Source organism: Micromonospora sp. CCTCC AA 2012012, from assembly GCF_040499845.1.
Taxonomy (GTDB): Bacteria; Actinomycetota; Actinomycetes; order Mycobacteriales; family Micromonosporaceae; genus Micromonospora; species Micromonospora mangrovi.
Window position 1 is genome coordinate 392,770 of sequence record NZ_CP159342.1, and the last position, 114,190, is coordinate 506,959.

A 114,190-nucleotide genomic window follows, 5' to 3' on the forward strand; every position below is an offset into this window, starting at 1 on the left:
CGAGGCGGAGCTGCGCCGGGCCCGGGCCCGGCTGGCCGAGGCGGAGGCCGCGGCCGGCGTCGCCCGGGCCAGCGCCAAGGAGGCCCGCTCGGTCGACGACGCCCGGCTCTGGCTGCTGCTGGAGACCATCGGGCAGGCCGCCGTGGGATTGCGCCGGGAACTGGCCCTCGACCCGGTGGAGAAGCTCCCCGCCGACTTCGTCGCCGACGCGTTCGCCGACCAGTCGGCCGCCACCCCGGCCGGTGCCGCCGCCCGCGCCCGGGACACCGACGACCCGGCCCGGCTGGACCAGCTGCTCGCGCTGCCCCGGGCCCACCTCGTCGTCGACGGCTACAACGTGACCAAGCGTGGCTTCGGCGAGATGTCACTGGAGCAGCAGCGCAAGCGCCTGATCACCGGGCTGGGCGGCATCGCCGCGCAGACCGGCGACGAGGTCACCGTGGTCTTCGACGGGGCCGAGCGGATGCACGGGCTGCCGCCCGCGCCGCGCGGCGTGCGGGTGCTCTTCTCCCGCAAGGGGGAGACCGCCGACGAGCTGATCCGCCGGCTGGTCCGGGCCGAGCCCTCCGGTCGCCCGGTGGTGGTGGTCTCGTCCGACCGCGAGGTCGCCGACGGGGTACGCCGGCACGGCGCGTACCCGCTCGGCGCGGACTCGCTGCTGCGCCGACTGGCCCGCTCCTGAGGGGCTTGTGATCGTTTTCGGGGTGACCGATGCCTCGTTGTCCGGTTCTGTCACACCCCTGGCATAGCGTCCGTGGTGACCGACGGTGGCCGGGCGACGACGGACGTCCGCCCGCCTCCGCCGAGACGTGTCAGGAGGCGTTGATGCTCATCGACTGCGACAGGTGCGGGATCCGCGGCGACGGCTGCTCCGGCTGCCTGGTGACCGCGCTGCTCGACACCGGCTCCCCGGCGGCTGACCTGGGCGCCGCCGAGACGTACGCGATCGAGGTGTTCGCCCGGGCCGGCTTCGACGTGGAGGTGCTGCCCCCCGAGCCGGCCGTCCGGCCCCGGTCCCGCCGCGGTCGCGCGGCCTGACCGGCCGGGCACCCCGGCCGCCGCGCCCCCGCCGGGCCATAGGATGAGCGCTCACGGCGGGAGGAGCGGCATGACGAGGGTACGGCGCGGCGACGGGACGGGACGGTGAGCCCGCGCGGCTGGGCGGTGCTGACCCTGGCCGGGCTGGCCGTCGCGCTGCTGGTGGCCGGGGCGCTGCTGATCCCGTGGAGCCGTCCGCCGGCCCCGCGCGCCGACCAGCTCGCCGCGCTGCGGGACCTCCCCGTCGACCAGGTCTCCCGGGGGCGCGCGTTCCACGCCGCGCTGCGCCCCGGCGGCTACGGCGCGCTCGCCGTCAGCCTGGCGGTCGCCCTCGTCCTCGGCCTCACCCCGCTCGGCGCCCGCCTGGTCGAGCTGGCCGGCCGCCCGTTCGGCGGTCACTGGGCGGCCCGGGCGGTGCTCGGTGGGCTGGCCGTGCTGCTCCTGGCCGACCTGCTCACCCTGCCCTTCGCCGCCTGGCGGCAGACCGTGCTCACCCGGTACGGGCTGAGCACCCAGGGCTGGGGCGGCTGGACCGTCGACCTGCTCAAGTCGTACGCGCTCAGCGCCGTGCTCGGCGCCCTCGTCCTGCTCGGCTTCTACGCCGTCGTCCGGGTCGCCCCGCGCTGGTGGTGGGCGTTCGGCGCGGCCGGGGCCGCCGGGCTGGTGGTGCTGCTGTCGTTCGTGCTGCCGGTGCTGGTCGAGCCGGTGTTCAACCGGTTCACCCCGATGGAGCCCGGCCCGCTGCGCACCGAACTGGTCAGCATGGCCGCCCGGGACGGGGTGCCCGTGCGGGACGTGCTGGTCGCCGACGCGTCCCGGCGCACCCGGGCCGTCAACGCGTACGTCTCCGGGCTGGGGCCCACCCGGCGGGTGGTGGTCTACGACACCCTGCTGCGCGAGGCCACCGGAGCGGAGGTGACCAGCGTCGTCGCGCACGAGCTGGGGCACGCCAAGGACCGGGACGTGTGGGTCGGCACGCTCACCGGGGCGCTCGGCGCGGCGCTGGCCGTGGTGGCGCTCTATCTGGTCGGCTCGTGGGCGCCGCTGCTGCGCCTGGCCGGGGTCGACACGGTCGCCGAGCCGCGCGCCTTTCCGCTGCTCATCGCCCTGATCACCGGGGTCGGGCTGCTCGCCACCCCGGTCCAGGCGCTGGTCTCCCGACGGGTCGAGGCGCGGGCCGACGCGCACGCCCTCGCCCTCACCGGCGACCCGGCCACCTTCGAGGCCATGCAGCGCCGGCTGGCCGGGGTGAACCTCGCCGACCCCGACCCGCCCCGCTGGGAACAGCTCTGGTCCGCGTCCCACCCGTCCACCGTGGAGCGGATGGCCGCCGCCCGCGCGTACGCCAGGGAGGCCGGCCGATGAGCCGTACGCTGCTGGTCACCAACGACTTCCCGCCCCGCCCGGGCGGCATCCAGTCCTTCGTGCACAACCTCGCCGTACGCCAGCCGCCCGGCTCGGTCGTGGTCTATGCGTCGAGCTGGCGGGACGCCGCCAAGTTCGACGCCGACCAGCCCTTCGAGGTGGTCCGGGAGCGCACCCGGGTGCTGCTGCCCACCGCGCTGGTCGCCCGGCGGGCGGCGAAGCTCGCCCGGGCGTACGACTGCGACACCGTGTGGTTCGGCGCGGCGGCCCCGCTGGGGCTGCTCGCGCCCGGGCTGCGCCGCCGGTCCGGGATCCGTCGGGCCGTGGCGCTGACCCACGGGCACGAGGTCGGCTGGGCCGCCCTGCCCGGTGCCCGGTCGGCCCTGCGCCGGATCGGTCGGGGCGTCGACGTGACCACCTACCTCGGGGAGTACACCCGGGTCCGGCTGGCCCGCGTGCTGCAGGGGGTGACCGAGCTGCACCGGCTCGCGCCCGGCGTGGACGTGGACACCTACCACCCGTCGGTGGATGGTGAACGGGTCCGCCTCCGGCTCGGCCTGCCCGACCGCCCGGTGGTGGTCTGCGTGTCCCGCCTGGTGCCCCGCAAGGGCCAGGACATGCTGATCCGGGCGATGCCGGAGATCCGCCGGCGGGTGCCGGACGCCGCGCTGCTGATCGTCGGCGGCGGGCCGTACCGGGCGACGCTGGAGAAGCTGGCCCGGCAGACCGGCGTCGAACGGGAGGTGGTCTTCACCGGCTCGGTGCCGTCAGCGGAGCTGCCCGCCCACTACGCGGCCGGCGACGTCTACGCGATGCCCTGCCGCACCCGCAACCGTGGCCTGGACGTCGAGGGGCTGGGCATCGTCTACCTGGAGGCCAGTGCGACCGGCCTGCCCGTGGTGGCCGGCGACTCCGGCGGGGCGCCGGACGCGGTCCGCGAGGGGGAGACCGGCTACGTCGTACGCGGCCGCGACGTCGCGCAGCTCGCCGACCGGGTGGCCACCCTCCTCGCCGACCGGGACCTGGCCCGGCAGCTCGGCGCCGCCGGCCGCGCCTGGGTGGAGCGGGAGTGGCGCTGGGAGACCCAGGCCGAGCGGATGGCCGCCCTCCTCGCCGGCTGACCCATCCCGTCCGTCCGCCCGTCCGCCCGTCCGGCCGGCTCGGCTCCAAGATCGCGCTCGATCCAGGATGGAGTGGCCTCCGGGCGCCGACGAGGCCACCACATCCACGATCGAGTGTGATCAAGGCCGCGCACGGCAGGCAGTCCGCGCCGGCGCAGGCAGGGTGCGCCAGGACAGGCAGTCCGCGCCGGGACAGGCAGGGTGCGCCGGGGGAGGCAGGCCGCGCCGGGACAGGCGGGCAGGGGAGCCGGGGTCAGGGCCGGGGGGCGAAGAGCCGGTCGGCGGGGGCGGGCCGGCCGAAGTGCCAGCCCTGCGCGGCGTCGCAGCCGATCGCCCGGAGCCGGTCGGCCTGCTCGGCGGTCTCCACGCCCTCGACGGTGACCGTCAGCTCCAGCGCGTGCGCGAGGGAGACCAGGGACGCGAGGATCCGCTCGTCGGTACGGCTGGCCGGGTCGTCGGCCGGGGCCCGCAGCCCCGCCACGAACTCGCCGGCCACCTTCAGCTCGGTGACCGGCAGTTCCCGCAGGTACGCCAGGTTGCAGTAACCGGTGCCGAAGTCGTCGATGGCGATGCGGACCCCGAGGTCCTTGAGCACCCGCAGGGCGCGGACCGGCTCCTCCAGGGTGCTCATCATGGTGCTCTCGGTGACTTCGAGCTGGAGCCGTTCCGGCGGCAGGCCGGTACGGGCCAGCACACCGCGTACCTCCCGCACCAGGTCGGGTCGGTGCAGCTGCCGGACGGCCAGGTTGACGCTCACGAAGGGGGCGTCCTCCCGCCCCGCCGACCAGGTGCGGGCCTCCCGGCAGGCCTCGGCGAGGACCCAGCCGCCGAGCCGGACGATCAGCCCGGTCTCCTCGGCCAGCCCGATGAAGCTGTCCGGCCGGAGCAGGCCCAGCTCCGGATGGTGCCAGCGGACCAGTGCCTCCACGCCGAGCACTCTGCCGTCCCGCAGCGACGTCAGCGGCTGGTAGTCGAGGAAGAACTCGCCCCGGTCGAGGGCGCCCGGGATCGCCGCGGCGAGGGCGTACCGGGCCAGCTCGCGGCGGTTGCGGTCGGCGTCGAAGAGGGACCAGCGTGCCCCGCCGGCCGCCTTGGCCCAGTGCAGGGTGCTGTCGGCGGCCCGCATCAGCTCGCCGGGGGAGGTGCCGGCCACCTGCCGCTCGACGATGCCGATGCTGGCCGAGACGGTCAGCTCGTGCCCGTCGACCAGGGCCGGCTCGCTCACCGCCGCCAGGGCCGCCTCGGCCACCTTCACCGCGTCGTCGGTGCAGGCGGTCCGCTCGACCAGGATGACGAACTCGTCCCCGCCGAGGCGGGCCACCAGGTGCTCGCCGAGCGCCCGTTGCAGCCGCTGCGCCACCGACACCAGCAGCGAGTCGCCGACCTGGTGGCCGAGGGAGTCGTTGACCACCTTGAACCGGTCCAGGTCGAGGAAGCAGACGCCCACCCGGTCGGCGCCCCGGCCCGGTTCGTCGATGGCCGCGGAGAGTCGCTCGGTGAAGAGCGTGCGGTTCGGCAGGTCGGTCAGCGGGTCGTGGGTGGCCTGGTGACGGAACCGGGCCTCGCTGTCCCGCAGCGCCCGCTCGGCGTGCGCCCGGGCCATCATCGCGGCCCGCCGGATCGACTCCTGCTCGTCCAGCGTCCGGTCCCGCAGGGCGCGGGCGTACCCGGTGGCCACGGTGGCCAGCAGCCGGGCCATCCGGTCCTCGACGTCGTCGGCGACCAGCCCGAGGTCGCGGACGAGGCGGAGCTGGATGACCTCGATGGTCCGGCCGAGCCCTTCGGCGGAGGCGATGTGCGCGGCGACCAGCTCCGCGCCGACCTGCTGGCCGGTCCGCAGGTCGAACGGCTCCGCCTGGAGCGCCCCGGCCAGTCGCTCGGTGAGCCGTTGGAGCAGGGCCTCGAGCTGGGCCTGGGTCATCGGCAGGTAGCTGGTGCCGGAGACCGCCTTCGCCCAGGCCCGGGCGAAGGTGCCGGGGCAGGTGCGGGGCAGGGCGACCGCCGGCTCACCCATCGAGCCGCCCGACCCCGCCCATGAAGACCGCCTTCTCGGCGTTCTCGGCCTGCTCCGGGGTGTCCGGCCGCCACTGCGGCACCCACACCACACCCGGGTCGACCAGCTCGAAGCCCTCGAAGAGGGCGGTCAGCTCGGACCGGCTGCGGATCCAGAGCTGGTTGTCGGTGCGGCGGTAGACCCGCTCGGCCTCCGCCCGCTCACCGGTCTCGTCGCGACCTTCGTCGCAGGCCTGCGACATCACGAGGTGGCTGCCGGGCACGAGGGACCTGCGCAGGGTCCGCAGGATCTCCGCCGGCTGGTCGGCGTACGGGATGAAGTGCAGCACCGCCACGATCATCACGGCGATCGGCTGGGAGAAGTCGAGCAGCCCGGTCACCTCGGGGTGCCGCAGGATCGCCTCGGGCCGGCGCAGGTCCTCCTGGAGCACGGTGGCCCGGTCGTTGCCGCTGAGGATCTCCCGGCTGTGCGCCACCGCGACCGGGTCGACGTCGACGTAGACCACCCGGGACTCCGGGTCGATCCGCTGGGCGATCTCGTGCACGTTGCCGACGGTGGGGATGCCGGAGCCGATGTCGAGGAACTGGCGTACCCCGGCGTCGGCGAGGAACTGGACGGCGCGGCGGAGGAAGGCCCGGTTGGCCTGGGCCATCAGCGGCGCGTCGGGCACGGCGTCCACCATGGCCCGGGCCGCCGCCCGGTCGGCGGCGAAGTTGTGCGAGCCGCCGAGGTAGTAGTCGTACATGCGGGCCACGCTGGGACGCTCGATGTCGATCGTGTCGGGTGCCCAGTCCGGCCGCTGCATGCCCTTGCCCCTCTTTGTCAACAGCGCGTGAGGTCCGCGGCCCCGTGGGCCACCCGGGTATTCTGCCCGCCCGTTGTCGCGGTGCAAAGACCGCCGTCGCTACGCACCCGGTCCCTCACCGTACGCAGCGGAAACCCCCCGCAACGCCGGAGCGGCCCGGTCCGTGGTCGGGACGCGGGCCGCTCCGGCGTGAGCCGGTGGAGGTCAGAACTTCGGGGCGTCCGGAGCCTCCAGCAGACCGAGCCGCAGCGCGGTCATCAGCGCCTGGGCCCGGTTGGCGGCGCCCAGCTTCTCGTAGAGCTTGGAGATGTGGGTCTTGGCGGTCGACTCACTGACGAAGAGCTGCTTGGCGATGCCGGCCACGCTCATGCCGTCGGCCAGCAGCCGCAGCACCTGACCCTCCCGGGGGGAGAGCTGCGGGCCGGACGGGGCCAGCCGTCGCTTCATCGCCTCGGCCAGGTCGGCCGCGGTGAAGGCGCTCGGGGAGGAGGCGGCGTGCCGGGCGGCGGCCACCACCTCGTCGGCCGGTGCGGTCTTCGGCACGAACGCGCTCGCCCCGGCCTCCAGCGCGCCGAAGAGCTGGTCGTCGCCTGCGTACATGGTGAGCACGACGATCCCCATCGAGGCGCTGGACTTGCGCAGCGCGCGGGTGGCCTCCAGGCCGCTGCCGTCGGGCAGCCGCAGATCCATGATCACCACGTCCGGCTGAAGCGCACCGGCCTGGCGTACGCCCTCCGCCGCCGTGGCGGCCTCGCCCACGACCTCGAACTGACGGTCCCGCTCGAAGGCGTGCCGCAGACCCTTCCGGATCAGGTCGTGATCGTCGACAAGGAGAACCTTGGTACGGGTGGCCGGTGTCGGACTTGTGGTCATCCTCGGGTTACTCCCCTTCTGCTGCTGCGCTGCCGCGCACCTTATCGCGCCGGGGCGAGGAACCAAGTACCACCGCCACGGTCGTGCCGCTGGGCTGCCGCGGCCTGATCTCCAACCGGCCCCGGATACGTTCCGCCCTCTCGGCCATGATCGCAAGACCGTAGTGCCCCTCGGGGCGCTGGTCACCGATGCCGTGACCGTCATCCGACACTTCGATCTGCGCGTACGGGGGGTCCACCTCGCAGGTGACCCAGAGATTCGACGCCCCGGCGTGCTTGCGCGCGTTGGTGACCGCCTCCTGCGCGATGCGCAGCAGTTCGGCCTCGGTGGCGGCGGGCAGCCGGGCGGTGGACTCGTCCAGCGACAGGTGCACCCGCAGGCCCCCGGAGGCGCCGACGGTGCGGGCGTACTCGGCGATCGCGGCGGCCAGGCCGCCGTGCCGGTCCACCTCGCTGCGCAGCTCGAACAGGCTCAGCCGCAGCTCGGTGATCACCCGGGTCACCTCCTGGCGCAGCGTGCGCAGCGCCTCGGCGGTCTCCTTCGGGTCCTCGTCGACGTACGCCAGCGCGTTGTCGATGCCGTAGCCGACCATGACCAGCTCCTGGGCGACCCCGTCGTGGATCTCCCGGGCCAGCCGCTGCCGTTCCTCGTTGGTGGCCAGCGAGCGCACCTCGTCGAAGAGCAGCGCCGCCTCCAGCCGCAGCGCGGCCGGGCCGGTCAGCGCGGTCACCCGGGACACCACCGGTGGCGGGTACGCCTGCCCCGCGTCCGCCTCCAGCACCACCAGGCCGACCGTGCGGACCCCGGCGACCAGCGGCACGATCAGCGCGGAGACCTCCCCGGACTGCCGGGAGCGGGCCTGCGAGCGGCTGGAGGTCTGCGCCTGCTGGCTGGCCCAGGCGTCGGCGATCGCCGAGTCGGCGTCGAGCGTGGTCTCCCAGTCGACCCGGTCCACGCCGATCTGGGCGAGCACCACCAGCCGCCCGCCTCCGCTGGCGGAGAGCACCGCGCCGCGGTCGGTCTTCGCGACCATCCGCAGCTCCTCCAGCAGGTGCTCGGAGATGCCACCCGGGTCGAGGGTGGCCCCGGGCAGCTGCCGGGCGACGGTGCGCAGCTGGGTCAGCAGCCGGGTGGCTTCCGCGTACGGCTGGGGTTTGCTCTCGCCGCGGACCCGCATCACCCGTTGCAGGGTGACGGCGGTGTAGAGGCCGAGGCCGGCCAGGATCAGCCACTGGGCGCAGACCGCGAGGTAGCCGAGCTGGCCGAGCTGCCGTCCGCCGTCGACGTCGGTCAGCGCGGCGCTGATCAGCAGGGTGGCCGCGGCGACCGCGAGCAGCGCGGCGCCCTCGGAGAACCGGCGGCGCAGCGCCGTCACGGTCACCGGGACGGCCAGGTACGGCAGCACGGCCGAGGCGCCCAGCCCGCCGGTGACGCCGGTGAGGTGGGTGTCCGCGGCGATCTGGCTGGCGGCCAGCCCGAGCACCACCACCTCGGCGAAGCGGCTGAGCGGACCGAGCAGCCGGTGCTGCGGCGCGAGGACGGCGGGCAGCGCGGCGACGGCGAGCAGGGCGATCCACCAGAGCTGGGCGACGTCGCGGGTGGCGAAGAGGGTCAGGGCGGCGACCAGCACGAGCAGGACCAGCCGCGCGGCGGCGGCGAGGGGTTGCGTCGGTGGCTGGGTGGGTGTCGACGGGGGCACGTGACGGATCGTAGTCAGCGGGAGTAGATCTCGGCGATCTCCGCCGCGTACGTCTTGTGCACGACCTGTCGCTTGACCTTGAGCGACGGGGTCAGCTCCCCGGTCGCCTCGGTGAAGTCCTGCGGCAGGATCCGGAAGACCTTGATCGCCTCGGCCTTGGAGACCGACTGGTTGGCCTGGTCGATCGCGCCCTGGATCTCCGCGCGCAGCGTCTCGTCGTCGCGCAGCTCGGCGACGCTGGTGGTCTCCGGTCGCCCGTGCGCGGCCAGCCACTTCGGCAGCGCCTCCTCGTCGACCGTGACCAGCGCCGCGATGAACGGCTGCCGGTCGCCGACCACCAGGCACTGGCTGATCAGCGGGTGCGCCCGGACCTGGTCCTCCAGCACGGCCGGGGCGACGTTCTTGCCGCCGGCGGTGACGATGATTTCCTTCTTCCGGCCGGTGATGGTGAGGTAGCCGTCGTTGTCGAGCTGGCCCAGGTCACCGGTGCGGAACCAGCCTTCCGAGGTCAGCGCCTCGGCGCTGGCCGGGTCGTTGTGCCAGTAGCCGCGGAAGACGATGTCGCCGGAGATCAGCACCTCGCCGTCGTCCTCGATCCGGATGGTCACGCCGGGCAGCGGCCGGCCGACGGTGCCGATCCGGGTGCCGGTGGGCAGGTTCGCGGCGGCGGCGGGGGAGGTCTCGGTGAGGCCGTAGCCCTCGCAGATGGTCACCCCGATGCCCCGGAAGAAGTGCCCGAGCCGGGCGCCGAGCGGGGCGCCGCCGGAGATGGCGTCGCGGCAGCGACCGCCGAGCGCCGCGCGCAGCTTGCGGTAGACCAGCCGGTCGAAGAGCGCGTGCTGGGTGCGCAGGGCCAGGCCCGGCCCCTCGGCGGTCTCCAGCGCCTCGCTGTACGCGATGGCGACCTTCTCGGCCCGGTCGAAGATCTTGCCCTTGCCGTCGGCCTCGGCCTTCTGCCGGGCGCCGTTGTAGACCTTCTCGAAGACCCGGGGTACGGAGAGCACGAAGGTCGGCTTGAAGTCCTGGAGTTCGCCGACCAGGTTCTTGGTGTCGGCGCAGTGCGCCATGGTGGCTCGGGCCTGCACCACGCCGATCTGGATGAGCCGGGCGAAGGCGTGCGCGAGCGGCAGGAAGAGCAGGGTCGAGGCGCCCTCGCGGAACAGGTTCGGCAGCACCGGCACGGCGTTGGCGATGTCGGCGTACATGTTGCGGTGGGTGAGCACGCAACCCTTGGGGCGGCCGGTGGTGCCGCTGGTGTAGATGATGGTGGCGACGTCGTCGGCCCGTACCGTCTTGCGACGGACCTCGATGTCGGCCGCGTCGACCGCCTCGCCGGCGGCGATCAGCTCGTCGACCCCGCCCAGCTCGATCTGCCAGACCTGGCGCAGCTCGGGCAGCCGGTCCCGGATGCCGGCCACCAGGGTGGCGTGCCCGGTGCTCTCCACGACCACCGCGACGGCGCCGGAGTCGGCCAGGATCCAGGCCGCCTGCTCGGCGCTGGAGGTCTCGTAGATCGGCACGGTGACCGCGCCGGCCGCCCAGATGGCGTAGTCCAGCAGGGTCCACTCGTAGCGGGTGCGGCTCATCAGGGCGACCCGGTCGCCGGGGTTGATGCCGGCCGCGACCAGCCCCCGGGCCACCGCGACGACCTCGTCCCGGAACTGGCGGCAGGTCACCTCGGCCCAGATGGTGCCCGTCGGACCCCGCCCGTCGGCCCGGGCGAACTGCACCGCGTCCGGGGCGGCCTCGGCGTTGTCCCAGACCGGGTCGGTCAGGTTTGCCGCGTCGCCGACGGTGACGATCGACGGAACGGAGAACTCGCGCACCTGCACTCCCTCGTGCTCGCACTGGCCGGGCCGTCCCTGGGGGTCGGCTCTGTCGAAACCTACCCGCAGGCCCCGGGGGGTGGCGGAGGGAGGTTGCCCGCCCGAGGGGTGGGACACCCGGCCGGTCGGCGGGTGGGGACGGGGTGGCGGTGCGGCGCGGGGGTGGAGCGGCGCGCCCGGGGCCGCCGCCGGGTAGCCTCCCCCCATGGCGGACACCTCCACCCAGTCGATCGTCGTCGGCGCGCCACCGGACCGGGTGGCGGCGGTCATCTGCGACTTCCCGAGCTACCCCGAGTGGACCGAGGCGGTGCGTCGGGCGGAGGTGATCGAGGAGTACGAGGACGGCTACGCCAGCCAGGTCCGGTTCACCATCGACGCCGGCGTGATGGCCGACGAGTACGTGCTCGCCTACGAGTACGCCGAGGACCTGTCCCGGATCGAGTGGCACCTGGTCGAGCCCTCGAAGATGCAGCGGTCCCAGCGCGGGTCGTACGACCTGGTGGGCAATCCGGACGACACGACCACGGTGACGTACACCCTGGAGGTGGAGCTCTCCGTGGGGATGCTCGGCATGTTTCGCCGCAAGGCCGAAAAGATGATCATGGACACTGCGTTGAAGCAGCTCAAGCGCCGGGTAGAAGCACCCGGTGCGGCCCACTGACCCGGCCGGACGGCGGGTCGACACGGTGAAGGAGCCGAACCATGGGCACGACTGATCCGGGTTCGGCCCGGGAGGAGGCGGAACGCCTCGTCGCCATGCTGCTGGCCACCGCCCGGCTGACCGCCGCGACGCCCGGTGCCGGTCCGTGGGGTCCGCTCGGTGGGATCCTCTCGGGTGTCCTCGGTCACAGTGCCGCCGCCGGCCGACCCGCCGGCGCCGAGCAGGGCGCCGCCGGGGGGGCCGGGGTCGGTGCCGGTTTCGCCACCGGCTCACCGGAATGCTGCGTCTGTCCGGTCTGTCGGGGTATCGCGGCATTGCGCGACCCCAGTCCCGAATTCGCGGAGCGCCTCGCCACCGGCGCGGGGGATCTCGCAGCCGGGGTGGCCAGTCTGCTGCGGGCGTTCGCCCCCACCGAGCCGGCCCCGTCGAGCGCTCCGCCCGGCCCGGCCGGGACCGCCGCCGGGACCGCCGGGGGAGATCACGTGTGGCGCGAGGCCACCCGTACCGGGCATGATTCTCAGCCGGCACCCGAGCAGGACGTGTGGTCCGCCGCCACCCGGGGGGAGGGCGCGGCCGATCCGGGTGCCGTCGTACCGCCCGATGGTGCCGGGCCGGGCGCGCCGGTGACGATCCGGCCGCCGGCCGGCCGTCCCGTGGTGCCCGCGTCGCGGGCGTCCGGCGAGGTGGGCGAGGACGCGGACGCACCAGGCGACGGGGCCTGACCACCGGACATCCCGGCAGCGCACGGCCGGTTCGGCCGATGCCGGGCAGCACAGCAGAGGGGAGTGGCAGCGGTGACGCTGACCATCGGAGTCGACGTCGGGGGCACGAAGGTGGCCGGCGGTGTCGTGGACGACACCGGCAAGGTTCTCGTGCAGACGCGACGGGACACCCCCGCCGACGACGTGGCCAAGACCCGCGACGTCATCATCGAGGTGGTCACCGAGCTGGCCGTGGGTCGTACCGTCGAGGCGGTGGGCATCGGCGCGGCCGGCTGGATCGACGCCAGCCGCTCCACGGTGCTCTTCGCCCCCAACCTGGCCTGGCGGGACGAGCCGCTGCGGGACTACGTCAGCACCGCGACCGGGCTGCCGGTGATCGTGGAGAACGACGGGAACGTGGCCGCCTGGGCCGAGTTCCGCTACGGCGCGGCCCGGGACGCCGACGACTCGATGGTCATGTTCACCATCGGGACCGGCGTCGGCGGCGGCATCGTGCTCGGCGGGGAACTGGTCCGGGGCGCGAACGGCATCGCCGCCGAGCTGGGACACATGCTCACCGTGCCCGACGGCCACCAGTGCGGCTGCGGCCGGCTCGGCTGCATCGAGCAGTACGCCAGCGGCAGCGCCCTGGTCCGCTTCGCCCGGGCCGCCGCCCGGCAGGAGCCGCACCGGGCGACCGCCCTGCTGGAGCTGGCCGGCGGCGAGGCCGAGGCGATCACCGGCCCGATGGTGACCGCCGCCGCCCAGGGTGGTGACCCGGTCTCCGCCGAGTCGTTCGCGCAGGTGGGCCGGTGGCTCGGCACCAGCCTCGCGGACATGGCGCAGATCCTCGACCCGCAGGTGCTGGTAGTCGGCGGTGGCGTGGTCGAGGCAGGCGACCTGCTGCTCGGCCCGACCCGCCGGTCCTTCAACGACGCGCTGGCGCAGCGCAGCCGGCTCCCGGTGGCCCAGGTCCGCCCGGCCGAGCTGGGCAACACCGCCGGCGTCATCGGCGCCGCCGACCTGGCCCGTCGGCTCTGACGATGGGTGCCCCCGGATCCGGCGGCGTGCCGCTGCGCGTGCTGTCGTACAACATCCACAGCCAGCGCGACGACACGGCCGCGCTGGCCGAGGTGGTCCGCACGGTCACCCCGGACGTGGTGATCGTCCAGGAGGGGCCACGCCGGTTCCGGTGGCGGCAGAAGAGCGCCACGCTGGCCGAGTCGTTCGGCCTGGTGGTGGGGGCCGGTGGCCTGCCCGCGCTGGGCAACCTGCTGCTGACCAGCCTCCGGGTGCGGGTGCTGGAGACCCGCTGCGAGCGCTATCCGCTCACCCCCGGCCGGCACCTGCGTGGCGCCGCGTACGCCGAGTGCCTGGTGGGTGGGAGCCGGTTCCTGCTGGCCGGCTCGCACCTCTCCACCGACCCGGCCGAGCGGCCGGCGCAGGCGGCGGCGTTCAAGCGGACGCTGGCGGCGGCGACGCTGCCGGTGATCGCCGGCGCCGATCTCAACGAGGGGCCGGACGGGCCGGCGTGGCGGACCGTCGCCGAGGGGCTGACCGACGCGGCGGAGGCGATGGACCGGGCCGACCGGCACACCTATTCGTGCGCGAATCCCCGGCGGCGGATCGACGGGCTCTTCGTCGACCCGCGGGTCACGGTCGTCGACTACGACGTGGTGGACACGCCGCGCACCCGGCAGGCCAGCGACCACTTCCCGATCCTGGTCGACCTGCTGCTGCCCGCCGCCGACTGACCGTTCCGCCGCTCGCTCCGGCACGGCGGCGGCCGACCACGGTCGGCGGCGCTCCGGTCGGTGGTGCCTGCGGCGCTCCGGTCGGTGGTGCCGGCGGCGCTCGGCCGGTGGCGCCGGCGCTCGGCGTCACGTCGGTCCGGGCTTCCTCGCCCGACGCCGAGTGACGGACGGTCACATTCTCCGCGGCCGGCAGCGCACCCCCGGCCGCCTTTGCTCTGCAGCCATATCCGCAGCAGTCGCGGAGCGTCACCACGGTCGCCCGGTCCGATCCGGTGGGCGTGCCACGGAGGCCAGCTCAGTGGGGTGCTGCGTGGATGGCTGCAGAGCAAAGGTCGGCGCGGCAGCGGACCGCCGGCGAACGGAGGCGCACGCTGCGTGACAGACCGGCCCGTCACCCAGCGCCACGGCGGCCGGCTGCGGCCCCTCCGATCCGCCGAGGACGGCTGGACAACGGCGGGCATTGTCGGCAGGATTTCGCAGCGACCCGGCACGCGTGCCGCACAAAGGAGATTCCCGGTGTCCTCCTCCACCGACCTCGGCCGCCCCGATCCGGAGACGAGCACGCTCGCCCTGACCCGCGACGGCCGCCCGGTCTCCGACCGGGGCGACACCGTCTGCGTCATCGGCGCCGGGGCCAGCGGCCTCACCGCCGTCAAGAACCTCGTCGAGTACGGCTTCGGCGTCGACTGCTACGAGCGGGAGACCGGCGTCGGTGGGGCGTGGAACTGGCGACACGACCGCAGCCCGGTGTACGCCAGCACCCACCTCATCTCGTCCCGGCCGTTCACCCAGTTCCCCGACTTCCCGATGCCGGACGACTGGCCCGACTACCCGCACCACAGCCAGCTGCTCTCCTACTTCGAGCGGTACGCCGACCACTTCGACCTGCGCCGGCACATCTGGTTCGGCACCGAGGTGGTCCGGGTGGAGCCGGTCGAGGGGGACCGCTGGGACGTCACCACCCGCAGCACCGGCGGCTACGGCCCCGAGCGCACCTCCCGGTACGCCGCCGTGGTGATCGCCAACGGGCACAACTGGTCACCGAAGCTGCCCCGCTACGAGGGGCTCGCCGAGTTCCGGGGCGAGGTGATGCACGCCACCTCGTACAAGGATCCGGCGCAGCTGCGCGGCAAGCGGGTGCTGGTGGTGGGTGCCGGCAACACCGGCTGCGACATCGCCGTCGAGGCGGCCCAGCAGGCGTCCCGCTGCTGGCACTCCACCCGCCGCGGCTACTGGTACGCCCCGAAGTACGTCCTCGGCCGCCCCGCCGACCAGGTCAACGACACGCTGCTGGCGCTGCGGGTGCCGCTGCGGGTACGACAGTGGCTCTATCACTGGACGCTGCGGCTGACCGTCGGCGACCTGACCCGGTTCGGCCTGCCGAAGCCGGACCACCGGGTCTACGAGACCCACCCGATCGCCAACAGCCAGCTCGTCTACTACGTCGGCCACGGCGAGATCACCCCGGTCGGTGACGTGGCCCGGTTCCACGCCAAGGCGGTGGAGCTGACCGACGGTCGGGAGATCGACCCGGAGCTGGTCGTCTTCGCCACCGGCTACCTGCCGCGCTTCGAGTTCCTCGAGGCGAAGGTGCTCGCCGACGACGAGGGCGTGGGGCGGCCCCGGCTCTGGCTGAACGCGTTCGCCGCCGGTCACCCGACCCTCGCGGTGGTCGGCCTGGTGCAGCCCGACTCCGGCATCTTCACCATCTCGCACTGGCAGAGCGTGCTCTTCGCCCGACTGCTGCGCCTGCGGGCCACCCGGCCGGACCGGGCCGCCGCGTTCGACCGGCAGGTCGCCGCCGGCCTCGGCGAGCGCTACTCCGGCGCGGTCAAGGACTCGAGCCGGCACTGGTTCGAGGTCGGCCACGCCGACTACCTGCGCGCCCTCGAACGCGCCCTGCACGAGCTGGGGGATAAATGACCACGGAGCGGATGCGGGTGGTTCGGGCGTGGGAGTGGGCCCGGCCGGAGCGGCCGGCCCGCCGGGAGGTGCTCGACGCGGTCCCGGCGCTGGAGGAGGGGCGACCGCCGCTGCTGTTCGTACCCGGGTTCGGGCACGGGGCGTGGGCGTTCGCCGAGCACTGGCTGGAGCACGCCGCGTCGCGCGGCTTCCCGGCGTACGCGCTGAGCCTGCGCGGGCACGGTGCCAGCGAGCCGGCGCCGGATGCGACGCTGCGGGCGTACACCCATGATGTGGTCCAGGTGGCGGCGAGCCTGCCGCGGCGGGCGGTGCTGGTGGGGCACGGCGCCGGCGCGCTGGTGGTCTCGCACGCCCTGTCCCGCTATCCGGCCCGGGCGGCGGTGCTGGTGGCGCCGGTGCTCGGCGGTTGGGGCACGTTCGGCGCGGCGCTGCGGCGCAACCCGGGCGGGACCCTGCCGGCCGTCTTCGGCGGTCCGTTGCGGTTGAACCGCCGGCAGTTGTTCAGCCCGGAGCTGCCCGACGGCGAGGCCCGCCGGTACGTCTCCCGGCTGGGCCGGGCCGGGCGGCGGGCCCAGTGGCAGCTGCTGACCGGCGGGGAGCCGGAGCCGGCGGTGGGCCGGCCGCCGGTGCTGGTGCTGGGCAGTCCGGACGACCGGGTGGTGCCGGCGACGGCGCTGACCCGGGCCGCCGCCCGGTACGGCTCGGCCCCGCTGCTCTTTCCCGGGATGGGGCACGACCTGATGCTGGACGCCCGCTGGCGGGAGCCGATCGACGCCATCCTGGACTGGCTGGCGAAGGACCCGTCGCCGGCCGGCTGACCGGCGGGCGGGTCACTCCGAGCCGGCGACGCGGGTGAGCAGCGAGCCGCTCTCGTCGAGCGCGCTGAGATAGGAGCGGGCCCAGGCGTGGATGTCGTTGCGGTGCAGGTGTTCCCGCATCGCCCGCATCCGGGCCCGGACGTCGGCCGGTTCGGCCCGCAGCGCCGCGAGCAGCTCCTGCTTGAGTCCCTCCAGGTCGTGCGGGTTGACCAGGTACGCCTGGGACAGCTCGGCGGCGGCCCCGGCGAACTCGCTGAGCAGCAGCGCCCCGCTGTCGTCCACCCGGGCGGCGACGTACTCCTTGGCGACCAGGTTCATCCCGTCCCGCAGCGGGGTCACCGCCATCACGTCGGCGACCCGGTAGAGGGCGGCCAGCTCGGCCCGGTCGAAGGTCTGGGTGAGGTAGTGGATCGCCGGCTCGCCGACCCGGCCGAACTCGCCGTTGATCCGGCCGACCTCGCGTTCCACCCGGTCCCGGAGGATCTGGTACTGGCCGACCCGTTCCCGGCTGGGCACCGCCATCTGCACCAGGACCGTGTCGCGGACCTTGACGTCGCCGCTGGCGAGCAGCTCGCTGTAGGCCTTGAGCCGCTGCTCGATGCCCTTGGTGTAGTCCATCCGGTCGACGCTGAGGATCACGTGTTCGGGGTCGCCGAGGTCCTGCCGCAGCCGGCGGGCCCGCTCGGCGACGTCGGGACGGGCGGCGAGCGCCGCCATCTCGGCGGTGTCGATGGAGACCGGGAAGGCGCCGACCCGGACCACCCGGTCGTCCACGGTGATCCGCCGGTCGGTGGCGGGCAGGCCCAGCACCTTGGTCACCAGTTGGGCGAAGTTGTGCGCGGCCTGGGCCCGCTGGAACCCGATCAGGTCGGCGCCGAGCATCCCGCGCAGCAGCTCCGCCCGGCGGGGGAGCTGCATGAACAGCTCGGGCGGCGGGAAGGGCACGTGCAGGAAGAAGCCGATCCGCAGGTCGGGGCGGAGCGCCCGGAGCAGGCCGGGGACGAGCTGGAGGTGGTAGTCCTGCACCCAGACCAGGGCGCCGGGCTCGGCGACCTCGGCGGCGGCCTCGGCGAACCGCTGGTTGACCCGCTGGTACGCCTCCCACCAGCGGCGGTGGTATTCGGGCTGTTCGACGGCGTCGTGGTAGAGCGGCCAGAGGGTCGCGTTGGCGAACCCTTCGTAGTGGTCGCGCAGGTCCTCGGCGGTCAGCGGCACGCTGTGCATCCGGACGCCGTCGAGGTCTCCTAAGGTGGGGGCGGCCCCGGTGCCGCCGGCCCAGCCGACCCAGGTGGCGGTGGTGTGCCGTAGCAGGGGATGCAGTGCGCTGACCAGCCCGCCCGGGCTGCGTCGCCACTCGCAGGCGCCGTCGGGCGCCACACTGTCGTCGATGGGGAGGCGGTTGGCCACCACCACGAGGGAACTCTGTCGCATCTCGGGCATTCCGATCAGCAGAGACCGACCGCCGCGAGGAGGGAACAACCGGGCAGTCAGTGGGGGAAGTGACGTACAGCGGTATTCCTACTGACAGTAAGTTACACCACTGTTACACGGTCGGTCCGGGCCGGCCGGCGTCCCGACATGCGGGCGGGACGGGGTGTGCGGGCTCAGACGACCGCGCCGTCGTCGGGGTCGTGGTCCTCGGTGTCGCCGGGGCGCAGCCGCCAGACGAGCATCACGAAGCCGGCCAGGATGCCGGTGAAACCGAGCAGCGTCACCACCGGCGGGTCGACCGGCAGCAGCGTCGGATAGAGGAAGAGCACGAAGCCGGCCAGGATGGAGAGCACCCCGACCGCCGCGTACTTCGAGACGCGGGGCAGCGGGGGCGGCGGGGGCGGGGTGTAGTGCTCCTCCTCGGCGTCACCGGGCAGCCCGGCGCCGAAGGTGTCCAGACCGTCCAACAGTGACGGCTCGTCGTGGCGACCCCGGCTGACCGAGATCCCGGAGACGTCCGCCGCGTACGGCAGGCGGCGCACGTCGGTGGCCGTCGGGCCCGGGGTCTCGTCGGCTCCACCGCGGGTCAGCGTGCCGCCGGCCGGCTCGGTCGGGTCGGGCTCGTCGAGGTCCTCGGCGGCGGGCCAGGGGTGGCTGCCGGCGGCCGGGGCGGTGTGGAAGCCGGCGACGATCCGGGCCCACTCGGCTTCGATGTCCGGCTCGTCGTCGCGCGCCGGCTCGGCGTCGCCCTCGTCGGCGAGCTGGGTGAGGTAGTCCCGGGCGGTGGTCAGGTGTGAGCGGTCGACGTAGAGCCGGTCGACCGGGCGGGCCGGCACGGTGGTGGTGCGGGTCACCGGGTTGAGGTCAGCCGAGGGCTGCAGGTACGCCGCGATGCCACCGGCGGCGAGCACGTCGAGCAGGTGCTCGCCGACGCGCGGGTCGACATCGCCCGCGACGGCGTACTCGCTCGCGTCGAGCCCGTTGTCCCGCCGTCCCCGGCGAGGCCCACCCGCTGACACCGGACACCCTCCTCGTCGCACCTGCCGGTGCGGTCGTTCGGCGCCCCGTACGCCGTGCCCTGAATCGTGACACGTCGGAGGCCGGTTCCGGGAGTGCGTTGTGGCGTGCCGCTCCCGCTTCGTAGGCTCATGCCCGACAGTCCCGCCCGCCGACGGTGCCCCGGGGCCCGTCCCGGGCGGGTCCGGTGACCCGGCCGAGGGCCGGTGGAGGTGCTGTCGCCGCCCCTGCCTGGAAGGACACCGGTGCTGTACTGGCTGATGAAGTACATCATCCTCGGCCCGCTGCTGAGGCTGATCTTCCGCCCGCAGGTCGAGGGCCTGGAGAACGTGCCGGACACGGGTCCGGTGATCCTGGCGAGCAATCACCTCTCCTTCTCCGATTCGATCTTCGTCCCGCTGATCGTCAAGCGAAAAGTCACATTCATCGCCAAAGCGGAATACTTCACCGGTAAGGGCATCAAGGGCTGGCTGACCAAGGCGTTCTTCGTCGGCTCCGGCACCATCCCGGTCGACCGGACCGGCGGCCGGGCCGCCCGCGCCGCGCTCGACACCCAGCTGCGGGTGCTGCGGGCCGGTGGCATCGCCGGGATCTATCCGGAGGGCACCCGGTCGCCCGACGGGCGGCTCTATCGCGGCAAGACCGGCGTGGCCCGGCTCGCCCTGGAGAGCGGCGCCCTGGTGGTCCCCACCGCGATGCTCAACTCCGACGAGATCCAGCCGACCGGCCAGATCATCCCCAACCTCGGCCGGGTGCGGATCCGGTTCGGCGCCCCGCTGGACTTCTCCCGCTACGCCGGCCTGGCCGGCGACCGGTTCGTCGAACGCGCCGTCACCGACGAGATCATGTACGAGCTGATGGAACTCTCCGGCCGCGAGTACGTCGACATGTACGCGCAGAAGATCAAGAACCAGCCGGCCGCCGTACCGGCCGAACCGGTGCCCGTCTGAGCCCGGCTCAGCAGGCCACCGCGGGGCCGGTGTCGGCCACCGGGCGGCCGGCGAGCGCGAGCAGCCCGGGTGCCTCGTTCCGCTCGGCGAAGGCCCGCACCTCGGCCAGCGGAGGGTCCGCCGCCCCGGGCTCGCCGGCCCGGGTCAGCTCCGCCGCCGCCAGGGCCAGCGCCAGCATCCGGTCCGTCACGTCGGGGATCCGGGCGTAGATCTCCGCGCCCGCCAGGTGCAGCTCGCCGGCCCGGCGGTGGTCGCCGTCCGCGGCGGCCACCGCGCCGGTCACCGTCCGCAGCGCCGCCTCCGACCAGGGCGTCCGGTGCCCCACCCGGTCCAGCATCGCGCGCACCCGCACCGCCGCGTCCCGGCCGGCCAGGCTGGCCGCGTACGCCGCCGCGGCGATCCACTCGCCGCTGGCCAGGGCGGGAACCGTCGACCAGGAGCCGGCCAGCTCCTCGATCAGCGTCGCCGCCTCGGCGGAGCGACCCTGCAACGCCCGGCACAGCGCCGCGATCCCGAGCATCGTCCAGCACGGCCGGTGGAAGCCGCTGCGGCGGGCGGTGTCCAGCGCCGCCGCCACGTCGTCGAGGTGCCGGGGCGGCTCGTCCCACCCGGCGTCGCCGTCGCGGGGTCCGGGCAGCGTACGGGGCGCCGGGGGCGCCGGCTGCCCGCGCAGCACCAGCAGGCAGGAGCGCAGCCCCCGCACCTGCATGTCCCACCCGCCGGTGGGCGTGTCGACGAAGGCGTCGGCGGCGGCGATCAGTCGGCCGAAGTCCCCGTCGAAGTAGGCCCGCATCGCCTCGGCGGAGTAGCTGGTGGTCAACGTCTGCCCGCTCGCCGTACGGGCCGGCGCCGCCGACAGCAGCGCGTCCGAGCGCAGCCAGTCACCCTCCTCGCGCACCGCGTACGCCAGGTTCTGCACCGCCCGGGGCAGGGCGAGCAGCTGCTGCGACCGGCTGTACTCCACCAGCGCGTGCAGCTCGTCCAGGCCGACCCGGTCGCCCGCCTGGTAGCGGGCGGTGGCCGCGGTGATCCGGGCGTTGGTGCGGGTCTCCGACAGGCCCAGCCGCTCACCGATCTCGGCGGCCGTCTCGGCCGCGGCGACCGCCGCGTCCCGCTCGTAGTTGAGCATGTGCAGCCGACCCAGCTCGGCGTGCGCGTCCGCCTTCTGGGCGCTGTCCGGCAGCGGCTCGAACAGCGCCACCGCCCGGTCCAGGCAGGCCACCGCCGTGCCCCGGTCGGCGCGCAGCCAGGCGGCCTGGCCGAGCAGCGTCCAGGCCCGCGCGGCGCAGGCGTCGTCGCCGTGCGCCAGCAGCCGGTCGGCCAGGGCGTGCAGCTGCTCCGGGCCGCCGCCGGAGAGGAAGGCGTTGCCGTCCCGGTAGAACGAGATCTCCGTGCTCAGCAGCTCCAGCTGGAGCCGGCTCACCGGGTCGCTCTCGTCGGCCAGGCCGAGCGCGCGGCCCGCGTGCGCCGCCGCCGCGTCCAGCCCGTGCAGGGCGTACGCCCGGCGGGCGGCCCGGTGCAGCGCGGCCCGCGCCGGGCCCGCGTAGCGCTGGGTGTCCATGCCGAGGGTGCGGGCGATCTCGTGCGCCGCCCACCGGTGGTGCGCGAGCACCTCGGCCAGGTCGGTGTCCCGGCTCGCCGACAGCGCGTCCAGCCAGTCCGCCGTCCGCTCGTGCCGGGCCACCCGCTCGGTACGCGGCAGCCGCTGGTAGCAGACGTCGCGGACCAGCACGTGCCGGAACCGGAACTCCGGCTGCCCGGCCATCGTGGAGGCGGCCTGCTCGTGCACGAAGTCCCGCTGCTCCAGCCGGCGCAGCGCCCGCTCCACCGACTCCACCGGCTGTCCCAGCGCGGCGCCCACCGCGCCCGGCCAGAACTGCACCCCCACTGCCGAGGCGGCCAGCAGCACCGCCCGGTCCTTCGCGTCGAGCAGGTCGACCCGGTTGGCGATGACGGCGTGCACGCTCTCCGGCATCGGCAGGTCGAGGTGCTTCTCCAGCGACCAGCCGCGCCCCGACTGGCGCAGCGCGCCCTGCTCGATCAGCATCCGCACGTACTCGTGGGCGTAGAGCGGGTTGCCGCCGGCCACCTCGACCAGCGGGGTGAGCATGTCGGCGGAGAACGCCGCCTGGCCGAACATGTGCGCGTACAGCGAGGCGATGCCGGTGTCCCGCAGCGGCGGCAGGGTGATGGTGACCGACCCGGTGATCGTGCCGGCCCAGCTCGGGTCCCGGTCCACCAGTTCCGGGCGGGCGGTGCAGAGCAGCAGCAGCGGCACGTCCCGGGCGGCGGCGCCGAGCAGTTCGACGAAGCGCAGCATCGCGTCGTCGGCCCAGTGCAGGTCCTCGAAGACCAGCACGGTCGGGCGGCGCGCGGCCAGCGCCAGCAGGAACCGCCGCCACGCCGACTCGGCCTCCTCGGCCGGCAGGGAGGTGCCGGTCAGCCCGACCAGCGGGCGCAGCGCGTCGACGATCCGTTGCCGCTCGCCCGGGCCGACCAGCTCGGCGACCGCCGAGGAGAGCCGCTCGGCGGCGGTGGCCGCGGGGTCGGTGTCCAGGATGCCGGCCTCGGTCTTCACCACGTCGGCCAGCGCGGCGAAGGTGACGTTCTCCCCGAACGGCGGGCACCGCCCGGTACGCCAGCTCAGCGGCTCGTCCACCAGCCGTCCGGCGTGCCGGTACAGCTCGCGGACCAGCCGGCTCTTGCCGATGCCGGCCCGCCCGAAGACCGTCACCACCTGCGGGAGGCGGTCCCGCAGGGACCGGTGCAGGGCGTTGACCAGCAGCCCCAGCTCGTGTTCCCGGTCGATCAGCGGGGTGGTGTCCGGCTCCCGGTCGGTCGGCTGCCGGCGCACCGGGGAGAGGGCGAGCCACACCTCGGTCGGCGAGGACCGCCCGCGCAGGGTGACCGGCGGCTGCTCCGAGTAGCGGATGGCGTCCTTGGTCAGCGCGTGCGTGGTGCCGCAGACCAGCACCCCGCCGGGCGGGGCCACGGACTGCATCCGGGAGGCGGTGTTCACCACGTCGCCGGCCACGATGGCCTGCCCGCCGTCCCGGGCGGCGGCCACGTCGACCAGCGCCTCGCCGGTCGCCACGCCGACCCGGAAGCGCAGCTCGTCGGTGCCGCGCGGCGCGAACCGGGTGAGCACCCGCTGGAGCTCCAACCCGGCCCGGACGCAGCGCAGCGCGTCGGTCTCGGTGGCGATCGGGGCGCCGAAGAGCGCCATCACCGCGTCGCCGATGTACTTCTCGACCACCCCGCCGTACTGCCCGACGACCCGTCGGGCGGCGGAGAAGAAGCCGGTCTGCATGCCCCGGACCTGCTCGGGGTCGGCCCGCTCCACGTACGGCGTGAAGTCGATCAGGTCGACGAAGAGGACGCTGACCCGCCGGCGGTCCTCCTGCGGGACCGCGACGGGCTGCTTGCCGCCGGCCCGGGGCGTCCCGCACGAGGTGCAGAACGCCACGTCGGCGGCGATCGGTCGCAGGCAGTGCGGGCAGACGGCACCCAGCTCCGCCCCGCAGCCCCCGCAGAAGCGGTCCCCGTCGGCGGCGGTACGTCCACACCGGTCACACTGCGCGGAGATGACACCCTCCACTGGTGGTTGTGCCGGCCGGTCCACCGGCCGCGCGTCGCGCCCCCCGCGACGTCCACCGCGAGTATCGCCTCCGGTGCCGCTGTCGGGTACCGGGCTGTTGGCTTGTGGACAGTCATCCGGCTGGTCAGGAGCGCTAGATTCAGGGCGCCGAGAGCGACAGCGATCAAGGGGGACACGTCATGGTGTACGTCAAGCTGGAGAGCGCCTGGACCGACGCGGACGGCGTCGACCACGCCGCGGGGGAGTCGGTGGACGTGGACGCGGCCACCCTGGCCGCCCTCCAGGCCGACGGGATCGTCAGCGAGGGGTCCGGCGGCGGCAAGGACACCACGGAGTGGGCCGGCCCCGGCAGCACCACCTCCTGGGCGGGCCCGGGCAGCTCGACCGTCTGAGCCGGGAAACGCGGAAAGGGGCCGGGCGCGCGCTGCGCCCGGCCCCTTTCGCGTACGTCTCAGCGGTCGTTCATGCCGGCGCGGCGGCGCAGCGCGGCCACGTCGGTGACCACGATCCGGCGCCCCTCGGTACGCAGCCAGCCGCGGCTGGCGAAGGAACCGATCGCCTGGTTGACGCTCTGCCGGGAGCCGCCGGCCATCTCGGCCAGCTGGCTCTGGTTGAGCTCGATCGTGATCATCGGGGCCTGGCTCTCGCCGGCGAGCCGGACCAGCGTCTTGGCCACCCGACCCGGCAGGTCGAGGAAGACGTGGTCGGCGTTCTGCTCGGTGAGCCGGCGGATCAGGCCGCCCAGCGAGCGCATCACCGCGTCGAGGATGCGCGGGTTGGAGTGCACCAGCTCCATGAACGCCGGGCGGGACAGCGCGAGCGCCGCGCAGTCCTCGATCGCCTCGGCGGAGGCGGACCGGGTGGAGGCGTCCAGCAGGGAGACCTCGCCCAGCACGTCCGGCGGACGGATCACCGACAGCACCGCCCGCTCGCCCGTCGGCGCGGTGCGGAAGACGGCCACCGCCCCCCGGCGCAGCACGATCAGCGACTCGCCGGGATCGTTCTCGACGAAGAGCAGCTGACCCTTGCGGTAGGTGCGCGGCACCGCCGCGGCGATGACCCGTTGCCGCACCTCCGGCTCGAGCCCGGCGAACATCTCCACGCCCGTGAGCGCGTCACCCGGCTCCGGCAGGCGAACCTCCACGGCCCAACCCCTCCCCGGTAAAGGACCACAAACTCGCAGCCGGGTGAACCTGACAGCCCCCGGTACGAGGTTCTGAACCGGTTCGGCGTCCGGTAGCGGTACACATCAGATCATGACGGCCCGGTTGCGTGCTGTACACCCCTGGAGACACTTCCGTGACCCTGCCGAGCTGCGGCGCAGCGGTGCGGTCGGCCTCGACCGATGCCCCCGCCGACCGGCCCGGCTCGGCGGTGGGCGAGGATGACCGGGATGGTCTACCGCTATTTCTACGACTGCGAGTTCATCGAGGACGGCCGGATCGTCGACCTCGTCTCGATCGGTGTCGTCGACGAGTACGGCCGCGAGTTCTACGCGGTCTCCACCGAGTTCGACGACTCCCGAGCCGTGCCCTGGGTGCGCCGCAACGTCCTCGACAAGCTGCCCTCCCCGGCCGACCGGGCCTGGCGTTCCCGGGAGCGGATCCGGGACGAGCTGCACGAGTTCCTCCTGGCCCCGGTCCGGGACCGCCCGGGCGAGCAGATCGAACTCTGGGCCTGGTACGCCGCGTACGACCACGTGGTGCTCGCCCAGCTCTGGGGGCCGATGACGGCGCTGCCCCGGGAGATCCCCCGGTTCACCAAGGAGCTGCGGCAGCTCTGGGACGACCGGGGGCGGCCGAAGCTGCCGGACGCCGAGGCCGAGCGGCACGACGCCCTGGTCGACGCCCGGCACAACCTGGCCCGGTGGCGGACGATGACCGCCCGGTGACCTGGCCGGAAAGCGACCTCGTTCAGGTTTGACCGGTTCTGCCCGGGGCACGGTTCGCGTCGAGCCGATGCGAGGGAGTGCCGTCATGAGCAACGAGCCGAGCAGTGCCGGGGAGGCCCGGGCCCGGGTGACGGAGCTGATCCGGGACGCCCGGATCTGCCTGTTGACCACGACCGGGGTGGATGGCCGGCTGGTCAGTCGACCGATGGGGCTACAGGCCGCCGAGTTCGACGGCGACCTGTGGTTCTTCGCCTACTCCGACTCCGCGAAGGTCCGGCAGATCCGGGTAAATCCGCAGGTCAACGTCGGTTTCTCCGATCAGCGGCACCACGCCTGGGTGTCGGTGGCCGGGACCGCGCAGGAGGGCTGGGACCGCGACCGGGCCGAGCAGCTGTGGAACCCGCTGCTCAAGGCCTGGTTCCCGGACGGGCTGGAGACCCCCGGCATCACGCTGATCAAGGTGCACGCCAGCTCCGCCGAGTACTGGGACTCGCCGAACAGCACGGTGGTCAACCTGCTCGGCTTCGCCAAGGCGGCGGCGACCGGTAAGCCGCCGAAGGCCGGCGAGAACCACGAGGTCAGCTACTGACGGGTAGCCACGTCCGGCGGTCGGGACGGGCCGGGGCGCGGTGTCGGCGGACACCCGCGCCGACTACAGTTCGCACTGACGGCCCGCCCCGGGCCGGCAACGGCGCCGATGGTCTGAGCTGACACATATCCTGGGGCTTATCCGGGCTTCACCTGATGCTCCAGGAGGATGAGCAGATCATGCGTATCGGCGTGCTCACCGGCGGCGGCGACTGCCCAGGTCTCAACGCGGTCATTCGGGCGGTGGTCCGCAAGGGCGTCGCCACCTACGGTCACGAGTTCGTGGGCTTCCAGGACGGTTGGAAGGGCCCGCTGGAGGGCCTGTCCAAGCCCCTGGGCATCGCGGAGGTCCGCGGCATCCTGCCGCGCGGCGGCACCATCCTCGGCTCGTCCCGCACCAACCCGTTCAAGATCGAGAACGGGGTCGAGCGGATCAAGGACAACCTCGCCGCACAGGGCGTGGACGCCCTGATCGCGATCGGCGGCGAGGACACCCTCGGCGTGGCCACCAAGCTCTACGAGCTGGGCGTGCACGTCATCGGCGTGCCGAAGACCATCGACAACGACCTCGGCGCGACCGACTACACGTTCGGCTTCGACACCGCGGTCAACATCGCGATGGAGGCGATCGACCGCCTGCACACCACCGCGGAGAGCCACCACCGCACCCTCGTCGTCGAGGTGATGGGTCGGCACGCCGGCTGGATCGCCCTGCACGCCGGCCTGGCCGGTGGCGCCAACGTGATCCTGCTCCCCGAGCGGCAGTTCGACGTCGACCAGGTCGCCGGTTACGTCGAGAAGCGTTTCCAGCACCAGTACGCCCCGATCGTGGTGGTCGCCGAGGGCGCCCAGCCGCTCGACGGCCAGATGGTCCTGCACAACCAGGAGCTCGACTCGTTCGGCCACGTCCGCCTCGGCGGCATCGGCCAGTGGCTCGCCGAGCAGCTGGAGGCGAAGACCGGCAAGGAGGCGCGGACCGTCGTGCTGGGTCACATCCAGCGCGGTGGCACCCCGACCGCCTTCGACCGGGTGCTCGCCACCCGGCTCGGCCTCCAGGCGATCGACGCGGCGCACGAGGGCGACTGGGGCAAGATGGTCGCGATGCAGAGCACGGACATCGTCCGGGTCCCGCTCGCCGACGCCACCGCCGAGCTGAAGACCGTCCCGCTGGAGCGGTACGAAGAGGCCGAGGTCTTCTTCGGCAGCTGATCGACGGCCGACGGCGCGGCGGTCCCGCAGGGTCCGCCGCGCCCCGGCTCCCGGCGAGAGGGGTACGGCGTCATGGCGCCCGGGGTGCACACGGTAGCGGTGATCGGCGCGGGCAAGATCGGCGAGTTGATGCTCTCCGGGCTGCTCCGCTCGGGCTGGCCGGTGGAGCGACTGCTCGCCACGGCCCGCCGGCCGAGCCGCGCGGAGGAGCTGACCGCCCGGTACGGCGTCCGGGTGGTGGACAACCTCACCGCCGTGGACGAGGCGGCGGTGCTCGCCATCTCGGTCAAGCCGCAGGACGCGGCCACGCTGCTCGACGAGATCGGCCCGAAGGTGCCGCCGGACAAGCTGGTCATCTCGCTCTGCGCCGGCCTGCCCACCAGCTTCTTCAACCGGCGGCTGCCCGAGGGCACCCCGGTGGTCCGGGTGATGACCAACACCCCGGCGCTGGTCGACGAGGCGATGAGCGCCATCTCGGCCGGCGCGTACGCCACCGGTGAGCACCTGGCGCTCGCCGAGGAGATGTTCACGCCGCTGGGTTCCACCGTCCGGGTGCCCGAGTCCCAGCAGGACGCGGTCACCGCGCTCTCCGGCTCCGGTCCGGCGTACTTCTATCTGCTGGTCGAGGCGATGATCGACGCGGGCATCCTGCTCGGCCTGCCCCGCCAGGTGGCGCACGAGCTGATCGTGCAGACCGCCATCGGTTCGGCGGTGATGCTGCGCGACTCCGGCGAGCACCCGGTGAAGCTGCGCGAGGCGGTCACCTCGCCGGCCGGCACCACCATCTCCGCCATCCGCGAGCTGGAGAACCACGGCGTCCGCGCGGCGATGCTGGCGGCGCTGGAGGCCGCCCGGGACCGCGCCCGCGAACTCGCCGCCCAGGCCGACTGACCGGCGCCCCACCCTCACCGCAGGATCGTGCTCGATCCAGGATGTGGTGGCCTGCGCCGCCGTCCGATGCCACCCGACCCGGGATCGAGCGCGATCTTGCTGCGGGGGTGCGGGGGTGCGGGCGCGGCCGGAGATCGGGACGTGGCGCATACTGGCCGCGTGTTCACTCTCGCCCAGGCGCGCCATCTGGTGGCGACCCTGCGCCCAAGGGTCGACGAGCTGATCCTGCTGCGGGCCGATCTGGCCGAGCTGCGGGTCGACCTGGCCGACCACGGGGTCAGCGTGCTCGGCGGGCTGGCCGAGGTCAAGGCCCGCGAGGCGCGGCTGCACGCCATCGTGGACGAGCTGCACGGCCACGGGATCCAGGTCAAGGGGATCGCTCCGGTGCTGCTGGACTTCCCGGGGGAGCGCGACGGTCGCCCGGTGCTCTGGTGCTGGCTGGAGGGCGACTCCGACGTGCGGTGGTACCACCGGCTGGAGTGCGGCTTCGCGGGACGTCGCCCGCTCTGACCACGCCTGCGCCCGCTCGGCGGGTGATTCATTGATGCCATCAGGTTCGTAGCGTCCCGGGGACCCGGTCGGGGCGGGCCGGCCGCGTGACACCGGTGAGTGACACCGCCCGAGTGGGCGCGGGCCGGCGGCTGGTCAGCGGAGGGTGGCGAGCCGGGACGGGTCGACGTTGCCGCCGCTGAGGACCAGGACGGCCCGGCCGCCGGATGGCAGCTCGACCAGGCCCGCGCGCAGTGCCGCCAGGCTCACCGCCGCGGCCGGCTCGACCAGCAGCTTCGTCGCGTGGATCAGGTCCGACCAGGCGGGCAGGATGGCCGCCTCGGGCACCTCCACCACCTCGTCGACCAGCGCCCGGACGTGGGCCAGGGTGTGCCGCCCGGCGAACGGGGCGGCCAGGCCGTCGGCGACCGAGACCGGGCGGACCGGTGGGGTGGGCGTGCCGGTGCGCAGCGCGTGGGACATCGCGTTCGCGCCGTCCGGCTCGACGCCGACGACCCGGGTGGCGGGGGACGCCTCCTTCACGGCCGCCGCGATGCCGCTGATCAGGCCGCCGCCGCCCACCGGCACCAGCACCACCGCCGGGACGGGCCCGTCGGCGAGGAGTTCGCGGCCGACGGTGGCCTGCCCGGCGATCACGTCCGGGTCGTCGAAGGGCGGCAGCAGGTGCCAGCCGCGCTCGGCCGCGAGGCTCCGCGCGGTGGCCAGCAGGTCGTCGGTGAACACCGGCTCCGCGCCGAGGCGGCGGACCTCCGCCACCTTGGCGGGTACGGCACCGGGCGGCATGCAGACCACGGTGGGCAGCCCGAAGGTCCGGCCGACGAAGGCGACCGCGATCGCGTGGTTGCCCGCGGAGAACGCCACCAGCCCGGCCGGCATGCCCTCGCGCTCGGCGCGGGCGAGCAGGGCGTTCGTCGCCCCCCGGGCCTTGAAGCTGCCGGTGTGCTGCAGGTTCTCCGCCTTGACCGCGACCCGCAGGCCCAGTGCCTCGCCGAGCACCGGCGCGTCCAGCAGCGGGGTGCGGACCACCCGCCCGTCGAGGCGCTTCTCGGCCGCCGTGATGTCGTCGCCCGTCACCAGCCGCATCCGAGTGAGCCTAGCCGGGATCGCCGGTCGGCGGAAACCTTCAGACGGTAGCGCTGGTTCGGCAAGGATTTGTATCCATAAGAGTCTATCGGCGTCCGCTGCGAATCAATGATCTTCCGCGTCCTGGTGATCTATTGATATCAATCTCTCACCACCACCTCCTCCCACCCCCAGGAGTGCGACGTGCGGAGATCCCGTCTTACGACCCTCGCCCTGAGTGTCGCCACATCCCTCGGCGCCATGCTGGCGTTCGCCGTCCCCGCCCAGGCCGCGGCCACCGACCGGTACGTCGCCCTCGGCGACTCGTACGCCTCCGGTGTCGGTGCGGACAGCTACACCGCCGAGAGCGGTTCCTGCCAGCGCAGCACGAACGCCTACCCGGCGCTCTACAACGCCAACATCCACCCCGCCTCGTACCGCTCGGTGGCGTGCTCCGGGGCGACCACCACCGACGTCGTCAACAACCAGCTCTCCGCGCTCTCCTCCACCACCACGCTGGTCAGCGTCACCATCGGCGGCAACGACGTCGGCTTCTCCAGCATCATGACCACCTGCGTGCTCCAGGGGGAGACCCAGTGCGTGGCGGCCGTGCAGGCGGCCGAGGACAAGGCCCGCGCCCAGCTGTCCGGCCTGCTGGCCAACGTCTACAACGGAATCCGGACGCGCGCCCCGTCGGCCCGCGTGGTGGTCGTCGGCTACCCGGTCTTCTACCAGCTCGGCACGCTCTGCGCCGGGCTCAGCGCCACCTCCCGGGCGAAGATCAACGAGGGCATCAACCTGGTGGACGACATCACCCGCTCGGCCGCCGGCTCGGCCGGCTTCACCTTCGCCGACGTCCGGTCGATCTTCGTCGGCCACCAGCTGTGCAGCTACGGGACGAAGTGGCTGCACGCGCTGAACTACCTGAACATCGGCATCTCGTACCACCCGACGGCCGCCGGGCAGTCCGGTGGCTACTACCCGGTCTTCCGTAACGCGGCCGGCTGACCGGGGCGGGTCCGGGGCGGGTCCGTCCTCCCGCCCCGGACCCGCACCGCGCACCCCGGCCCGGCGGCCGGGGTTGACGCGTGAGAGGCGGAGGGTGATCCTATGGAAGCGCTCCCAACGGCGAGCTTCGATTCCTTCTCGAAAGGGAAAGCTCGTGCGTCCCACCACAGCACTGCTTCCGGTCACCCTCGTCGTCGCCCTCGGCGGCCTGGCTCTGCCCTCGCCCGCCCTGGCCGCCGACCCCGGCCCGGCCCTGACCGTCGACGCCACCACGGGTCGCCACCCGATCAGCCCGTACGTCTACGGCATGAACTTCGCCGACGAGGCCCTGGCGCGGGACCTCCGGCTGCCGGTGGACCGCTACGGCGGCAACGCCACCACCCGCTACAACTTCCGCGCCGACACCAGCAACCGGGCCGGCGACTGGTACTTCGAGAACATCCCCAACGACAATCCGGACCCGGCGAGCCTGCCCGACGGCTCGGAGACCGACCGGTTCGTGGCCGAGAACAAGCGCACCGGCACCGCGACGATCATGACCGTTCCGATGATCGGCTGGGTGGCCAAGGACCGGGCGAGGTCCTGTGCCTACAGCGTGGCGAAGTACGGCGCCCAGCAGTCCACCGACCCGTGGGCCCCGGACTGTGGCAACGGGAAGAAGCCGGACGGCACGCTGATCACCGGCAACGACCCGAAGGACACCAGTGTCGCGGTCGGCCCGGAGTACGTCACCGACTGGCTGACCCACCTCAAGGGACGGTTCGGCTCGGCGGCGAACGGGGGTGTCCAGTTCTACAACCTGGACAACGAGCCGGACCTCTGGCACTCCACCCACCGGGACGTCCGCCCGACCGGCCTCGGCTACGACGAGCTGCGCGACCGCACCTACCAGTACGCCGCCGCGATCAAGGCGGCCGACCCGGGGGCGAAGACCCTCGGCCCGGTCGGCTGGGGGCTGAACTCGATCTTTTATTCCGGCCTGGACCAGGACACCTGCTCGCGTACCGGGTGCTGGTCCAACCCGCCGGACCGGGCCGCGCACGCCGGGCAGGACCTCGGTCCCTGGTACCTGGACCAGATGCGCGCGTACGAGCAGCAGCACGCCACCCGGATCCTGGACTACTTCGACGTCCACCTCTATCCGCAGCAGTCCGGCGTCTTCAGCGACGCGGCGGGCGACGCGGCCACCCAGGCGCTCCGGCTGCGCTCCACCCGGCAGCTCTGGGACCCGACCTACGTGGACGAGAGCTGGATCAACAAGCCGGTCCGGTTCATCCCGCGGATGCGTGAGCTGGTCGACCAGCACTACCGGGGCACGAAGATCGCGATGACCGAGTACAACTGGGGCGGAACCGGGTCGATGAACGGGGCGCTGGCCGAGGCGGACGTGCTCGGCATCTTCGGCCGGGAGGGGCTCGACCTGGCCAACCTTTGGACCGCGCCGAAGTCCGACCAGCCGGTCGCGAACGCCTTCCGGATCTACCGCAACTACGACGGCGCCGGCGGCGCGTTCGGCGAGACCTCCGTCCGCGCCACCAGCGCCGACCAGGAGAAGCTCGCGGTGTACGCGGCCGAGCGCGGCAGCGACAAGGCGCTCACCCTGGTCGTGGTGAACAAGTCCGGCGCCGACCTGACCAGCCCCGTCGCGCTCACCGGCGCCTCGGCCGGCACGGCGTAGGTCTACCGCTACAGCGCGGCGAACCTCGCCGGGGTGGTGCGGGAGGCCGACCAGGCGGTCGACGCGACCGGGTTCACGGCCACCTTCCCGGCCAACTCGATCACCCACCTGGTGCTGCCGCGCGGCACCGGCGGCGGTGACACGCAGGCGCCGAACGCGCCGGGCAAGCCGACCGCCGGCACGGTCACCAGCGACAGCGTCGCGCTGAGCTGGGCGCCGGCCACCGACAACGTCGGCGTCACCGGCTATGACGTCCAGCGGGTGGACCCCTCCGGCGCGGTCCGGGTGGGCAGTGCCACCGGCACCGCGTACACCGTCACCGGGCTCGCGGCGGACACGTCGTACACCTTCGTGGTGACCGCCCGGGACGCGGCGGGCAACGTCTCGGCGGCCTCGCCCGGGCTGGTGGTGCGGACCGCGCCGGCGACCACCCCGACGGGCGGCTGCGCGGTGACCTGGTCGGCGAACAGCTGGCCGGGCGGCTTCACCGCCACCGTCACGATCAGGAACACCGGCAGCACCGCGATCGACGGCTGGAAGCTCGGCTTCGACTTCCCGACCACCGGGCAGAAGGTCGGGCAGGGCTGGTCGGCGACCTGGAAGCAGAGCGGGGTGAGCGTGACCGCCGAGAACCTGAGCTACAACGGCCGGTTGGCACCGGGTGCCTCCACCAGCATCGGCTTCAACGGCTCCTGGACCGGCACGAATCCGGCGCCGGCCGCGTTCACCCTGAACGGCCAGCGCTGCGGCTGAGCCGAGCGGGGTCAGGCCGACGGGCCCGGGGCGCGGCGACGCCCCGGGCCCGTCGCGGTGCCGAGCCGGTCAGGCCGGCAGGATCTTCTCGACCGCCGCGCGCAGCTGCGGGTCGTCGGGGGTGACCGTCGGGGCGAACCGGGCCGCCACCGTGCCGTCGGGCGTGACCAGGAACTTCTCGAAGTTCCACCGGACGTCGCCGGTGTGCCCCTCGGCGTCCGGGGTGGACACCAGCGCCGCATAGAGCGGGTGCCGGTCGGGGCCGTTGACGTCGACCTTCTCCGTCAGCGGGAAGGTGACGCCGTAGTTCACCTGGCAGAAGTCGCTGATCTCCGCGGCCGAACCGGGCTCCTGGCCGGCGAACTGGTTGCACGGCACGCCGAGCACGGTCAGGCCGCGGTCGGCGTACTCCTCGGCCAGGGCCTGGAGCAGGGCGTACTGCGGGGTGAGGCCGCAGCGGGAGGCGACGTTGACCACCAGCAGCGCCCGGCCGCGGTAACGGGACAGGTCCGCGGGGCCGCCCGAGAGGGCGTCGATCTCGATGTCGAAAACGCTCATGGGGCGAGGCTACGCGTCGGACGCGGCCCTCCGGCGACGGCCGGAGAAATCGATGAATGCACATCTTGACTAAGTGATGACGGCGTGAGTAGCGTCTCAGCATCCAATCTGGAAAGTTTCCTAACTGTTTGGGGAGACGCCACATGAAGAGATCGCTCCGCCGGGCCCTCTGGGCCGGTGCCGTGGTCGCGCTGACGGTCGCGGCGGTGCCGATGGCCACCGCGTCCGCCGCCGGCAGCGTGACCGCCACGTTCGCCAAGGTGCAGGACTGGGGGACCGGTCACGAGGCGAAGGTGACCGTCACCAACGGCACCAGCGCCAGCGTCGACACCTGGCGCATCGAGTTCGATCTGCCCTCCGGCACCACCATCAGCAGCTTCTGGGACGCCGACGTCACCAGCAGCGGCAACCACTACGTCGCGGTCAAGAAGAGCTGGGCCGGGCCGCTCGCCCCGGGCGCCAGCTTCAGCTGGGGCTACAACGGCACCGGCCCGTACGCCGCGCCGCTGAACTGCACCGTCAACGGCGGGTCCTGCGCCGGCGGCGGCACCCCGCCGACCACCACCCCGCCGACCACGACCCCACCCACCACCACGCCGCCGACCACCACGCCACCCACCACCACGCCACCGACCACCACCCCGCCGACCACCACGCCGCCGACCACCACCCCGCCGCCGTCGGGCGGGAAGAAGGTCGTCGGCTACTTCACCGAGTGGGGCGTCTACGGCCGCAACTATCACGTGAAGAACGTGCACACCAGCGGGTCGGCCGCCAAGATGACCCACCTGCTGTACGCCTTCGGCAACACCACCGGCGGCAAGTGCAGCATCGGCGACAGCTACGCCGACTACGACAAGGCGTACACCGCGGCGGACAGCGTCGACGGGGTGGCCGACACCTGGGACCAGCCGCTGCGCGGCAACTTCAACCAGCTCCGCAAGCTCAAGAAGATGTACCCCAACCTCAAGGTGATCTGGTCGTTTGGTGGCTGGACCTGGTCGGCCGGCTTCACCCAGGCCGCGCAGAACCCCGCCGCGTTCGCCGACTCCTGCTACGCGCTGATCAAGGACCCGCGCTGGGCGGACGTCTTCGACGGTATCGACATCGACTGGGAGTACCCGAACGCCTGCGGCCTCCAGTGCGACACCAGCGGCCCGAACGCCTTCAAGAACGTGATCGGCGCGCTGCGTGCCAAGTTCGGCGCCAGCTTCCTGATCACCTCGGCGATCACCGCCGACGGCAGCAACGGCGGCAAGATCGACGCCACCGACTACGCCGGCGCCGCACCGAACCTCAACTGGCTGATGCCCATGACGTACGACTACTTCGGCGCCTGGGCGGCGCAGGGCCCGACCGCGCCGCACTCGCCGCTGTACTCGTACAGCGGCATCCCGCAGCAGGGTTTCTGGTCCGACGCGGCGATCCAGAAGTTGAAGGCCAAGGGCGTCCCCGCCGACAAGCTGCTGCTCGGCATCGGCTTCTACGGTCGGGGCTGGACCGGGGTGACGCAGGACGCCCCGGGTGGCACCGCGACCGGTCCCGCCCCCGGCACGTACGAGCAGGGCATCGAGGACTACAAGGTGCTCAAGAACAGCTGCCCGGCCACCGGCACCGTCGCCGGCACGGCGTACGCGAAGTGCGGCAGCAACTGGTGGAGCTACGACACCCCGGCCACCATCGGCGGCAAGATGACGTACGCGAAGAACCAGGGCCTCGGTGGCGCCTTCTTCTGGGAGCTCTCCGGTGACACCAGCAACGGTGAGCTGATCGGTGCCATCAAGGGCGGACTCGGCTGAGCCGAGCGCCGACGCACCACCCACACGGCGGGGAGGGACCACGCACCGGTCCCTCCCCGCCCGGCTGCGCGTCGGACCCGAGGGGGAGCTGGTGGGTGGGGGTGGGGGATGTGCGAGACTCGCCGCTCAACCGTCTCGATGTCCGCGCTGATGGGAGGGCCGATGAGCCACACCACGCCGAGGGCGGCCGCCGCTGTCGCCGCGCTGGCGCTCCTGCCGTTCGCCCTGGCCGGCTGCGGGGACGACGACGAGAAGAGCGGCACCCCGTCCACCGGGGCGGCCCGGGCCCCCGCCGAGGAGGCCGCCGCGAAGTCCCGGGAACGGGTGCAGGCGTACCTCGACGCGATGACGGCCAAGGACGTGGCCGCCGGCCGCAGCCAGCTCTGCGCCCCCATGCAGGCCGCCTACGACGCCAACGCCACCGGCCCGAACGGCGACTTCGCCGACCACTTCACGGTGCCCCAGGCCACCATCACCGACGTCCGCTCCGGCGCGCACGGCGAGGAGGTCAGCACCTCCGTCACGGTCGCCGTCGGTGCCCGCAAGGCCACCCGTGCCCTGCTGTTCACGGTCACCCGCAGCGGGGCCGACTGGTGCATCGCCGGCGAGACGCCGGGCGGCAACACCCCGGAGCCGACGACCACCCCCTGAGCACGGCCGGGGTGTGTCGGTGGTCTCCCAACCACCGGAACCATCCCCCTCGGCGGTCGGACGGTCCGACCGTCGCCGTACGCTTTCTGTCATGCGCCAAGAGTGGCACCAGTTGAGTCACCCCGCCGTGGGTAGCCCGGGGCTGCAGACCAGCCGACCGACCGTCGACTCCGCCGAGGACGCCGCCCTCGGCCTGGACCGTTGGCGGGAGCTTCCGCGCGCGCAGACCCCACCCTGGCCGGACCCGGCCGCCGTCGCCGAGGTCTGCAAGGTGCTCGACACCGCGCCGTCGGTGGTCGCCCCCTACGAGGTCGACCAGCTCCGCCAGCGGCTCGCGCTGGTCTGCGAGGGCAAGGCGTTCCTGCTCCAGGGCGGTGACTGCGCGGAGACCTTCGCCGACAACACCGAGAGCCACCTGCTGGCCAACGCCCGCACCCTGCTCCAGATGGCGATCGTGCTGACGTACGGCGCGTCGCTGCCGGTGGTCAAGGTGGCCCGGGTCGCCGGGCAGTACACCAAGCCCCGGTCGCTGCCGACCGACGCGCGCGGCCTGCCGGCGTACCGCGGCGACCTGATCAACGGGCTGGAGGCCACGCCGGAGGCGCGGGTCGCCGACCCGCAGCGCATGATCCGGGCGTACGCCAACTCGGCCGCCGCGATGAACATGCTCCGCGCCTACCTCGGCGGTGGCCTGGCCGACCTGCACGCCGTGCACGACTGGAACAAGGGCTTCGTCAAGAACTCCCCGGCCGGCGAGCGCTACGAGGCGATCGCCCGGGAGATCGACCGGGCGCTGGCGTTCATCCGGGCCTGCGGGATGACCGAGGAGGAGGCGCTGCGCACCGTCACCCTCTACTGCTCGCACGAGGCCCTCGCCCTGGAGTACGACCGGGCGCTGACCCGGGTCTCCGGCGAGCGGGCGTACGGCCTCTCCGGCCACTTCCTCTGGATCGGCGAGCGGACCCGGCAGATCGACGGGGCGCACATCGACTTCATCTCCCGGATCGCCAACCCGATCGGGGTGAAGCTCGGCCCGACCACCACCCCGGACGAGGCGATCGAGCTCTGCGAGAAGCTCAACCCGGACAACATCCCCGGCCGGCTCACCCTGATCAGCCGGATGGGCAACCACAAGGTCCGGGACGCCCTGCCGCCGATCGTCGCCAAGGTCACCGCGGCGGGCGCCAAGGTGGTCTGGCAGTGCGACCCGATGCACGGCAACACCCACGAGTCCTCCAACGGCTACAAGACCCGGCACTTCGACCGGATCGTCGACGAGGTGCTCGGCTACTTCGAGGTGCACCGCGGCCTGGAGACCCACCCCGGCGGCCTGCACGTCGAGCTGACCGGCGAGGACGTCACCGAGTGCCTCGGCGGCGCCCAGGGCATCGAGGACCTCGACCTGCCCGACCGGTACGAGACCGCCTGCGACCCGCGACTGAACACCCAGCAGTCGCTGGAGCTGGCCTTCCTCGTGGCGGAGATGCTCCGTGGCTGACGCGAGGAGTGAGCCGGTCCTGCGAGCCCCGCAGTCGGCAGCCGAAAGGAGCGCCGTGGCTGACGCGAGGAGTGAGCCGGTCCTGCGAGCCCCGCAGTCGGCAGCCGAAAGGAACGCCGTGGCTGACGCGAGGAGTGCCGACCTGATCGACCTGCGGTCGGACACGGTGACCCGGCCGACGGCCGGGATGCGGGAGGCGATGGCCACCGCCGAGGTCGGCGACGACGTCTACGGCGAGGACCCGACCGTCGCCGCGCTGGAGGCCGAGGTCGCCGCGCTCTTCGGGCACGAGGCGGCGCTGTTCGCCCCGACCGGCTCGATGGCCAACCAGATCGCCCTCCAGCTCGTCGTCCCGCCGGGGGACGAGCTGCTCTGCGACGCCGACGCGCACGTCGTCACGTACGAGATCGGCGCGGCGGCCGCGTACGGCGGCATCTCGTCGCGGACGTGGCCGGCGGTCGGCGCGCAGCTCGACCCCGACGTGGTCGCCGGCATGGTGCGGCCCGACGGCTACTTCGCGGTCCCGACCCGGGCCATCGCCGTGGAGCAGACGCACAACCGGGGCGGTGGCGGGGTGATCCCGTTGGCGACCCTGCGCGACCTGCGCCGCGTCGCCGACGACAACGGCCTGGCCCTGCACTGCGACGGCGCGCGGATCTGGCACGCCCACGTCGCGGACGGGGTGCCCCTGGCCGATTACGGCGCGCTCTTCGACACGCTGTCGGTCTGCCTCTCCAAGGGGCTCGGCGCGCCCGTCGGCTCGCTCGTCGTGGGTAGCGCCGAGAAGATCGCCCGGGCCCGGTTCGTCCGCAAGCGGATGGGCGGCGGCATGCGGCAGGTCGGCGTTCTCGCCGCCGCCGGCCGGTACGCCCTGGCCCACCACGTCGAGCGGCTCGCCGAGGACCACGCGAAGGCGGCCCGGCTGGCCGAGGCGGTGGCCCCGTTCGGGGTGCTCGCCACGGCGGTCCGCACGAACATCGTGCCGCTGGACCTCACCAAGCATCCGCTGGACGCGAAGGCCCTCGCGGCCGCCGCCCGTGCCGAGGGGGTGCTGCTCTCGGTGCTCGGCCCGCGTACCGCCCGACTGGTCACCCACCTGGACGTCGACGACGCCGCGATCGACCGCGCCGCCGACACCCTCACCCGCCTCCTCCGCGCCTGACCCCCTTCCGGGCTTGTTGATCAAGAGGTTTGCGTCAGGCGGCGCGGCCTGGGTGACGCAAACCTCTTGATCAACCTCGCGGGGCGGGGCGGTCAGGGGTGGAGGCGTTTGAGGGTGGCTATGTCGGCGGCGTGGCCGACGTGCTTCTCGGTGGGGGTCTCCACCACGATGGGGATGCCCGCGGTGGCGGGGTGGCGCATCAGTTCGGCGAAGGCCGGCTCACCGATGGTGCCCTTGCCGATGTTCTCGTGCCGGTCCCGGGTGGAGCCGCACAGGTCCTTCGAGTCGTTGGCGTGCACCAGCCGCAGCCGCCCCGGCCCGATGGTCTCCACCAGGGTGTCCAGCGTCGCGGTCATGCCACCCTCGGCGGCCAGGTCGTGCCCGGCGGCCCAGGCGTGGCAGGTGTCGAAGCAGACCCCGAGCGCCGGGTGCCGGTCCACCGCGTCCAGGTAGGGGCCGAGCTGCTCCACCCGGGAGGCCAGCGACCGGCCCCCGCCGGCGCTCGGCTCGACCAGCAGCATCGGGCCGCCGGTCGCCGCCGTGCTGTCCAGCAGCGGCAGCAGCACCTCGCGGAGCTGCCGCATCGCCGTCTCGGCGTGGCCGGCGTCGACGGCGCTGCCGGCGTGGAACACCACGCCCCGGGCGCCGATGGCCGCGCCCCGGCGCAGCGCGTGCGCGAGGGTCTCCGCCGACCGCTCGACCGTGTTCGCGGTGGGGGAGCCGAGGTTCACCAGCAGGGACGCGTGGATGTAGACCGGCACGTCCCGTTCGCCGCACCCGTCGCGGAACAGCGTGTCCTGCGCCGGGTCGCCCGGGGGCAGCGCCCAGCCGCGCGAGTTGGAGACGTAGACCTGCACCACCTCGGAGCCGGCCGCCTCGACGTACGGCAGGACCGACCGGGCCAGGCCGCCGGCGGTGGGGGTGTGCGAGCCGACCCGCCGCTGCTGCCCGGTCACAGGCAGGTCAGGGTGACCGGGGTGCCCGGGGGCACCGGCGTGTTCTCGCCCGGGTTCTGGAAGCGGGCCACCCCGTTGGGGTTGAGCTGGATGGTCACCGGGAAGCCCTGGCTCTCCAGCACCTGCTTGGCCTGCTGGCAGGGCAGGTCGACGACCCGGGGGACGACCACCTGCGCCGGCCCCTTGCTGAGCTCCAGCTTGACCTGGGTGCCCTTCTCGACACCGGTGCCGTCGGCCGGGCTCTGACCGAGGACCTCGTCCTTCGGCTTGTCCGAGTCCTTGTACGTCTCGACGGGGGTCAGGCCGAGCTGCGCCAGCGCGGCCCGCGCCTCGGCGACGTTCTTGCCGACCAGGTTCGGCACGCTGATCGGCGCCCGGCCCTTGCTGAGCACCACGGTGACCTTCGTGCCCGGTTTGACCGTGGTGCCCACCTTCGGGTCGGTGCCCAGCACCACGCCCGCCGGGAGGTTGTCGTCATAGCGGGACGGGCCCTTCGCCACCACCAGCTTGGCGTCGGTCAGCTCGGCCTGCGCCAGCTCGAAGTCCTTGCCCACCACGTCGGGGACGGGCAGCCGCTCCGGGCCGAGGGAGAGGGTCAGGGTGATCGTGCCGCCCTTGACGATCCGGGCCGCCGACCCGGGCTGCTGGCCCAGCACGGTGTCCCGGGGGGTCTTCTCGTCGTACCGGGGGTCGGCGTACTTCAGCGTGAAACCGGCCCGGGCCGCCCGCGCCTCGGCGTCGGCCTTCGTCAGGCTCACCAGCTGGGGGGCGACCGTGTAGCGGCCCACCCCGAACCACCAGCCGCCGAGCGCGGCCACCAGGCCGAGCACCATGGCCGCCGCGGCGACCGCCAGCCGACCGCGGGGCGAACCCATCACCCGGGTACGCAGACCGGCCAGCCGGGTGCCGAGGCCGGCGTCCTCCGTGGCGGCCCGACGTCGGTGCGGACGCTGCCCGTCGCCCTCGGGGAGCCGGGCCCAGGCGGGTCGCTCGACGGGGCGCACCGCCGACACCACCATGGTCGGCTCGGCCACCGGGTGATCGTCGCCGACCCGGCGCAGCACGGCGGTGTGCGAGTTGGTGTGGCCCAGCTCGTCGCGGGCCACCTGCACCTCGGCCAGCAGCGCGCCCGCGTCGGTGGGCCGGGCGCCCGGGTCCCGCCGGGTGGCCCGGCCGACCAGGTCGTCCAGCGACCTCGGCAGCGCGGGCACCAGCGTCGAGGGGGCCGGTACGTCCCGGTCGACGTGCTGCCAGGCGACGTCCACCGGCCGGTCCCCGTCGAAGGGCACCCGGCCGGTGAGCATCTCGAACAGGACGATGCCGGCCGAGTAGACGTCGGTGCGGGCGTCGGCCCGCCCCTCGGTGACCAGCTCCGGGGCGACGTACGCCACGGTGGCCATCAGCTGGTTGCCGTTCTCCTCCTCGGAACTCGCCTCGACGGCCCGGGCCAGCCCGAAGTCGGCCACCTTGACCACGCTGTCGACCAGGTTCGCCACGCCGCCGGTTGGCGCCTCGGCGACCAGCACGTTCTCCGGCTTGACGTCCCGGTGGACCAGGCCGGCCCGGTGCGCGGCGGCGATCGCGGCGAGCATCTGCTCGGCGATCGCGAGGGCCTCGTCCGGGGCGAGCCGGCGCCGCTCGGTGAGCACGTCGCGCAGGGTGCGACCGCGGACGTACTCCATGACCAGGTAGGGCAGGCCGTCGTGGGTGCCCTGGTCGTAGACCGCGACCACGTTGGGGTGGGTCAACCGGGCGATGGTCTTCGCCTCGTCGGTGAACCGTTCCACGAAGCCGGCCATCCGGGCGCGCGCCTCGGGAGCCTGGGTCGGGTGGATGATCTTGACCGCCACGGTGCGCTCGAGGCGCTCGTCGGTGGCGGTGTACACGGTCGCCATGCCGCCACGGGCCACGCGACCGCGAATGCGGTAGCGCCCGTCGATCAGCGAGCCCAGCAACGTGTCGGCGACCTGTGTGTCCATCGGCAGGCAGTCTATGTGTCCAGAGGGTGAAGGTTGAACAGGATGCTACAGCCGGGGTACGACCTGCCCGGTCCCGCCGCGCTCGCCCCGACCGGCACGGGCCGACCCCGGCCGGTGGGGGTGCCGTTGCCGGGCCGGGGGAGCGGACGTGGCAGGGTGGTTGGGTGACCGATTCCGTACCCGCCGACCCGGCCGCCACCGGCGCGGACCTGCCCGGACCCGCCGACCCGGCCGCCTGGCTGACCCTGCCGGACGTCGCCGAGCGGCTCGACCTGCCGATCAGCAAGGTCCACCAGCTGATCCGGGACCGCCAGCTGATCGCGGTACGCCGCGACGGCGTCCGCCGCATCCCCGCCGACCTGGTGGCCAACCAGATCGTGCTCAAGCACCTGCCCGGCGTGCTCAACCTGCTCGCCGACGCCGGCTACGACGACGAGGCTGCGCTGCGCTGGCTCTACGAGGAGGACCCGAGCCTCCCCGGCACCCCGGCCGTCGCCCTCGGTGGCGACCTCGCCCGCGAGGTCAAGCGCCGCGCCCAGGCCCTCGGCTTCTGACCCGTCCCGGGGTCGGCGGTACGTCGCCGACCCCGCACGGGATCAGTCGGTGCGGCGGGTGGCGGCGATCGCCAGGTCCACCAGGGCCTGCCGGGCCTCGGTGTCCAGGTCGACCGTGGTGAGGGCGGCCAGCGCGCCCTCGGTGAGCGTGCCGATCCGCTGCTCCGTACGGGCCAACGCCCCACTGCCGCTGATCAGCTCCCGCAGCCGTTCCACCCCGGCCGCGTCCAGCCCCGGATCGCCGAGCCCGCCCAGCAGCAGCTCCCGGCCCGCCCCGTCGACCACCTCCAGCGTCGCCGCGACCAGGTACGTCCGCTTGCCCTCGCGCAGGTCGTCGCCGGCCGGCTTGCCGGTCTGCGCGGGGTCGCCGAAGACGCCCAGCACGTCGTCGCGGAGCTGGAACGCCTCGCCCAGCGGCAGCCCGTACGCCGAGTAGGCCGCCCGGACCTCGGCCGGCGCGTCGGCCAGCGCGGCACCGAGCAGCAGCGGCCGCTCGACCGTGTACTTCGCCGACTTGTAGCGGGCGACCTTGCCGGCCCGCTCCAGCGAGGTGTCGCCGGTGGCCTGGGTCAGCACGTCCAGGTACTGCCCGACGGTCACCTCGGTCCGCATCTCGTCGAAGACCGGGCGGGCCCGGGCCACCGTCCGTGGGTCGAGGCCGGCGGAGTGCAGCAGCTCGTCCGACCAGACCAGGCAGAGGTCGCCGAGGAGGATCGCCGCGGCGTCGCCGAAGCCGTCCGGGTCGCCGCCCCAGCCGGCCGCGCGGTGCCGGGTGGCGAACCGCCGGTGCACCGCCGGCTCGCCGCGCCGGGTGTCCGAGCGGTCCATCAGGTCGTCGTGGATCAGGGCGCTCGCCTGGACGAACTCCAGTGCGGCGAGGGTCGTCACCACCTGGTCGCTGTCGACCCCGCCGGCACCCCGGTAACCCCAGTACGCGAAGGCGGGGCGGAGCCGCTTCCCCCCGCCGAGCACGAACGCCTCGATCGCCTCGGCGACCGGCGCGAGCGCGTCGTCGACGTCGGCCATCCAGCTGCGCTGGCCGGCGAGGAACTCGGTGAGGGCCTTGTCGATCCGCTGGCGCAGGCCGGCGCGGTCGACGGGGGAGACGGGAGCAGCGTGGGTCACGCCACGACGCTAGCCGGTCCCCGGTGGTCGCGTCGTGTCGCCGGGTCGGCGTGCCGCGCGTGGCGTCCGTCCGGGACCCCGTCGACGGGTCGGCCGGCCGGCCCCGACCGGGAGCCACGGGCCGGCGGCCGTGAGCTGTGCGGCGTACCGGCGTACCGCCGGCTCGTCGTGGTGCGCGGCCAGCCGGCGGCGGACGTCGGTGAGCTGACCGGCCGCCCGGGGCGAACCGGACCGGACCGCGTCGAGCAGCGCCTCGCCGGCCACCGCGCAGGCCTGCTCCACCTCGCCGAGCTGGAGCAGGCCGCGGGCCAGCCAGCCGCCGTAGACGGCCGCGCGGCGCGGGCGGCCCCGCCCCCGGGCGACCGGGTCCAGCAGCGGCACGGCGGGTCCCGGTCGGTCGAGGGCGACCAGCGTCCGACCGGTCATCGCGGCCAGCTCCGCGTCGTCGAGCCAGTAGAGCCAGGCCGGTTCCCGCCCCGGGTCCGGCCCGGTGAGCCGGCCGGCCGCGGTCAGCGCCTGCCGGGCGGCGCGCCGTCGCCCGCCCAGCGCGGCGGCCAGCGCCACCCGGTGCAGCAGCAGCGCCCGCAGCCCCGGTGAGGCGGCGCCGCGCGAGCCGGCGTATCCGGTTCGGGCGAGCGTCAGCGCCCCGTCGACGTCGCCGAGGCCGGCGAGCAGGTGGCTGGCCGAGCCGAGCACGTGTCCGCCCAGCGCCCGGTCACCGGCGGCGCCGGCCGCCCGCAGCGCCAGCCGGTAGGCGTCCAGCCCGCCGGCCGGGTCGCCGGCGTCGGCGCTCAGCCAGCCGCTGAGCTGGGCCGCCTCGGCGAGGACGGGGAGCAGCCGGCGGCGCTCGTCCGGCCCGGCGTCGGTGAACGCCCGGGCGGTGCGGCGCAGCCGGCGGCGCCCGTGACCGGCCAGGTCCGCCCCGCCCGACAGGTCGTCCCAGCGACGCAGCTCGGCCAGCTCCTCGGCCACCGGGCGGACGGGACCGGACCGGAGACCGGTGCCACCCGGGTCCGGGTCCGCCGAAACCGGCAGCGGGCGCCACGGCGGGCCACCGAGCAGGTCGCCGGTCGGATCGGCCAGCCAGCGGTGCGCGAGGGTGAGCAGGGCCGCCCGGGAGCGGGACCGCGGGCCGCCCACCGCCCCCGCCGGGGCGCCCCACCGGCGGCTGCGGGCCGCCGCGTCGGCGAGCAGCCCGCCGGGCACGTCGAGCACGACGGTGAGCCAGCCCAGCCAGAAGTCGCCGGGCAGCCGGAGCTGCCGTTCCCACCGGGAGACCTCGTGCCGGGTCAGGGTGGGCACCCCGGAGGCGGCGCAGAGCTCGGCGGCGATCCGCTGCTGGCTCCAGCCGCGGGCCAGCCGCAGCTGCGCCAGGAGCGGCCCGAGCAGGCGCGGACCGGGTGGCGGGAACGGGGTCATCGGTCCTCCGAGGGCGTCGGCGCGGGTGACGACACGGCCGTCCGGCTGGACCGACCGGCGCGTCGCCGGAACGTGCTGACCCCCGCACGGGCCCCCGGACCGGCCCTTCGGCCGGCCCACCGCGCTGTTCCCCGTTCTACCCCCGGGGTACGACGCTCCGCGGTGCCCGACGGCTGGGAAGCTCGTGGGGACCGCGGCCGATGCCCGCTAGAGTCGGTGCGTGGCGCTCGGTCTCCCCTCGGTCCTCCCCAATCCCCAACCGGCGATCGGGGAGCTGATCCGCGACCGTCAGCCGACCTTCTCGTTCGAGTTCTTCCCGCCCAAGACGGCGCAGGGCGAGCGGCTGCTCTGGCAGGCGATCCGCGAGCTGGAGTCGCTGCGCCCCTCGTTCGTCTCGATCACCTACGGCGCCGGCGGCTCGACCCGGGACACCACGGTCGCGGTCACCGAGCGGATCGCCACCGAGACGACCCTGCTCCCGATGGCGCACCTGACCGCCGTCAACCACTCCGTCGCCGAGCTGCGGCACGTCATCGGCCGGCTGGCCGGCGTCGGGGTGCGCAACGTGCTCGCCGTGCGGGGCGACCCGCCGGGCAACCCGGGCGGCGAGTGGGTGCCCCACCCCGAGGGCGTGCACTACGCCGAGGACCTGGTCCGGCTGGTCCGGGACGCCGGTGACTTCAGCGTCGGGGTGGCCGCCTTCCCGTACAAGCACCCGCGCTCGGCGGACGTGGCCACCGACACCGCGCACTTCGTCCGCAAGTGTCGGGCCGGGGCCGAGTTCGCGATCACCCAGATGTTCTTCGACGCCGACGACTACCTGCGGCTGCGGGACCGGGTCGCGGCGGCCGGCTGCGACACGCCGATCCTGGCCGGGGTGATGCCGGTGACCCAGATCGGCACCATCGAGCGCTCCGTGCAGCTCTCCGGGGCGCCGTTCCCGCCCGCCCTGGCCGCGCGGTTCGAGCGGGTGGCCGACGACCCGGAGGCGGTCCGCCGGCTCGGCATCGAGCAGGCCGGCGAGATGTGCGCGAAGTTGCTGGCCGAGGGCGTGCCGGGGATCCACTTCATCACCCTCAACCGCTCCACCGCGACCCGCGAGGTCTGGCAGCAGCTTCAGGCCGGCGCGCGGGTGTGACCACCCGTCCCGCCGACACCAGCAGCGCCCTTCTACGGTTGTTCCCGTGGTGGGCACACAGCTGAACTGGGACCAGTACGCGACGGCGTGGGCGCGGCTGCACGGCGGGTTCGACCCGCGGGCGGCCGCGCCGGTGGTGCGCGCCTGGCTGCGCTTCGCGTACCACGTCGGGTTCGTGCTGGGCCGGCTCCGGGTCGGGCCGACCGCCGTCACCGTGGTCGGGGTGCTGCTCTGCTTCTGCGTGCCGCTGCTGGTCGGCCGGACCGGCGACGGGCCGATCCTCGGGGCGCTGTTCGTGCTGCTCGCCGCGGTCGCGGACAGCGTCGACGGCGCGGTGGCGGTGGCCACCAATCGGACCACCCGCCTCGGCTACGTCTACGACTCGGTCGCCGACCGGCTCGGCGAGGCCGCCTGGCTGACCGCGTTCTGGCTGCTCGGCGCGCCGGGCGCGCTGGTCGCCGCCGCCGGCGGCCTCTCCTGGCTGCACGAGTACGTGCGCGCCCGCGCGGTCGCCGCGGGGATGCGCGAGATCGGCACGGTGACCGTCGGGGAGCGCCCCACCCGGGTCAGCGTGGCCCTGGTCGGGCTGCTGGTCGCCGGGCTCGCCGGGCTGATCGACGTCGACCTGACCGCCGGGACCATCACCATGGCCACCACGGTCTGGGTGCTGCTGGCCGGCTTCGGCCTGGGCCAGCTCCTCTCCGCCGTCCGCCGGGCCCTGATCGACGCCGGCTGACCGGTCAACCGGCGGCCACTCTTTCCCGGAAAGAGTGGCCTTCCGCGTCCCGGAGGCCACTCTTTCCGGGAAAGAGGCCCCTCCTGTGCGGCAGGAGAGGGCTCTTCGGGAGAAGAGCCCCTTTTCGGGGCGGGGGGCGTGGGGGTCAGGTCACCAGGCGGGGCCGATGTCCTGGGCGACGATCTCGGCGGAGAGGGTGACCATGGGCAGTCCGCCGCCGGGGTGGCTGGAGCCGCCGACCAGCCAGAGCCCGGCCGCCGGGCCCCGGTTGGCCGGGCGGAGCAGCCCGCCCGCGGTGCCGTAGATCGCCCCGCCCGGCGCGCCGGTCGCCGTGTCCAGGTCCGCCGGGGTGCGGATCTCCCGGAACACCAGCCGGTCCCGGACGTCCATTCCGCGCTCCGCGAGCACGTCGAGGATCCGGTCGGCGTACGCCTCGGCCAGCCCCGGCCGGCGCCAGTCCACCGCCCCGGCGGCGGTGCCGTGGCGGGCGGCGTTCACCAGCACGAACCACGCCTCGTGCCCGTCCGGGCGGACCGTCGGGTCGTCGGCGACGGTGACGAAGACGGTCGGGTCGAGCGCCGGTCGGGCCCGGATTCCCCGCCCCGGGTCGCCGAAGACGGCGTCGAACTCGGCGTCGTAGTCGCGGGGGAAGAAGACGTTGTGGTGGGCCAGCCCCGAGTCGCCGCGGACGCCGAGCAGCAGCACGAAGCCGGCCAGGCTGCGGTCGGTGAGCCCGGCCAGCCGGCGCGGGCTGGGCAGCAGGTCACGATAGAGGGTGAGCGCGTCGACGTTGGCCACCACCGCGTCGGCGGGGACGGGCGCGGCGACGCCGGCGAGGCGTACCCCGTGGACCCGGCCGCCCACGGCGTCGATCCGGGTGACCCGGGTGCCGGTCTGCACGACCACGCCCAGGTCCAGGCAGCGCGACAGCAGCGCGTCGGCGAGGGTGCCCAGCCCGCCGCGCAGGTACCAGCCGCCGTACGCCAGCTCGGCGTAGGGGACGGCGACCAGCGCGGCCGGGGCGCGGCGCGGGTCGGCGCCGGTGTACGTGGCGTACCGGTCGAGCAGCATCCGCAGCCGTGGGTCGGACAGGTGCCGGCGGCCCAGTCCGCGCAGGGTGCGGCCGGGGCCGATGGCGGCGAGGTCGCCGAGCCGCCAGGCCAGGCCGGCCAGGTCGCGGGGGGAGTCGATGGGGCGGCGCAGGATGTCCCGGTGCGAGGCCGCCCAGACCCGGGCGGCGCGCTGCCAGAGCCGCTGCCAGTCGGCCGCGGAGCGGTCGCCGAGGGCGGCGCCGATCCGGGCGGCGAACTCGGCCGGGTCGGCGCAGGAGTCGAGGGCGGGCCCGCCGCCGGGGAAGACGTGCCGCACGATCGGGTCGAGCGGGGTGAGGTCGAGGTACTCGTCGAGCTTCGCGCCGGTCGCCTCGAACAGGTCGTGGAAGACCTGGGGCAGGGTGAGCAGGCTCGGCCCGGTGTCGAAGTGGTACGTCCCCTCCGGCGTGTCGTGGACGTACCGGCCGAGCTTGCCGCCGACGGTGTCGGCGCTCTCGAAGACGGTGACCTCGTGCCCGGTGACGGCCAGCCGGGCGGCGGTGGCCAACCCACCCACGCCGGCGCCGATGACCACGATCCGCGCCATGCCACGTCCTCCTAGCTGACCGGGCGGCCTCGCCAGGACAGGCGCCGCCGCTTCCGCAGATGGTACGACCGCAGGGTCAGCCAACCGAGGACCACGACCGACACGGGGTGTGCCAGCGCGTCGGGCCAGGCCCGCCCGCCGGTGGCCCGGGCGCTGACCACCCGCCCGGCGACGCCCAGCGCGTACGCCGCCAGCGTGGCGCCGGCCACCGCCGGCGCGCCCGCCGCCAGCGCCCCGACCGCCACCAGCGGGGGAGCGGTCCAGAGCAGGAGCAGCAGGGTCACCACGACGGCGGCGGCGAGCGGGTGCCCGAAGGAGGCCCAGAGCGACTTGGTGTAGCCGTCGCGCAGCTGCGGCCAGGTCTCGTACATCCGGCAGGAGGCCAGCGCCGACCCGTCGGCCAGGGCGATCCGGCCGCCTGCGCGCTTGACCGCGCGGGCCAGCTCGATGTCCTCCAGCACCTTGTCGGCGACCGACGCGTGCCCACCGGCCCGCAGGTAGCCGGCCTGGTCGACGAGGAGGAACTGCCCACCGGCCGCCGCGAGGGAGGGCCGCGGTGAGCGTTCCATCGCGCGCAGCGGCAGGAAGGTCAGCCACAACCACTGCAGCAGCGGCTGCACCAGCCGGTCGGCCGCCGTCCGCACCAGGATCCTCGGGTACGGCGACAGCAGCGTCGCCCGCGCCGCGCGCAGCTCGGTCACCGCCGCCGCGACGGCGTACGGGGTGAGCACCACGTCGGCGTCGACGAAGGCGAGCACGGTGACGGCCGGGTCGGTCCGGGTGGCGAGCTGCCAGCAGGCGTGCGGCTTGCCCAGCCAGCCGGGCGGCGGGGCGACCCCGGTGAGCAGGGTGAGTCGCGGGTCGTCGCCGGCCACCGCGCGCACCACGTCGGCCGTCCCGTCGCCGGAACCGTCGTCGAGCACCACGATCCGCAGGTTGCGAACCCCCTGCTGGGCCAGCAGCGACCGCAGGCACGGGGTGACCCGGTCGGCCTCGTCGCGCAGCGGCAGCAGCACCGCCACCGGCTCGGTCACCTCCACCGGGCCGGCGCCGGGGCGGCGCAGCCAGCGGGTGGCGTTCACCCAGGTGTGGCCGGTGAGCGCGGCGAGCACGACCAGCAGGGCGAGGACGGCGGTCATGCCGGCGCGTCGGCGCCGGCGCGGGCCGGGCGGTGCGGCGCGGGCCGTCCGGCGTCGTCGCGGCGGGCCCGCAGCAGGGTGACCGCCAGCGGTACGGCGGTGACCGCCATGCCGACCGCGCCCCAGACCGCCGAGGCGGGCAGCCGCAGGAAGACCGCGTGCGCCAGCACGCTGGAGAAGTACGTCCACAGGTAGAGCGCGAACATCGGCGCGTCCCGCCCGTCGACGGCGTCCACGGCCGGGCCGGCGAGGGGACGCAGCGCGCTCATCAGCAGCACCGCGAAGAGCAGCCAGCCGAGGTAGTTGCTGACCGGGATGCCGGGCAGGCCGGGCAGCGCCGGGACGGCGTCCCGCCACCGCCAGTACCCCTCGGCCACCATCTGCGGGTCGAGGAAGAGGTCCCAGGCGGCCAGCCCGACCGCGCCCAGCGCGACCCGACCGAGCCGGTCCCCCCACCCGGGTCCCCGCCGGTCCCCGGCCGACCCGGGGGCGGGGCGGGTGAGCCGGACCGCGGCCAGCCAGGCCGGCCAGGCCATCCAGGTCCAGGCCAGCGGGATGATCAACGGCACCCCGGCCAGTTTCGGCCCCAGCTCGCCGGAGTAGTCGTAGCTGCCGAACGGGAAGCCGGTGGCCACCCCGAGCGCCTCGATCGCGAAGCCACCCCCGGTGGCCACCGCGACCAGCGCCCCCGCCGTCCGCGCGCCCCGGCTGAGCAGCGCGTGCCCGACCGAGAGCAGCCAGCCGAGGACGACGGTGGCCACGGTCAGCCCGGCCCGGGTGGCGCCGGTGGTGAGCGGATAGCAGATCTGGGCGAGGATCAGGACGGCCAGCAGCGCCCAGGGCAGTAGCCGTCGGCTCACGGCGCGGCCGGTTCCGGGGCGGGTGGGGGCAGCGGCAGGTCCCGGCCGAGCACGCCGAACGGGCGCTCGTCACCGGGGAAGTGGAAGTGCCGCAGCACGTCGACGAAGCCGAACCGGCGGTAGAGCCGCCACGCCCGGGACTGCTGCTCGTCGGCCTCGGGCGTGGAGAGCAGGGTGGTCGTCCCCTCCGCCAGGCCGAGCAGGGCGCGCAACTGGCCGGCCCCGAGGCCGTGCCCCTGCGCGGGCGGGCGGACGTGCAGCTCCACCACCTCGAAGCAGTCGGTCAGCCAGCGCCGCCGGGCGGTGCCGTCGAGCGCCCGGTGCACCTGGTCGTGCCACCACTGCCCGGGGGCGCCGAGATAGCCGTACCCGAAGCCGGCCAGCTGGCCGGAGGAGGTGAGGCTGGCGACGGCCCGGAAGCCGGGGCGGCGGACGTGGGTGGCGATGTAGCCGCGCCGGGCCTCCAGCAGGTCGGCGCGGTAGCCCATCGCCTCGCCGTAGACGGCCACCACGTCGTCCAGTCGCCGGACCAGATCGTCCGGCGTCCACCGCACCAACCTCATGCGTGTCCTCTCGCCTCTTCCGCGTCGCCGTCGGCGACCCAACCCAGCACCGTCCGGTCGCCGACCACGTCGCGCACCTCGAACCGCGCGAAGAGTTCCTCCGCGTACCACCCCTCGGTGGGGGTGCGGGCGATGGCGGCGCGGTGCTCCGGGTGACGGTACGCGAACGCGACGAGGTCCGCCGGATCCCGCCACACGCTCACCGTGCCCTGCCAACCCAGCGGCGCCTCGCCGACACCGAACCGGGCGAGCAGGCCGGGGGCGGCGTGCAGGGCGGCGGCGACCGGCGGGATCGCCCGCCAGAAGGTGACCGCCCGGCGGGGCCGCAGCCGGGCCCGGGTCAGCGCGAGCACCGGCCCGTCGACCCGGCCGCCGGGCGGGTCGCCGAAGGGTCGCCGGCCGGACCACTCGCCCCGGCTGGTCAGCGGGCGCAGCTCGACCCGGGCGGACGCGTGGGCGATCCGGGCCCAGGAGCGGCCCACCGGGGAGGCGTCGAAGCCGGCCGCGGCGGCTGGGGAGTCCCAGGCCACCAGGGCGGCCCAGCGGGTCAGGTCGGCGTCGCCGGGGCCGAAGCCGGTGCCGGTCCCGGTGCCGAGCAACTTGCCGAACCGTACGCCGGGGGTGTGCCGCAGCCGGCGCGGGTGCCGCGCCATCCGGGCCAGCGCCCCGGGCACGGCGGTAAGGGGAATCCGCCACACGTGCAGCGTGACCAGCTCGGGGACGTCGCTCACGCCACGTCGGCCGGGGTTCCGGCGGTGATCCGCAGCAGCTCCGCGTACGTGGTCGGGAAGACCGCCTGCGGCACCCCGCCGGCCGCCCACACCTCGTCGTACGCCGCGAGGGCGGTGTCGACCAGGGTGCGCAGCGGCCGGGGGTGGCCGAGCGGGGCGACCCCGCCGATCACCTGGCCGGTGTGCTCCCGGACGAACTCGGGGGTGGCCCGGCGCAGCCGGGTGACCCCGAGGGTCGCGGCGAGGCCGGCGGTGTCCACCCGGTGCGCGCCGGAGGTGAGCACCAGCAGCGGCGCGTCGTCCGCGTCGAAGATCAGCGAGTTGGCGATGGCGCCCACGTCGACGCCGAGCGCCTCGGCCGCCGCCGCGGCGGTGTGGACCGCGTCGGGCAGCAGGCGGACCTGGCTGGCGCCGGCCGAGCCGTCCCGGGCGCCCGCGTCGTCGAGCGCCCGCTGCACCGCCTGCACGTTCGGGTGTGGCTGCATGCCCCCATTCTCCCCGCCGGGCCCGGCCGGCCCGCACCCACCCACGCCGTGTCCCGCCCGGTCAGCCGAACCGGTCGGCGAGCGCGGTCAGCTTCGCCACGTACGCCGGCCAGTCGTGGCCGTCGGGGAGGCTGCTGGTCTCCCGCTGCCAGCCGACCGCCCCGTCGTGCTGCTCGCGCAGGATGTCGGCGTGCCCCGCGTGCCGGGCCAGGTCGACCAGGACGTGGGCGATGATCCGGTGCAGGGTGACGTCCTGCGCGCCCGGCCGCCACCACGGCACCCGCCCCGGGGCGTCGAGGGGCAGCAGCTCGATCGTCTCGTCGGCGAAGGTCCCGACGCGACGGTAGAGGTCGATCAGGCCGTCCTTGGTCTCGTCCTCCCGCGCGTACCAGTCCGCCTGCGGGTCCTCGTCGTACGCCGACAGGGGGAGCAGTTCGTCGGGCGTCGGGAACTCGCGCCCGAAGGTGGGCCCGAAGTAGCCGGCCTCGACGTTGAGGCAGTGCTTGACGATGCCCAGCAGGTTGGTGCCGGTCGGGGTGCGGGGCAGCCGCGCCTCGCGTTCGCTCAGCCCGTCGAGCTTCCAGATCAGGTCGTCGCGGGACGCCTGGAGGTAGTGGCGCAGCACCGTCTTCGGATCGTCCATGTCAGCCATGCCGGTCAGTCTGCGTGCTGCGGGGCGGTCGGTGGGGGCCGGGAGACCTCATCGGGCGATACCGGGCCAGTTCGGGGTGGCCCGGACCCGACCGGCGGCGTCCACCAGCAGGGCGGCGTACCCGTCCAGGGTGGTCAGCCAGTCGAGCGCGTCCGGGCCCCGGGCGACGGCCGCGGTCGCGTACACGTCGGCCCAGAGCAGCTCGGGGCCGACCACGGTGACCGACCGGACGGCCCGGGCGGGGCGGCCGGCGCACGGGTCCAGGATGTGCGTGCCGCGCCGCGCGGTGCCCGACGTGGCGACCGCGCCGCCGGTCAGCTCCAGCACGTCGAGCAGCTGCTCGGGCCGCCCGGGGTCCTCGACGCCGACCCGCCAGCCCGGCCGACCCGACCCGGTACGCAGCAGCACGTCCCCGCCGGCGTTGAGGCAGAGGTCGTGCCCGGGCAGGTCGCCCAGGTGCCGCGCGGCCCGCTCCACCGCCCACCCCTTGACCAGGCCCGACGGGTCGAAGCCGGTGCCGCCCAGCGGCAGTGGCAGGTGGCGCGCGTCGAACCAGCCGGCGGTCCGCGCGCGGGCCGTCCCGCAGAGCGTCACCACCTGGCGCACCAGCGGGTCGGCGGTGGTGGCCGGGTCGGGCACCGCCCCGCCGAGCCGGCCGAGCACGCTCTCCGGCCGGTACGTGCTGAACACCGCGTCGACCTGCCGCAGCTCGGCGAAGACCCGCTCCACCCGCTGCGCCACCGCGTCGGTACGCACCTCGGGGCCGCGCAGGTGCACGCTGACCGGCAGCCCCATCACCTGCACCACCCAGGCGCGCCGGTCGAGTTCCACGGTCCTCACTTCAGGTGCGCCGCGTCGATCGCGGCCTGGAGGGACTCCTGGTAGCCGTCGCTGGTGACGGTGGCGCCGGAGACGGTGTCGATCCGGGCGCTCTGCGCGGCCAGGGCCTCCTGCCGCAGGATCGGCACCGCGTAGTCGTTGATCTCCTGGTCCCGGTGGTTGCCGTCGGGCACCTGCACGGCGACCACGTCGGTGATCTTCCCGCCGGAGACGGTGATCCGCACCTGCACCGGACCCCACCGGGTCTGCGCCACCGACCCGGTGGCGGTGCCGCTGCCGGTGGAGCCGGAGCCGGTCCCGGTGCCGGCGCTGGTGCCGGAGCCGGTGTCGGTGGAGCCCGGGTCGGTGCCGGGGTAGGTCCCGCTCCACGAGCCGGTGCCCGTGCCGCCGGAGGCGATGGCGCTGCTCTCCCCGCCGGGGCCCATCGTGCTGGTCTTGTAGCTGAACAGCAGGACCAGGGCGGCCACGGTGGAGAGCAGCCAGATGGTGATCCGTCGCACGGATCCTCCTTTCGCGCCTGTCACCAGGCGAAACGTTCGTGATGGAGGTGCGCGTCCGGCACCCCGGCCGCGCGGGTCGCGGCGCGGGCCGCGTCCACCCAGCCGTCCGGACCGCAGAGGAAGACGTCGTGACCGGCGATGCCGGGGGAGAGCCGACGCAGGGCGTCGGCGTCGGACAGCCCTTCGGCGTACGTCGGCAGCCAGGCGGGCCGCCGGGCCCGGGGGCCGACCAGCAGGTGCACCACCACGCCGCGTTCCGCGGCGAGCCGGTCCAGCTCCGCCCGGAAGGCTAGCTCCTGTTCGGTACGCGCGCGGTAGAGCAGCACCGCCTCGCCCGGGGCGTACGGCAGCTCCCAGAGCAGCGCCAGCAGCGGGGTGATCCCGACGCCGCAGGCGAGCATGGTGAGCCCGCCGCCGCGCCAGTGCTCCCCGGTCAGCCGCCCGTACGGCCCCTCGATCAGCACCTTCGTGCCGGGGCGCAGGGTGGTCACCCGGGAGCTGTCGTCCCCGAGGTCCTTGACGGTGATCCGCATCAGGTCCCCGGTGGGCGGCGCCGACAGCGAGTAGGGGTGCGCCCGGGACCAGCCGGGGCCGTCCAGGAACCGCCAGAGGAGGAACTGCCCGGCCCGGGCGGGCAGCCGGTGCAGGTGGCGTCCGCGCAGCCAGACCGAGGTGATGCCGGGGGCCTCCGGGACCACCGCGGCCACCTCGACCCGGTGCCGCAGCGAGCGCCAGGCCGGCAGGCCCAGCCGCCAGACCAGCACGCTGGCCAGCGCCAGCAGGTAGACGGTCCACCAGTAGGCGCGGGCGGCGGCGGAGGCGAGGAAGTCCGCCCCGGTCCAGAGCTGGTGCGGCAGCGCCAGGGCGATGCCGAGGTACGCGTACAGGTGCAGCAGGTGCCAGGACTCGTAGCGCAGCCGGCGCCGGGCCGCCCGGACCGAGGTCACCACGACCAGCACCAGCAGCGCCAGCGCCGCGGTGGCCAGCAGCATCCCGGGGTACGACACGACCAGGTCCCAGGTCTCGGCGAGCACGCCCTGCCGGGCGGTGCCGGCGTAGCCGAGGACGGTCAGCGCCACGTGGGCGAGGAGGAGGTGGAAGGAGGTGAAGCCGGCGAGCCGGTGCCAGCGGGCGATCCGGTCCTGGCCGAAGCGCCGCTCGATCAGCGGCACCCGGGCCATCAGCACCACCTGGATGAGCATCAGGTCGGCGCTGAGCAGGCCGGCGAGCCGGCCGGCCGAGGTGAGCCCGGTGGCGAGGCCGCCGACCAGCTCCTGCACCCCCCGGTCGGCGGTCCAGAGCGCGGTGACGACCAGCAGGCTGAGCACGGCTGCGCTGCCCGCGACGTCGGCCCACCAGCCGGGTGTCACCGGACGGGTACGACGGGTGCTGCGCCGGTCGGCGACGGCGGCGGTCACCGGGCGGTCGTTTCGGTACGGCTGACGTTCATGGGTCAACCCTGGGGTGACCACCTCGGGGACGCCTTTGCCGCTGCTGTGCGCCGGCTGGGAATCCGGTTCGCCTCCGGCGTGTCCCGGCGCGTCACACGTTGCATTTTCGTCGGAGGGGAGGTGTACTGTCGGGGTAGTTAGAACGAGTGTTCGATTGAGTCGTACGCTCGTTCCAACCGCCGGGTGCGGGTGTTTCGCGGCACCGGTCCCGGCAGGTGCGGTTCCGCGGACCGCACCGGGCGCCGGACAGTCGCGAGTCCGGCCCCGTCAGGCAGGATCGTCGTCCGCCGCCCACGACCCCCGGGCGGCGGGCGACGGACCCGCCGGTACGCCGGCCGGGTGTGGTGTGGGGAAGCTCCACACCCGGCCGGCCCCACACGGTGCGCCTTCCTCCGCACCACCCGCCCCGGGCGCCTCGCACCGGCGGATCCGATCCGCCGGGCGGCGCGCCCGCCTCGGTCACGTGGAGGAGACAGTCCCATGCCGACCAGTCCGGCTCAGGCACCGACGGTGCCGGCGCACGTGCTGCCGCACCGCACCCCCGCCCAGCTGCTCGCCGTGGCCCGGCACGGGCTGACCGAGGCCGCCCAGACCCGCCCCGACGGCCTCCGCTACGCCGCCGCCCACCTCGCCGCGCTGCGCGCCGCCGCCGCCCTGCTCGCCGCCCGTGCCCGACCGGCCCCCGGCCGGCGCAACCGGGTCACCAGCGTCTGGGTCCTGCTCTCCACCGTCGCCCCCGAGCTCGACGAGTGGGCGCGCTACTTCGCCGCCGGCGCCGGCAAGCGGGCCGCCGCCGAGGCCGGCATCCCCCGGGTGGTCACCGCCCGGGAGGCCGACGACCTGCTCCGCTCCGCCGAGCAGTTCGTGACGGTGGTGGAGGCCTCGCTCGGCCTGGCCCACCAGCCGGCCCTGGACGGGCTGGCCGCCTGACCCGACGCGTCCGGTCCGGCGGTGGGAAGCCCGCCGGGCCGGACGCGTCGCCTCCGGTCCGGCAGACCTGACCCGGACCCGGCACCACCTGCAGCACAGCGACACGGCACAGCACGGGGATCCGTTCCCGTGGCGACACACGACGGGGGGTAGGTCCGATGGCGGGCCGCATGGTGGTCGGTTCCGCCGCACTGGCCGGGCTGGTACGTCCGGCGAGCGCACCCGATCCGGCGGGCGGTCACCGGGTGCTGCCGGTCCTGCCGGAGCTGACCGGCCTGCTGCCCAACCGTGGCCTGCGGCGCGGCAGCACCATCGCGGTCGGCGTCGGACAGCCCCGCCGTAGCGGAGGCACCTCCCTGCTCCTCGCGCTGCTCGCCGAGGCGTCCCGGGCCGGCTCGTGGTGCGCCGTGGTCGGCGTCCCCACCTTCGGCGCCGGGGCGGCGGCCGAGGCCGGCATCGCCCTGGACCGGCTCGCCCTGGTGCCGCACCCCGGGCCCGAGTGGCCCACCGTCGTCGCCGCCCTCATCGACGGGGTGGACGTGGTGGTCACCGCCGTCCCGGCCACGGTCTCCGCCTCGGTCGCCGACCGGCTGGCCGCCCGGGCCCGGCAGCGCGGCAGCGTGCTCGTCCCGTACGGCCGCTGGGACGGCGCCGACGTCACGCTGCAGGTGGTCCGGGGCGTCTGGGAGGGGCTGGGAGCCGGCCGGGGACGGCTGCGCCGCCGGGAGGTCACCGTCTCGGCGCGGGGCCGTGGGGCGGCCGCCCGGCCGAAGGAGATCAAGGTCTGGCTGCCCGGCGACGGGCTCACCCGCGTCATCCCCCGGGCGACCGGTGTCGGCGCCGCCGCCCGGGCCGCCCTCGCCGCCCCGTCCCGCCGCGGCGCGCTCACCCTGGTCGGCCCGACATGACCACCACCCCGGTACGGACGCTGCTGCTCTGGTGCCCTGACTGGCCGGTGCTCGCCGCCGAGATCGTCGACGGGGTGCCCGCCACCGACCCGGTCGTGGTGCTGCACGCCAACCGGGTGATCGCCTGTTCGGAGCGGGCCCGCGCCGAGGGGGTGCGCCGAGGGCTGCGCAAGCGGGAGGCGCAGGGGCGCTGCCCGCAGCTCACCGTCGTCGAGCACGATCCCGGCCGGGACGCCCGGGCGTTCGAGCCGGTGGTCGCCGCCGTGGAGGAGGTGGCCGCCGGGGTCGAGGTGGTCCGTCCGGGGGCCTGTGCGCTGGCCGCCCGTGGTCCGAGCCGCTATCTCGGGGGCGAGGAGGCGGCGGCCGAACGGATCATCGAACACGTCGCCCAGAGCTGCGCGGTGGAGAGTCAGGTCGGCATCGCCGACGGGGTCTTCGCCGCCGGGCTGGCCGCCCGGGACGGCCGGGTGGTGCCGCCCGGCGGGACACCCGGATTCCTGGCCGGGCTGCCGGTCGAGGCGCTCGGCCGGCCGGCCCTGGCCGATCTGCTGCGCCGGCTGGGGATCCGCACCCTCGGGGACTTCGCCGCGCTGCCGGCCGGTGACGTGCTGGCCCGGTTCGGCTTCGACGGGGCCCTCGCGTACCGGCTCGCGGCCGGTCGGGACCACCGGCCGCTCGCCGTCCGGCACCCCCCGGCCGACCTGGCCGTCACGGCCGACCACGACGAGCCGATCGAGCGGGTCGACGCCGCGGCCTTCGCCGCCCGGGCCCTGGCCGAGCAGTTGCACGAGCGGCTCGCCGCGCACGGGCTGGCCTGCACCCGGCTCGGCATCGAGGCGGTCACCGCGCACGGCCAGGAGCTGCACCGGGTCTGGCGGCACGACGGGCTGCTCACCGCCGCCGCCATCGCCGACCGGGTGCGTTGGCAACTGGACGGTTGGCTCTCCGGCGGCAACCGTCGCGCCGGCGCCCGCCCGGCCCGGCCGACCGCCGGGATCATCCGGCTGCGACTGGTCCCCGACGGAGTGCTCGCCCAGGCCGGCCTGCAACCGGGACTGTGGGGGGAGGCCGGTGAGGAGCGGGAGCGGGCGCACCGTGCGCTGAGCCGGGTGCAGGGCATCCTCGGCCCCGAGGCGGTGCTGACCGCCGTGCTCGGCGGCGGTCGGTCCCCGGCCGACCAGGTGCGCCTGGTGCCGTGGGGCGACGAACGGCTGCCCGCCCGCCCCGGCCCGCCGCCACTGCCCGCCGCGCCGATCACCGCTGCCGACCGACCCGTCCCGCCCCCCGGTCTTCCTGCCGCTCCCGACCGATCCGTCCCGGCCTCCGGTCTTCCTGCCGCCGTCGACCGGCCCGTCCCCGCCTCCGGTCTTCCTGCCGCCCCCGACCGGCCCGTCCCCGCCTCCGGTCTTCCTGCCGCCCCCGACCGACCCGTCCCCGCCCCCGGTCTTCCTGCTGCCCCCGCCGCGGGTCTTCCTGCTGTTCCGGGTGCCGGCGGCGAGGAGCGGGGCGGGGTGGGGCGGGGGGTGGCGCGGCGCGGGCGGGCCGCAGCCGGCCGTGTGGCCGGTGCGGAGGTGCCGCCGTGGCCGGGGCGTCTGCCGCCGCCCGCGCCGGCCGTGGTGCTGCCCACTCCGCTCGCCGCGACCGTGCGGGACGCCACCGGCGAGCCGGTCGTGGTCAGCGCGCGCCTGGCGGTGAGCGCCCCGCCCGCCCGGCTGGTGGTCGGCACGGGCCGGCCGGCGGAGATCGTCGGGTGGGTCGGCCCGTGGCCGGTGGACGAGCGCTGGTGGGCGCCGGCCGAGGCCCGTCGGCGGGCCCGGTTCCAGGTCAGCCTGGCCGACGGCGCCGCCCTGCTGCTGGCGGTCGAGGGCGGCCAGTGGCTGGTGGAGGCGATCTATGACTGAGCGCCGGTCGGCGGCTGGGCGCCGGTCGGCGGCTGGGCGCTGGTCGGCGGCTGGGCGCCGGTCTGTGGTGGGGCGCCGGTCTGCGGTCGGGGGACGCTCCGCGGTTGGGAGCTGGCCTGCGGCTGGGCGTTGGTCGGTGGCTGCGTGCCGGTCCTTGCTCGGGTGCCGGTCTGCGGGGAGACGCCGGTCGGTGGTGGGGCGTGGGTCGGGTGAGACCCCACCCGACGGACGCTACGAACGTGATTACACAGATGGATCGCCGCTGACCTCCGGTGAGTCGGCCGTGATCTTCGACCTTCTGATTCATCTTTGCCATCAGGTTCGTAGGCGACGCACGGGTACCCGCCGTCCCGCGCCGGCTCTGACACCGGCCTGGCGAGGAGTGGACCGGTGAGCTTCCACAATCCGAAGCTGCCCTGGTCGGAGCTGGAACGCGTGCTCTCCGGCCGGTCCACCGACGGCCGGTCCGGCGACGGGCGAGGCGGCGGCGGGCGAGGCGGCGATGGGCGAGGCGGCGGCGGGCGAGGCGGCGATGGGCGAGGCGGCGGCGGGCGAGGCGGGCGGTCGCGGGACGAGCGGCACCTGCACGTGGTGGATCCGCTCGCGGTCGACGCCGACGGCGGTGACGCCCCGGTCTGGAGTCGGAAGCGGCAGCACTACGAGCCGCCCGAGGCACCCGCGCTGGCCCGACCCGACGACACCGTGCCCTACGCCGAGCTGCACACGCACACCAACTTCAGCTTCCTCGACGGGGCCAGCCACCCGGAGGAGCTGGCCGAGGAGGCCGCCCGGCTGGGGCTCACCGCGCTCGCCGTCACCGACCACGACGGCTTCTACGGGGTGGTCCGCTTCGCCGAGGCGGCCCGCGCGCTGCACCTGCCGACGGTCTTCGGCGCGGAGCTCTCCCTCGGGCTGCCCGGCCCGCAGAACGGCGAGCCCGACCCGCACGGCGCGCACCTGCTGGTGCTCGCGCACGGCCACGAGGGGTACGCCCGACTCGCCGCCACCATCTCCCGGGCCCAGCTGCGCGGCGGCGAGAAGGGCCGCCCGGTCTACGGCGAGCTGGAGGAGGTCGCCCAGGAGCTGAAGGACCACGTGCTGGTGCTGACCGGCTGCCGCAAGGGACACGTCCCCGGTGCGCTGCTCACCGAGGGCGTCGACGCGGCTGCCCGGGAGCTGGACCGGCTCACCGCCCTGTTCGGCGCGGACACGGTGGCGGTGGAGCTGACCGACCACGGTCACCCGGTCGACGCCGACCGCAACGACGCCCTCGCCGAGCTGGCCGCCGCCGCCGGGCTGCCCACGGTGGCCACCAACAACGTGCACTACGCCACCCCCGGCCGACGCCGGCTGGCCACCACGCTGGCCGCGGTCCGGGCCCGGCGCAGCCTGGACGAGATCGACGGTTGGCTGCCCGCCGCGGCCACCGCCCACCTGCGCAGCGGCGCGGAGATGGCGGCGCGGTTCGGCGCGTACCCGGGGGCGGTGGCGCGGGCCGCCGAGTTCGGGGCGGAACTCGCCTTCGACCTGCAACTGGTCGCGCCGAAGCTGCCGGCGTACCCGGTGCCGGCGGGGCACACCGAGATGAGCTGGCTGCGGCACCTGACCATGCGGGGGGCGCGGGAACGGTACGGGCCGCCCGAGGCGCACCCCGAGGCGTACGCGCAGTTGGAGCACGAGCTGCGGATGATCGACGAGCTGGGTTTCCCCGGCTACTTCCTGGTGGTCTACGACATCGTCAGCTTCTGCCGCGAGCAGGACATCTACTGCCAGGGTCGGGGCTCGGCGGCCAACTCGGCGGTCTGCTACGCGCTGCGGATCACCAACGTGGACGCGGTCCGGCACCGGCTGCTCTTCGAACGCTTCCTCGCCCCGGAGCGGGACGGGCCGCCCGACATCGACGTGGACATCGAGTCCGACCGTCGGGAGGAGGTGATCCAGCACGTCTACGCCCGGTACGGCCGGGAGCACACCGCCCAGGTCGCCAACGTCATCTCCTACCGTCCCCGCTCGGCGGTGCGGGACGTGGCGAAGGCGTTCGGCTTCTCCCCGGGTCAGCAGGACGCCTGGAGCAAGCAGATCGACCGTTGGGGCTCGGTCGCCGCCGTCGACGTGGAGGACATCCCCGAGCAGGTGGTCGCGTACGCGAACGAACTGCAGACCTTCCCCCGGCACCTGGGCATCCACTCCGGCGGCATGGTGATCTGCGACCGCCCGGTGATCGAGGTCTGCCCGGTGGAGTGGGGTCGGATGCCCGGCCGCAGCGTGCTCCAGTGGGACAAGGACGACTGCGCCGCGGTCGGGCTGGTCAAGTTCGACCTGCTCGGCCTCGGCATGCTCTCCGCCCTGCACTACGGCTACGACATGATCGGGACGACCCTCGACCTGGGCGACATGACCCTGGACGACCCCGAGGTCTACGACATGCTCTGCCGGGCCGACTCGGTCGGGGTGTTCCAGGTGGAGAGCCGCGCCCAGATGGCCACCCTGCCCCGGCTGAAGCCCCGGGAGTTCTACGACCTGGTGGTGGAGGTGGCGCTGATCCGTCCCGGCCCGATCCAGGGCGGCTCGGTGCACCCGTTCATCCGGCGCAAGAACGGTCAGGAGCCGGTGACGTACGCGCACCCGCTGATGCGCAACGCGCTGGAGAAGACCCTCGGCGTGCCGCTGTTCCAGGAGCAGCTGATGCAGCTCGCCATCGACCTGGCCGGTTTCGACGCGGCCGGCGCCGACCAGCTGCGCCGGGCGATGGGGGCGAAGCGGTCGGTGGAGCGGATGGCGCAGATCGCCGACCGGTTGTACGCCGGGATGGCCGAGCGGGGCATCACCGGGGAGCTGGCCGACGACGTCTATCGCAAGCTCACCGCGTTCGCCAGCTACGGCTTCCCGGAGAGCCACGCGATGAGCTTCGCTTACCTGGTCTACGCCAGTTCCTGGCTCAAGCGCTACCACCCGGCCCCGTTCCTGGCCGCGCTGCTCAACGCCCAGCCGATGGGCTTCTACTCGCCGCAGACCCTGGTCGACGACGCCCGCCGGCACGGCGTCGAGGTACGCCGCCCGGACATCAACGCCAGCGGCGCGTCGGCGGTGCTGGAGTCCACCCCGGACACCCGCTGGGGGAGTCAGCCGGGGGAGCCGCCGCACGCCTGGGGGCTGGGTGGTCCGGCCGTCCGGCTCGGGCTGGGTGCGGTGCGTACCCTCGGCGAGGGGGTGGCCGAGCGGATCGAGGCGGAGCGGGCGGCGCACGGGCCGTACGCGGACCTGTCGGACCTGGCCCGGCGGGTCGGGCTGACCGCCGCGCAGCTGGAGGCGCTGGCCACCGCGGACGCCTTCGCCTGTTTCGGGCTGACCCGGCGGCAGGCGCTCTGGGCGGCCGGCGCGGCGGCCCAGGACCGGCCGGACCGGCTGCCCGGCACGGTGACCGGCGTCAGCCCGCCCACCCTGCCCGGCATGGAGGAGGTCGACAAGCTCGTCGCCGACGTCTGGGCGACCGGCCTGTCGCCGGAGACGCATCCGGCCCGGTTCCTCCGCGACCGGCTCGACGCGCTGGGCGCGGTGCCGATCGCCCGGCTCGGCCGGGTGGAGCCCGGCCAGCGGATCCGGGTCGGCGGGATCGTCACCCACCGGCAGCGGCCGGCGACCGCCGGCGGGGTCACCTTCCTCAATCTGGAGGACGAGACCGGGATGCTCAACGTCACCTGCTCACCGGGTCTGTGGCAGCGGTACCGCCGGGTGGCCCGGACCAGCGCGGCGCTGGTGGTGCGCGGCCGGTTGCAGCGGCACGAGGGGGTCACCAGCCTCACCGCCGACCGGCTGGACGCGATTACCCCGCCGGTCACGCCGGCCTCCCGCGACTTTCGCTGACCGCCCATCCGGCGCACGCGGCGCGCTATCCGCCGGATTCCCCACAGATGGGTTTCAAATCTGCGCGGGCAGGAGAAGTGCTCCTCCGCGTGGGCAGGGTGGCCCGCGCCCTGGAGGAGGTGGCCATGTCACGGACGCTGCGGACGACCGCGTTGGTCGGGGTGTTCACCCTGGCGGTCAGCGGTTGCGGGGGAGTGGGCGGCGGCGGAACCGATTCCGGTGGTGGCGCCAAGGATTCCGGCGCGCTGAGCACCATGGGGTTCGGCCTGTCGGACGAGATCGCCAAGACCCGGGTGGACGCGTTCAAGCGGGACCATCCGAAGGTCGAGCTGAAGATCACCGAGGGCGCCTTCGACGAGCAGCAGTTCCTCTCGGCCGTGGCCTCCGGTAACCCGCCGGACCTGGTCTACATGGACCGCAAGCTGATCGGCACGTACGCCAAGCGCGGCTCGATCCAGCCGCTGACCGACTGCGTCAAGAAGCAGGACATCGACCTGGGGCAGTACCGGCAGGCGGCCAGGGACCAGGTCACCCTGGACGGCACGGTCTACGGCATCCCCGAGTTCAGCAGCGTCCGGGTGGTCTATCTCAACGAGGCGGTGCTCAAGCAGGCCGGGCTGACCGCCGACAGCGTGAACCTGGCCGACTGGGCCGCGCTCCCCGGGGTCAACGCGAAGCTGGCCAAGGTCGACGGCGGCAAGCTCACCCGGATCGGCATCGACCCGAAGATCCCCGAGTTCCTGCCGATGTGGGCCAAGGCCAACGGCGTCGAGATGATCTCCGCCGACGGCACCAAGGCCAACCTCAACGACCCGAAGGTGGTCGAGGCGCTGACCACCGGGGTGAAGCTGATCCAGGACCAGGGTGGCTGGGGCAAGTTCAAGTCGTTCCGGGACACCTTCGACTTCTTCGGCGCGCAGAACCCCCTCGCCAAGAACCAGATCGCCGCCTGGCCGATGGAGGAGTGGTTCCTCAACCAGGCCGCCAAGAACAGCCCCAAGGCCGAGCTGGTGGTCAAGCCCTTCGTCGACCGGGAGGGCAAGCCGGTCACCATGTCCGCCGGGCAGGCGTGGGTGATCACCAAGGGGGCGAAGAACCCGGACGCGGCCTGCGCCTTCGCCAAGCAGATGACCGCCACCGACACCTGGCTGGCCGCCGCGAAGGCCCGCGCCGAGGCCCGCAAGGCCGCCAACCTGCCCTTCACCGGTGTCTGGACCGGCAACGAGCAGGCCGACAAGAAGATCTTCGACGAGGTCTACCAGCCGACCGGCAACAAGCGTTTCGACGACGCCGTGGCCACCATCCGGTCGGCCCAGGACGCCGCGTTCGCCATGCCCGCCTCGCCGGCCGGCGCCGAGTTCGACAAGGCCTGGACCGATGCGGTCAACCGGGTGCTCTCCGGGCAGGCCCAGCCGCAGCAGGCGATGGACCGGGCCCAGCAGGAGGCCACCGCCGCGCTGGACAAGGCCGCGAAGTAGCCACCGGAGATGGCCACCACCGCCACCACCTCCCTGCCGGGCCGGCGTCGGCGTACGCCGCTGGCCCGGCGGGAGGCCCGCTGGGCGTACCTGTTCCTGGCGCCGTGGATCGTCGGGTTCCTGCTCTTCCAGGCCGGCCCGATGATCGCCAGCGCGTGGCTCAGCCTCACCGAGTACGACGTGATCAACGCGCCCCGGTACACCGGCCTGGACAACTACCGGCAGTTGATGAGCGACCCGCAGGTGGCCCGCAGCCTCGGCAACACCGTCTACTACACGGCGCTGCACGTGCCGCTGGTGATGGCCATCTCGCTCGGCCTGGCGCTGCTGCTCAAGCGGGTCGGCCGGCTCCAGGGCTTCTTCCGGACCGTCTTCTACCTGCCGGTGATGACCCCGGCGGTGGCCGTCGGCATCCTGTTCCTGCTGCTGCTCAACACCCAGGACGGCCTGATCAACCGGGCGCTGGGCCTGGTCGGGATCGACGGGCCGAGCTGGACCACCGACCCGGACTGGGTGCTGCCCGGCATCGTGCTGATGAGCCTCTGGAGCCTCGGCTCCACCGTCATCATCTATCTGGCCGCGTTGCAGAACGTGCCCCGGGACCTGTACGAGGCCGCCGACCTGGACGGGGCCGGCGGCTGGGCCCGGTTCCGGCACGTGACCCTGCCGATGATCTCCGGATCGCTCTTCTTCACGCTGATCGTCAACACCATCGCGTCGCTGCAGATGTTCACCGAGGTCTACACCATGTACTTCGGCAACCGGCAGACCGCCGGATCCTTCAACAGCGACGCGGCATCGTTCTACGTGATCCATTTGTTCCAGGAAGCGTTCCAGTTCCTGCACATGGGCTTCGCCTCGGCGATGGCCTGGCTGCTCTTCGTGATCATCCTGGTGATCACCCTGGTGCAGGTGAAACTCAGCAACCGGTTCGTGTACTACGAGGGGGAGGACCAATGAGCGAGGCGTACCACGGCCTGGCCAACAGCCGGCGGACCCGGCTGGGCGCGGACTGGCAGCCGCACCAGCTGGAGGCCCGGGAGTACCCGGTGACCGACGGGCCGGTGGCGAACGACCGGCGGTCCCGGGCGGAGGAGGACTCCGAGGGCGTCACGCCATGAGCACCACGGTCGACCCGGGCGCCGTCACCGCCGTACCCCTGGACGGGGCGGCGGGGGCGGCGGCCCGGCGGCCGCCGGCGGCGGAGGCCGGGCGACCGCGCTGGCAGCGGGTGCTCTTCGTGGTCACCCTGGTCGGCGCGGCGGTGATCTTCATGCTGCCGTTCGTCTGGCTGGTCAGCGCCTCGCTGCGCCCCCGGGAGTACGTCTTCGCCCCCGGCTTCCTGCCGACGCCCTTCGCGCCGGGAAACTACGCCGCGGCGTGGCACGCCGTGCCGATGCTCACCTGGCTGTTCAACAGCGTGGTGGTCGGGGTGGCCGCCGCGGCCACGGCGACCATCTCCAGCGCCTGGGTGGCCTTCGGCTTCGCCTACTTCCGCTTCCCCGGCCGCAACCTGCTCTTCGGCCTGGTGCTCGCCACCATGATGCTGCCGTTCGCGGTCACCATGATCCCGACCTACCTGATCTGGTCGAAGCTCGGGCTGACCGACACCCAGGTGCCGCTCTGGGCCGGCAACCTCTTCGGCTCGGCCTTCTACATCTTCCTGTTGCGGCAGTTCCTGCTCTCGTTGCCCCGGGAATACTTCGAGGCCGCCCGGGTGGACGGGGCCAGCTATCCGCAGCTGTTCTGGAAGATGGCCTTCCCGCTGATCCGCCCCGCCCTGCTGGTGGCGTTCGTCTTCGAGTTCAAGGCGAGCTGGACGGACCTGCTCAAGCCACTGATCTATCTGCGCAACGAGCAGCTCTACACCCTGCCGCGCGGGCTGAAGGTGGTGCTCGACCGGTTCGGCTACGGCGGCGAGCAGCAGTGGGAGGTCGTCCTGGCCGGCAGCGTGCTCGCCACCGTACCGATGATCATTCTGTTCTTCCTGGCCCAGCGGCACTTCGTCGAGGGCATCGCCACCACCGGCCGCAAGGGCTGAGTGGCGGGGGTGACTAGGCTCGGCGGCGTGGAGCAGACCAGAACGCTGACCCCCCGTACCGCCGTCATCTGGGCGGTCCTGGCGGCCGAGCTGGACCGCCGGGCCGGCGACCGGCTCACCGTGCTCGACGTCGGCGGCGGCACCGGCGGCTTCGCCGTCCCGATCGCCGAGGCCGGCCACCGGGTCACCGTGGTCGACGCCAGCCCCGACGCGCTCGCCGCGCTGACCCGCCGGGCCGCCGAGGCCGGTGTCGCCGACCGGGTACGCGCCCTGCAGGGCGACGGCGACGCGCTCGCCGGGCTGGTCGAGCCGGGCACCGTCGACCTGGTGCTCTGCCACTCCGTCCTGGAGGTCGTCGACGACCCCGCCCCGGTGGTGGCCGCACTCGTCGCCGCGCTGCGCCCCGGCGGCGCGGCCAGCGTCCTGGTCGCCGGGCGGGCCGCCGCCGTGCTCGGCCGGGCCATGAACGGCCACCTCGACACCGCCGCCGCGCTCGCCGCCGACCCGCACGGCAGCGCCGGGCCGCGGGACACCCTGCGCCGCCGCTACGACGCCACCGACGCCGCCGCGCTGCTCGGCGACGCCGGACTCACCGTCGAGGAGATCCACGGCGTACGCGTCCTCGCCGACCTGCTCCCCGCCGCCGTGGCGGACGGTCAGCAGCCCGCCCTGGTCGAGCTGGAGCGGGCCCTGGCCGCCCGGTCGCCGTACCGGGACCTCGCCGCCCAGCTGCACCTGTTCGCCCGCCGACCGGCATGACCGGCCCGGCGGTGGGGCCGCTCGACCCGGTGGCCCCGGCCTACGGCGGGGGCAGCCTCGCCGACGTGCTGCCCAGCGCCCTCGCGGTGCTCGGGGTGCCCGGCGCGGTCGACCTGCTCGACCTGCGCCCCCGGCTGGCCGGGGTACGCCGGATCGCCGTGCTGCTGGTCGACGGGCTCGGCTGGCACCAGATCCCCACCGCCGCCCCGTACGCCCCGACCCTCGCCGGGCTGACCGCCGCGGTCGGGGTTCCGCTCACCTCCGGCTTCCCCTCCACCACCCCGACCAGCCTGGTCAGCCTCGGCACCGGCAGCGCCCCCGGCGGGCACGGCGTGCTCGGCTTCAAGGTCCGGGTCCCCGGCACCGACCGGGTGCTCAGCCACATCGAGTGGAGCGGCGACCCGGATCCGCTGACCTGGCAGCCCGTCCCCACCCAGTACGAGCGGGCCCGCGCGGCCGGCGTCGCGGTGACCGTGGTCAGCCGCCCCGAGTACGCCGGCAGCGGCCTCACCCTCGCCGCCAACCGGGGCGGCGACTACCGCGGCGCGGCCGACGTGGACGCCCTCGCCACCCGGATGCTCACCGCCCTGGCGGCCGGCGCCGGGCCCACCCTGGTCTCCGGCTACCACCCCGACCTGGACCGGCACGGCCACCTCAGCGGCGTCGACTCGGCCCCCTGGCGGCTCGCCGCCGCCGAGGTGGACGGGCTGCTCGCCCGGCTGGTCGACGGGCTGCCGCCCGACGCCGCGCTGCTGGTGACCGCCGACCACGGCCAGCTCGACGTGCCGGCGGGGCACCGCGTCGACTTCGACACCGACCCCCGGTTGCGGGCCGGGGTGCGGGTGCTCGCCGGCGAGCCCCGGGTCCGCTACCTGCACGTCGCGCCCGGGGCGACGGCCGACGTGGTGGCGGCCTGGTCCGAGGTGCTGGGCGACGCGGCCCGGGTCACCACCCGCGACGAGCTGGTGGCGGCCGGCTGGTTCGGGCCGGTGCCGGAGGAGCACCTGCGCCGGATCGGCGACGTGGTGGCGGTCTGCCGGGGCACCCACGCGGTGGTGGCCACCCGCTCCGAGCATCCGATCGAGTCCCGGCTGGTCGCCTACCACGGCGCGGACACCGCCACCGAGATGACGATCCCGCTGCTGGTCGTGCGGGGCTGACCGGCCGGGCCGCCGGTGGTGTCGGACCGGGCGGCTAGCCTGCGGGGATGGGCCGCAGCCAGTCGTTGCCCCGGGGTGGCGGTGATCCGCGCTTCGGGCCGGACGCCGACGACACCGGCTGCGCGATCCTGCACGTCGACATGGACGCCTTCTTCGCCTCCGTCGAGGTGCGGCGCCGGCCCGAGCTGCGGGGCAGACCCGTCGTGGTCGGTGGCATCGGCCCTCGCGGCGTGGTCAGCTCGGCCAGCTACGAGGCCCGCCGGTACGGCGTCCGCAGCGCCATGCCGACCGCGCGGGCCCGGGCGCTCTGCCCGCACGCCGTCTATCTGCCGCCCGACTTCAGCCAGTACTCGGCGGCCTCCCGCGCGGTGATGCAGATCTTCCGCGACGTCACGCCGCTGGTCGAGCCGCTCTCCCTGGACGAGGCCTTCCTCGACGTGGCCGGTGCCCGCCGGCTCTTCGGCCCGCCGGCCGGGATCGCCCGGCTGATCCGTCGCCGGGTCGCCGAGGAGCAGGGGCTGACCTGCTCGGTGGGGGTGGCGTCGAGCAAGTTCGTGGCGAAGCTCGGCTCCACCCGCGCCAAGCCCGACGGCCTGCTGGTGGTGCCGACCGCCCGGGTGCTCGACTTCCTGCACCCGCTGCCGGTGGCGGCGCTGTGGGGCGTGGGGGAGCGGTCGGCCGAGACGCTGCGCCGGCTGGGCCTGAACACCGTCGGCGACCTGGCCGAGGCGCCCGTTGGCCTGCTCCGCCGCGCGGTCGGGGACGCCGCCGCCGGCCACCTGCACGAGCTGGCCTGGGGGCGGGACCCCCGTCGGGTCACCCCGGAACACGCCGAGAAGTCGATCGGCGCCGAGGTCACCTTCGACGTCGACGTGGTCGACCCGCGGGAGATCCGCCGGGCGCTGCTAAGCCTCGCCGAGAAGGTGGGCGTCCGGCTGCGCCGGGCCGGTCAGGTCGGTCGGACGGTGTCGCTGAAGGTCCGGCTGGCCGACTTCCGCACGGTCAGCCGGTCCCGGACGCTTCCCGTGCCGACGGACACCGCGCGGGAGATGTTCGACACGGCCTGGGCGCTCTGGACCGCTCTCGACGCGACCGAGCCGATCCGTCTCGTCGGCGTACGCGCCGAGGGGCTCTCCGCGGCCGACGAGACGCCCCGGCAGCTCACCCTCGGCGCGCCCGAGCGCGGATGGCGGGAAGCGGAGGCCGCCGCGGACGCCGCCGCTGCCCGATTCGGGCGATCCGTCATAGGTCCGGCCAGTCTGCTCGGCAGGCGTGATCCGCGCCGGGACGAAAATCCGACCCGACCGTAGGTCGTCCCGCTTTCCGACGCGCGAGCCCCCTCGTAGACTTGCGGGTAAGCAGCCGGTTGGCTGCCACGGTCTGTCGGTCCGACCGGGCCGACCAACGTGACCGGGGAGGAGTGCCGTGCCGCTCTCGGAGCACGAGCAGCGGCTGTTCGAGCAGATCGAGCGGTCGCTTGCCGAGGATCCCAAGTTCGCCTCGGCCGTTCGCGCCAGCGACCCGCGTTTCCACGCGCGGCGTCGCCTGCTCGTCGCTGCCGCCGTGGTCATTGCTGGTCTGGCCCTGTTGATCTATGGTGCCGTGATCAAGACGCCACCGCTGGCGGTGGCGGGTTTCGTCGTCATGCTGGCGTCACTGGGCTACGCCGTGCAGTCGCACCGCCGGTCCCAGTCACCCGACCTGCACGTGGTCGGGGGCACGACCAGCCGTCGCCGTCCCCGTGGTCGCGCGGGTCGGCGGGGGTCGTTCCTCGACCGGATGGAGGACCGTTGGCGGCAGCGCCCGGAGGGGCACCGCTGACCACGTTCCGTCCCTGACCCGGGTGACGCGGCGACGCGCCGCCGGAACACGCTCCGGCGGCCGTGGCCGCGTCGCCATGTCCTGATTTTCCGCCCGAGCCCGCCAGCCCGCCCGGTTGACCCGGACGCGCCAGCCCACCCGGTGCCCCGGACGCGCCAGCCCACCTGGTGACCCGGACGCGCCAGTCCACCGGGTGCCCCGGACGCGCCAGCGCACCTGGTGACCCGGACCCGCCAGCCCGCCCGGTGATCCGGGCGCCCAGCGCAGCCCCCCCGCCCGCCGGGACGGGTCGGCGGGCGGGGGTCGGGCAGGTCAGCGCGCCGGGCGGCCGGCCAGGATCCGCCGTGGACTCCACCGCAGCAGGCGGCGGCGCAGCCGAGCGGAGGTGGTGACCAGGCCGGTCGACGTGTCGCTCAGCGCGGTCCGCCAGCGCAGCAGCACCGACGGGGGCAGCACCGCCGCCAGCAGCCGGGTACGCCGATCGGCCTGCCCGGCCAGTGCGCCGCGTACCGCGCGCAGCGCCGGGGGCAGCGCCTCGCCGCTGAGCGGATCACGGGCGTAGCGGGCCCGTTCCTCGGCCCGACCGAGCAGCCGGACGGCGCTGCCCGCCTCGCCGTCGTCGGTCAGCGTCTCCCGGACCAGCCGGTCCGCCGTCGCCCGGGGCGTCTCCGTCCGGTCGACCCGCACCCGGAAGTCGACCAGCGTGTCCAGCAGCTCGTCCCAGGCGGCGTGCGCGTCGGCCCGGGCGCGGTCGGCGGTGACACCGACCGCCACCTCCCGAGCGCCGCCCGGCGTAGCGGCGTCGGCGTCCACGATCGTCGCCTTCGGTGGCGCGGACCGGCTCCCGCGACGGCGGCGCAGCGCCGCCCGGCGCAGCGCCGGCACGGCGAGCAGCGCCAGCAGCGCCAGTACGCCGGCCGTCCACCACGGCCAGACCGGTGCCTGCTCGGCGGGCCCGGTGCCCTTGAGGCTCAGGCCGCTGTCGGTGTCCCGGTCGGCGGCGTCCGGCCCGTTCGGACCGGCCGACGGGTCGACGCCGCCGGGGGCGCTGCTGCTGCCCGGCACAGGGGTGCTCTCCTCCGGCGCGTCGGTGTCCGGGGCCCAGGCCGACCGGACCGAACCCGGCACGTACCCGGCCGGGGTGGCGTCGAACGGCACCCAGCCGATCCCACCGAACCAGACCTCGGTCCAGGCGTGCAGGTTCCGGTTGGTCAGCACGTACGTGCCGCCGTCGGCACCACCGCCGCCGTTGGTGAAGCCGAACGCCACCCGGGCCGGGATGCCGGCCTGCCGGACCAGCCAGGCCATCGCGGCGGCGTACTGCTGGCAGAAGCCGACCTTGCTGGCGAGGAAGTCGGTGATGTCCGCGCCGCTGGTGCCGCCCTTCGTGGCGAGCGAGTAGGAGAAGCCGTTCTCCACCGAGAAGTAGTCGTAGATCGCGCGGACCTTGTCGTAGTCGTTCTGCTTGCCCCGGACCAGCTGCGTGACCAGCGCGTCGACCTTCGGCACCGGCGGCGTCCAGACCTGCTGGCGCAGCACCGGGTCGTCGGCGGACATCGAGGGCGCCGCCCGCAACGCCGCCGGACTGTACGTCGAGCGGACGTAGTCGAACGAGTAGCGCCTGCCCCGCGAACTCTCCCCGTTGGAGAAGACCAGTTGCAGGTTCGGGTCGTACAACCACCTGCTGTTCAGGCCCTCGGTCTTCACCGGCTCGGCGAAGACCGGCAGCAGGGGCATGTTGAGGTTCTTCGTCACCTCCACCGTCGCCCGGTAGCGCTGCCGTTCCACGCCCCGGCCCCCGCGCTCGGTCGGGTCGGGCAGGTTACGACCGACCGGCCGGCCGCTGGGCACCCGGGTCCGGAAACCGTCCGGCCGCAGCTCGTCGGCCACCCCGAAGCGCAGATAGAACGGCGACGGCTCGTTGGTCCTGACCTTGACCAGGTCGGCCGACACGGACTGGTTCAACTGGCCGCTCAGCGCGGCGAAGAGGTCGATCCGCCCCGGGCTGCCGCCCAGGCCCGGCCGGCCGTTCCCGTTGCCCGTCCCGGCCCCGGCGGTGGCCAGCAGGCCACCGGTCATCCCCGGTACGGCCAGCGGCAGCGCCACCGCCAGCGCGACACCCAGGACGGTCAGCCGCCGGCCCGCCGCGGCCAACGGGGAGGCCTCCCAGACGTCGACGTCGCGGCCCTCCCCGGTGAACCGGCGGCCGAACCGGCGCACCCGGTCGACGTTGTCGGTCACCAGGAGCCAGAGGTAGCCGCAGGCGCCCACCACGAACGGCGTCGCCGGGACACTGTCCACGTAGATCGCGACCGGCACGGAGTAGATCGCCAGCATCGGCAGGCCGGCCAGGGCCGGGCGGCGCAGCCCCACGCTGAGCACGTCGACCAGCACCGCCACCGAAGCGATCCCGAGCACGCTCAGGAAGAGCAGCGAGTCGACGTCCGGCACCTTCACCCCGTACGTCCGCATGTCCTGCACCGACTGGCCGAGCAGCTCGCCGAAGTGGGCGAAGGTGCCCGGGGTGGGCAGGAAGCCGAGCAGCTCGGCGCCGCTCGGGAAGACCCAGGTCAGCGCGAGCAGCCCGCCGGCGAGCATGGCCAGGACCTGGCCCCACAGCGGGCTGCGGACCAGCCGGCTCAGCGCCGCCGCGCCGGCCACCACGGCCACCGCGATCGCCGCCTCGACCAGCCAGGTCCAGCGCTGGAAGATGGCCGACAGCGGCGCCGCCGCCAGCAGGGTCGCCGCGGCGGCGACGAAGCCGAGGTTACGGGCTGCGGTCACGAGGTCACCTTTCCGGTCATGCCGCCGGCCACCGTCTCGGCGAGAGCGGCACGCAACGCGAAGCCCTGCGACCCGCGGGCCGCCTGCGGCCACAACGCCGGCAGCCGGCCGCCGTGGTCGACGCCGATCACCCGCCAGCCGCTCTGCAACAGGGCCAGCGCGGCGGTGCCGTGCAGGCGGTCCGCCTCGGCCCGGGCCTTGGCCGGCAGGTTCAGCCAGGAGGAACTGTCCAACAGGAACCCCACACAGGTGGCGCCGTTGCCGCGCAGCCCGGCCAGCAGCTCGGCCTCGGTGGTGTTCAACGTGCCGAAGAGGGCGATGATCAGGCCGCCGTCGGCGCGCTGGCGGACCCGCTGCACCAGGGTCGCGATCTCACCGTCGGTGTTCAGCCGGACCTCGGCGAGATGGTCGAGGAGCAGCCCCTCGCCGCCACCCTCGGTGGCGTCCACGTCCGCACCGGAGCCGGTGACCAGGCGCAGCTTGTAGCCGGCCTGACGCAGGTGCACCGCGATGCTGGCCGCGGCGGAGACCGCCCACTCGAAGCTCGCCGTCGGGCCGTCGCCGCGGTGGCCGTACGCCCGGGTGTCCAGCACCACCGTCGCGCGGCTCTCCCAGGGCTGCTCCTCGCGGCGCACCATCAGCTCGCCGGTGCGCGCCGTCGACTTCCAGTGCACCCGGCGCAGGTCGTCGCCCATCCGGTACTCCCGGGTGGCCGCGTCGTCCTCGCCGTGCACCGCCACCGACCGGGCCCGGCTGTCGCCGCTGCCCGCGTACTCCCCCGGGAGGCGGACCGAGGGCAGGGGGGTGACCTGCGGGATGACGGTGAGGTGGTCGGTGCTGGGGAAGGCGCGGCTGAGCTCGCAGAGCCCGAACGGGTCGGTGAGGCGGACCACCAGCGGCCCCACCTCGTACCGGCCGCGCACGTCGGCCCGGACGGTGTACGCCACCGAGCTGGCCTGGTGCGCGCCGAGCCGTTCCAGCACCACCCGGGGCCGGCTGCCCAGCGCGTACGGCAGGCGGTCCTCCAGCAGCAGGGTGCCGGTGGGCAGCCGGGACAGGTTCTGCAGTCGCAGCACCACCCGGGAGCTGGCCCCGACCGGCACCCGGTGCGGCTCCAGCGAGCGGTTGCAGGCCAGCTTGTACCGGCTGCGACCGACGTACGCGGCGGCGAGCAGCGGCAGGACGGCCAGCAGGACGGCGACCCGCAGCAGGTCCTTCTCGCCGAGGATGCCGGCGGAGATCGCCGCGGCGACCGCGGCCGCCAGGAAGGAGCGGCCCCGGGTGGTCAGTCCGCGCAGGCCGTCACGCACGTCACGGCCTCCGGGGCTCGAACGGTCCGCGGCCGTTGCCGCCGCCGGGCCGGGTGTCGTACGGGGAGCGCTTGCGGTCGTGCGGCAACGGCAGCCGGTGCACCAGCTCGGAGACGATCGCGTCGGTGGTGCGCCGGGCGAGCTGGGCGTCGGCCGTCGGGATGATCCGGTGCGCGAGCACCGGCACCGCCAGCGCCTGGAGGTCGTCGGGGAGCACGTAGTCGCGGCCTTCCAGCGCGGCGACCGCGCGGGCGGTGCGCAGCAGCTGGAGGGTGGCCCGGGGGGACGCGCCGAGGCGCAGGTCGGGGGCCTCGCGGGTGGCGGTGACCAGGTCGATGGCGTACTGCTTGACGGCGTCGGCGACGTGCACCTGCCGGACGTGGCCGATGAGCTGCCGGACGGTGGCCGCGTCGGAGACCGGGCGCAGCTCGTGCAGCGGATCGGTGCCGCCGTGACCGTCCAGCATGGCCAGTTCGGCGGAGACGTCCGGGTAGCCCATCGCGATCCGGGCGGTGAACCGGTCGCGCTGCGCCTCCGGCAGCGGGTAGGTCCCCTCCATCTCGATCGGGTTCTGCGTCGCGATCACCATGAACGGGGTCTGGAGCTGGTAGGTCACCCCGTCGACGGTGACCTGCCGCTCCTCCATGCACTCCAGCAGCGCCGACTGGGTCTTCGGCGAGGCCCGGTTGATCTCGTCGCCGACGACCAGGTTGGCGAAGACCGCACCCGGACGGAACTCGAAGTCGTGCGTCTCCTGGTTGTAGACGCTGACCCCGGTGACGTCGCTGGGCAGCAGGTCGGGGGTGAACTGGATACGGCGGACCGAACAGTCGATGGAACGGGCGAGGGCCTTGGCGAGCTTGGTCTTGCCGACGCCGGGCACGTCCTCGATCAGCAGGTGGCCCTCGGCGAGGAGGACGGCCAGGGCCAGCCGGACGGTGGCCGTCTTGCCCTCGATGACCTGCTCGATGTTGGCCACGATGGCCTCGCTGGCGGCGCGGAACTCGTCGTGCGGCAGCAGACCGCCCACCTCGTCCCAGGTCTGTTGTGTCACGGGCCTCCTCCTCGTCGCCGGACGGCAGCTCTGAAAAGAGCACCTGGACCCGCCGTTGGGTTCGCGACGCCGAGCCTCGTCTGCCGCAGAAATCTCAGTGGTTCTCAGGCTAACCATGTTTGTCGTGATCGCCGACCCCCGCAGGTACTCGGTCGCTTACGCCCGAAATATGCGCCGGACGGGGGACGCGTGTCCGCCCGGCGCGACGGGTACACTGCCGTCATGGCCGGAGTCTTCCTGCTTCTTACCGGGCCGTGCTGATGCGCTGAACGCGCGACAGCACGGCGGCCCCTCCTGCGCGAGGGGCTTTTTTGTGCCCTGAGCAGACTCCCCATTTCCGTTCATCACCGCGCCGAGGAGACGCCATGAGTGAGGCAGCCGCACCGGCGAGCGACATTCCCCCGTTCCGGTACACCGCAGCCCTCGCCGACGAGATCGAGCACCGGTGGCAGGACGCCTGGGAGCGGGAGGGCACCTTCCACGCGCCGAACCCGACCGGACCGCTGGCCGACCCGGGGCACCCGCGCGCCGGTGCCGAGAAGCTGTACGTGCTGGACATGTTCCCCTACCCGTCCGGCGCGGGCCTGCACGTCGGTCACCCGCTGGGCTACATCGGCACCGACTGCTACGCCCGCTACCAGCGGATGGCCGGGCGGAACGTGCTGCACGCGATGGGCTTCGACGCGTTCGGGCTGCCCGCCGAGCAGTACGCGGTGCAGACCGGCACCCACCCGCGCACCACCACGGTGGCGAACATCGAGCGGTACCGGGCGCAGCTGCGCCGGCTGGGGCTGGGGCACGACGAGCGGCGCTCGGTGGCCACCATCGACACCGAGTTCTACCGCTGGACCCAGTGGATCTTCCTGCAGGTCTTCAACTCCTGGTACGACGCGGACGCGAAGAAGGCCCGGCCGATCGCCGAGCTGGTCGCCGAGTTCGAGGGCGGCAACCGCCCCACCCCGGACGGCCGCCGCTGGGCCGAGCTGACCGTCGCCGAGCGCCGCCAGGTCGTCGACGACCACCGGCTGGCGTACGTCTCGCAGGCGCCGGTGAACTGGTGCCCGGGGCTGGGCACCGTGCTGGCCAACGAGGAGGTCACCGCCGACGGCCGCTCCGAGCGGGGCAACTTCCCGGTCTTCAAGCGCAACCTGAAGCAGTGGATGATGCGGATCACCGCGTACGGCGACCGGCTGCTGGACGACCTGGAGACGCTGGACTGGCCGGAGCCGATCAAGCTGATGCAGCGCAACTGGATCGGGCGGTCCAGCGGCGCGCACATCGACTTCCCGACCGACGTCGCCCCGGTGCGGGTGTTCACGACCCGGCCGGACACCATCTTCGGCGCCACCTACATGGTGCTGGCCCCCGAGCACGAGCTGGTCGACCTGCTGGTGCCGTCCGCCTGGCCGGACGGGACGCGGGACGCCTGGACCGGTGGGCACGCCAGTCCGCGGGCGGCCGTCGAGGCGTACCGGAAGGCCGCCGCGGCCAAGACGGACGTGGAGCGGCAGGCGGACAGCAAGGAGAAGACCGGCGTCTTCGTCGGCGCGTACGCGACCAACCCGGTCACCGGCGGACGCGTCCCGATCTTCATCGCCGACTACGTGCTGGCCGGCTACGGCACCGGCGCGATCATGGCGGTACCGGCCGAGGACGAGCGCGACCACGCCTTCGCCGAGGTCTACGAGCTGCCCGTGGTGCGGACCGTGCAGCCGCCCGAGGGCTTCACCGGCGGGGCGTACACCGGCACCGGTCCGATGATCAACAGCGCCGCGCCCGACCGCGGCCTGGACCTGAACGGCCTGGGCATGGCCGAGGCCAAGGCCCGGGTCATCGAGTGGCTGGAGGCCAACGGGCACGGCACCGGCGCGGTCACCTGGCGGCTGCGCGACTGGCTGTTCAGCCGGCAGCGCTACTGGGGCGAGCCGTTCCCGATCGTGTACGACTCCACCGGCGCGCCGATCGCGCTGCCCGAGTCGATGCTGCCGGTCGAGCTGCCCGAGGTGGACGACTTCTCGCCGAAGACGTTCGACCCGGAGGACGCCGACAGCAACCCGGAGACCCCGCTGTCGCGGCGGCGCGACTGGGTGGAGGTGGAGCTGGACCTGGGTGACGGGCCGAAGCGCTACACCCGGGAGACCAACGTGATGCCGCAGTGGGCCGGCTCCTGCTGGTACGAGCTGCGCTACCTGGATCCGACCAACACCGAGCGCTTCGCCGACCCGGAGAACGAGGCGTACTGGATGGGGCCGCAGCGCCCCGGCGACTGCGGGGGCACCGACCTGTACGTCGGCGGCGCCGAGCACGCCGTGCTGCACCTGCTGTACGCCCGCTTCTGGCACAAGGTGCTGTTCGACCTGGGGCACGTCTCGTCGTTCGAGCCGTTCCGCAAGCTGTTCAACCAGGGCATGATCCAGGCGTACGCGTTCCGCGACGCCCGGCGCGCGCCGGTGCCGGCGGAGGAGGTCGTCGAGGTCGACGGGCGCTGGTTCCACGGCGACCAGGAGGTCACCCGCGAGTACGGCAAGATGGGCAAGTCCCTGAAGAACGTCGTCACCCCGGACGAGATGTGCGCCGCCTACGGCGCCGACACCTTCCGGGTGTACGAGATGTCGATGGGTCCGCTGGAGGTCTCCCGCCCCTGGGACACCCGGGCGGTCGTCGGGTCGTACCGGTTCCTGCAGCGGGTCTGGCGGGCCGTGGTCGACGAGCAGACCGGTGACCTGCGGGTGACCGACGCGCCGGCCGACGAGGCGACCCGGCGGCTGCTGCACAAGGTCATCGACGGCGTACGCGGCGACATGGACGGGATCCGGTTCAACACCGCGATCGCCAAGCTGATCGAGCTGACCAACGGGCTGACCCGGCTGGCGGAGACGCCGCGCGAGGTGGCCGAGCCGCTGGTGCTGATGGTGGCGCCGTTCGCCCCGCACCTCGCCGAGGAACTGTGGCGGCGACTGGGCCACGACAGCTCCCTGGCGTACGCGGACTTCCCGACCGCCGATCCGGCGCTGCTGGTGGCCGAGACGGTCACCTACCCGGTGCAGGTCAACGGCAAGGTGCGGGGCCGGATCGAGGTGCCCACCGACGCGGCCGAGGACGACGTCCGGGCGGCGGCGCTGGAGGCGGTCGCCGGTGCGCTGGCCGGCAAGGAGCCGCGCAAGGTCATCGTGGTGAAGGGCCGGATGGTCTCCGTCGTCGCCTGAGCACCCCTGCTCACCCGCTGGAGGGCGCGTCCCGCACTTCGGGCCGCGCCCTCCGCCGCACCCCGCCCCGCACCCGCCCCGCACCCGCCCCGCCCCGCCCCGCACCCGCCCCGCCCCGCACCCGCCCCGCGCCCCGCGCCGCCGCACCCCGCGCCGCCGCACCCCGCGCCGCGCCGCGCCGCCGCGCGTCCGAGGCGACAGTTTCCGGGAAAGAGTGGCTTCCCGACGGGACGAGGGGACTCTTTCCCGGAAACTGTGCGGATCTCTTCCCCGGAGACGGTGCGGGATCGCGCGGGCGGTCAGGGGTGCAGGGCGTGGTGGACAGCGGGGCGGTGGTGCAGTAGCCAGTCGTGCCAGCGGCGTACCCCCTCGTCGGCGCCGGCCGCGCGGAGTCGGCGCATGGCGGGGTCGCCACGGTCGGCGCCCGCGGCGATGCCCCGCCAGGTGCCCTCGATCTGGTGGAGCATGACGTCGATCAGCTCGTCGCGGGGCAGCGGCACACCGGCCGGGTCGGCGCCGGCACCGACGGGGGACGGCGCGCCGGCCGCCGCGTCGTAGGCGTCGCAGAGCAGGCGGCAGCGGCGGCCCAGCTCGGCCGGGTCGGCGTCGCCGCCCAGCTCTCCCCAGTGCCAGCAGGCGAACGCCACGTCCTCGATCCGGCGGCCCGGTCCGGCCAGGTCCCAGTCGAGGAAGGCCACCGGCAGCGGACCGGACGGCGAGTCCCGGTAGACGGTGTTCTTGGGGGAGAGGTCGCGGTGGCAGACGGTCTCCGCGTCGCCGGCCAGTCCGGTGCCGGCGCAGGCGTCGTGCAGCGTCCGGATCAGTCCGCCGAGCCGGGTCAGCGCGGCGTCGGAGAAGTACGCCGCGTCCTCCCGCTCCTGCCACGGCACCCGGCCGTCGAGGTGGCTGAGCACCTGCCGGCCCCGCTCGTCGACGCCGAGGTGCCGGGGCGCCAGGCCGGTCGGCGCCAGATGCCGCAGCAGCGCGGCGACGAACTCCGCGTTCGGCGGGAGCGTCCGCCGGACGGTGTCCCCGACCCGGACCACCTCGGCGACGAACCCGCCCGGCAGCAGCTCCTCCCGGCCCGTCACCGGCACTCCGGCAGCGGCGGCAGCCGGTCCACGCGCAGCAGCGAGTACGCCTGCCGCTGCGGCGGGACCGAGTCGTCATCCGGGTCCACCAGCAGCGCGCCACCCGAGACGACCGCGTCGGCGCGGTCGGCGGTCAGTCGGGCGTACGAGCCGGTCCGCAGGTCGGCCACGTACCAGCCCTGGTCGTAGTCGAAGATCACCAGGTCACCGACGACCGTGGGCGAAGCGACCCGCTGGAAGGGGTCGACGTCGGTGGTGGGACGCCGGACACCGTTCGGCAGCACGGTCTCGGCGGCCGGGGACGGCGACTCAGGCGTGAACCGGGACACCCGGACCGGCGCGGCCCAGTCCGGTCGCCAGACCGTCAGGACCAGCTCGTCCCGGGACACCCAGGCCGTGGTGCGGCCGTCGGTGGTCACCTGCGCGGCGGCCCCCGGTCCGGCGCTCGGCTGCGGGGCGGACGTGGCCTGCCCGTCCGGCCCGACCGCGCGCAGGCGGCCCGTGGCCCGGTCGAACCAGAGCAGGTCGGCGCCGTGGAACCCGACCCCGGCGACCGGGCCGGTGGCGACCGTGCGGGCCGTCCCGGCGGCCAGGTCGTGCAGGGTCAGCGCGGACCGGTCCTTACCGAGGACCTCGGTCAGCGCGAGCCTCCCGTCGCGCAGCGGGGGCCGGAAGACGAAGTCCCCCGTGCCCGCGACCTGACGTGGCGCAGCTCCCGACGTCGCGTCCCAGGAGAAGACCTCGGCGCCACCGCGGCCGTGCGGCGCGGACCGGGCGAGGTCGCTGCGCGCATAGACCAGCCAGCGCCCGTCGAAGACGGCCCAGAGCGGGAGGGTGAAAAGGTCCGGCATGGTGGCCACCTCCCGCCGGCCGCCGCCCTTCTCCTGCCGGACCAGCCTCGCCGGGCTGCCGTCGCGCTGCACCAGGGCGAACGCGGAACGGCCGTCCGGCGTCGGCGTGAGCCCCATCCACCGCTCCCCGGGCTGCTGCGCCAGCCGGCTGTCGCGGATCGCGTCCTGCCAGCTCCCGGGCAGGGCGACCGGGCAGAAGTCCGCCCGCGGGGCAGCGGTCATCCGGGTCTCGGGCAGCGTCCCGGTCACGGCGGGCGGCGCCGAGGCTGCCGGCGGGTCGCCCGGCGTGCACGCCGCGAGCAGGGCCGCCGCGAGGGCCGGCGCCAGGGCGGTGGCGACCCGGGGTGAGGGCTTCATGGTCGCGAATGCTAGGTAGCGCCGGTATCGCGCGAGGCCCCGTCGACGAGATCGTCGTCCGGTCGTTACCGCGGCGCCGATCGTTGGGCGCGCCACCAGCGGGTGATGATCACCACGCTGGCGATCAGGCCGAGGCTGGCGGGGGCGGCGGCGTACCAGTTGACGTCGCCGGGGGAGCTGACCGCCGCGCCGATCGCCGCGTAGCCGAAAGCGGTCGGGGCGGAGGCGATCACGCTGCCGGCGAGGAACGGCAGCAGCCGGGCGCCGGTGGTGCCGTAGCCGTAGCTGACCAGGCCGAAGCTGGCGATCGGCAGCAGCCGGACGGTGATCACCCCGGGCACGCTCTGCCGGGTGAACCAGCCGTCCAGCCGGGCCAGCCGGCCCCGGACCCGTTCGGCGACGAAGTCCCGCCCGAGCAGCCGGCCGACGGCGAAGCCGATCGCCGCGGCCAGCAGCGCCGCGCCGAGGGCGTACGCGGCGCCCTCCAGGGGGCCGAAGACCGCCCCGGCGGCGAGCGTGACGAAGGTCCGCGGCACCAGCGCCACCAGCAGCAGCGCCCCGGCGACGATGGCGGCGGGCGGGGCGTACCCGCCGAGGGAGTCGGCCAGCCGGGGCAGCTGCGCCGGATCCGGCCGGGGTGCCAGGAGCAGCAGCAGCGCGAAGCCGGCGAGCAGGGCCAGCAGCAGCGTGAACCGCCGCGCCGACCGCTGCCCCAGCAGTCGGACCAGCCGGCGGAGATCCGGTCGTCGCCGCCGTGGGGCGGCGCCGGTCACGGTCGGGCGGCGGCGGCCACCGCGGCACGGCGTTCCGAGCGGAGCCGCTCGGCCCAGGTGTCGTCCAGCGCGGGCAGCTGGTGGACGCCGGTGGCCCAGCGCAGCAGCAGGTCCGCCAGGGCGGGGTTGCGGGCCAGGGCCGGGCCGTGCGAATAGGTGCCGAGCAGCTTGCCGCGCCAGGCGCCCTCGGTGGCGCCGTCGTTGCCGACACCGGCCGTGACCCGGGCCAGCGGGGCGACGCCGGGGCCCAGGTGGGTCCGGCCGCCGTGGTTCTCGAAGCCGGTCAGCGCCGGTACGCCCAGCCGCGGGTCGACCTCACCGGCCAGCTCGCCGACGGCCCGGCTGGGCCCCCGGTCGGAGCGCAGGTCGAGCAGCCCCAGCCCGGCGCACTCGGTGCCCTTGGCGAAGAACGAGGTGCCGAGGAGCTGGTAGCCGGCGCAGACGCCGAACACCACCGAGCCCTGGGCCACCGCGCGGTGCAGGCCGCCGTCGGCGATCAGCCGCTGCGCGCCGAGCGCCTGCGGCCCGTCCTCGCCGCCGCCGATCAGGTAGATGTCGGCGGTGGCCGGCAGCCGCTGGTCGGAGCGGACCTCCAGCACCTCGACCGGCATGCCGCGCAGCTGGGCCCGGCGGGCCAGGATCAGCATGTTGCCCCGGTCGCCGTAGGTGGAGAGCAGGTCGGGATAGATCCAGACGATGCGCAGGCTCTCAGTTGACACGGTCCAGCTCCGCTCGGATGTCCTGGAAGGCGGTGTAGTTGGCGATGACTTCCAGCCGGCCCGGTGGGACCGCCCGGATCGCCTCGTCGAAGCTGCGGACGTGCTGGAACGGCACGTCGTTGACGTCGAGGCGGACGGCCAGGTCGTACGCCCGGTCGCCGGTGATCAGGACCTGCCGGCCGCGGAGCGGGGCGAAGTCGACGTCGAAGAGCCAGGAGGTGTCCAGCCCGTCGGGGTCCCGCGCGTTGATGGAGAGCAGGGTCGGCGCCTCGTCGGCCATGTCGAACGCCTCCAGCCAGCTGGCCGGGTTCTTGGCCAGCAGCAGCCGGATGTTGCGCCCGTCCCGGTCGACCTGCGCGTAGCGGCCGGCGACCGAGGTCACCGAGCCGAGCCGGGACACCGCGTCCACCGGGCGGACGCCGAACTCGGCGGCGACGGCGAGCGCGGTGGCGGCGTTGCCCAGGTTGACCTTGCCGGGGAGCTGGAGCCGCACCTTGTGCCAGGCACCCGTCGGGTCCAGCACGCCGTCGTCCTCGACGGTCCACTGCGGCTCGGGCCGGCGCAGCGGGCAGCCGGTGCACCACCACTGGTCGTCCTTGCGGGCGATGGTGGAGCCGCACTCGGGGCAGACCCAGGAGTCGTCGTGCCAGCGCTGGCCGGCGCTGAACCAGGTCACGTGCGGCGGGACGTGGCCCTGCGCCGGGTCGGCCGGCGGGGTGGCCGCCCAGACCACCATCGGGTCGTCGGCGTTCGCCACCACCCGCACGTCGGCGTGCCGGACCAGCGCGGCGCGCCAGAGCTGCGCCATCATGGCGACCTCCTTGGCCCGGTCGAGCTGGTCGCGGGAGAGGTTGAGCAGCGCCACCACGTGCGGCTCGGTGGCCTCCAGCACCTGGGAGAGGTAGTGCTCGTCGACCTCCAGCACCGCGTACGGGGTGCTGCCGGCCTTGGCCAGCGCGGAGGTGTGGCCGGTGGGCATGTTGGCGCCGTAGGAGTTGGTGGCGACCCGGCCGAGCACCCCGACGGCGGCGGTGGTCAGCCGGGTGGTGGTGGTCTTGCCGTTGGTGCCGGACACCAGCGCGATGGCGCGGCCGGCCGACAGGTGGGCCAGCAGGTCCGGGTCGATCTTGAGGCCGATCCAGCCACCGATGACCGAGCCGTCGCCCCGACCCGCGGCCCGCGACAGCGCCGCGGCGGTCCGCGACACCGAGCTGGCCACCTTTGCCCGCAGGGGCATCTTCGCGTCCGTCACGCGAGCGAGGTTACCGGACCGGGGACCCCGCCAGATCGCCGCCGACGGCGAACCGTTCGGCCGGGCGTCCTCGGGCGTCCGGTCGGCGGGCGCTCGGCCGGACGGAGTCGATCTATGTCGGCTAGCGGACGCGCCCCGGGGGGCGGTCACCCCCTCCACTCCGCTCCACCCCGGTTGACGTGCGCTTTTGCTCGGCGACACGGCGCGCCACGCGGGCGTTTTCGGTTGCAGGTGGAGGGAAGTGGAGTAGAGTGGGGCGCGATGGTGAGGCCGGGAGGGCCACACCGGCCCGGGGGGTCAGCGGCGCCGCGAACGCCGCTCAGGGCGAGGGGGTTGGGCCGATGTTCCTCGGCACCCACACTCCGCGCCTGGACGAAAAGGGCCGGTTGATCCTTCCGGCGAAGTTCCGGGATGAGCTGGCGGGGGGTGTCGTGATCACCAAAGGGCAGGAGCGCTGCCTCTACGTCTTCCCGATGCCCGAGTTCCAGCGCATCGCGGAGCAGTTGCGCGCGCAGCCGATGACGCACAAGGCGGCCCGGGCCTACAACCGGGTCTTCTTCGCCAGCGCGCACGACGAGGTGCCGGACAAGCAGGGCCGGGTGACGATCCCGGCGCACCTGCGCTCGTACGCCGCTCTCGACCGCGATCTGGTCGTGATCGGAGCGAGCAGCCGGGTGGAGATCTGGGACAGGACGGCCTGGGAGGCCTACCTCGCGGAGAGCGAAGACGACTTCGCCGACATCGAGGAGGGGGTGCTGCCCGGCGGTCTGTAGGGCGTGACGACGCCCGGCGTACTGCGAGATCTCCAGCCGCTTTCGAGTTCCTGGCACCCCTTCCCCGGTGCCAGGCGCACGATCCGTATCGAGGGCTGTGGCCTCCGGCGGGCGGGAGCGGATGGGGATCTGGCGGTATGACGAGGCGTCGTGACGACAACGGACGCGACAGGAACGGAAGCGGGTTTCAACCAGTGGGGGTCGACATGGGGGAGCTACGCGGCACGCACGTGCCGGTGCTGCTCGAGCGGTGTCTCGAGTTGCTGGCCCCCGCGCTGGGTCGGAACGGACGCACCGTCCACGTCGACGCGACGCTGGGGCTGGCCGGGCACGCCGAGGCGGTCCTGGAGGCGCACCCGAACACGGTGCTGATCGGTCTGGACCGGGACACCGAGGCCCTCGCCCACGCGCGGGTCCGGCTGGCCCGGTTCGCCGACCGGATCCACCTGGAGCACGCCGTCTACGACGAGCTGCCCGAGGTGCTGGAGCGGCTCGGCTATCCGGCGATCGACGGGATCCTGTTCGACCTGGGGGTCTCCTCCCTGCAACTGGACGCGCCCGACCGCGGGTTCGCGTACGCGCAGGACGCGCCGCTGGACATGCGGATGGACCAGACCCGGGGGGTGACCGCCGAGGAGGTGGTCAACACCTACGCCCACCCGGACCTGGCCCGGGTGCTCCGGGTCTACGGCGAGGAGAAGTTCGCCGGGCGGATCGCCTCGGCGATCCTCCGGGAGCGCGAGCGGGGCCGGATCACCTCGTCGGCGCGGTTGGCCGAGCTGGTCAGGGAGAGCATTCCGGCACCAGCCCGACGAACCGGGGGACACCCGGCCAAGAGAACGTTTCAGGCTTTACGGATCGAGGTAAACAGAGAACTGGCAGCGCTGGAGACGGCGCTGCCGGCCGCTCTCGACAAGCTCAACGTGGGCGGCCGCATGGTGGTCCTGTCCTACCACTCGCTGGAGGACCGGCTCACCAAGCAGGCGCTCGCCGACCGGGTCCGCAGTAAGGGCCCGGTCGACCTCCCGGTCGAACTGCCCGGGTCGGGCCCGACGTTCCGGCTGCTGAGCCGGGGCGCCGAGCTTCCCGGGGAGGGGGAGGTCGCCGCCAACCCGCGTGCCGCCTCGGTGCGGCTGCGGGCGGCGGAACGGCTCGACCCGGAGGCGACCCGGCAGGGGCGTACCGACCGCGAACGGTACCGGCGCCGGGTGAAGGCGATGCACCAACCGGGGACGGGGTCACCGGGATCCGAGGCGGATCCCCGGTCGGCCCCGGGGGACAACGGGACGGACGAAGAGGGGGAGGGGACATGAACGTTGACAAGCACGACGGCGGGGGCGCCGTCGGGCGGCGCGCACCGCGGTCGGGGGGCCGGACCGCGGCGCAGCGGACCACGACGGCGGGGGCCGACCGGCTCGACCGCCGGGGGGACACTCGCGCCCGGGGGGCGCGCGAGTTCCCGACCCAGGGCAGCGCCGCGCTGCGGCCGGCCGAGCGGACCAGGACGACCGACGCGGCGGCGCCGCGGCTGCGGGTCGCCCCGCCGCCGCCGGTCTCCGTGCCGCGGGCGCCTTTCGTCGGCCTGATCCTGTTCCTGGTGGTCGGTGGAGTGCTCGGCATCCTGGCGGTCAACACCAAGATCAATGAGAACGCGTTCCGGCTGGAGAAGCTCCAGCAGCAGCAGGCCAAGCTCGACGTGGACCAGCAGCAGCTGGAGAAGGAGATCGCCGAGCAGAAGGCGCCCGGCAACCTGACCGCCAACGCCCGCAAGCTCGGGCTGGTCGAGTCGGACGACCCGGCCTACATCCGGCTGCCCGACGGCAAGATGATCGGGGTGCCGCACCCGGCCACCGGTCAGCCGGCGATCACCAGCCAGCAGGGCAACGGAGGCTGACCCGTGCCACCGAGATCGGATGACCCGCGCCGGGACCCCACGGGGTCCCGGCGCGGCTCGTCGCGGGGCGGTCGGGGGGCCGAGCCGCGCACCGGTGAGCCGGGCGGGGGCGGCATCTCCGACGCCCGGGCGTACACCCCTCGCGGGCGCACCCTCCGCGAGGGCGGCGGGGGCCGGTCGGCCGCGGGCGGGGGTGCCGAGCAGCGGCGTACCCCGCGCAGCACCCGATCCGGCGACCCGTTCCGGCCGGCCCTGCAGGTGCTCGACGGCGGTCGCGCCGGCGCGGGCCGCACCGGCCGGCGGGAGGCCGCGGCCGGCGGCCGGTCCGGCGTGGTCCGGACCGTCACCGCCCGGCCCGGCCGGGAGCCCTTCGACGACGACGAGCCGCCGGCGCCGCGCCGCCGGCCCGGGCCGCGCCGGCCGGACCGGCCCGCCGCCCGGCGGCCGACGCGCAAGCCGCGCCGCCCGCCGAAGCTCGCCGACCCCCGCCGCCGGCTGCGCCTGGGCACGCTGCTGACCCTGGCGCTCTTCGCCGTGATCGGCATCCGGCTGGTCTTCCTCCAGACCGTGAACACCCCGGCGTACGCCGACGGCGGGCTCGGCAACCGGCTCGCCGTGGTGGAGCTGCCCGCGCCGCGCGGCGCGATCTACGACCGGACCGGCGCCCCGCTGGCGCACAGCGTCGAGGCGCGGTACGTCTTCGCCGACCCCACCCAGATCCCGGAGAGCGACCGGGTGGCCGTCGCCAAGCGGCTCTCGCCGCTGCTCGGGGTCGCCTGGTCCGACCTGGCCGACAAGATGAAGCGGCGCAGCCTGCCCGGCGGCGGGCAGTCCCAGTTCGAATACCTGGCCCGGGGCGTCGACATCGACCGGGCCAAGCAGATCATGGCGCTGGACCTGCCCGGCATCGGCACCCACCGCGACGAGCGACGCGAGGTGCCCGGCGGCGACCTGGCCGCCAACCTGCTCGGCTTCGTCAGCGAGGACATGACCGGCCTGGAGGGCCTGGAGGCCAAGTACGACGACGTGCTCCAGGGCAAGGCCGGCCGCAAGACCTACGAGGTCGGCCAGGGCGACCTGGCCGCGCCGATCCCCGGCGGCTACAGCGTGACCGTCCAGCCCCGTCCGGGCAGCTCGATCGTGCTGACCACCGACCGGGACCTGCAGTACCGGACCCAGCAGATCCTCAGCGCGCAGCTGGCCCAGGTCCGGGGCAGCGTGGCCGCCGCCGTGGTGCTCGACATGCAGGGCGAGGTGCTGGCCCAGGCGAGCAACCCGACCTACGACGCGGCCGATCCGGCGGGCAGCAAACCCACCGACCGGGAGGACGCGGCCACCAGCTTCGTCGTCGACCCGGGCTCGATCCACAAGGCGATCACCTACGGCGCGGCCCTCCAGGAGGGCGTGATCACCCCGGACACGGCGTTCCCGGTGGCCAACACCATCAACGAGGGGGGCGTCACCTTCCGGGACACCCACCCGGCGAACGGGCGGAAGATGAGCATCCCCGGGATGCTGGCCTTCTCGTCGAACGTGGGGACCATCGAGATCGCCCACGACCTGGGCCGGGACCGGCTGATCGACTATCAGAAGCGGTTCGGGCTGGGGCAGCCCACCGGCGAGGGCATGCCGGGGGAGGCGTCCGGGCGGCTGCTCCCGGCCGACCAGTGGAGCGGTTCGGCGTACGGGTCGGTGCCGATCGGGCACAGCGTGGACGCCACCCCGTTGCAGATGGCCGCCGCGTACACCGCGATCGCCAACGACGGCACGTACGTCCAGCCGCACCTGATCAAGGAGGTGATCGGCCCGGACGGCAAACGGACGCCGGGACCCGCCCCCAAGACCCGCTCGGTGCTCAGCCCGCAGAACGCGGCGGCCCTGCGCACCATGCTGGAGGCGGTCACCACGGTCGACGGTCCCGACGGGCGGGCCACCGGTCTGGCCGCCGCGGTCCCCGGCTACCGGGTGGCCGGCAAGACCGGCACCGGCCTGCGCTACGTCGACGGCAAGCTCCAGCCCGGCGAGGTCGGCTCGTTCATCGGGATGGCCCCGGCGGAGAAGCCGAGGTACGTGGTGGCGGTCTTCGTGTGGAGCCCCGGCGGGGAGGGTGGCGCGGTGGCCGCACCGGCCTTCCGCGAGATCATGGGCTACACGCTGCGTCACTACCGGGTGCCCCCGTCGGCCACCGACCGGTCCCCGAAGTTCGAGGTCTTTCCGCGCTGACCGGGAGGGACGGGACATCATCGGTGAGTGGCGACGAACCACCGGGGCGGCTGTGCGGTCGGAACCGGACGACCGGGTAGGGTCTGACGCCGTGCCCGGCAATCCACGTCCCCTGACCGTGAATCCCGTCCGGCTCGGCGACCTCGCCGGGCGGCTCGGCATCGCCCCGCCCGAGGGCGCCGCCGACCTGGCCGTCACCGGGGTGACCCACGCCAGCCAGGAGGTCCGCCCCGGCGACCTGTACGCCGGCCTGCCCGGTGCCCGCCGGCACGGCGCGGAGTTCGCCACCGGCGCGGCCGAGGCCGGCGCGGTGGCCGTGCTGACCGACCCGGCCGGCGTGGCGCTCGCCGCCGGTGCGGGGCTGCCGGTGCTGGTGGTGACCGACCCGCGCGCCGCGCTCGGCACCGTCGCCTCCGCCGTCTACGGCGACCCCACCGCGGGACTGACCGTGATCGGGGTGACCGGCACCGCCGGCAAGACCTCCACCGCCTATCTGGTCGAGTCCGGGCTGCGCGCCGCCGGGCACACCACCGGGCTGATCGGCACCGTGGAGACCCGCCTCGGCGACCTGGTGGTCGACAGCGTCCGGACCACTCCCGAGGCGACCGACCTGCACGCCATGCTCGCCGCCGCCCGGGAACGCGGCGTCACCGCCGTGGTCATGGAGGTCTCCAGCCACGCCCTGGCGATGGGCCGGGTGGGTGGGGTGCGCTTCGCCGTCGGCGGCTACACCAACTTCGGCTCCGACCACCTGGACTTCCACGCCGACTCGGCCGACTACTTCGCGGCCAAGGCGCAGCTCTTCGACGGCCGCTGCGCGGTCGAGGTGCTCAACCACGACGACGCGGCGCTGCGCCCGCTGTTCAAGCCGGCCACGGTCAGCTATTCGGCGGCCGGCGACCCGACGGCCACCTGGTACGCCACCGACGTCGACGGCGAGGGCTACGCCCAGCGGTTCACCGCGCACGGCCCCGACGGGCTGACCGTCCCGGCCGGGGTGGCCCTGCCCGGCCGGCACAACGTCGCCAACGCGCTGCTGGCGATCGCCGCGCTGGTCGCGGTCGGGGTGGACCCGGCCACCGCCGCCGCCGGGGTGGCCGAGTGCGGCGGGGTGCCCGGTCGGCTGGAGCTGGTCAGCACCGACGCGCCGGTACGCGGTGTCGTCGACTACGCGCACAAGCCCGACGCCATCGTGGCCGCGCTGCGCGCGCTGCGCGAACTGAGCGCCGGCCGGCTGATCTGCGTGATCGGCGCGGGCGGCGACCGGGACCGGGGCAAACGGCCGGTGATGGGCGGCGCCGCCGCGGAGGGAGCCGACGTGGTGCTGGTGACCGACGACAACCCGCGGACGGAGGACCCGGCCGCGATCCGGGCGGAGGTCCTGGAGGGGGCGTACGCGGCCGGCACGCCGGCCCGGATCGTCGAGGTGGACGGCCGGCGGGCCGCCATCGCGGAGGCGGTCCGGCTGGCCGAGCCCGGTGACGTGGTGGCGGTGCTTGGCAAGGGGCACGAACGCGGCCAGGAGGTCGCCGGCCAGGTGCACCCGTTCGACGACCGGGTCGAGCTGGCCGAGGCGCTGCGCGCCCGCTTCACCGACCGGGCGGGTCAGCGGTGATCGCGCTCAGCCTGGCCGAGGTGGCCGCCGCCGTCGACGGACGCCTGGTCGACGCCGACCCGGAGACCCGGGTCACCGGCCCGGTCGAGTTCGACTCCCGCAAGGTCGCCCCGGGGGCGCTCTTCGTGGCCTTCCCCGGGGAGAAGGTCGACGGGCACGACTACGCCGCCGGCGCGGTCGACGCGGGCGCGGTGGCGGTGCTCGGCACCCGGGAGGTGCCCGGCGTGCCGATGGTGCTGGTCGCCGACGCCCTCGACGCGATGGGGAAGCTGGCCCGCGCGGTCGTCGACCGGCTGCCCGGGCTCACCGTGATCGGGTTGACCGGCTCGTCCGGCAAGACCACCACCAAGGACCTGATCGCCCAGCTCACCGTGCGGCTCGGCCCGACCGTGGCGCCGCCCGGCTCGTTCAACAACGAGCTGGGTCACCCGTACACGGCCTTGCAGGCCACGCCCCAGACGCGCTACCTGGTGATGGAGAAGGGCGCCCGGGGGGTGGGGCACGTGCGCTACCTCTGCGACGTGGTGCCGCCCCGGATCTCGGTGGTGCTCAACGTCGGGGTGGCGCACATCGGCGAGTTCGGCTCGGTGGAGACCATCGCGCTGGCCAAGGGGGAACTGGTCGAGGCGCTGCCGGCCGAGGGGCTGGCGGTGCTCAACGCCGACGACCCGCTGGTCGACGCGATGGCGTCCCGCACCGTGGCCCGGGTGGTCCGCTACGGCGAGGCGGCGCACGCCGACGTGCGGGCGGTGGACGTCACGCTGGACGGGCGGGGCCGGCCGGCGTACACCCTGGTGACGCCGGAGGGCAGCGCGCCGGTCCGGCTCGGGCTCACCGGCCGGCACCAGGTGTCGAACTCCCTCGCCGCCGCCGCGGTGGCCCGTGAGCTGGGCATGCCGCTGGCCGAGCTGGCGGTGGCGCTGGGCGAGCTGGGGCTGGTCTCCACCCGCCGGATGGACGTCTTCGCGCGCCCCGACGGGGTCACCGTGATCGACGACTCGTACAACGCCAACCCGGCCTCGACGGCGGTCGCGCTGCGGGCGCTGGCCTCGCTCGGCGAGGGCGGGCGTACGTTCGCGGTGCTCGGCTACATGGCCGAGCTGGGCGCGTTCGAGCGCGAAGGGCACCAGCAGGTCGGTCGCCTCGCGGCCGAGCTGGACATCGACCGGCTGCTCGTGGTGGGCGAGCCGGCGGCGCCGATCCACGAGGGCGCGACAGCGGTTAGTGACTGGGGAGGAGAGTCGGTGCTGCTCACCGATCAGGCGGCGGCCGTCGAGGTGCTGCGGAGCGAGCTGCGTCCGGGTGACGTGGTGCTGGTGAAGGGCTCCCGGTACCGCACCTGGGAGGTGGCCGACGCGCTGCGCGCCGACGCCGGGGAGGTCTCCCGGTGAGGGCGGTCATCGTCGCCGTCGGGGTCGCCTTCCTGATCTCGCTCTTCTGCACCCCGATCGCGATCAAGGTGTTCGCCCGGCTGAAGGCCGGCCAGCCGATCCGGTCGAACCTCGGGCTCGCCAGCAACGAGGGCAAGAAGGGCACGCCGACGATGGGCGGCGTGGTCTTCATCCTGGCCACGGTGATCGCGTACGTCGCCGGTCACCTGGCGCTGACCACCCTGCCGGACGCGCAGATCGCCCAGGTGGAGCCGACCATCACGGCGCTGGTGCTGCTGGGGCTGATGGTCTTCTCCGGGGCGGTCGGCTTCATCGACGACTTCCTGAAGGTCCGCAAGCGGCACAGCGGTGGCCTCAACAAGCGCGGCAAGCTGGCCGGGCAGATCCTGGTCGGGGCGCTCTTCGGCATCGTGGCGCTCTATTTCCCGAGCACGATGAAGGATCCGAGCGGCACGGCCACCAACACCGAGACGGTCGGCAGCACCACGCTGAGCTTCATCCGGGACATCCCGGCGCTGGAGATCGGCAAGGTCGGCGCGGTCATCGTGATCATCATGGTGGTGATGGCGGCGACCAACGGGGTGAACCTCACCGACGGTCTGGACGGCCTCGCCACCGGCGCCTCGGTGATGGTCCTCGCCGCGTACGCGCTGATCGCGTTCTGGCAGTACCGGCACTGGTGCGCGGACCCGAACTACACCGAGGCCTACTGCTACGCGGTCCGGGACCCGCTGGAGATCGCCCTGATCGCCGGGGCGGCGGCCGGGGCCTGTGTCGGCTTCCTGTGGTGGAACACCTCACCGGCCCGGATCTTCATGGGCGACACCGGCGCGCTCGGCCTGGGTGGCCTGATCGCCGGCATGGCGATGTCCACCCGGACCATCCTGCTGCTGCCGATCCTGGGCGGCCTCTTCGTGATCATCACGATGTCCGTGGTGATCCAGATCATCTCGTTCCGCACCACCGGCAAGCGGGTCTTCCGGATGTCGCCGTTGCAGCACCACTTCGAGCTGGCCGGCTGGAGCGAGGTCAACATCGTGGTCCGGTTCTGGATCATCGCCGGCATCGGCGTGGCGATCGCCCTGGGCCTCTTCTACAGCGAGTTCCTCGCCGCCGTCACCTGAGCCGCGGCCCGCTCGTGACGGCCTCCGGTCGCCGGCCGGGGGCCGTCACGCGTACGGCGACACGCCGACCGGGCGGTTGCGCCACGGGCGGACCGGCCGAGCCGCGATGATGAGCGGGTGGGGGAGGAACGAGTCATCGAGGTCACCAGCGACACGCCAGCCAGACGGACACCCGCGGCCACCCGTACGGCCGACCCGCCCGGGGGGTCGATCGGGCTGGACGCGGCCGGTGGGCTGGCGGCCCTGCGCGGCCTGCTGGCCCGGCCGCTGGCCTCCTACTACCTGCTGCTCTCCAGCGCCGGCCTGCTGCTGCTGATCGGCCTGACCATGGTCTTCTCGGCGACCAGCGTGAAGGACTTCGCCGAGGAGGGGGACGCCACCGCCTCGCTGGTCAAGCAGACCATCTTCGCGGTGATCGGCATCCTGGCCTTCTGGGCCTGCCAGCGGCTGCCGGTACGGAGCTTCCGGGCGCTGAGTCGCCCGGCGCTCGGGGTGGCGGTGGCGCTGCTGCTGCTGCTCAACCTGCTGGGTGCGCTGAACGCGCTCTTCGGGGTCACCGCCATCGGCCCGCTCCGGGCCGAGCTGCTCTGGCTCTATCTCGGTCCCGTGTCGGTGCAGCCGGTCGAGGTGGCCAAGTTCGCGCTGGTGCTCTGGGGCGCGCACGTGCTGGCCCGCAAGGGCGCCGCGCTGGGCTGGTGGAAGGAGCTGGCCACCCCGCTCTTCCCGGTGGTCGGCCTGCTCTTCGTGCTGGTCGGCTACAACGACCTGGGCAGCATGCTCTGCCTGCTGGCGCTGGTGGTCGGCATGCTCTGGGCGGCCGGCGTCCGACTCCAGGTCTTCGCCGCGCTCACCGCGGTCGGCCTGGCCGGGGTGGGGCTGCTGGTCGCCGCCGCCTCGCTGGGCGCCGGTTCCGGCTCCCGGGGCGCGGACAACTACCGGCTCGGCCGGCTCACCGTCTTCCTCGACCCGCCCGACCCGAAGACCTGCTTCCAGGAGCAGCTGGCGAACTGCTACCAGCTCGTCCAGGCCCGGTACGCGGTCGAGCAGGGCGGCTGGTTCGGCGTCGGGCTGGGCAAGAGCAGCCTCAAGTTCGGCTGGCTGCCCGAGGCGCACAACGACTTCATCTTCGCGGTCATCGCGGAGGAGCTGGGCGTGGTGGGCTGCACCGTGGTGATCGTGCTCTTCGCCGTGCTGGCGTACACCGGGCTGCGCATCGCCCGGCGGGTGGAGGACCCGTTCCGCCGGCTCGCCGCTGCGGGCGTCACCGCCTGGCTGGTCGGCCAGGCCGTGATCAACATCGGTGGGGTGACCGGCCTGCTGCCGCTGACCGGTGTGCCGCTGCCGTTCATCTCCGACGGCGGCAGCGCCCTGGTGGTGACCCTGGCGGCGATCGGCATGCTCGCCTCGTTCGCCCGCGCCGAACCCGACGCGGCCCGAGCCCTGCATGCCCGTCCGCCGGCCCGGTGGGTCCGACTAGTGTGGGCCCCGTTGCCGCCGCTTCCCGGCCGGCGCCGCCGACCGGCGACGCCACCGGCGGACCGTGGGTCCGTACCCCGGTCCCGGGCGCGGCGGGAGGACGACCAGGCCGCGGCCCGCGGCGCCCGGCCCGGCCGGACGCGCGCCGGCACGGCGAGCGAGAGGAGACGCTGATGGGTCCGCTGCGTTCGGTGGTGCTCTGCGGAGGGGGTACGGGTGGGCACATCTACCCGCTGCTCGCCTTCGCCGACTGCCTGCGCCGACACGACCCGGGCGTCCGGATCACCTGCCTCGGCACCCCGAAGGGCCTGGAGAACGAGCTGATCCCGCCGGCCGGCTACGACCTGCGGCAGATCCCGGCCTACCAGCTGCCCCGCTCGGTGAACATGAGCCTGGTCCGCACCCCGGACCGGATGTACAAGGCGGCCCGCGCGGCGGGCAAGGTGATCGACGAGGTCGCCGCCGACGTCGTGGTCGGCTTCGGCGGGTACGTCTCCGTCCCCGGCTACCTGGCCGCCTGGCGGCGTGAGCTGCCGATCGTCATCCACGAGGTGAACGTTCCCCCGGGCGTGGCGAACCGGATGGGCATGAAGTTCACGAAGAACGTCGCCGTCGGGTTCCCGCACCAGCCGGCTCAGGCCGAGGCGCTGCGTGACGCCCGGGTGGTCGGGGTGCCGCTGCGCCGGGGCATCTCCGGCCTGGACCGCGCCGCCATGCGGGACGCCGCCCGCGCCCACTTCGGGCTCCGCCCCGACCTGCCGGTGCTCTTCGTGGCCGGTGGTTCGCAGGGCGCCCGCTCGATCAACCTGGCGGTCTCCGGTGCGGCCAAGGAGCTGGCCCGCAACGGCGTGCAGGTGCTGCACGTGATGGGCGCGCGCAACGAGCCGGTGCCGGTCCCCACCGACCTGCCGGTGCCCTACGTGGCGCTGCCCTACCTGTCCGAGATGGAGCTGGGCTACGCCGCCGCCGACCTGATGCTGGCCCGGGGCGGGGCGATGACCTGCGCCGAGGTGGCCGCGATCGGGCTGCCCACCATCTACGTCCCCTACCCGCACAGCAACCAGGAGCAGAAGCGCAACGCGCTGCCCGTGGTGGAGGCCGGGGGCGGGCTGCTCGTCGACGACGCCGAGCTGACCCCGGACTGGCTGGAGCGGACGGTGATCCCGCTGATCCGGGACCCGCACCGGCTCGGCGCGATGGGCGCCGCCGCGGCCGCGTACGGGCGGCGGGACGGCGACGAGGCCCTGCTGCAGTTCGTCTACGAGGCGGTGGCCCGCTGATGCGGACCGTCGCGACCGGAAGGTTTGTGTCATGAACACCGCGCAGTTCACCCCCGCCGGCACGATGACCGCGGAGGACCTGGGCCGGATCCACCTGATCGGGGTGGGCGGGGTCGGCATGAGCGGCCTGGCCCGGCTCTTCCTCACCCGGGGCCTGCCGGTCTCCGGGAGCGAGCTGCGGGAGTGGCCGTCCCTGGCCGGCCTGCGGGCGCTCGGCGGCACCATCCACATGAGCCACGAGGTGGGCAACCTCGACGACGTGGACACCGTGGTCTATTCCTCGGCGATCCCGCAGGACCACCTGGAGATGGTCGAGGCGCGCCGGCGGGGCCTGCGGGTGCTGCACCGCTCGGAGGCCCTCGCCGCGGCGATGACCGGCCGGCGGACGGTCGCCGTCGCCGGCACCCACGGCAAGACCACCACCACCTCGATGGTCACCATGGTGCTCCAGCAGGCCGGCGTCGACCCGTCGTTCGTGATCGGCGGGGAGATCTCCGAGGTGGGCTCGGGCGCGCACCACGGCACCGGCGAGCACTTCGTGGTCGAGGCGGACGAGAGCGACCGCTCGTTCCTCATCTACCGCCCCTACGTCTCGATCGTCACCAACATCGAGGCGGACCACCTCAACACCTACGGCGACCTGGCGAACCTGGAGGCGGCCTTCGTCGAGTTCGCCCGGCTCACCGACCCGGCGGGCTTCATCATCACCTGCGCCGACGACGCGGGTGGGCGGCGGCTGGCCGAGACGCTGCGCGCCGAGGGGCGCCGGGTCTGGACGTACGGTGAGGCGCCCGACGCCGACCTGCGGCTGAGCGAGATGACCTCGTCGGCGCGCGGGGTGCGCTACCTGGCCGAGATCGACGGCCGGTCGCTGGGCGAGATCCGGCTCCCGGTGCCGGGGCGGCACATGGGGCTCAACAGCGCCTCGGCGGTGCTCACCACCTATCTGCTGGGCCTGCCGGTCGAGGCGGCGGAGGCCGCGCTGGCCGCGTTCCCGGGGGTGCGGCGGCGCTTCGAGCGCAAGGGCGTCGCCGACGACGTGCTGGTCTACGACGAGTACGCCTACCACCCGACCTCGATGACCCTGGCCCTGCAGACGCTGCGCGAGGTGGCCGGCGACGGGCGGCTGATCGTCGTCTTCCAGCCGTACCGGCTGTACCGCACCCGCGACCTTCAGGCGGAGATCGCCGCGGCGCTGGGCATCGCCGACGAGCTGGTGCTGCTGGAGGTCTTCGGCCCGGGCGAGCTGCGGCAGCCGGGCGAGGGCTCGGCGGCGCTGCTCGAGGCGGTGCCGCTGCCGGCCGAGCACAAGGTCTTCGTGGACTCCTGGGAGGCGGCGCCGGTCGAGGTGGCCCGGCGGGCCCGACCGGGCGACGTGGTGGTCACCATGGGCGCCCCGCCGATCTCGCTGATGGGCGACCAGCTGCTCGACGCCCTGCTGGCCCGCACCGGTGACGGTGGCTCGGCCCTGGGCACCGTCGTCGGCTCGGACGGCGCGGCGACCGCAGCCGGATGAGCCCCGGTCCGGCGCGCGGTCGTACCCCCGGCCCGGACGGCGGCGCGGCCCGGCGCGGGCCGGTACGCCGCTGGCAGCTGGTCCGGGCGAACACCGACGCGGTGCCGCCGTCGACCCGGCGGTTCATGGCCCGGGCCCGGCAGCGGCGGATGCGCGCGGCCCTGCCCTGGGCGGTGGCCGCCGGGGTGCTGGCCCTGGCCGGGCTGGTCGCCTGGACCGTGCTCGGCACCGGCCTGTTCGGGGTGCGGCAGGTCCGGGTGGTCGGCGCGGAGCTGGTCTCCGAGGTGGAGGTCCGCGAGGCCGCGGCGGTGCCCGACGACGCGCCGCTGGCCCGGGTGGACCTGGCGGCGACCGCGCGCCGGGTCGGCGCCCTGCCGGCGGTGGAGCGCGCGTCGGTGTCCCGGGACTGGCCGGGCACCCTGGTGATCCGGGTGGTGGAGCGGACCGCCGTGGCGGCGGTCCCGCAGGGCGAGCGGTTCGCCGTGCTCGACCGGTCGGGGGTGGTTTTCCGGACCCTGGACCGGGCCCCGGACGCGTTGCCGGTGATCCGGGTGGGTCGGCCGGGCCCGGACGACCCGGGCACCCGGGCCGGGCTGACGGTGCTCGCCGCGCTGACGCCGCAGTTGCGCGCCCAGTTGGTGGCGGTGGACGTGGCCGGGCTGGCCCGGATCACGCTGCGGCTGCGCGGCGACCGGGAGATCGTCTGGGGGGACGCGACCCGGGGCGCGGAGAAGTCCCGGGTGGCCACCGCGCTGCTCGGGCGCAGGGCGGACCGGATCGACGTGAGCGCCCCGGACGTGGTCACCTTCCAGTGACCGGCCGCTCAGCGGAGGTGACGCGTCCCGCTCCACGGGGCGACACGCCGAAAGGGTCCTTGGCTCTCGGCGTGGAGGCGCTTACGTTGCCCCGAAGAGGATCAGTGGTTGACATAACTGTAAGCCTCTAGTAGAGGGTGAGGGTTTCGGCCCGTAGCCTCGCTGGGAACCCCGTCGACCGCTGGTCTGGCCAAGCCGTGTGGGGTCGGCCCATGCCAATCTCGAAGGGAAAGGACCGGAGATGACACCTCCGCACAACTACCTGGCGGTCATCAAGGTCGTCGGCATCGGGGGTGGCGGCGTCAACGCCGTCAACCGGATGATCGAGGTTGGGCTCAAGGGCGTCGAGTTCATCGCGATCAACACCGATGCGCAGGCGCTGTTGATGAGTGACGCCGACGTGAAGCTCGACGTCGGCCGGGAGCTGACCCGGGGCCTCGGCGCCGGCGCCAACCCGGACGTCGGCAAGAACGCCGCCGAGGACCACCGCGACGAGATCGAGGAGGTGCTCAAGGGCGCCGACATGGTCTTCGTCACCTGCGGCGAGGGCGGCGGCACCGGCACCGGCGGCGCGCCCGTGGTGGCGAACATCGCCCGCAAGCTCGGCGCGCTCACCATCGGCGTGGTGACCCGGCCGTTCTCCTTCGAGGGCAAGCGCCGTCAGGTGCAGGCGGAGTCCGGCATAGACGAGCTGCGCAACCAGTGCGACACGCTGATCGTGATCCCGAACGACCGGCTGCTCGCGCTCGGCGACCGCAACATCTCCATGATGGACGCCTTCCGCACCGCGGACCAGGTGCTCCTCTCCGGTGTCCAGGGCATCACCGACCTGATCACCACCCCGGGTCTGATCAACCTGGACTTCGCCGACGTCAAGAGCGTGATGAGCGGCGCGGGCAGCGCGCTGATGGGCATCGGCAGCGCCCGGGGCGAGAACCGCGCGGTCGAGGCGGCCGAGGCGGCCATCTCCAGCCCGCTGCTGGAGCAGAGCATGGACGGCGCGCGCGGCGTGCTGCTCTCCATCGCCGGTGGCTCCGACCTGGGCCTGTTCGAGATCAACGACGCGGCCCAGCTGGTCACCGACGCGGCCCACCCGGACGCGAACATCATCTTCGGCGCGGTCATCGACGACGCGCTCGGCGACGAGGTGCGGGTGACCGTGATCGCGGCGGGCTTCGACGGCGGTACGCCGGCGTACAAGGCGGCCGAGCCGACCCGCAAGACCAACCAGAACCAGCCGGCGCAGCCGAGCACCCCGGTCACCCCGCCGGCCACCATGCCGGCGCCGCAGCAGTCGCCGCGCCGGGTGCTCTTCGACGACGTCGACGTGCCGGACTTCCTCAAGAACGGGTCCTGAGCCCCGCCGATGTCCGACACAGCAGCCACGGTCCGGCCGGACCGGCGCGCCGAGCTGGCCAACGGGCTGGCGCGGGTGCGGGGCCGGATCGCCGACGCCTGCGCCGCCGCCGGCCGGGACGCCGCCGAGGTCACCATGATCGCGGTGACCAAGACGTACCCGGCCGGTGACGTCGTCGCCCTGGCCGGCCTCGGCGTCGTCGACATGGGGGAGAACCGCGACCAGGAGGCGGCGCCGAAGGCCGCCGAGGTGGCGGCGGCCGGGGTGACGCCCCGCTGGCACTTCATCGGCCAGTTGCAGCGCAACAAGTGCCGCTCGGTGGTCCGCTACGCCGACGTCGTCCAGTCGGTCGACAGCGTCCGGCTGGCCGGCGCCCTGGCCGCCGCGGCGGCCGGCCGGGACCGGCCGCTGGACGTGCTGGTGCAGGTCAGCATCGACGCCGACCCGGCCCGGGGCGGCGCCCTGCCGGACGCCGCCGACCGGGACCGTGGCCTCGGCGCGGTGGCGGCGGCGGTGGCCGGCGCGGAGACGTTGCGGCTGGGCGGGCTGATGGCGGTGGCCCCGCTGGGCTGGGAGCCGGAGCGGGCGTTCGCCCGCCTGGCCGAGGTGGCGAGCCGGTTCCGGGCCGAGCATCCGGCCGCCACGGCTCTCTCCGCGGGAATGAGCGGGGACCTGGAAACCGCGATCGGGTACGGCGCGACACATGTCCGCGTCGGCAGCGCGTTGCTCGGAATGCGCCCCACGCTGCGGTAGCCTGACCGCGGAAGAAGCAAATTACATCTGTGTCGTTCAGGAACGGTGTCCCGGTGTCGGGGGCCACGGCGAGCGGACCGCGAATCGCGCGCCGAAAGGGATTGCCGTTCCGGTCCGGTGGGCACCGTGTCCATTAGTGATCAAGCGACACGGCACGGGGGCGCGTGCCGCACGGCGGACGGAAGGGCGCGGGATGGGTGCACTGCGCAAGGCGGGGGTCTGGCTCGGTCTGGTCGAAGAGGACGACGAGCGGGCCTACGAGGACGGTGGCTACGACAAGCCGGGTTACCGCGAGTCGCGGTACCGGTCGAGCCGGTACGCCGAGGAGTTCGCCGACGACGAGGACGAGGAGGCCGAGGAGCCGCCGGCTCCCCGGGCCCGGGTCGGCGACCGTGGTCGGCTGAGCGAGCGCGCCGCGAGCCGGGCGGCGGAGGCCGACCGCGACGTCGAGCGTCCGGAGCGGGCCAGCGTGCGGTCGATCACCCGGTCGGGGGCGGGGGAGACCTCCGGCGCGCTGACCTACCACACCCGGGACAACCTGGCCCTGGCGCCGCAGACCCCGCCGCGCGAGCGTTCGGCGCCCGCGGAGGACGAGCAGCGCTACCAGATCACCACGCTGCACCCGACCACCTACCGCGAGGCGCGGACCATCGGCGAGCACTTCCGCGACGGCGTGCCGGTGATCATCAACCTGACCGAGATGGACGAGGCGGACGCCCGCCGACTGGTCGACTTCGCGGCCGGACTCGCCTTCGGTCTGCGCGGTACGATCGAGCGCGTGACCAACCGGGTGTTCCTGCTCTCGCCGGCCAATGTCCAGGTCACCGCGGAGGACAAGGCCAAGATCGCTGAGGGCGGCTTTTTCAGCCTGAGCTAGCCCCGCTCGACCGAGGGACGTCGCCTGCCGTGTTGTCGATCGTGTTCCAAGTGCTGTACCTGATCGTCTATCTCTTCCTGATTGCCCTGCTCGCCCGATTTGTCCTCAGCGCCGTTCTCCAGTACGGTCGCCGCTGGCAACCGGGGCGAGGAGCGTCAGCGGGACTGGAATCCGTGTGGAGCGTCACTGATCCGCCTCTCAACACGTTGAGGCGTGTGATCCCACCACTGCGAATTGGTACCGTGAGCGTCGACCTGGCCTCCCTTGTGCTCCTGGTTATCCTGTTCGTGCTGATGAGGTTTGTGTTAGAGCCGCTGATCTTCAGGTTCTCCTGATGACCGGCACGCTACGCGGCCGCAACTGACCCGAGGAGTTTCGATGCCGCTGACCCCGGCCGACGTCCACAACGTCGCCTTCAAAAAGCCGCCGATCGGCAAGCGGGGGTACGACGAGGAGGAGGTCGACGCCTTCCTGGACGAGGTCGAGCGCGAGCTTGCCCGTCTGATCGAGGAGAACAACGAGCTGCGCGCCCAGGTGGAGCGCGGCGGTCGGGGTGGCGCTCCCGCCGGCCCCGGCGGCGACGCCCGTCTCGCGGCGGAGCTCAACGACGTCAAGGCCCAGCTGGACCGGGTGCAGCGCGACAAGGCGGCCGCCGAGCAGGCCGCCCGGGCGATGCAGGCCGAGCTGGAGCAGGTCCGTTCCCAGGGCGGCCCGGCCGCCGGTGGGGACGGCGAGCAGCAGGCGCTGCGGGTGCTGATGATGGCCCAGCGGACCGCCGACGACCACGTCTCCGACGCCCGTCGCGAGGCCGACCAGCTGCTCTCCGAGGCCCGTACCAAGGCCGAGGAGGTCACCCGCGAGGCCCGCGCCAAGGCCGACGCGCTGGAGCGCGACGCCCGCCAGCGGCACCAGGAGGCCATGGGCGGCCTGGACGCCAAGCGCACCGCGCTGCAGAAGCACATCGAGGAGCTCAAGCAGTTCGAGCGGGAGTACCGCACCCGGCTCAAGGCGTACCTGGAGAGCCAGCTGCGTGACCTCGACGGCCGGGCCCAGGGCCTGGAGGCCGAGGTCAACCGCGCCGAGGGCACCCGTGCCGCCGGCGGCAGCAACGGCCTCGCCGCGGCCGGCCTCGCCGGCTCGTACGGCGGCGGTCGCTCGGGCTCGCTCGAGTCCGGTCGCTGATCCGCGGTTGGCGGTCGTCCCCCGGACGGCCGCCGGCCGCGCCATCTGAACCGACGCGGCGGGGGTGAGCCGTGATAGTCGCCAGCATCGTGCTCATCCTCGTCGCCGTCGTGCTCCTGGTGGTCGGACTGGCCGGTGGTTCCAGCGGCCTCTTGATCACCTCCATCGCGGCCAGCCTGCTGGCCGCCGTCGCCCTCGTCGTCGGTGCCCGCCAGGCCGCCGCCGCACGGGCCGCGACGACGACCGATCGGGTCACCGGTCCCGGTGGAGGTCCCCGGACGGGCTTCCGGTCCGCGTACGGGCCGCCGCCCGCCGAGCCGGAGACCCCGGTCCCGCACCTCCCCTTCACGGCTCGCACCGACGACGCCGGGTGGCGGCAACCACCCGGTCCGTCGGTGGCCGACCCGTACTCTCCGCCGGCCCCGCGCGACCCGCTCGCCGCCGACGGCTCCGGCCCCTTCCTCGACGCGCCGGGCCCGACCTCGCCGGCCGCCGGCCCGTTCGGCGACGACCCGTTCGACGCCGAGCCGCCCGCCCAGCGGGTGCCGCCCGCCGACGCCGCCCGGGTGGCCCGGCTGCACACCGAGGTACGCGTGGTGGACGGCCGGCCCCGCTACCACCTGGCCGACTGCCCGCACCTGGTCGGCCGCGACGACGAGGCGCTGCCCGTCGCCGAGGCGGTGGAGCTGGGCTTCACCCCATGCGGACACTGCGCACCGGACACCGCCCTGCTCGCCGACGCGCGTCCGAACTGAACCGCGTGCCGATGGACGAGACGCTCACCGTCGCCGTACGGGTGAAGCCGGGTGCCGCCCGGGTCCGGGTCGGCGGTCGCTTCGACGGCCCGCACGGGCCGGCGCTGGTCATCGCCGTGCACGCCCCGGCGGTGGACGGCCGGGCCACCGAGGCGGCCCGCCGCGCCCTCGCCGAGGCGCTGGGGGTCCGGCCGGCGACGGTGTCGCTGCGCACCGGCGCGGCCAGCCGGGACAAGCTCTTCCTGGTCGAGCGCCCCGCCGCGGAGCTGCCCGCCGTGCTGCGCCGGTTGCGCGACGGATCGACCGGGTGAGGCCCGCCCGGACCGGCCGCCGATGACCCCGGGCCTGGATCTCGCGCTGCTGCTCGGTGCGGCAGTCCTGCTGGTGGCGGTCGGCGCGGTGCGCTTCTCCACCCGGCTCGGGGTGCCGAGTCTCCTGGTCTATCTGGCCCTCGGGGTGGCGATCGGGGAGGCGGGGCTGGGCATCCGCTTCGACAACGTCGAGCTGACCCGGATGCTCGGCTTCTGCGCCCTGATCGTGATCATCGCGGAGGGGGGCCTGAGCGCCCGGTGGAGCACCCTGCGCCCGGTGCTGGGGCTGGCCGCCGCGCTCTCCACCGTCGGCGTGGTGGTGAGCATCCTGGTGGTCGGGGTGGCGGTGCACCTGCTGCTCGGGCTGGACTGGCGGCTGGCGCTGCTCTACGGCGCGGTGCTCTCCTCCACCGACGCGGCGGCCGTCTTCGCCACCCTGCGGCGGCTGCGGCTGCCGCCCCGGCTGGTGGCGACCCTGGAGGCCGAGTCGGGCATGAACGACGCCCCGGTGGTCATCGTGGTGGTGCTGCTGTCCCGGCCCGGCGCGGCCGGCCACCCGTGGTGGTACGAGATCCCCCTGGTCGGCTACGAGCTGGGCGTCGGCGCCGCCGTCGGAGTGGCCGCCGGGATCGCCGGCCGGTACGCGCTGCGCCGGGCGGCGCTGCCCTCGGCGGGGCTCTATCCGATCGCGGTGGTCGGCTTCACCGTGCTGGCGTACGCCGCCGGGGCCGTGCTGCACGCCTCCGGCTTCCTCGCCGTCTATGTCGCCGGGGTGCTGCTCGGCAACGCCCGGCTGCCGCACCGGCAGGCGATCCTGGGCTTCGCCGACGGGTTGGCCTGGCTCGCCCAGATCGGCCTGTTCGTGCTGCTCGGGCTGCTGGCCTCGCCGACCCGGCTGGACGCCGCGGTGCTGCCGGCGGTGGTCGCCGGGCTGGCCCTGGTGCTGGCCGCCCGGCCGCTGTCGGTGGCGGTGTCGGCGTTGCCGTTCCGGTTCGGCCCGCGCGAGCAGGCCTTCCTGTCGTGGGCCGGGCTGCGCGGGGCGGTGCCGATCGTGCTGGCCACCATCCCGCTCTCGCAGCGGGTGCCGGGGGCGGACCGGCTCTTCGACGCGGTCTTCGTCCTGGTGGTGATCTTCACGCTGCTCCAGGCGGGCACGCTCGCGCCGGTGGCCCGGCGGCTGGGGGTGACCGCACCGGCCGAGGCGGCCGAGATCCGGGTGGAGACGGCCCCGCTGGAGCGGATGCGGGCGGACCTGCTCCAGGTGGAGGTGCCGCCGGGGTCCCGGATCGGTGGCGTGCACGTGGACGAGCTACGGCTGCCGGTGGGTGCCTCGGTGACCCTGGTGCTGCGCGACGGGGCGGGTTTCGTGCCGGGGCCGGACACCCGGCTGAAGGTCGGCGACAGCCTGTTGATCGTGGCTACCGCCGAGGTCCGCGACGAGGTGGAACGGCGGCTGCGGGCGGTCAGCCGGCGGGGTCGCCTGGCCCGTTGGTTTGGTGAGTACGGCGAAGATCGGGATGCCTGATCTGCTAGCGTTCCCTTTGCCCCGATTGGTGGCTGTTAGGGGCTGAAACGCGGTGCGTCGGTGCGGCACGTTGTCGGACGCCTGCACGTTCCGTATTCTTGCCACCCTCCGGAGTGCTCGGCCGTGTCGCCGGGCACCCGTTCCGTACATGGGGGACGCCGTGCCGGTGGTCCCTGCCCAGGCACGCCGATCGCCGCGGAACTCGCGGCCGAGGGAGCTGACGATGGCCAAGCCAGCCGACACCAGGACCGCCGGCCGCAAGCCGGTGGCGAAGGCCACCCGCAGCGCGGCGGAGACCGAGAAGATCCGGGCGGCGCTGGCGGCCCGGCGCGACGAGTTGCGCGCCGAGTACGATCAGACGCTGAGCGAGATCACCGAGCTGCAGCGCGACCGGCTGACCGACTCGGCCGGGGACGACCAGGCCGACACGGGCACCAAGACGTTCGAGCGCGAGCAGGAGATCTCACTCGCCAACAGCATCCTGGAACGGATCACGCAGGTCGAGCGCGCCCTGGAGCGGCTCGACGAGGGTGGTTACGGCTGGTGCGAGCGGTGCGGCAACCCCATTCCGGTGGAGCGGCTCGCCGCCTTCCCGTCGGCCACCCTCTGCGTGACCTGCAAGCAGCTGGCGGAGCGGCGCTGAGCCCGCTCCCCGGCGGCTCGTCCAGTCGGTGACAGATCACCGCCGAGAGCGTCGATGGGGAGCAGATGACCGCAGCACCGCCCGCCGGGTCCGGCACCGCTGAGCCGGGTGGCGGCACGCCCCGGCGTACCGCGGTCGGGCTCCTCCTCGGCGTCGCCCTGGTCGCGCTCCTGGCCGACCTGGGCACCAAGCAGCTCGCGCTGTCGCACCTGACCGGCCGGGGCCCGGTGTCGTTGCTCGGCGGCGCCGTCTATCTCACGCTCACCCGCAACAGCGGCGCGGCGTGGAGCATCGGCTCCGACCACACCTGGATCTTCCCGCTGATCACCATCGGCGTGATCGCCTGGATCGGCTGGATGGCGCTGCGGCTGCGGTCGCTGCCCTGGGCCGTCTCGCTGGGCCTGGTGCTCGGCGGGGCGCTCGGCAACCTCACCGACCGGATCTTCCGCGCACCCGGCCACTTCGTCGGCCACGTGGTCGACATGGTCAGCCTCTTCGACCCGTACGGGCAGGTCTGGCCGGTGTTCAACCTGGCCGACAGCGCCCTGGTCAGCGGTGTCACGCTGGCGGTGATCCTGGAGCTGACCGGGCGGCAGCGCGACGGCCGCCGGGCCGGCGCGGCACCGGACGACCCGGCGGACACCGACGGCGCGACCGCCGGCAGCGAGCAGCGGGGGCGGGCATGACCGCCGCCTTCGCCGCGGGCGGCGACCAGCGTTCCCTGCCCGTCCCGGACGGTCTCGACGGCATGCGGCTGGACCAGGCCGTGTCCCGGCTCTTCGGGCTCTCCCGCACCGCCGCCGCGACCCTGGTCGACGCCGGTGACGCGCTCGTCGACGGCGTCGTACGGGCCAACTCGTACAAGGTCAAGGCCGGCTCCTGGCTGGAGGTGACCCTGCCCGCCCCGGTGGCCCCGCCGACCGTGGTGCCGCAGGCGGTGCCCGGCCTGACCGTCGTCTACGCCGACGACGACATCGTGGTGGTGGACAAGCCGGTCGGCGTGGCCGCGCACCCGAGCCCCGGCTGGACCGGCCCGACGGTGATCGGGGCGCTGGCCGCCGTCGGCCACCGGATCTCCACCAGTGGCGCCGCCGAGCGGCAGGGCGTGGTGCACCGGCTCGACGTCGGCACCACCGGGATCATGGCGGTGGCCAAGAGCGAGCAGGCGTACACCGCGCTGAAGCGGGCCTTCAAGTACCGCGAGGTGGAGAAGCGCTACCACGCGGTGGTGCAGGGTCACCCGGACCCGCTGCGCGGCACCATCGACGCGCCGATCGACCGGCACCCGCACCACGACTACCGCTGGGCGGTGGTCACCGGTGGCAAGCCGAGCATCACCCACTACGACACGCTCGAGGCGTTCCGCTCGGCGAGCCTGCTCGACGTGCGGCTGGAGACGGGGCGTACCCACCAGATCCGGGTGCACTTCTCGACCCTGCGCCACCCGTGCGTCGGCGACCTGACCTACGGCGCCGACCCGACGCTGTCGGCCCGGCTCGGCCTGAGCCGGCAGTGGCTGCACGCCCGCTCGCTGAGCTTTGCGCACCCGCGTACCGGTGAGCAGGTCACCTTCGTCAGCGACTACCCGGAGGACCTGGCGCGCGCGCTGGAACTCCTCCGCGACTGACCGCCGAGCGACAGGGAACGCCGTGTCCACCGACGAGCCGTCGCGCCCGGCCCCCGGTCGGTCCCGGTCGGCCACGCTGAGCTGGGTCGCGTTGCTCTGCGCGGCGGCGGTCCTGCTCACCGCCGCGTGGAGCGGGCGGCGTGCGCCGGTGACCGACCGGACCGTCGGTGAGGTCACCCGGGTGGGCGTGGCGGCCGGCGACCCGATCCCCGGCTACCTGCGGGCCGCCGCCGCCGAGCTGGCCGGGCTGGCCGACCCGTCGCCGCCGGCCCCCGGGTCGTACGCCCTGGTCTCCTTCTCGGCCTATCTCACCCCGCGGCGGGCGGCCGTGGCGCTGGCCGGACTGGAGGCCCCGGCGGTCGTCGCCCGGGTGCCGCTGCCCGGCCGGCAGACCGAGATCGTCCGGATCCCGGCGGGCCGGCTCCCCGACGACGTGGTCGCCGGGATGGCCCAGGTCGCGGAGCGCAAGGACCGGGAGGCGGTGGACCAGCGGGCCCGCGCCGCCGCCCCGGCCGCCGCCGCGGACCCGCAACTGCGCCGGGTGTACGAGACCGGCGCGCAGGTGGCCGCCGCGGAGGCGGACGCCTACCGGTCGGCCTGCGCCTGCGTCTACGCGGCGGTGGTCCGCGGCCCCGCGGACCGGCTGCGCGCCCTGGCGGCCCGCCCCGGGGTACGCGTCGTCGACCCGGCGCCGGAGCTGGTGCGGTTGGACCGCGCGGTCCTCACCCCGCCGCTGCCGGAGCAGCGGGACGTGGCCCGGCCCCCCGCCGACGACGGCCTCCCTGGGGCGGCGGGCGGGACGACGGTGGGCGATTCGTCGGAACCCGCACCGACGGTGAGCGGCCCCTCACCGGCCCCCGGCGGCGGCGTATCGTCCGGCGCACCCCCGTCGACCTCCCCGGACGTCGCCGGAACCGGAGAATCCACGGTACGACGGTGAAGATGGCCACCTACGGATGTGCGTAGACAGGTGTGGTCCGAATAGGGTTTCGTTCGTAGCCTGTCAGGCGGAGATCGATGGGTCTGGGAGGGCGAGCCTTGGATGGCAGCGAAACCGGCTGGGGTCGGCAGGCTGAGCCGGCACCGCGGTGGCGGGCGCTGCTCGACCGGGCCCGGCTCGGCGGCCGGAGCGCGGAGCAGGTCGAGGCCGACCGCCGCGCCGAGGAGGCGGCGGCGCCCGAGCCGCTGCCCCGACGCGGCAGCGGCACGGCGTGGTCCGGCCGCGCGTCCGCGTCGGCCCGTCCCGCCGACCTGACGTACGACGCGGAGCCCGCCTACCGGGTGGAGGCGAGCTACCGGGTCGAGCCCGCCTACCGGATCGACCCGTCCTTCCGCGCCGAGCCCGCCTACCGCCCCGAGCCGGGTCACCCGGCCGAGCCGAGCCATCCGGCCGAGAGCGGCTATCCCGTGGCGGCGACCTACCCGGCGGAGCCGAGCTATCCGGCGGAGCCGAGCTATCCGGCCGACTCCGGCTACCGGCCCGAGCCGGCCTACGGTCCCGACCCCGGATACCGGGCCGACCCGCAGCCCGGCTACCGGGCCGAACCGGCCGCCGACCCGCCCGTTCCGCGGCCGCGCCGGGGCACCGCGTCCGTCGAGTCCCGGTACGCGCTGCTCGACAACGGCTACCGGCACGAGGCCCCGCCCGCGGAGTCCCGCTACGCCCCGCTGCTCGACGGCGGCTACCGACCGCCGACCTACCCGGCGGTGGAGCCCCCGCCGGTCGAGCCCGTGCCGGCGTACCAGGTGCCGGTGGAGCCGGTCCCGGCGTACCAGCCACCGGCGATCTCCGACGGCTATCCGGTCCGCAGCGAACCCGCCCGGGTGGAGTGGCGGGCACCGGCCCCCGAGAGCGAGCAGGAGCGGGCCGCCGGCGTGCTCCGCCGGGAGCTGGGCACCCCCCGGGTGCTCGCCTTCGCCAACCCGAAGGGCGGCGTGCACAAGACCACCGCCACCGTGCTGGCCGCCGCCACCGTGGGGAGTGTGCGCGGGCGGGGCGTGCTCGCCTGGGACGACAACGAACTGCGGGGCACCCTCGGCCTGCGCGCCGGCAGCGCCCGGCACGCGCGGACCATCCGGCACCTGATCTCCGACCTCGCCCAGATCGAGATCCTGGAGGGCGCCACCCTGCTGGAGCACCTCGACGACTACCTGCGGCACGCCTCCGACGGCTCGTACGACGTGCTGGCCGGGGAGGAGAGCCCGCGCTTCGCCCAGCGGCTGGACCAGTTCACCGTCAAGCGGGTGCTGGAGCTGCTGCGGCGGACCCACGACGTGGTCTGCGTGGACACCGGCAACAACGTGGAGAGCCCGAACTGGCGCACCGTGATGCAGGCCGCCGACCAGCTCGTGGTGACCACCGTGCCCCGGGAGGACGCCGCGTTCAGCGCCGACTGGATGCTGGACCTGCTGCACGAGGTGGGGATGGGGGAGCTGGCCGACAACGCGGTCACCCTGATCTCCTGCCCGACCCCGGGCCGCTCGTCGCTCCAGGACGACCTGGAGCGGCACTTCGCCACCCGCACCCGCGCCGTCGCCGTGGTGCCGTACGACGCGGCGCTGGAGACCGGGTCGTCGATCGAGTACCACCAGCTCCAGCCGGAGACCCGGGCGGCGTGGCTGAAGGCCGCCGCGGTGATGCTGGAGCCGTTCGCCCGGTGACCGGCACCGGCACCCCGCACCGTCGCCGCGCCTGAGAGGATCACCGGGTGAGCCCGGACACCTCCGACCCCGAGCGTCCCGCCGACCAGTCCGGCGGGCCCGCCGAACCGCCGCGCGACGACGCCGCGCCGCCACCGCCGTACGCCACGCCGGTCACCGCGCGGCCCGCCCGGGGGGTGCGCCGCTCCCTGGGGCTCGCCGTCGGCGTCGCGCTGCTGCTGACCGCGCTGGGCGCGCCGCTGGGGCTGCTCTGGGCGGCCGTCGCCCCGGACACCCCGGTGGTGAAGACCTCCGAGGGGGCGATCTACGGCACCACCCAGCCGGAACAGCCGATCGCCGCCGACGGGTGGTTCAGCCTGCTCGGGCTCGGCTTCGGGGTGCTCGCCGCGATCGCCCTGTGGGTCCTGCTGCGTCGACGGCGGGGCCCGGTCGGGCTGCTCGCCGGGGTCGTGGGCGCCCTCGGCGCGGCGGTGGTCGCCTGGCAAATCGGCCGGCGGATCGGGCTCGCGACGTACCACCGGCTGCTGGAGACCGCCCCGGACGGGCGGGCCTTCACCAAGCCGGCCGACCTGCGGGCCGGCGGGGTGGACTGGTTCCTCGGCGTGCTGCCGGTGCCGCACGGCAACCTGCTGCTGCCGGCGTTCGGCCTGGCGGTGACGTACACCCTGCTGGCCGGCTGGTCCCGGTGGCCGTCGCTGCGGCCGGAGCCCGAGCTCGACGCGGCCTGGCCGCCGGTCGGCGCCGGCGCGCCCGGGCTCGTCGGTGGCGGGCTCGGTGACGGTGGGCTCAGTTGGGGGCCGGCGGACCCGCCAGCTCGGTCAACGGCACCGGAACCGCCCGGACCTGGCGCAGCAGAGCCGCCTCGCGGTTGAGCAGCCGCAGCTCGGCCCGGAGCCGGCCGGCGGTGTCGTCGATGGCGAGCAGCCGCTGCCGGTCCGCGACGGTCAGCGCGGCGGTCGCGGCGACCAGGTGGGACAGCACCGTCGGATCCTCCGGCAGCTGCTCGGAGACCTCCTCCGGGTCGGGGCGGATCAACCCGAGATACTGCCGGAAGACCGAGATCACCCGGGCGGCGAGCAGGTCGGCGACCTCGTCCGGGCCGGTCGGGTCGGGCAGCCACTCCACCTCGGCGGTCAGGTAGGGCGCGGCGGAGTCGTCGATGTCGACCACCCGGAACCGGCGCCGCCCCACCGTGACGATGTCGAACCCGCCGTCGTCCAGCTCGGTGACCTGCCGCAGCTCGGCGGTGCACCCCACCTCGTGCAGGGTCACCTCGCCGCCGCCGAGGCCCGGCCGCTCCGGTGGCCCGGCCGCGGCCACCTCCCAGCCGGCCCGGATCGCCACCACACCGAACTCGCGTGGCGCTCCCTCGGGCCGGGCCACCAGGTGGCGCACCAGTTCGCGGTAGCGCTCCTCGAAGATGTGCAGCGGGAGCACCAGCCCCGGGAAGAGCACCGTTCCGAGCGGAAACACCGGCAGCCGCACAGTCACGCCAACGAGCGTAGCCCGATCCGGCCGCGGCGGCGTGTCCCGGCTCACCGTCCCGCCGTGCGGGCGGCTCGGGTCGCCCCGGAGCGGGCCGCCTAGACTCGCAAGGGTGTTGAATCGGATCGACCTGCGCGGCGGCGAGCGCGACCCGCGCCGCCTGCTGCCCCGTGCCCAGCTCGACGTCTCCGTGGCGGTCGAGAGGATCCGTCCCCTCGTGGAGGCGGTCCGGGAGCATGGTCACCCGGCGATCCGGGAGGCCAGCGAGCGGTTCGACGGCATCTCCCCGGAGCACCTGCGGGTGCCGGTCGACGCGATCAAGGAGGCCGAGGGGACTCTCGACCCACAGGTCCGCGCCGCGCTGCTGGAGTCGATCACCCGGGCCCGCAAGGTGCACGCCGACCAGCGGCGTACCGACCACACCACCCAGGTGGTCCCGGGCGGCACGGTCACCGAGCGCTGGGTGCCGGTCGACCGGGTCGGCCTCTACGTCCCCGGCGGCCTGGCCATGTATCCGTCGACCGTGGTGATGAACGTGGTCCCCGCCCAGGCGGCCGGCGTCCGCTCCCTGGTCGTGGTCAGCCCGCCGCAGAAGGAGAACGGCGGCCTGCCCGACCAGCGGGTCCTCGCCGCGTGCGCGCTGCTCGGCGTCGACGAGGTCTACGCGGTCGGCGGCGCCCAGGCGGTCGCGATGCTGGCGTACGGGTCGACCGTCGACGCCGAGGGCGTCGAGCGCTGCGACCCCGTCGACATGATCACCGGTCCGGGCAACATCTGGGTCACCGCCGCCAAGCGCCTGCTGCGCGGCGTGGTGGGCATCGACGCCGAGGCCGGCCCGACCGAGATCGCCATCCTGGCCGACGACACCGCCGACCCGGCGCACGTCGCCGCCGACCTGATCAGCCAGGCCGAGCACGACCCCCTCGCGGCCAGCGTGCTGGTCACCCCGTCGGTGACGCTGGCCGACGCGGTCGAGCGCGAGCTGGCCCGGCAGGTGCCGGCCACCCGGCACGTCGAGCGGGTCACCACCGCGCTCACCGGCGAGCAGAGCGGCATCGTGCTCGTCGACGACCTCGAGGCCGGGCTGCGGGTGGTCGACGCGTACGCGGCCGAGCACCTGGAGATCCAGACCGTGGACGCCCGCGAGTGGGCGCTTCGGGTCCGCAACGCCGGGGCGATCTTCGTGGGCGCCTGGTCGCCGGTGTCGCTGGGCGACTACTGCGCCGGCTCCAACCACGTGCTGCCCACCGGCGGCTGCGCCCGGCACTCCTCGGGGCTCTCCGTGCAGTCCTTCCTGCGCGGCGTCCACCTGGTCGAATACAGCCAGGACGCGCTGCGCGACGTCGCCGGCCACGTGGTCACCCTGGCGAACGTCGAGGACCTGCCGGCGCACGGCCAGGCGGTCAGCGTCCGCTTCGCGGGGGAGGGGACCCCGTGACCACGCTGGACGACCTGCCGCTCCGCGACGACCTGCGGGGTCTCACGCCGTACGGGGCGCCGCAGCTCGACGTGGCGGTACGGCTGAACACCAACGAGAACTCCTACCCGGTGCCCGAGCCGGTGGTGGAGGCGATCAACAAGGCCCTCGCGGCGGAGCTGCGCGACCTCAACCGCTATCCGGACCGGGACGCCGTGGCGCTCCGCGCCGACCTGGCCGGCTATCTGGGGCACGGGCTCACCGTCGAGCAGGTGTGGGCGGCCAACGGCTCCAACGAGATCCAGCAGCAGCTGCTCCAGGCGTTCGGCGGTCCGGGGCGCAGCGCGCTCGGCTTCGTCCCGGCGTACTCGATGCACCCGCTGCTGGCGCTCGGCACCGGCACCGGCTGGATCCCCGCCCGGCGGGGCGTCGACTTCGGGCTGACCGCCGACGAGGCGGTCGCCCAGGTCCGCGAGCACCGGCCCGACGTGGTCTTCCTCTGCTCGCCGAACAACCCCACCGGCACCGCGCTCGACCCGGCGGTGGTCGCCGCGGTGCTCGACGAGGCCCCCGGCATGGTGGTCGTCGACGAGGCGTACGCCGAGTTCGCCCGGCCCGGCACGGTCAGCGCCCTGGCGGTGCTCCCCGGCCACCCGCGGCTGGTGGTGACCCGGACGATGAGCAAGGCGTTCGGCTTCGCCGGTGGCCGGCTGGGCTATCTGGCCGCCGACCCGGCGGTGGTGGCGGCGGTGCAGCTCGTCCGACTGCCCTACCACCTCTCCGCGCTCACCCAGGCCGCCGCCCGCGCGGCGCTGGCGCACCGCGACGCCCTGCTCGGCACGGTCGCCGCGATCATGCGGCAGCGCGACCGGATCGTCGCCGAGCTGCGCGAGCGGGGCCACCGGGTCGCCGACAGCGACGCCAACTTCGTGCTCTTCCAGGTCGCCGGCGACCAGGCCGCCGCGTGGCGCACCCTGCTGGAGCACGGGGTGCTGGTCCGCGACGTCGGCCTGCCCGGCTGGCTGCGGGTCACCGCCGGCACCCCCGCCGAGACCGACGCCTTCCTTTCTGCAATGGAGAAGCTCTCATGAGTCGCACCGCCCGGGTGGAGCGGGTCACCAAGGAGACCAAGGTCCTCGTCGAGATCGACCTCGACGGCACAGGCCAGGCCGAGATCACCACCGGCGTCGGCTTCTACGACCACATGCTCCACCAGATCGCCCGGCACGGCGGCTTCGACCTGACCGTACGCACCGTGGGTGACCTGGAGATCGACGCGCACCACACGATGGAGGACACCGCGCTCGCCCTGGGCGCCGCGTTCGACCAGGCGCTGGGGGACAAGGCCGGCATCCGGCGGTACGGCTCGGCCACCGTCCCGATGGACGAGGTGCTGGTCCGGGCCGCCGTCGACCTCTCCGGCCGCCCGTACGTGGTGCACGACGAGCCGGCGCTGGCGCCGTACATCGGGCCGGTCTATCCGACCAGCATGACCCGGCACATCTGGGAGTCGTTCGGCCAGGCGGCCCGGATCACGCTGCACGTGGACGTGCTGCGCGCGGCCCGCCCCGGTGGCCACCCGGACGCCCACCACGTGGTGGAGGCCCAGTTCA

At 74.4% G+C, this 114,190-nt stretch carries 102 protein-coding genes (2 of these 102 running past the window's edge); 68 read left to right on the forward strand and 34 right to left on the reverse strand.

Going from position 1 to position 114,190, the window contains the following annotated elements:
- The 4 genes from ABUL08_RS01890 to ABUL08_RS01905 all read left to right on the forward strand — a co-directional run.
- Nucleotides 1-682, forward strand: the 3' portion of a protein-coding gene (locus tag ABUL08_RS01890; protein ID WP_350933906.1) for an NYN domain-containing protein. It extends 821 nt beyond the left edge of the window; only the last 682 of its 1,503 coding nucleotides appear in the window; its start codon lies off the left edge, out of view; it ends in the stop codon at nt 680-682.
- Between the two features lie 143 nt (nt 683-825).
- Complete coding sequence (locus ABUL08_RS01895; RefSeq protein ID WP_350933907.1) at nt 826-1,038, forward strand: hypothetical protein; 213 nt, start codon at nt 826-828, stop codon at nt 1,036-1,038.
- Between the two features lie 105 nt (nt 1,039-1,143).
- Nucleotides 1,144-2,403: a M48 family metallopeptidase gene (locus tag ABUL08_RS01900; protein ID WP_350933908.1), complete on the forward strand. Its 1,260-nt coding sequence runs from the start codon at nt 1,144-1,146 to the stop codon at nt 2,401-2,403.
- Nucleotides 2,400-3,524 carry a glycosyltransferase family 4 protein gene (locus tag ABUL08_RS01905; RefSeq protein ID WP_350933909.1) on the forward strand — a complete coding sequence of 375 codons (1,125 nt, stop codon included), beginning with the start codon at nt 2,400-2,402 and terminating at the stop codon, nt 3,522-3,524. Before ABUL08_RS01900 ends, ABUL08_RS01905 begins: the two co-directional genes overlap by 4 nt.
- A 253-nt stretch (nt 3,525-3,777) precedes the next feature.
- Here the strand turns inward: ABUL08_RS01905 and ABUL08_RS01910 are convergent, their stop codons facing one another.
- The 5 genes from ABUL08_RS01910 to ABUL08_RS01930 form a co-directional block, all read right to left on the reverse strand.
- Nucleotides 3,778-5,538 (reverse strand): putative bifunctional diguanylate cyclase/phosphodiesterase, encoded by a 1,761-nt coding sequence (locus tag ABUL08_RS01910; protein ID WP_350933910.1) that lies wholly within the window; start codon nt 5,536-5,538, stop codon nt 3,778-3,780.
- A complete protein-coding gene (locus ABUL08_RS01915; protein WP_350933911.1) occupies nt 5,531-6,343 on the reverse strand; it encodes an SAM-dependent methyltransferase in 813 nt (270 codons plus the stop codon). Before ABUL08_RS01915 ends, ABUL08_RS01910 begins: the two co-directional genes overlap by 8 nt.
- A gap of 204 nt (nt 6,344-6,547) precedes the next feature.
- Nucleotides 6,548-7,216, reverse strand: coding sequence for a response regulator transcription factor (locus ABUL08_RS01920; RefSeq protein ID WP_007072219.1), 669 nt, complete (start codon nt 7,214-7,216; stop codon nt 6,548-6,550).
- Between the two features lie 7 nt (nt 7,217-7,223).
- Nucleotides 7,224-8,915 (reverse strand): GAF domain-containing sensor histidine kinase, encoded by a 1,692-nt coding sequence (locus ABUL08_RS01925; protein WP_377521801.1) that lies wholly within the window; start codon nt 8,913-8,915, stop codon nt 7,224-7,226.
- 14 nt (nt 8,916-8,929) lie between these two features.
- The gene (locus ABUL08_RS01930; RefSeq protein WP_350933912.1) at nt 8,930-10,741 is read right to left on the reverse strand and encodes an AMP-dependent synthetase/ligase; all 1,812 of its coding nucleotides are present in this window, start codon (nt 10,739-10,741) and stop codon (nt 8,930-8,932) included.
- A 205-nt stretch (nt 10,742-10,946) separates the two neighbouring features.
- Here ABUL08_RS01930 and ABUL08_RS01935 point away from each other — a divergent pair, with 205 nt between their 5' ends.
- From ABUL08_RS01935 to ABUL08_RS01960, 6 genes are all read left to right on the forward strand, one after another.
- Complete coding sequence (locus tag ABUL08_RS01935; protein ID WP_350933913.1) at nt 10,947-11,402, forward strand: SRPBCC family protein; 456 nt, start codon at nt 10,947-10,949, stop codon at nt 11,400-11,402.
- A gap of 41 nt (nt 11,403-11,443) precedes the next feature.
- Complete coding sequence (locus tag ABUL08_RS01940; RefSeq protein ID WP_350933914.1) at nt 11,444-12,124, forward strand: hypothetical protein; 681 nt, start codon at nt 11,444-11,446, stop codon at nt 12,122-12,124.
- 63 nt (nt 12,125-12,187) lie between these two features.
- Nucleotides 12,188-13,144, forward strand: coding sequence for an ROK family glucokinase (locus ABUL08_RS01945; protein WP_350933915.1), 957 nt, complete (start codon nt 12,188-12,190; stop codon nt 13,142-13,144).
- Nucleotides 13,145-13,146: 2 nt separating this feature from the next.
- Nucleotides 13,147-13,857 carry an endonuclease/exonuclease/phosphatase family protein gene (locus ABUL08_RS01950; protein WP_350933916.1) on the forward strand — a complete coding sequence of 237 codons (711 nt, stop codon included), beginning with the start codon at nt 13,147-13,149 and terminating at the stop codon, nt 13,855-13,857.
- A 516-nt stretch (nt 13,858-14,373) separates the two neighbouring features.
- Nucleotides 14,374-15,780, forward strand: coding sequence for a flavin-containing monooxygenase (locus ABUL08_RS01955; RefSeq protein ID WP_350933917.1), 1,407 nt, complete (start codon nt 14,374-14,376; stop codon nt 15,778-15,780).
- On the forward strand, nt 15,777-16,598 hold the full coding sequence (locus tag ABUL08_RS01960) for an alpha/beta hydrolase (RefSeq protein ID WP_350933918.1): 822 nt from the start codon (nt 15,777-15,779) through the stop codon (nt 16,596-16,598). The genes ABUL08_RS01955 and ABUL08_RS01960 overlap by 4 nt, the downstream gene beginning before the upstream one ends.
- Before the next feature lie 12 nt (nt 16,599-16,610).
- On the opposite strand, the gene ABUL08_RS01965 is transcribed toward ABUL08_RS01960, so the two are convergent.
- Together ABUL08_RS01965 and ABUL08_RS01970 are read right to left on the reverse strand one after the other, a co-directional pair.
- Complete coding sequence (locus ABUL08_RS01965; RefSeq protein ID WP_350933919.1) at nt 16,611-18,029, reverse strand: alpha,alpha-trehalose-phosphate synthase (UDP-forming); 1,419 nt, start codon at nt 18,027-18,029, stop codon at nt 16,611-16,613.
- 173 nt (nt 18,030-18,202) lie between these two features.
- Nucleotides 18,203-19,048, reverse strand: coding sequence for a DUF308 domain-containing protein (locus tag ABUL08_RS01970; RefSeq protein WP_350933920.1), 846 nt, complete (start codon nt 19,046-19,048; stop codon nt 18,203-18,205).
- 243 nt (nt 19,049-19,291) lie between these two features.
- Here ABUL08_RS01970 and ABUL08_RS01975 point away from each other — a divergent pair, with 243 nt between their 5' ends.
- Nucleotides 19,292-19,996, forward strand: a complete 705-nt coding sequence (locus ABUL08_RS01975) for a lysophospholipid acyltransferase family protein (protein ID WP_350933921.1) — start codon at nt 19,292-19,294, stop codon at nt 19,994-19,996.
- A gap of 7 nt (nt 19,997-20,003) precedes the next feature.
- Here the strand turns inward: ABUL08_RS01975 and ABUL08_RS01980 are convergent, their stop codons facing one another.
- Complete coding sequence (locus ABUL08_RS01980; RefSeq protein ID WP_350933922.1) at nt 20,004-23,594, reverse strand: ATP-binding protein; 3,591 nt, start codon at nt 23,592-23,594, stop codon at nt 20,004-20,006.
- 179 nt (nt 23,595-23,773) lie between these two features.
- On the opposite strand from ABUL08_RS01980, the gene ABUL08_RS01985 reads away from it, so the two are divergent.
- Complete coding sequence (locus tag ABUL08_RS01985) at nt 23,774-23,986, forward strand: hypothetical protein (protein WP_350933923.1); 213 nt, start codon at nt 23,774-23,776, stop codon at nt 23,984-23,986.
- A 59-nt stretch (nt 23,987-24,045) separates the two neighbouring features.
- On the opposite strand, the gene ABUL08_RS01990 is transcribed toward ABUL08_RS01985, so the two are convergent.
- Nucleotides 24,046-24,738 carry a Crp/Fnr family transcriptional regulator gene (locus tag ABUL08_RS01990; RefSeq protein ID WP_073838866.1) on the reverse strand — a complete coding sequence of 231 codons (693 nt, stop codon included), beginning with the start codon at nt 24,736-24,738 and terminating at the stop codon, nt 24,046-24,048.
- A gap of 249 nt (nt 24,739-24,987) precedes the next feature.
- Between ABUL08_RS01990 and ABUL08_RS01995 the strand changes: the two genes are divergently transcribed.
- From ABUL08_RS01995 to ABUL08_RS02015, 5 genes are all read left to right on the forward strand, one after another.
- A complete protein-coding gene (locus tag ABUL08_RS01995; RefSeq protein ID WP_350938438.1) occupies nt 24,988-25,485 on the forward strand; it encodes a polyadenylate-specific 3'-exoribonuclease AS in 498 nt (165 codons plus the stop codon).
- 85 nt (nt 25,486-25,570) lie between these two features.
- A complete protein-coding gene (locus tag ABUL08_RS02000) occupies nt 25,571-26,074 on the forward strand; it encodes a pyridoxamine 5'-phosphate oxidase family protein (protein ID WP_350933925.1) in 504 nt (167 codons plus the stop codon).
- A 179-nt stretch (nt 26,075-26,253) separates the two neighbouring features.
- Entirely contained in the window at nt 26,254-27,282 is a 1,029-nt protein-coding gene (locus tag ABUL08_RS02005) for a 6-phosphofructokinase (RefSeq protein ID WP_350938439.1), read from the forward strand.
- Between the two features lie 72 nt (nt 27,283-27,354).
- The gene (proC, locus tag ABUL08_RS02010; RefSeq protein ID WP_350933926.1) at nt 27,355-28,173 is read left to right on the forward strand and encodes a pyrroline-5-carboxylate reductase; all 819 of its coding nucleotides are present in this window, start codon (nt 27,355-27,357) and stop codon (nt 28,171-28,173) included.
- A 159-nt stretch (nt 28,174-28,332) separates the two neighbouring features.
- Nucleotides 28,333-28,683: a DUF2203 domain-containing protein gene (locus ABUL08_RS02015; RefSeq protein ID WP_350933927.1), complete on the forward strand. Its 351-nt coding sequence runs from the start codon at nt 28,333-28,335 to the stop codon at nt 28,681-28,683.
- Nucleotides 28,684-28,818: 135 nt separating this feature from the next.
- Here ABUL08_RS02015 and ABUL08_RS02020 read toward each other — a convergent pair whose 3' ends face one another.
- Nucleotides 28,819-29,766, reverse strand: coding sequence for a threonine ammonia-lyase (locus tag ABUL08_RS02020; protein ID WP_350933928.1), 948 nt, complete (start codon nt 29,764-29,766; stop codon nt 28,819-28,821).
- A 183-nt stretch (nt 29,767-29,949) separates the two neighbouring features.
- On the opposite strand from ABUL08_RS02020, the gene ABUL08_RS02025 reads away from it, so the two are divergent.
- From ABUL08_RS02025 to ABUL08_RS02035, 3 genes are all read left to right on the forward strand, one after another.
- Nucleotides 29,950-30,753 carry an SGNH/GDSL hydrolase family protein gene (locus tag ABUL08_RS02025; RefSeq protein ID WP_350933930.1) on the forward strand — a complete coding sequence of 268 codons (804 nt, stop codon included), beginning with the start codon at nt 29,950-29,952 and terminating at the stop codon, nt 30,751-30,753.
- 154 nt (nt 30,754-30,907) lie between these two features.
- Nucleotides 30,908-32,431, forward strand: a complete 1,524-nt coding sequence (locus tag ABUL08_RS02030; protein WP_350933932.1) for a glycoside hydrolase family 44 protein — start codon at nt 30,908-30,910, stop codon at nt 32,429-32,431.
- Between the two features lie 33 nt (nt 32,432-32,464).
- Nucleotides 32,465-33,184, forward strand: coding sequence for a cellulose binding domain-containing protein (locus ABUL08_RS02035; RefSeq protein WP_350933934.1), 720 nt, complete (start codon nt 32,465-32,467; stop codon nt 33,182-33,184).
- A gap of 69 nt (nt 33,185-33,253) precedes the next feature.
- Here the strand turns inward: ABUL08_RS02035 and ABUL08_RS02040 are convergent, their stop codons facing one another.
- Nucleotides 33,254-33,742 (reverse strand): glutathione peroxidase, encoded by a 489-nt coding sequence (locus ABUL08_RS02040; protein ID WP_350933935.1) that lies wholly within the window; start codon nt 33,740-33,742, stop codon nt 33,254-33,256.
- A 143-nt stretch (nt 33,743-33,885) separates the two neighbouring features.
- On the opposite strand from ABUL08_RS02040, the gene ABUL08_RS02045 reads away from it, so the two are divergent.
- The 4 genes from ABUL08_RS02045 (at nt 33,886) to ABUL08_RS02060 (ending at nt 38,852) form a co-directional block, all read left to right on the forward strand.
- Nucleotides 33,886-35,541: a glycosyl hydrolase family 18 protein gene (locus ABUL08_RS02045; RefSeq protein ID WP_350933937.1), complete on the forward strand. Its 1,656-nt coding sequence runs from the start codon at nt 33,886-33,888 to the stop codon at nt 35,539-35,541.
- Between the two features lie 162 nt (nt 35,542-35,703).
- Complete coding sequence (locus ABUL08_RS02050; protein ID WP_350933939.1) at nt 35,704-36,192, forward strand: hypothetical protein; 489 nt, start codon at nt 35,704-35,706, stop codon at nt 36,190-36,192.
- A 91-nt stretch (nt 36,193-36,283) separates the two neighbouring features.
- Complete coding sequence (locus ABUL08_RS02055) at nt 36,284-37,690, forward strand: class II 3-deoxy-7-phosphoheptulonate synthase (RefSeq protein ID WP_350933941.1); 1,407 nt, start codon at nt 36,284-36,286, stop codon at nt 37,688-37,690.
- A 142-nt stretch (nt 37,691-37,832) separates the two neighbouring features.
- Complete coding sequence (locus tag ABUL08_RS02060) at nt 37,833-38,852, forward strand: threonine aldolase family protein (protein WP_350938441.1); 1,020 nt, start codon at nt 37,833-37,835, stop codon at nt 38,850-38,852.
- Between the two features lie 92 nt (nt 38,853-38,944).
- On the opposite strand, the gene ABUL08_RS02065 is transcribed toward ABUL08_RS02060, so the two are convergent.
- Together ABUL08_RS02065 and pknB are read right to left on the reverse strand one after the other, a co-directional pair.
- The gene (locus ABUL08_RS02065) at nt 38,945-39,808 is read right to left on the reverse strand and encodes a deoxyribonuclease IV (RefSeq protein ID WP_350933943.1); all 864 of its coding nucleotides are present in this window, start codon (nt 39,806-39,808) and stop codon (nt 38,945-38,947) included.
- The gene (gene pknB / locus ABUL08_RS02070) at nt 39,805-41,787 is read right to left on the reverse strand and encodes a Stk1 family PASTA domain-containing Ser/Thr kinase (protein WP_350933945.1); all 1,983 of its coding nucleotides are present in this window, start codon (nt 41,785-41,787) and stop codon (nt 39,805-39,807) included. Before pknB ends, ABUL08_RS02065 begins: the two co-directional genes overlap by 4 nt.
- Before the next feature lie 164 nt (nt 41,788-41,951).
- Here pknB and ABUL08_RS02075 point away from each other — a divergent pair, with 164 nt between their 5' ends.
- Nucleotides 41,952-42,341, forward strand: a complete 390-nt coding sequence (locus ABUL08_RS02075; RefSeq protein ID WP_350933946.1) for an Rv2175c family DNA-binding protein — start codon at nt 41,952-41,954, stop codon at nt 42,339-42,341.
- A gap of 42 nt (nt 42,342-42,383) precedes the next feature.
- Here the strand turns inward: ABUL08_RS02075 and ABUL08_RS02080 are convergent, their stop codons facing one another.
- Together ABUL08_RS02080 and ABUL08_RS02085 are read right to left on the reverse strand one after the other, a co-directional pair.
- Entirely contained in the window at nt 42,384-43,466 is a 1,083-nt protein-coding gene (locus ABUL08_RS02080; RefSeq protein ID WP_350933948.1) for a polyprenyl synthetase family protein, read from the reverse strand.
- A gap of 9 nt (nt 43,467-43,475) precedes the next feature.
- Nucleotides 43,476-44,885, reverse strand: coding sequence for a transcriptional regulator (locus tag ABUL08_RS02085; RefSeq protein WP_350933949.1), 1,410 nt, complete (start codon nt 44,883-44,885; stop codon nt 43,476-43,478).
- A gap of 220 nt (nt 44,886-45,105) precedes the next feature.
- Here ABUL08_RS02085 and metF point away from each other — a divergent pair, with 220 nt between their 5' ends.
- Both metF and ABUL08_RS02095 read left to right on the forward strand, forming a co-directional pair.
- The gene (metF, locus tag ABUL08_RS02090) at nt 45,106-46,023 is read left to right on the forward strand and encodes a methylenetetrahydrofolate reductase [NAD(P)H] (protein ID WP_350933951.1); all 918 of its coding nucleotides are present in this window, start codon (nt 45,106-45,108) and stop codon (nt 46,021-46,023) included.
- A 46-nt stretch (nt 46,024-46,069) separates the two neighbouring features.
- On the forward strand, nt 46,070-46,759 hold the full coding sequence (locus tag ABUL08_RS02095) for a CDP-alcohol phosphatidyltransferase family protein (RefSeq protein WP_350933953.1): 690 nt from the start codon (nt 46,070-46,072) through the stop codon (nt 46,757-46,759).
- 150 nt (nt 46,760-46,909) lie between these two features.
- Here the strand turns inward: ABUL08_RS02095 and ABUL08_RS02100 are convergent, their stop codons facing one another.
- From ABUL08_RS02100 to ABUL08_RS02145, 10 genes are all read right to left on the reverse strand, one after another.
- Nucleotides 46,910-48,397 carry a phytoene desaturase family protein gene (locus ABUL08_RS02100; RefSeq protein ID WP_350933955.1) on the reverse strand — a complete coding sequence of 496 codons (1,488 nt, stop codon included), beginning with the start codon at nt 48,395-48,397 and terminating at the stop codon, nt 46,910-46,912.
- Between the two features lie 11 nt (nt 48,398-48,408).
- Entirely contained in the window at nt 48,409-49,536 is a 1,128-nt protein-coding gene (locus ABUL08_RS02105) for a glycosyltransferase family 2 protein (RefSeq protein ID WP_350933957.1), read from the reverse strand.
- Nucleotides 49,533-50,396, reverse strand: coding sequence for a carotenoid biosynthesis protein (locus tag ABUL08_RS02110; protein WP_350933959.1), 864 nt, complete (start codon nt 50,394-50,396; stop codon nt 49,533-49,535). The genes ABUL08_RS02105 and ABUL08_RS02110 overlap by 4 nt, the downstream gene beginning before the upstream one ends.
- Nucleotides 50,393-50,959, reverse strand: coding sequence for a GNAT family N-acetyltransferase (locus ABUL08_RS02115; RefSeq protein ID WP_350933961.1), 567 nt, complete (start codon nt 50,957-50,959; stop codon nt 50,393-50,395). The genes ABUL08_RS02110 and ABUL08_RS02115 overlap by 4 nt, the downstream gene beginning before the upstream one ends.
- A complete protein-coding gene (locus ABUL08_RS02120; protein ID WP_350933962.1) occupies nt 50,956-51,690 on the reverse strand; it encodes a monooxygenase in 735 nt (244 codons plus the stop codon). The genes ABUL08_RS02115 and ABUL08_RS02120 overlap by 4 nt, the downstream gene beginning before the upstream one ends.
- The gene (locus tag ABUL08_RS02125; protein ID WP_350933964.1) at nt 51,687-52,175 is read right to left on the reverse strand and encodes a YbaK/EbsC family protein; all 489 of its coding nucleotides are present in this window, start codon (nt 52,173-52,175) and stop codon (nt 51,687-51,689) included. The genes ABUL08_RS02120 and ABUL08_RS02125 overlap by 4 nt, the downstream gene beginning before the upstream one ends.
- A 61-nt stretch (nt 52,176-52,236) precedes the next feature.
- The gene (locus ABUL08_RS02130; RefSeq protein ID WP_350933965.1) at nt 52,237-52,827 is read right to left on the reverse strand and encodes a DinB family protein; all 591 of its coding nucleotides are present in this window, start codon (nt 52,825-52,827) and stop codon (nt 52,237-52,239) included.
- A gap of 48 nt (nt 52,828-52,875) precedes the next feature.
- The gene (locus tag ABUL08_RS02135) at nt 52,876-53,658 is read right to left on the reverse strand and encodes an FAD:protein FMN transferase (protein WP_350933967.1); all 783 of its coding nucleotides are present in this window, start codon (nt 53,656-53,658) and stop codon (nt 52,876-52,878) included.
- Nucleotides 53,659-53,663: 5 nt separating this feature from the next.
- A complete protein-coding gene (locus ABUL08_RS02140; RefSeq protein WP_350933969.1) occupies nt 53,664-54,167 on the reverse strand; it encodes an FMN-binding protein in 504 nt (167 codons plus the stop codon).
- 20 nt (nt 54,168-54,187) lie between these two features.
- Complete coding sequence (locus ABUL08_RS02145; protein WP_350933971.1) at nt 54,188-55,585, reverse strand: ferredoxin reductase family protein; 1,398 nt, start codon at nt 55,583-55,585, stop codon at nt 54,188-54,190.
- A gap of 513 nt (nt 55,586-56,098) precedes the next feature.
- Between ABUL08_RS02145 and ABUL08_RS02150 the strand changes: the two genes are divergently transcribed.
- The 12 genes from ABUL08_RS02150 to ABUL08_RS02205 all read left to right on the forward strand — a co-directional run bounded on the left by ABUL08_RS02150 (nt 56,099) and on the right by ABUL08_RS02205 (nt 70,480).
- On the forward strand, nt 56,099-56,548 hold the full coding sequence (locus ABUL08_RS02150) for an SAV_6107 family HEPN domain-containing protein (RefSeq protein WP_350933973.1): 450 nt from the start codon (nt 56,099-56,101) through the stop codon (nt 56,546-56,548).
- A gap of 158 nt (nt 56,549-56,706) precedes the next feature.
- Nucleotides 56,707-57,456, forward strand: a complete 750-nt coding sequence (locus ABUL08_RS02155; RefSeq protein ID WP_350933975.1) for a hypothetical protein — start codon at nt 56,707-56,709, stop codon at nt 57,454-57,456.
- Nucleotides 57,453-59,357, forward strand: a complete 1,905-nt coding sequence (locus tag ABUL08_RS02160) for a DNA polymerase Y family protein (RefSeq protein WP_350933977.1) — start codon at nt 57,453-57,455, stop codon at nt 59,355-59,357. Before ABUL08_RS02155 ends, ABUL08_RS02160 begins: the two co-directional genes overlap by 4 nt.
- A 390-nt stretch (nt 59,358-59,747) precedes the next feature.
- On the forward strand, nt 59,748-63,221 hold the full coding sequence (locus tag ABUL08_RS02165) for an error-prone DNA polymerase (protein WP_350933979.1): 3,474 nt from the start codon (nt 59,748-59,750) through the stop codon (nt 63,219-63,221).
- Between the two features lie 125 nt (nt 63,222-63,346).
- On the forward strand, nt 63,347-64,699 hold the full coding sequence (locus ABUL08_RS02170) for a type 2 periplasmic-binding domain-containing protein (protein WP_350933980.1): 1,353 nt from the start codon (nt 63,347-63,349) through the stop codon (nt 64,697-64,699).
- Between the two features lie 9 nt (nt 64,700-64,708).
- Nucleotides 64,709-65,659, forward strand: coding sequence for a carbohydrate ABC transporter permease (locus tag ABUL08_RS02175; protein WP_350933982.1), 951 nt, complete (start codon nt 64,709-64,711; stop codon nt 65,657-65,659).
- Nucleotides 65,656-65,820 (forward strand): hypothetical protein, encoded by a 165-nt coding sequence (locus ABUL08_RS02180; protein ID WP_350933984.1) that lies wholly within the window; start codon nt 65,656-65,658, stop codon nt 65,818-65,820. The genes ABUL08_RS02175 and ABUL08_RS02180 overlap by 4 nt, the downstream gene beginning before the upstream one ends.
- The gene (locus tag ABUL08_RS02185) at nt 65,817-66,740 is read left to right on the forward strand and encodes a carbohydrate ABC transporter permease (RefSeq protein WP_350933986.1); all 924 of its coding nucleotides are present in this window, start codon (nt 65,817-65,819) and stop codon (nt 66,738-66,740) included. Before ABUL08_RS02180 ends, ABUL08_RS02185 begins: the two co-directional genes overlap by 4 nt.
- 9 nt (nt 66,741-66,749) lie before the next feature.
- A complete protein-coding gene (locus ABUL08_RS02190) occupies nt 66,750-67,499 on the forward strand; it encodes a methyltransferase domain-containing protein (RefSeq protein ID WP_350933989.1) in 750 nt (249 codons plus the stop codon).
- Nucleotides 67,496-68,659, forward strand: coding sequence for an alkaline phosphatase family protein (locus ABUL08_RS02195; RefSeq protein WP_350933990.1), 1,164 nt, complete (start codon nt 67,496-67,498; stop codon nt 68,657-68,659). The genes ABUL08_RS02190 and ABUL08_RS02195 overlap by 4 nt, the downstream gene beginning before the upstream one ends.
- Nucleotides 68,660-68,706: 47 nt before the next feature.
- Complete coding sequence (locus tag ABUL08_RS02200) at nt 68,707-69,969, forward strand: DNA polymerase IV (RefSeq protein ID WP_350933992.1); 1,263 nt, start codon at nt 68,707-68,709, stop codon at nt 69,967-69,969.
- Between the two features lie 115 nt (nt 69,970-70,084).
- Nucleotides 70,085-70,480, forward strand: a complete 396-nt coding sequence (locus ABUL08_RS02205; protein WP_242792939.1) for a DUF3040 domain-containing protein — start codon at nt 70,085-70,087, stop codon at nt 70,478-70,480.
- A gap of 312 nt (nt 70,481-70,792) precedes the next feature.
- Here ABUL08_RS02205 and ABUL08_RS02210 read toward each other — a convergent pair whose 3' ends face one another.
- From ABUL08_RS02210 to ABUL08_RS02220, 3 genes are read right to left on the reverse strand one after another with little or no spacing between them, the layout of a single operon-like run.
- Nucleotides 70,793-73,264, reverse strand: coding sequence for a transglutaminase TgpA family protein (locus ABUL08_RS02210; protein WP_350933994.1), 2,472 nt, complete (start codon nt 73,262-73,264; stop codon nt 70,793-70,795).
- Nucleotides 73,261-74,574, reverse strand: a complete 1,314-nt coding sequence (locus ABUL08_RS02215; RefSeq protein WP_350933996.1) for a DUF58 domain-containing protein — start codon at nt 74,572-74,574, stop codon at nt 73,261-73,263. The genes ABUL08_RS02210 and ABUL08_RS02215 overlap by 4 nt, the downstream gene beginning before the upstream one ends.
- A gap of 1 nt (nt 74,575) precedes the next feature.
- Nucleotides 74,576-75,628, reverse strand: coding sequence for an AAA family ATPase (locus ABUL08_RS02220; RefSeq protein ID WP_350933998.1), 1,053 nt, complete (start codon nt 75,626-75,628; stop codon nt 74,576-74,578).
- Nucleotides 75,629-75,993: 365 nt separating this feature from the next.
- On the opposite strand from ABUL08_RS02220, the gene leuS reads away from it, so the two are divergent.
- A complete protein-coding gene (leuS, locus tag ABUL08_RS02225) occupies nt 75,994-78,834 on the forward strand; it encodes a leucine--tRNA ligase (protein ID WP_350934001.1) in 2,841 nt (946 codons plus the stop codon).
- Between the two features lie 299 nt (nt 78,835-79,133).
- Here the strand turns inward: leuS and ABUL08_RS02230 are convergent, their stop codons facing one another.
- From ABUL08_RS02230 to ABUL08_RS02250, 5 genes are all read right to left on the reverse strand, one after another.
- Nucleotides 79,134-79,925: a phosphotransferase gene (locus ABUL08_RS02230; RefSeq protein WP_350934002.1), complete on the reverse strand. Its 792-nt coding sequence runs from the start codon at nt 79,923-79,925 to the stop codon at nt 79,134-79,136.
- A complete protein-coding gene (locus tag ABUL08_RS02235) occupies nt 79,922-81,133 on the reverse strand; it encodes a hypothetical protein (RefSeq protein ID WP_350934004.1) in 1,212 nt (403 codons plus the stop codon). The genes ABUL08_RS02230 and ABUL08_RS02235 overlap by 4 nt, the downstream gene beginning before the upstream one ends.
- A gap of 65 nt (nt 81,134-81,198) precedes the next feature.
- Nucleotides 81,199-81,906, reverse strand: a complete 708-nt coding sequence (locus ABUL08_RS02240) for a TVP38/TMEM64 family protein (RefSeq protein ID WP_377521784.1) — start codon at nt 81,904-81,906, stop codon at nt 81,199-81,201.
- A complete protein-coding gene (locus ABUL08_RS02245; RefSeq protein WP_350934006.1) occupies nt 81,903-82,625 on the reverse strand; it encodes a type 1 glutamine amidotransferase in 723 nt (240 codons plus the stop codon). The genes ABUL08_RS02240 and ABUL08_RS02245 overlap by 4 nt, the downstream gene beginning before the upstream one ends.
- Nucleotides 82,615-83,862 carry a MurT ligase domain-containing protein gene (locus ABUL08_RS02250; protein WP_350938445.1) on the reverse strand — a complete coding sequence of 416 codons (1,248 nt, stop codon included), beginning with the start codon at nt 83,860-83,862 and terminating at the stop codon, nt 82,615-82,617. Before ABUL08_RS02250 ends, ABUL08_RS02245 begins: the two co-directional genes overlap by 11 nt.
- A gap of 356 nt (nt 83,863-84,218) precedes the next feature.
- On the opposite strand from ABUL08_RS02250, the gene mraZ reads away from it, so the two are divergent.
- The 25 genes from mraZ (at nt 84,219) to ABUL08_RS02375 (ending at nt 110,547) form a co-directional block, all read left to right on the forward strand.
- Complete coding sequence (mraZ, locus tag ABUL08_RS02255; protein ID WP_350934008.1) at nt 84,219-84,650, forward strand: division/cell wall cluster transcriptional repressor MraZ; 432 nt, start codon at nt 84,219-84,221, stop codon at nt 84,648-84,650.
- Nucleotides 84,651-84,856: 206 nt separating this feature from the next.
- A complete protein-coding gene (gene rsmH, locus ABUL08_RS02260; protein ID WP_350934010.1) occupies nt 84,857-85,963 on the forward strand; it encodes a 16S rRNA (cytosine(1402)-N(4))-methyltransferase RsmH in 1,107 nt (368 codons plus the stop codon).
- Complete coding sequence (locus ABUL08_RS02265) at nt 85,960-86,544, forward strand: hypothetical protein (protein WP_350934012.1); 585 nt, start codon at nt 85,960-85,962, stop codon at nt 86,542-86,544. Before rsmH ends, ABUL08_RS02265 begins: the two co-directional genes overlap by 4 nt.
- A gap of 3 nt (nt 86,545-86,547) precedes the next feature.
- On the forward strand, nt 86,548-88,767 hold the full coding sequence (locus tag ABUL08_RS02270; RefSeq protein WP_350934014.1) for a peptidoglycan D,D-transpeptidase FtsI family protein: 2,220 nt from the start codon (nt 86,548-86,550) through the stop codon (nt 88,765-88,767).
- Nucleotides 88,768-88,819: 52 nt separating this feature from the next.
- Complete coding sequence (locus ABUL08_RS02275; protein WP_350934016.1) at nt 88,820-90,382, forward strand: UDP-N-acetylmuramoyl-L-alanyl-D-glutamate--2,6-diaminopimelate ligase; 1,563 nt, start codon at nt 88,820-88,822, stop codon at nt 90,380-90,382.
- A complete protein-coding gene (locus ABUL08_RS02280; RefSeq protein ID WP_350934017.1) occupies nt 90,379-91,773 on the forward strand; it encodes a UDP-N-acetylmuramoyl-tripeptide--D-alanyl-D-alanine ligase in 1,395 nt (464 codons plus the stop codon). Before ABUL08_RS02275 ends, ABUL08_RS02280 begins: the two co-directional genes overlap by 4 nt.
- Nucleotides 91,770-92,897: a phospho-N-acetylmuramoyl-pentapeptide-transferase gene (gene mraY / locus ABUL08_RS02285; protein ID WP_350934019.1), complete on the forward strand. Its 1,128-nt coding sequence runs from the start codon at nt 91,770-91,772 to the stop codon at nt 92,895-92,897. The genes ABUL08_RS02280 and mraY overlap by 4 nt, the downstream gene beginning before the upstream one ends.
- Before the next feature lie 234 nt (nt 92,898-93,131).
- Nucleotides 93,132-94,547 carry an FtsW/RodA/SpoVE family cell cycle protein gene (locus ABUL08_RS02290; RefSeq protein ID WP_350938447.1) on the forward strand — a complete coding sequence of 472 codons (1,416 nt, stop codon included), beginning with the start codon at nt 93,132-93,134 and terminating at the stop codon, nt 94,545-94,547.
- Nucleotides 94,547-95,653 (forward strand): undecaprenyldiphospho-muramoylpentapeptide beta-N-acetylglucosaminyltransferase, encoded by a 1,107-nt coding sequence (gene murG, locus ABUL08_RS02295; protein WP_350934022.1) that lies wholly within the window; start codon nt 94,547-94,549, stop codon nt 95,651-95,653. The genes ABUL08_RS02290 and murG overlap by 1 nt, the downstream gene beginning before the upstream one ends.
- 31 nt (nt 95,654-95,684) lie before the next feature.
- Nucleotides 95,685-97,169, forward strand: coding sequence for a UDP-N-acetylmuramate--L-alanine ligase (gene murC, locus ABUL08_RS02300; protein WP_350934024.1), 1,485 nt, complete (start codon nt 95,685-95,687; stop codon nt 97,167-97,169).
- Nucleotides 97,166-97,984, forward strand: coding sequence for a cell division protein FtsQ/DivIB (locus ABUL08_RS02305; protein WP_350934026.1), 819 nt, complete (start codon nt 97,166-97,168; stop codon nt 97,982-97,984). Before murC ends, ABUL08_RS02305 begins: the two co-directional genes overlap by 4 nt.
- Nucleotides 97,985-98,225: 241 nt before the next feature.
- A complete protein-coding gene (gene ftsZ, locus ABUL08_RS02310; protein WP_350934028.1) occupies nt 98,226-99,341 on the forward strand; it encodes a cell division protein FtsZ in 1,116 nt (371 codons plus the stop codon).
- 9 nt (nt 99,342-99,350) lie between these two features.
- On the forward strand, nt 99,351-100,094 hold the full coding sequence (locus ABUL08_RS02315) for a YggS family pyridoxal phosphate-dependent enzyme (protein WP_350934030.1): 744 nt from the start codon (nt 99,351-99,353) through the stop codon (nt 100,092-100,094).
- A gap of 193 nt (nt 100,095-100,287) precedes the next feature.
- A complete protein-coding gene (locus tag ABUL08_RS02320; protein WP_350934033.1) occupies nt 100,288-100,971 on the forward strand; it encodes a cell division protein SepF in 684 nt (227 codons plus the stop codon).
- 29 nt (nt 100,972-101,000) lie between these two features.
- Nucleotides 101,001-101,306: a YggT family protein gene (locus ABUL08_RS02325; protein WP_350934035.1), complete on the forward strand. Its 306-nt coding sequence runs from the start codon at nt 101,001-101,003 to the stop codon at nt 101,304-101,306.
- A 43-nt stretch (nt 101,307-101,349) separates the two neighbouring features.
- On the forward strand, nt 101,350-102,153 hold the full coding sequence (locus ABUL08_RS02330; protein WP_350934037.1) for a DivIVA domain-containing protein: 804 nt from the start codon (nt 101,350-101,352) through the stop codon (nt 102,151-102,153).
- A gap of 71 nt (nt 102,154-102,224) precedes the next feature.
- Entirely contained in the window at nt 102,225-102,908 is a 684-nt protein-coding gene (locus ABUL08_RS02335) for a hypothetical protein (protein WP_350934040.1), read from the forward strand.
- Nucleotides 102,909-102,919: 11 nt separating this feature from the next.
- Entirely contained in the window at nt 102,920-103,219 is a 300-nt protein-coding gene (locus ABUL08_RS02340; RefSeq protein WP_350934042.1) for a DUF167 domain-containing protein, read from the forward strand.
- A 22-nt stretch (nt 103,220-103,241) separates the two neighbouring features.
- Nucleotides 103,242-104,744, forward strand: a complete 1,503-nt coding sequence (locus tag ABUL08_RS02345) for a potassium/proton antiporter (protein WP_350934045.1) — start codon at nt 103,242-103,244, stop codon at nt 104,742-104,744.
- A gap of 223 nt (nt 104,745-104,967) precedes the next feature.
- Entirely contained in the window at nt 104,968-105,387 is a 420-nt protein-coding gene (locus tag ABUL08_RS02350; RefSeq protein WP_334561368.1) for a TraR/DksA family transcriptional regulator, read from the forward strand.
- Nucleotides 105,388-105,452: 65 nt separating this feature from the next.
- Nucleotides 105,453-106,073: a signal peptidase II gene (lspA, locus tag ABUL08_RS02355; RefSeq protein WP_350934046.1), complete on the forward strand. Its 621-nt coding sequence runs from the start codon at nt 105,453-105,455 to the stop codon at nt 106,071-106,073.
- Nucleotides 106,070-107,014, forward strand: coding sequence for an RluA family pseudouridine synthase (locus tag ABUL08_RS02360; RefSeq protein WP_350934048.1), 945 nt, complete (start codon nt 106,070-106,072; stop codon nt 107,012-107,014). The genes lspA and ABUL08_RS02360 overlap by 4 nt, the downstream gene beginning before the upstream one ends.
- Nucleotides 107,015-107,036: 22 nt before the next feature.
- Nucleotides 107,037-107,954: a hypothetical protein gene (locus tag ABUL08_RS02365; protein WP_377522761.1), complete on the forward strand. Its 918-nt coding sequence runs from the start codon at nt 107,037-107,039 to the stop codon at nt 107,952-107,954.
- A gap of 77 nt (nt 107,955-108,031) precedes the next feature.
- The gene (locus ABUL08_RS02370) at nt 108,032-109,675 is read left to right on the forward strand and encodes an AAA family ATPase (protein WP_350934050.1); all 1,644 of its coding nucleotides are present in this window, start codon (nt 108,032-108,034) and stop codon (nt 109,673-109,675) included.
- Nucleotides 109,676-109,722: 47 nt separating this feature from the next.
- Entirely contained in the window at nt 109,723-110,547 is an 825-nt protein-coding gene (locus ABUL08_RS02375; protein ID WP_350934052.1) for a DUF2567 domain-containing protein, read from the forward strand.
- Here the strand turns inward: ABUL08_RS02375 and ABUL08_RS02380 are convergent.
- The gene (locus ABUL08_RS02380) at nt 110,462-111,166 is read right to left on the reverse strand and encodes an LON peptidase substrate-binding domain-containing protein (RefSeq protein ID WP_350934054.1); all 705 of its coding nucleotides are present in this window, start codon (nt 111,164-111,166) and stop codon (nt 110,462-110,464) included. The genes ABUL08_RS02375 and ABUL08_RS02380 overlap by 86 nt on opposite strands.
- Before the next feature lie 106 nt (nt 111,167-111,272).
- On the opposite strand from ABUL08_RS02380, the gene hisD reads away from it, so the two are divergent.
- The 3 genes in view from hisD to hisB are tightly spaced (each overlapping or abutting the next) and all read left to right on the forward strand, a layout consistent with a single transcriptional unit that may run on beyond the window.
- Nucleotides 111,273-112,598, forward strand: a complete 1,326-nt coding sequence (gene hisD, locus ABUL08_RS02385; RefSeq protein WP_350934056.1) for a histidinol dehydrogenase — start codon at nt 111,273-111,275, stop codon at nt 112,596-112,598.
- On the forward strand, nt 112,595-113,668 hold the full coding sequence (locus tag ABUL08_RS02390) for a histidinol-phosphate transaminase (protein WP_350934058.1): 1,074 nt from the start codon (nt 112,595-112,597) through the stop codon (nt 113,666-113,668). The genes hisD and ABUL08_RS02390 overlap by 4 nt, the downstream gene beginning before the upstream one ends.
- Nucleotides 113,665-114,190, forward strand: partial view of an imidazoleglycerol-phosphate dehydratase HisB gene (gene hisB, locus ABUL08_RS02395; RefSeq protein ID WP_350934060.1) — the 5' portion only. Its footprint extends 86 nt past the window's final position; 526 of the gene's 612 nt are visible here — the first part of the coding sequence; its start codon is at nt 113,665-113,667; the stop codon falls past the right edge of the window. Before ABUL08_RS02390 ends, hisB begins: the two co-directional genes overlap by 4 nt.

What these genes read in the sequence shown, in the direction of transcription:
- ABUL08_RS02185 (WP_350933986.1), top strand. Translation starts at nt 65,817, where the DNA reads ATGAGCACCACGGTCGACCCGGGCGCCGTCACCGCCGTACCCCTGGAC.
- ABUL08_RS01985 (WP_350933923.1), top strand. Translation starts at nt 23,774, where the DNA reads ATGGTGTACGTCAAGCTGGAGAGCGCCTGGACCGACGCGGACGGCGTC.
- proC (WP_350933926.1), top strand. Translation starts at nt 27,355, where the DNA reads ATGGCGCCCGGGGTGCACACGGTAGCGGTGATCGGCGCGGGCAAGATC.
- ABUL08_RS02250 (WP_350938445.1), bottom strand. Translation starts at nt 83,862, where the DNA reads ATGCCCCTGCGGGCAAAGGTGGCCAGCTCGGTGTCGCGGACCGCCGCG.
- rsmH (WP_350934010.1), top strand. Translation starts at nt 84,857, where the DNA reads ATGGGGGAGCTACGCGGCACGCACGTGCCGGTGCTGCTCGAGCGGTGT.
- ABUL08_RS02160 (WP_350933977.1), top strand. Translation starts at nt 57,453, where the DNA reads ATGACCACCACCCCGGTACGGACGCTGCTGCTCTGGTGCCCTGACTGG.
- ABUL08_RS01950 (WP_350933916.1), top strand. Translation starts at nt 13,147, where the DNA reads ATGGGTGCCCCCGGATCCGGCGGCGTGCCGCTGCGCGTGCTGTCGTAC.
- pknB (WP_350933945.1), bottom strand. Translation starts at nt 41,787, where the DNA reads ATGGACACACAGGTCGCCGACACGTTGCTGGGCTCGCTGATCGACGGG.
- ABUL08_RS01940 (WP_350933914.1), top strand. Translation starts at nt 11,444, where the DNA reads ATGGGCACGACTGATCCGGGTTCGGCCCGGGAGGAGGCGGAACGCCTC.
- ABUL08_RS02040 (WP_350933935.1), bottom strand. Translation starts at nt 33,742, where the DNA reads ATGAGCGTTTTCGACATCGAGATCGACGCCCTCTCGGGCGGCCCCGCG.
- ABUL08_RS02000 (WP_350933925.1), top strand. Translation starts at nt 25,571, where the DNA reads ATGAGCAACGAGCCGAGCAGTGCCGGGGAGGCCCGGGCCCGGGTGACG.
- ABUL08_RS02340 (WP_350934042.1), top strand. Translation starts at nt 102,920, where the DNA reads ATGGACGAGACGCTCACCGTCGCCGTACGGGTGAAGCCGGGTGCCGCC.
- ABUL08_RS02130 (WP_350933965.1), bottom strand. Translation starts at nt 52,827, where the DNA reads ATGGCTGACATGGACGATCCGAAGACGGTGCTGCGCCACTACCTCCAG.
- ABUL08_RS02055 (WP_350933941.1), top strand. Translation starts at nt 36,284, where the DNA reads ATGCGCCAAGAGTGGCACCAGTTGAGTCACCCCGCCGTGGGTAGCCCG.
- leuS (WP_350934001.1), top strand. Translation starts at nt 75,994, where the DNA reads ATGAGTGAGGCAGCCGCACCGGCGAGCGACATTCCCCCGTTCCGGTAC.
- ABUL08_RS02315 (WP_350934030.1), top strand. Translation starts at nt 99,351, where the DNA reads ATGTCCGACACAGCAGCCACGGTCCGGCCGGACCGGCGCGCCGAGCTG.
- ABUL08_RS02115 (WP_350933961.1), bottom strand. Translation starts at nt 50,959, where the DNA reads ATGAGGTTGGTGCGGTGGACGCCGGACGATCTGGTCCGGCGACTGGAC.
- ABUL08_RS02200 (WP_350933992.1), top strand. Translation starts at nt 68,707, where the DNA reads ATGGGCCGCAGCCAGTCGTTGCCCCGGGGTGGCGGTGATCCGCGCTTC.
- ABUL08_RS01965 (WP_350933919.1), bottom strand. Translation starts at nt 18,029, where the DNA reads ATGCGACAGAGTTCCCTCGTGGTGGTGGCCAACCGCCTCCCCATCGAC.
- ABUL08_RS02350 (WP_334561368.1), top strand. Translation starts at nt 104,968, where the DNA reads ATGGCCAAGCCAGCCGACACCAGGACCGCCGGCCGCAAGCCGGTGGCG.
- ABUL08_RS01910 (WP_350933910.1), bottom strand. Translation starts at nt 5,538, where the DNA reads ATGGGTGAGCCGGCGGTCGCCCTGCCCCGCACCTGCCCCGGCACCTTC.
- ABUL08_RS02235 (WP_350934004.1), bottom strand. Translation starts at nt 81,133, where the DNA reads ATGAAGCCCTCACCCCGGGTCGCCACCGCCCTGGCGCCGGCCCTCGCG.
- ABUL08_RS01920 (WP_007072219.1), bottom strand. Translation starts at nt 7,216, where the DNA reads ATGACCACAAGTCCGACACCGGCCACCCGTACCAAGGTTCTCCTTGTC.
- ABUL08_RS01915 (WP_350933911.1), bottom strand. Translation starts at nt 6,343, where the DNA reads ATGCAGCGGCCGGACTGGGCACCCGACACGATCGACATCGAGCGTCCC.
- ABUL08_RS02345 (WP_350934045.1), top strand. Translation starts at nt 103,242, where the DNA reads ATGACCCCGGGCCTGGATCTCGCGCTGCTGCTCGGTGCGGCAGTCCTG.
- ABUL08_RS02155 (WP_350933975.1), top strand. Translation starts at nt 56,707, where the DNA reads ATGGCGGGCCGCATGGTGGTCGGTTCCGCCGCACTGGCCGGGCTGGTA.
- ABUL08_RS02150 (WP_350933973.1), top strand. Translation starts at nt 56,099, where the DNA reads ATGCCGACCAGTCCGGCTCAGGCACCGACGGTGCCGGCGCACGTGCTG.
- ABUL08_RS01905 (WP_350933909.1), top strand. Translation starts at nt 2,400, where the DNA reads ATGAGCCGTACGCTGCTGGTCACCAACGACTTCCCGCCCCGCCCGGGC.
- ABUL08_RS02175 (WP_350933982.1), top strand. Translation starts at nt 64,709, where the DNA reads ATGGCCACCACCGCCACCACCTCCCTGCCGGGCCGGCGTCGGCGTACG.
- lspA (WP_350934046.1), top strand. Translation starts at nt 105,453, where the DNA reads ATGACCGCAGCACCGCCCGCCGGGTCCGGCACCGCTGAGCCGGGTGGC.
- ABUL08_RS02100 (WP_350933955.1), bottom strand. Translation starts at nt 48,397, where the DNA reads ATGGCGCGGATCGTGGTCATCGGCGCCGGCGTGGGTGGGTTGGCCACC.
- ABUL08_RS02005 (WP_350938439.1), top strand. Translation starts at nt 26,254, where the DNA reads ATGCGTATCGGCGTGCTCACCGGCGGCGGCGACTGCCCAGGTCTCAAC.
- ABUL08_RS01935 (WP_350933913.1), top strand. Translation starts at nt 10,947, where the DNA reads ATGGCGGACACCTCCACCCAGTCGATCGTCGTCGGCGCGCCACCGGAC.
- murG (WP_350934022.1), top strand. Translation starts at nt 94,547, where the DNA reads ATGGGTCCGCTGCGTTCGGTGGTGCTCTGCGGAGGGGGTACGGGTGGG.
- ABUL08_RS01995 (WP_350938438.1), top strand. Translation starts at nt 24,988, where the DNA reads ATGGTCTACCGCTATTTCTACGACTGCGAGTTCATCGAGGACGGCCGG.
- mraZ (WP_350934008.1), top strand. Translation starts at nt 84,219, where the DNA reads ATGTTCCTCGGCACCCACACTCCGCGCCTGGACGAAAAGGGCCGGTTG.
- ABUL08_RS02330 (WP_350934037.1), top strand. Translation starts at nt 101,350, where the DNA reads ATGCCGCTGACCCCGGCCGACGTCCACAACGTCGCCTTCAAAAAGCCG.
- ABUL08_RS01960 (WP_350933918.1), top strand. Translation starts at nt 15,777, where the DNA reads ATGACCACGGAGCGGATGCGGGTGGTTCGGGCGTGGGAGTGGGCCCGG.
- ftsZ (WP_350934028.1), top strand. Translation starts at nt 98,226, where the DNA reads ATGACACCTCCGCACAACTACCTGGCGGTCATCAAGGTCGTCGGCATC.
- ABUL08_RS02125 (WP_350933964.1), bottom strand. Translation starts at nt 52,175, where the DNA reads ATGCAGCCACACCCGAACGTGCAGGCGGTGCAGCGGGCGCTCGACGAC.
- ABUL08_RS02020 (WP_350933928.1), bottom strand. Translation starts at nt 29,766, where the DNA reads ATGCGGCTGGTGACGGGCGACGACATCACGGCGGCCGAGAAGCGCCTC.
- ABUL08_RS02265 (WP_350934012.1), top strand. Translation starts at nt 85,960, where the DNA reads ATGAACGTTGACAAGCACGACGGCGGGGGCGCCGTCGGGCGGCGCGCA.
- ABUL08_RS02370 (WP_350934050.1), top strand. Translation starts at nt 108,032, where the DNA reads ATGGGTCTGGGAGGGCGAGCCTTGGATGGCAGCGAAACCGGCTGGGGT.
- ABUL08_RS01895 (WP_350933907.1), top strand. Translation starts at nt 826, where the DNA reads ATGCTCATCGACTGCGACAGGTGCGGGATCCGCGGCGACGGCTGCTCC.
- ABUL08_RS02320 (WP_350934033.1), top strand. Translation starts at nt 100,288, where the DNA reads ATGGGTGCACTGCGCAAGGCGGGGGTCTGGCTCGGTCTGGTCGAAGAG.
- ABUL08_RS02170 (WP_350933980.1), top strand. Translation starts at nt 63,347, where the DNA reads ATGTCACGGACGCTGCGGACGACCGCGTTGGTCGGGGTGTTCACCCTG.
- ABUL08_RS02085 (WP_350933949.1), bottom strand. Translation starts at nt 44,885, where the DNA reads ATGACCCCGTTCCCGCCACCCGGTCCGCGCCTGCTCGGGCCGCTCCTG.
- ABUL08_RS02045 (WP_350933937.1), top strand. Translation starts at nt 33,886, where the DNA reads ATGAAGAGATCGCTCCGCCGGGCCCTCTGGGCCGGTGCCGTGGTCGCG.
- ABUL08_RS02105 (WP_350933957.1), bottom strand. Translation starts at nt 49,536, where the DNA reads ATGACCGCCGTCCTCGCCCTGCTGGTCGTGCTCGCCGCGCTCACCGGC.
- murC (WP_350934024.1), top strand. Translation starts at nt 95,685, where the DNA reads ATGAACACCGCGCAGTTCACCCCCGCCGGCACGATGACCGCGGAGGAC.
- ABUL08_RS02050 (WP_350933939.1), top strand. Translation starts at nt 35,704, where the DNA reads ATGAGCCACACCACGCCGAGGGCGGCCGCCGCTGTCGCCGCGCTGGCG.
- ABUL08_RS02360 (WP_350934048.1), top strand. Translation starts at nt 106,070, where the DNA reads ATGACCGCCGCCTTCGCCGCGGGCGGCGACCAGCGTTCCCTGCCCGTC.
- ABUL08_RS02305 (WP_350934026.1), top strand. Translation starts at nt 97,166, where the DNA reads ATGAGCCCCGGTCCGGCGCGCGGTCGTACCCCCGGCCCGGACGGCGGC.
- ABUL08_RS02195 (WP_350933990.1), top strand. Translation starts at nt 67,496, where the DNA reads ATGACCGGCCCGGCGGTGGGGCCGCTCGACCCGGTGGCCCCGGCCTAC.
- ABUL08_RS02180 (WP_350933984.1), top strand. Translation starts at nt 65,656, where the DNA reads ATGAGCGAGGCGTACCACGGCCTGGCCAACAGCCGGCGGACCCGGCTG.